We start from the raw sequence: 115,343 nt of genomic DNA on the forward strand, positions 1-115,343 counted from the left end.
CACACACCAAGTTCGAAGCAGAAGTATACGTACTGAGCAAAGACGAAGGTGGCCGTCACACGCCATTCTTTAAAGGCTACCGTCCACAGTTCTACTTCCGTACAACTGACGTAACGGGCGCGGTACAGCTTCCAGAAGGCGTTGAAATGGTAATGCCTGGTGACAACCTGAAGTTCGAAGTTGAACTGATTGCACCAATTGCGATGGACGAAGGTCTACGCTTCGCAATCCGTGAAGGTGGTCGCACAGTAGGTGCTGGTGTTGTTGCTAAGATTATCGAATAATCAAAGCTGACATAAGTCATCTAAAAAAAGGTCGCGCAAGCGGCCTTTTTTGTACCTACACACCTACTGTGCGGCCACCAAACGGTGTTCCGTGAACGGGTGGAAGCGGGAATAAGCGAATGAACAGTTTCATTCGCGCCGCTGGAACGACCCGAGCTCTGCGAGGGGCTGGGGTCGCACAGTAGGTGCTGGTGTTGGCAGAAAATTGCTCCTGCATTTTCTGCACTTGCGACATCCCTGTCGGGCGTTGCTAAGATTATTGAATAGTCGAAGCTGACACTTAGTCATCTAAAAAAGGTCGCGCAAGCGGCCTTTTTTGTTCACTTAAATAACTTTCGAGTAACTATTCGCTACTCAAACTTTTATTCAAAAGCGGGTAGCCTAATTACACTCTACTTTCCCTATTTTTCATTGTGTTTAATAAATGGACTAGGTACCAAAATCGGTATATTGTAATCTCATCTAAATGTAAGTGCGTTACGGAAAACTAGGAAGCAGTTGTGGCAGTGTGGATGCAAGAAATTAAATCTATATTAAGTGTTTGTGTATGTCTTTTTTTGGCGAGCTGTGGTGGCTCAGACAATGACAGCAAAAGTATAGCACTCCCTCCTAATTCTATTCCCAACGTTCAAGACGAACCTGTTCAATATGCAGTTACCGGAGTTGGTGTCAAAGGGCCACTCCAGCATGCCACTGTCAATCTATACAAACTTGACGCCAATAAGCTTCATGGTTTCGGTGAATTATTGGCAACTGGCAATACGAATAAAGCTACTCAGATTGAAGGATTATCCATTGAGGGTGAAATCGACGGTGAGTATATTATCGAGTTTCAATCGAATGATGCCACCATTGATATTACAACCGGACAGCCGCCTACCTTTACTTATTTAACAAATGTTGTTAGTGCAACTCAGATAAGACAAGGGGAACTTGTTTATGCGACACCCTTGTCCACGCTTGTCTCTGAACTGACAATAATTAATCTCCTCGGTGGAGATTCCTTTTCTCGGGCTCATGCTGGCTCTGTTGCGACAGTGGAATCATTTTTTAGCTTTGGACTGACTGAGCAGCTCGATATAGTAAAAACGCCACCAATACTTACAGCAGAAACTGTTACCGAGGCGCAGCAGCAAGATACCTTACACTTAAGAATGGCAAACGAAGCTACTGCTGTCTTTATTCATCAGTTATTTAAATCGATTAGTCATTCTGAACTTAATTTCGAACAGTTTCTCTTAGAAGTCGTGCATGATCTGGTCGATGGAAAATTAAACGGAGTTGCATCAGATGGAGAAGTAACTAGTTACACAGAAAGTGATGTTAAGGAGCTGGTCATTCCGCTCGGTTTACTTGAAGTAATAAACTCAAACAGGCTAGCTATCCTTAGGCTTAAAGATGAATTAGTAAAAGAGACGGCTATTACTGAAGTTGAAAGCCTTGATACAAGTTTGCTTCGAATTGATGAAAATCGAATTCGGTATGAGCAGATTTCAATGAATCATGACATTGATAATGATGGCATTATTAACAGTGAGGATGAAGATGACGACAATGATGGTGTAGCGGATTTTAAAGACCAATTTCGTCAGAATTATCTTGAGTCACGAGATTTTGATAATGATGGTATTGGGGATAATGCTGATTTAGATGATGACAATGACGGTATACCAGATTATGAAGATAATATTACAGTAAGCTATATCAAGTCACATTTTACAGTCGAGGAATCTGTATTAATATGGGTGAGGGGGCTTAACCCTGATGGTAAATTGGCTACCGATGATAATGGTTGGCACGTCCAATATCATATTTACGACATGCAACAGCCAGATCGTTGGATAATCCAGTATGGTGCAGATGGATACTATAATGGCAGCTTTGATAGTTCAAAAAATGAATGGCTGGTTTCATTCCCAACACCTCCTTATGAGGGAGATTTTGAGATCAGGTTTGTACTTTATTGCTCTAAAGCTGAGCAAGATTGCGATGACCAGACTACATACTTCAGTTGGGAGCAGGTGCATCCTTTTACCGTAAGTTGTGCTGATCAAAATTTATGTGAATACACCCCTGCTCCAGAACCTGGTGTCAACATATCACAGTCTGATTACATAGCAGATTATATCACTTCAACAATTCGATCAGATGGGAAACTGTTTGTTGCCTATAGAAATTGGCAACCAAATGATTTCAAGGACTACCTCAGTGTCTCAACTGATCGGGGCAAAAACTGGTCTGTTGTCTATGAATATGATGACGATTATTCTCCTCATATCATTATTGAGAACAATGCAGAAATGTTAGTGGCAGTGGAAGACTGCGGAAGCAAAATTTGTGTGAGATCCTCACAAAACGGTTCAGAGTGGAATTCTCTGTCAATGATCGATGTAACTGAACATCTACAGTGCACTGATTCTTCATGTGGATACAGTTTTGGTGCAAATTCTTTGATTGAAAGTCAAGATGGAGAGTACTTACTAACTTACAGCTTTAATTCGGACGTTTACTTGAGACGGTCCTCCGATCTTATCGAATGGACTGATGCCATAACGATGAGTGACATAGTTGAGGGTTTTGGCTCAGGCTCTACGCTTTTTCAGCAAGAAGATGGCACATTTATATTAGTATATTTATCTGAAGATAGAGAGTTTTTAGTCGTAACAAAATCGGATGATGGAACGGTTTGGACCGAAACACAAACTATCGCAAGCTCTAGCTATTATTCCCGCGTTACAATACTAAACGATAACGGAACAGTGAGGTTGTTCTTCTCATCGCATAGAACGCTATACTCTGCAGAACTGAACTTTTCGGGACAATTTGATGAGCCTGTTGCGATAAAAGAGAATTTAAGTTTTGGTGCGGGAGTGATACTACTGGATAATAAGCTATCGTTAATATATGAAGACACGGTAAATAATAAAGGAAATGTCTTTTTTGAAACAATAGAAAATTTTTAAGCTTTCTTATTGAGTCAGATTGGCATTTCTTGTCGGTTTACCATAGATAGCCTGCTAATCTGGTCGAAATGTTCACCGATTAATGCATGATGCGTTCGCGTAGCGCTATTTCTATTATACGAGTCTCTGAATGAAATGCTTTTTTCAATAGTCGAAAATACCGAGAAATTCACTTTGAATGGCCCGAGCTCTGTGAGGGGCTGGGGTCGCACAGTAGGTGCTGGTGTTGGCAGAAAATTGCTCCTGCATTTTCTGCACTTGCGACATCCCTGTCGGGCGTTGCTAAGATTATTGAATAATCAAAGCTGACATAAGTCATCTAAAAAAAAGGTCGCGCAAGCGGCCTTTTTGTTTTTAACCGCCTGAAAAGTTGATCAATCCGCGTACGACATTCATAACTAAAGACTAATTACAGGACGCGTTAAAAGGTGTGCCCATGGAGCATAAAGCAGCACTTATCGTACTGGAACGGCCTTGGGGTTACGAAACCAGCCCGAATAATAAAGCCAGCGTATTACCGTTCTTTCAGGGTTTGCAGCAACTTAATGGTAACTTTGGGCTGTTCCACACCCATTTCTATGACAAGCAGAGTTTTGAGATAGCGCTGGATGAAATGCTCGCCCTCGAGTATGACACGTTTTACCTTTACATCGCCTGTCACGGCTTTGGTAGAACGCTGGATGCCCTGCATCTGACCAGTTTGTTAAGGGAGATAAATCAGCAGGCGAAGAAGAAAAATATTGTCGGCGTCGTCTTGGGCTCCTGCCTCCTTGGTGAGAATATTCAAGAGTTTCTGGACTACAGTGAAAACAGCAATATCGTGTGGAAAGTCGGTTTCAAATGCGTAATTAACTGGCTCGAAGGCACCTTTCTGGCGATAAAAACCTTCGATACTCTAATGAATGCCCAACACGCCCGGTTGAACAATCGCGATTACATTCTTAAAAAGTTTGCACTGGCCTACAAGGACTATCGTTTAGATGCAGCGTTAGGCAAAGATAGAGACGATCAGCCTGTGCCGTTCGAGGACTCACTAACGGTGGTTGTGCAACCCAGAGGTAAAGGGAAACGGGCTCAAGATATGTCCAACAATTTGTTCTCAATGCTTAGCGCAAACATAAGTGAGTTATGATTTGATTGTCACACGATCTACAGCTTTATAAAATTAGGTTGGTTTTTCACCACCATCGACACCAAGCACGCTCTATCTCAAAAACTTCCGATAATCCCAAGTCTGTATCACGCCGTCTGAACTTAACGTCATCAGTTCATTCGTTTCGTTGTTAGCTAAACTGATGACAGTCGCGTTAGCGGTATACCGTTTGATCTTCCAGGATACGATTTCGTCGCCTGATTGGGCATTCCATAAGGTGACTTCATCTTTGGGTGAGGTGGTAACCAGGTACCGGCCTTGCTCAACAAAATGGCCCCGACGGAAGAAACGAAAGTTTTCAAAATAGTCGAGCTCAGCCAATTTGTTTCCGTTCCTTTTATCGATTATCCAGTGTGTCTGCAGCGCATCAGAAACAAATAGTTTATTGGATCTGTCGTCTACAACAAGCGCAGTAATCCGTGAGCGGAAATTATGCTGGTAGCTAATTTCGCCATCTTTAGTATGCCAATAAGCGAAATTTTTATCGGTAGCGCCTGATATGGCATAGTGACTCTCATCATCGAACGCCAATCGGGTTACCATCAATTCATGGTGGTCCATTTTAAGTGCATTACCGGAGTTTAAATCTCCCGACAACACCGCGCCATCGGTCATGCCGACCAGAATTCGATAACCGGTTTTATCGACATGCAAGGCTGATATGGTTGCTCCGGGCTGAAAGCCCAACACATCCCAGGTATAAACAACTGAACCGTTGGCGATACTCAATACTGTCACGGTCCAAAGGCCACCGACTACCACCAGTTGTTTGTCACCTGACAGAGCTAAGTGACTTACTTCATTATCGAATACTGAAGCATCCCAGCGCTGAATTGGCGTTCTTTTTTGTGTATCCCACACGCTCACTGTCTGGTCGGCAGTCAATACAGCGGCTAATTTTGAATCTGCTGACAACGATGCCGAGATTACCGCGGCGTCGACAATACGATACGACGATTCTGGCTGCATTGTTATGACTTCGTCACCACAGCCACTTGCAAGTAAAATTTGCAATAAAACAATAAGATGTAAAAAACAGGATTTGATCAGCACGCTTTTCCTTATCCGTAACATCTCTGACAAGTTATTGTTATTTCGATAATACATGCCATTGACGGGTATCACTAATAGTAATGTTTCAGAGCACTGATTAAATTTAAGTTTTTACCTCTTTCACCTCATGCCTGGCATAACAATGTGTTATTTCATTTTGGCCAGAATCGTCGGTTATGTGTCCTTTTGGCCAGCCTGTGATAAAAGTATAGTAGTGATATTGACGAGGAGAACACTGTGGCAAAGCAAATTGGCATTTTCATTTACCCGGGCTTCCAGCCGATGGATGTGACCTGTGCATATGATTGTTTTACTGAAGCCAGTTCACGGGCGAAAAATGCGAATAAGCCAGCTCCGTATACGGTGTCGTTAATCAGTGAAACGACGGCACCTGTGACTTCGGCAAACGGCATCACCTTACTTCCTCACCAGACCCTTGACACGGTTGAACGCTTACATGTGTTGATTCTTCCAGGCGGTGAAGGCAGTCGGGAATTGATCAAACAGGTGAATGTAATCAATGCATTAACCGTTATAGCAAAGCGAGTAGACAAAGTGGCCTCTATCTGTACCGGCGCATTTATTCTGGCCGCACTGGGCTTAGCAGAACATCGACAAATCGCGACCCACTGGCGCTTTGCACAACAACTCCAACAGTGTTTTCCTAATTGTGTGGTCAACGAAAAAGCACTGTTTGTAGCTCAGGATAACATTTACTCCTCTGGCGGCTTGAGTGCCGGGCTTGATTTGACGCTTCACCTGATCGAGCAGGATTTAGGTACGCAGGAGGCAACCAGTATTGCACGTGAAATGGTGATGTACATGCGTCGGCCAGGTAACCAGTCACAATATTCAGAGCCACTGATTTTACAAACCAAAACCCAGGGTAAGCTGGAAAAACTGACCGAGCAGATCATCAAACACATTCAACAGGATTTAAAAGTCAGTGATATGGCCGCGTTCGTCAATATGAGCGAGCGCCATTTCAGGCGCGAATTGATGCGCCAAACGCTGATGAGCCCCAAACAGATGCTTGAAAAAATGCGTCTGGAGTACGCGCGGGACCTGCTGGTGACATCCGCAGGGTTAGTGGAACAGATTGCCCATAATAGCGGCTTTAATAGTGCTGATGTGTTTTGTCGACGCTTTCGACAGCACTTTGGTGTGAGGCCTTCAGAATATCGCGTGAGGTTTGGGTAAACCTCACTGTTAACAAAAGGAATAATCGATGAAAAAGAAACTAATGTTTATGTGTACTCTGTTGCTAGTGCTGACTAAAACGTCGCTAACTCACGCCAGCGAGCAAACCACCGTCGGTGTGCTGTTATTCGACGGTGTACAAATTATCGATTTTACCGGGCCGTGGGAAGTGTTTGGTCAGGCGCGCTTCGAAGTAAAAACCGTATCCTCTCAGGGCCAGCAAATTACCACTACCATGGGTATGAAGGTTACGCCAGATTACAGCTACCAGGCAGCTCCGGTTTTCGACATTCTGCTGGTACCCGGAGGGCATGTGCAGAATGCTAAATCAGCAGAGCATATCGACTGGATCCGCAAACACGTGAATGCTGCGAACATGACCCTGTCGGTGTGTAATGGCGCCTTGCTGCTTGCCGAAACAGGCGTGCTAAAAGACAAAGAAGCTACGACCTTTTTTCATGCGCTGGATGATCTCGAAGAAGACTATGAAGACATCAAAGTGAGATCGGATGTGCGCTATACCCATAGTGACAACATCATTACCTCAGCAGGGCTGTCGTCAGGTATCGATGCGTCATTGTATGTGGTCAGTCAGCGTCTGGGAGTGCAAAAAGCTAAAGAGATAGCCATGCACATGGAATACGACTGGGATCCAGATGCCGGGTTCGTACGCGGGTTGATGGCCGACAAGTATCTGCCGGATCTTAAAATCAATTTTGATCAATCTATCCCATTCACGGCGGACCGGGTGTACCATTATGGCGATAAGCAAGAGTGGCAACAGCACTACCGCATAGCGACAGACGCAAGCATTGCGCAAGTGACATCGCAGGTGAAGGAACAAATCGCCAATCAGGGGTGGCATTATCAGGCGCAAACCGATAGCTGGAAAAAAATCCTGAACGAAGAGTCGCTGAGCTATCAATTTCACATTACCGACATTCATAGTGAAAGTAATACGTTCACCTTTAAACACGTCATTCACACACGCTAAGCGGTGGTGGGCGCGTGAGTCGGGAATTAAAAACTAGAGCAAACATAAACAAATTGGAGCATGCATCTGTATTTGTTTACTCACCCATGTAAAATGACTGGGATTGCTACTTACTAACTTGTGGATTGGTAAGTCAATTCAAACAACGTTTTTACCACTGAAGACGTTGAATTTTACTGCTGATGGAACATTGCGATGCTGTTGCTGATGATTTATGTGCTGATTGCACTGGGTTTTTCTTTTCTTTGCTCGATTGCGGAAGCCGTTATTTTAAGCGTGTCTTCTGCATACGTTTCTGTGATGGAGGCGGAAGGAAAGTACAGTGGCAAGTTGTTGCGTAAGCTCACCGACAATATCAATAACCCGCTATCGGCCATTTTAACCTTAAATACCATTGCCCATACTATGGGCGCAGCGGGGGCCGGTGCGCAAGCTGCGGTAGTGTTTGGCGATGCCTATCTGGGCCTGATTTCCGCTATCCTGACTTTCTTGATCCTGGTGTTTTCTGAGATCATTCCTAAAACACTGGGCGCTACTTACTGGCGTGCATTAGCACCGGCGACGGCCTATTTTCTTAAATATTTAACCTTGATCCTGCATCCGTTTGTGGTCATGTCCCGGTGGATGACCAAAAGCTTTAAAGAAGATAGCCCATTGCGCGGGTTAAGCCGCAACGAAATGCAGGCGATGGCCGAAGTGTCAAGCCAGGAAGGCCAGTTAGCCAATCATGAAGCGGCATTTCTGCAAAGCTTACTAACCCTGCATGAATTTACTGTCAAAGATGCGATGACACACCGCACGCAAATGTTTTCGGTAAACGAAACTATGCTGGTGTCTGAATTTTTCCATAAACATAGTGATATAGAATATTCACGCATTCCGGTGTTCGCTGAAAACGACAATGAAGACATTACTGGCTATGTGATGCGCACTGACCTGCTGTTAGCCAAGGCAAGAGGCAATGAAGATAAACCGCTATCGACGTACCTGAAAAAAATGGTCACTGTGCTTAATACCATGCCCCTTTCTTCAACCTTCGACCATTTCTTACAGAAGCGTCGCCACATGCTGTTAGTGGTGGATGAATATGGCGGCCTGGAGGGCATAATCACGCTGGAAGATTTGCTGGAAAGACTGTTAGGCGTCGATATTCTGGATGAAAAAGACAATGCGGTCAGTATGCGTCGCTATGCGCGAATGTTGGCTAAGCGCAAAGAATCGATGATGCTTAAAAACGTGCCTGATCATTCCTTTAGTCAGGAAAAATAATCACACTTCAGGCATAGACAGAGTTACCACCACACCAGAATGGTCTGCCAGATTGGCTATCTGTAATTGCCCTTTGTGAAACATGGCAATAGTGTTGGCAATATACAGACCCAGCCCCAGATGGGGATCTGAGGACGTATCCTGATGACTGCTATCAGCTCTGACAGATACCATTGATTGAAACAGTTCTTCCTGCATATCGTTAGGTAATAGGGGCCCGGGGTTAATCACCTGGATTCGCAGCACCTTCGCATGGCGGGAAAGCTGCAAGGTAATGGTGTCATCGGGTTGACTGAACTCGACTGCATTGCTGACAATCTTATCCAGCATCTGCGCAATAAGTTCAGGCACGCCTCTAACATACACTTCTTCAATTTCACTGTTCAGCACAAATTTGCGCCCATTGTATGCATGTTGATAGCCCGCTACACAGGCAGTAATTAACTTTATCAACTTTACCCGTTCAAACTCTTCCTGAGTGATGGCTTGTTCAAGCCGCGTTGCTTCACTCATTCGATTCAATATCGTGCTTAACCGCGTAATGCCATCCTGAGCACGTTCAATAAAGCCATCGTTATTCGCTGCGGTATTGAATTGGCGTAAATTGTCGAGCGACGATTTCACAATTGCAATGGGGGTGCGCAATTCATGGGATAACCGCGACGCCATATTTTCAAGGTAAGAATTGTAATGCTGTAAACGTTCAACCACGGTAGAGAAGGTGCGGCTGAGATCACCAATCTCATCTTTTTGACGGGCGACAGCCAGCTGACCAACAATTTTGCCGTTGTCATCAATGACACTTTCAGTCTGATCACGCAATTTTCTGATCCGCGATGAGATACGATTGGCAAAAAGAAATAAACCCAGGGTACCCAGCAGCATTACCGCAATAATAACGTGAAACAGTTGCTCTAATGCTCTGTTGCGTAACGTACGAATGCCATGAGTGGTTTGTTCTACGATCACTGCACCCCTTACCTCGCCATCGATATAAATGGGATGAGAGGCAGACAGAATAACCGCCTGATTGTCGGGGGTTAAGCGCCAAAGCGACTCAGCGCGCCCCGCCAGCGCCGTTTTTACGCCTTCTGTTTCCAGTTCGTAGGCATTTTCGAGTTCATCAACGAAATTGTCAGGTGGACGAGTGAGAATGTGGTAATACACCGGCAAGATCCAGTTTTGTTCCAGCCAGTTTAACCACGCCCATTCAAACGGCTGTCGGGGTTTGACTTTGACGCCGGTGGCCGCCTGGATATCACCCGCTTTTGCCAGCACACGCTGATGACGATCCACCACCCAGACCCGCGAGTCGGCATATTTCAATCCCGCCAGGATCTGTTCAATTTCTGGCGACGGTGACACCACCGTGCCGAGTTGGTCAAACTGATTGGGATTGGCGGTTCCAATTGCATATTGTTTGGCGCGGGTGGACGGGTTATCCACGTCAACTAATGCGAACGCCAGCGAGCCAGAAAATAAGGCTAAAGGGAAGCGCAATTCTATGTTGTAACCTGTACCGGTCTGTCGCCAATGACCCTGAATTTCCAGTGCATTGTCAATCGGCTTAACCTGCGTGAGATCATCGTCCAGGCGATAGGCATTGATCCAGCCGGCCTCGTAGGGCGAAATACTGTATCTGGCCAAGTCCCCGTTAGCGTTGATAACGCTTATAAGTAAGTGATCACTTCTGTCTATTCGCAGACTTTTGGCATTGCGCCAAAGGAGGCGGTCATCTTCCACGGCAAACATTGCATATAAGTATTGATCGAATTTGCCCACCATATGGGTAAATTCAAGTGTCGTTGCAATATCGCTCTCAGCGTAACGTTGAACTACCTTTTCCGTTCCATAACGCTGGGCAAGATGATCAATATTCTGCCAGTCATCAAATTGCCCATCCAGGCGTATCGGGTTGTCCAATTGAGGCGCGTAAAGGTCGGTGCCCTGACGGATATTTTGCAAATAGGCAGAACGACTTTCAAATAAGGCTTTTCGTTCGTGCAAGGCGGTGGCTACAGCACGCGCGGTACCGAGCATGGTTTGTTCCTGGCCGTTGCGCAGGTACTCTTCTACCTCCCACACATATTGATAACCCAACCAGGGAATGGTGAATAGAAACAACGATAAAATAACCAGCTGGATTCGAATCGAAAATCTTAAGCGCATGGATTAGTTCTGCCAGCGATAGCCCATGCCGTAAACGGTTTCGATATGATCAAACTCTGGGTCCAGTTGTACGAACTTTTTACGCATACGTTTTATGTGCGAAGTTATTGTGGAATCATCGACCACCATCTGCGATTCATCCATCAGTTGCTGGCGGCTTTTCACATGGCCCGGGCGCTTGATTATTGCGTGCAACATCCAAAATTCAGTAACGGTAAGCGCCACCGGGTGCTCCTGCCAGCTTACGGTCATACGACTGACATCCACCAACAAATCTGCCAGCCGGATCTGTTCACTTTGCTCAGTAGGCGTAGACAGTAAATCCGTGCGCCGAAACAAGGCAGCAATGCGCGCCAGCAAATGTGCCATGCTGATGTCTTTGGTCAGATAATCGTCTGCACCCATACGTAATCCGCTGATCGTATCCACGTCATTATCCCGCGCGGTAAAAAAAATGATGGGCAGCGTTTGTGATAATTGGCGCAATTGCTGACAGAGTAAAAAACCTCCCTCCATTTCATCCACCAGGCCGATGTCGATAATGGCTAAGTCGGGTAGCGTACTGGCAAATGCTTTGGCCGCGGAAGGTCTGTCTCGGTACGCATTAACGGTATAGCCCTGGGCGCGCAATGCGACGATATAATTTTCACGGATGGCATCATCATCTTCTACTAATGCAATAGTGCGAGGCATACAGGCTCTCTTTGTTTACTTACTGCGCTCACTATACGCGAGTTTCGAACAGAACACCGAATTGAGCATCAAAATCCCCATGTTTGCCATTTTGTTGCCACAATTGGGTGGAGACAAGACGTCTTGTGCCCACTTTATCGCATGCGTTGCCCGTTTAAACCACACATCGCCACAATTGATCACTACCTTTCCCTTTTTCAGTTTATAAGTCGCCACAAAGCTTTTGTTTAATAAGTACTCCTGACACACACCACTTATGAATGAGAGTACTACTATGAAATTTACCCTAAAACACACCTTAATCGCCGCTTCTATCTCAGCACTTATGTTACCGGCTACAGTTCAGGCCAAGGCAGAGGATAACGATAAACAAGATAAATCGGTAGCCATTGGAATGGGCTCTGGAGCGGTTATTGGCGCCATCATTGCTGGGCCCGTTGGCGCGGGTGTAGCAGCAATTTTGGGCGCAATGCTGGGCAACGAAAGTGTACAAAAGGAGCGCTTTGAACACAAAGAGGCCGAGCTGGCCAATTCAACCCGAGCGCTTAAGCAATTAGAAGCTGAAAATTATGCCTTAAACGAACGTGTGCAGGCAGCTGAATTAGCAATGACCGCTGAGACTGACTCCTCCTCACTGGCGCTTGAACAGGCAGTGCAGTTTAAAACGGGGTCATACAGTATCGAGCCAGCTTACGCCGAGCAATTGAGTTTAATCGCCGCTGCCCTTAGCCACAATCCGAAATTACATGTAAGGGTGACCGGGCATGCTGACAGTAGGGGCGATGAAGATTACAACGAAGCGTTATCCATGCAACGGGCGTTATCTGTTAAGCAATTTTTAACTCAGGCCGGGGTTAAAGAAGCGCAAATTATCACCGCATCAGTGGGTGAGAAGTTCGCTGCCACCGCCACCTTTGAAGAAGCCTTTTTCGATCGCAAAGTGGTAATGGAAATTTCTGATGAACCAGAGAAGTTGACTGCAAGCCGTTAAGTCAGGGGTGAACGTTTTGAAGACCCCGTCCTGCGACGGGGTGACGAAATAATTTCAACGGGGTAACGAATTAAAATTGACGTGGTAAAGGTATCATCCGGGCGGGATACGGTCCTACGTCGTGTGTTTACCGCCAGTCCATCCACCTTTTTTCAGTACCTTATCACCCAACGCCTTGGGCGGCGCTTCCAGCTCTGTTGCCATAGAGTCATTCCAGCGATTCAGGAACCCATACAAACTGACGGCGGCCAGAATTTCTACAATTTGATCATCATCCCAATGCTGCTTCATTCGAGTCATCAGTGCATCATCCACCTGGTTGGGTACGCTGCCGGCAGCTAAGGCATAATCTAATGCTACCCGTTCTGCATCTGAATAATGGGGGCTGGTCTGGTAATTCCACACGTCAGCAATTTTTTCGTCGCTGACACCGTGCAGACCGGCTGCAATCAACGAGTGGGCTTCACAGTATTGGCACCCTGCCGCTCTGCTGGCAAAATGTGCTAAAACCCGTTTGAACCCTCTGTCTACTGTACCATCAGGCGCCATCACCGCTTTGGTCAATTCGGCAAAGCCTTTCACTATTTGCGGACGGCGTTGCATGGTAAGCAATGAGTTTGGCACAAACCCTAAAATATCGATAAATATCGCAAAGTCATCCTTTAATTCAGGGGTGGTATCTGCGGGTAACGGGGAAAGGTGTGCCATAGTCAATCTCGCTCTATTTTGTTGTGAGTTTAGGACAACGTCAGGGTTGAAAAATTCGAAAAAATAACAATTTAGTACTATTCGACAGCGATATCTGCTGTCACATCACGACGAAAAGTAACATGATACTTGCAGTATTTAATCTTCTGCTTACCATAACAAAACTGGTTTAACTCTCAATAGTACAGGCATCTTAATGAAAGCGCTGGATATTTCCGGATTACGTAAAGTCTACAAAGGCGGCGTAGAGGCCCTAAAAAGCATTGATTTAGTGGTAAAAGAAGGCGATTTTTTCGCCCTGCTTGGTCCGAATGGCGCGGGCAAGTCAACAACCATTGGTATCATCAGTTCACTGGTTAACCCAACCGAAGGGCAAGTCAAGGTCTGCGGATTCGATTTGGCCACACAAAAAGAGGCGGCGAAAGCCTGTATCGGTCTGGTGCCGCAAGAGTTCAACTTTAACCAGTTCGAAACGGTTGAACAGATAGTGCTCAATCAGGCGGGTTACTACGGTGTACCGCGTGGGCTGGCTAAAGAACGGGCAAAAAAATACCTGGCGCAATTGGATTTGTGGGAAAAACGCAATGCGCCTGCGAGAGAGCTCTCAGGGGGCATGAAACGCCGACTGATGATAGCCAGAGCACTCATGCATGAGCCCAGAGTATTAATACTGGACGAACCTACCGCGGGAGTAGACATTGAAATTCGTCGTTCCATGTGGACGTTTTTGAAAGAGATTAACGCTCAGGGTATTACCATTATTCTTACCACCCATTATCTGGAAGAAGCGGAAATGTTGTGTCGTAATATCGCCATCATTGATAAGGGTCGCATTGTTGAAAACACCACAATGAAGTCGCTGTTGGCGAAGTTAAGCCTGGAAACGTTTATTTTCGATCTTGGCGAGAATGCGGCCAAACCTGTGTTAGAGGGGTTTGAATACCGACAGGTAGATGATCACACGCTGGAAGTTGATGTGGAAAAAACCGAAGGACTAAACCCGGTGTTCAGCCAGCTTTCTCAGCAGGGTATTCAGGTAATGAGTATGCGTAACAAATCAAATCGATTGGAAGAGCTATTTGTGCGCTTAGTGGAATCAGGCAGAAATCAACAAGGGCAAGCCAGCCATGCAAAATAATAACAACTGGGTCGCACTGACTACTATCTGGATCAAAGAGTGTACGCGCTTTTTGCGTATCTGGGTGCAAACGCTGGTGCCGCCCGCCATTACCATGAGTTTGTACTTTGTCATCTTTGGCAGTTTGATTGGAAATCGCATTGGGCAAATGGATGGATTCAGCTACATGGAATTTATTGTTCCCGGCCTGATCATGATGTCGATTATTACCAATGCTTATTCGAATGTGTCGTCGTCGTTTTTCAGTGCTAAATTTCAGCGGAATGTTGAAGAACTGCTGGTGGCACCCGTACCCACCTGGATCATCATTGCCGGGTATGTGGGCGGCGGTGTAGCGCGTGCAGTGTTAATTGGCATTATCGTCACCATGGTGTCGCTGTTTTTCGTTGATGTACAAATTCATCATTTCGGCATTATTGTAATCACTTTGCTATTAACCGCTATGCTGTTTGCTACCGCAGGGTTGATTAACGCTGTATTTGCCAAAACCTTTGATGATATCAGTGTGGTGCCTACCTTCGTATTGACTCCGCTGACCTATCTGGGCGGTGTGTTTTATTCACTCAGTCTATTGCCTGAGTTCTGGCAGTGGGTGAGTAAGGCGAATCCGATCGTGTATATGGTCAATGGGTTTCGCTATGGCTTTTTAGGCGTTTCTGATGTCAATATTCAGGTTTCATTGGCGTTACTGGTGGGCTTTAACGCATTGTTGTTTGGCATTGCTTACTATTTGTTGAACACGGGTAAAGGCATCCGGTCCTGATGAGCGAATATAACGGCAATTCCCGCGCCATCAGCACTAACCAGACGGGGTTGCATGAAAAGCTGGACGCGATTGTTAAAAAATATCAGCACAGTGTGAGTCAACGGCCCATCAGTGAGCATACACAATCGGCATTCAACCAGGCGTGCGAATGGCTTGCGGGCTGGCAGGGCCCGGTCATACTTGATTCCTGTTGCGGTGTAGGTGAAAGTAGCGCCAATCTGGCAAAGCGATTCCCCCAGCATAAAATTATCGGCATCGACAAGTCGGCGGCGCGCATCGATAAGCATCATGCTTACCGTAAAGGCGAAGATAACTATTTGCTGGTGCGCGCGGATGTGAATGATTTTTGGCGTTTAGTGCGGCAATCTGACTGGCAAATTAGTCAGCATTTTTTGCTTTATCCCAACCCCTATCCTAAGGCCAGCCAGGTACAAAAGCGCTGGCATGCCAGCGCGGCAATGCCTGATTTAATGGCCATTACCCCCAATATCCAGGTGCGCAGTAACTGGGTGGTGTATTTGATGGAGTTCGCTCGGGCTGCCAGTCACTACGGCGCTACTAGTCAGCTTAGCTCAGTTGCTGAGGGCGATGCCTTCACGCCCTTTGAGCGAAAGTATCAGCAGAGTGGCCAGACATGCTGGCAACTCGACTGTGCAAATGAGGAAAGTGAATAGTCTTTAGTCAGTGTTCAACCGGCCGCGGTTCTGGCTTGCTGAACACATAGCCCTGGGCATACCGGATCGGTAATTGTTTTACTTTATCCAGGGTTTGCTCATCTTCTACATGTTCGGCCACTAACGAAATGCTTCGTTGTTGCGCAAGTTCACAGATATTTAAAAGGAACTCTTTCACTTCAGGCTGGGTATCAAATTGACGGATAAGTCCTCCCGCTATTTTAATGCCCCTTACAGGCATGGAAAGCAGGGTTTTAATATTACCCGGCGATTTACCGACATTATCGATAAAGACGCCCAGACCGCTGTGCATGCTTTTGTCAATAAAGGCTTTCAAGCGATCGGGATACTTCAGGGCGGTACTCGCACTCACCTCAACACTGACTCTGGATGGGTTTGGGTAGTTTGCCAAATGCATGATCAGCGTATTGGTTAACTCTTCACAATCCAGGTCACTGGCATCCAGATTAATATTCCAGGGAATATTAACATTCTTAAAATACTTAGCGCTTTGGGTAAACATGGTTTCTGTCAGTTGATGAACATGATTATTACGTTCGATTAAATACAAGAACTCACTTGGCAAAAACGTCTTATCGGAAGGGGTTACCAGCCTGGCAAGGCATTCATAACGCCATACACGCACGTTCTCCAAGTCTACAATTGGCTGAAAGTAAGGGACTATGCTTTCAATACTAAAATTTTCAGTCACTTCTCGGATGGGCATGATACTTATTTCCAGATTGTCCTAATTTGACTATAGCAGAGACCAACAATTAAAAAATGACAATTATTGTGTGTCGATACGAAATTGAGAAAATTATCTTTTCCAACTACCTTAAGCTATAAAACCATTAACATCATTTATGCTGTAGATAGCTACAAGCCCCTTGGCTCAACCCGCATTCTGGGGTAAAGTTCGGCTCTTTGTCGTCGCGATGCTAAGTTTTCATATTAAGTATCAAACGTTCACCAGCGACACAAGCATAATTTAGTAACGTCTGATGTCGGTGAATGGTTTAGTCAAAATTTTTAGAGGTGCGTTTAGTGGGTGAAGCTCAGGTCAGTCTCAGGCATTTGTATCGGGTATTTACCAAGCCTGAACACCAGGACTCTAAACTTGCCCAGATAGAACAACATCTATCTGACAATATTCTGGACTTTCTGTCTCAACATGTAGTGACCAAAAAAACCTCACTGGAAGAAATCGAGCAGGATTTTTCTGACTCAAGAGTTCCAGAGTCACCTGAGTTTGTTTCGTCTCATGCTGAATCCCTGTTGGACAAGCTGGTCGCGCATTCCGTCAACACGTACTCGCCCACGTTTATCGGCCATATGACCTCTGCGCTGCCCTATTTTCATTTACCGCTGTCCAAGCTGATGGTAGGACTAAACCAGAACCTGGTTAAAATTGAAACCTCAAAGGCCTTTACGCCGCTGGAGCGGCAAGTACTCGGCATGATGCACAATCTGGTGTACGATGAAGATGAGGCGTTTTATCAGCGTTACCTGCACAGTGCCCTTCATTCACTGGGAGCGTTCTGTTCAGGTGGAACCATTGCTAACATTACCGCGCTATGGGTCGCGCGCAATAAGGCGCTGGGTCCACAAAAAGGCTTTGCCGGCGTTTCCAGAGAAGGTCTTGCCGCCGCCTACCGTCATTATGGCATTAACAATCTCGGGTTGATGTGTTCTAAACGTGGTCATTATTCGCTATCCAAAGCGGTCGACGCACTGGGGATAGGGCGCCAGCAATTACTGGCATTACCCTGTCCAACTCAAACCCTGAAACCGGAAGATGCACTGAAGGCAGGTAAAGCCTATCAAGAGGCCGGAAACCAGTTGTTGGCCATCGTCGGGGTGGGAGGCACAACCGAAACCGGCCACGTTGATCCATTGGATGAATTGGCTGATGTGGCTAACGAGCTGGGCTGCTGGTTCCACGTCGATGCTGCCTGGGGCGGTGCGACGTTATTTTCAAAACAATATCGACATAAGCTTAAGGGAATTGAACGCGCAGATTCGGTTACTATTGATGCACATAAACAAATGTATGTGCCTATGGGGGCGGGCATGGCGCTGTTTAAGGACCCGGAAAACGCCAACGTAGTGAGACATCACGCGCAATATATCTTGCGTGAAGGCTCAAAAGATTTGGGAGCCACAACCCTGGAAGGCTCGCGTAACGGGATGGCCATGATGGTATACTCGTCATTGCATATTTTCGGTCGCCGCGGTTATGAACTACTGATTGACCAAAGCATTGAAAAAGCGAAAACCTTCGCGGACATGATAAATCGCCATCCCGACTTTGAATTGATCACCACACCCACCTTATCGTTGCTGACCTATCGTGTCTGTCCGAAGGCCATACAGGCGCGCCTTAAAGTCGCCGCTGATGATGAAATCAACGCCTTGAATCAAACGCTTGATCGGCTGGTGGTTAATGTGCAAAAACTGCAACGTGAAGCGGGTAAGTCATTTGTGTCCAGAACAAGACTGGAAATTCCAGGCTACCCAGACCGTTCCGTCACTGTGTTCCGTGTGGTGCTAGCCAACCCACTGACAACCCATCATGATTTAGCAGCAATTTTAGCTGAACAGCACATGATTGCCAGTGGCACCAGCGATTGGCAAGATTTAGAAGATGGTAAGTACTCGCTTACTGCTTAAATTTTAAAACGTAAATTGTCGATCAGGCGGGTGGTACGCAAATAGGCTGCAATCAGCACCACCAAATCCGTATCCCCTGATTGCGCTTCCCTCAGGGTTTCACTTTCTCTGATTGTCACATAATCAGTTTTAAAGCCTTCGACATCTAATGCCTGCTGGGCTTCTTTCTCCACCAGTCGGTAATTCGATTGACCAGCCTGTACTGCGGCACGAATATTCTTCAGCGTCTGGAATACAAATGGTGCAATTTTACGCTCTTTTTCGTTTAAATAACCATTGCGGGAACTCATGGCCAGTCCATCAGCTTCTCGCTCGGTGGCAACCGGACAAATCACTACATCCATAGACAGATCTTTAACCATGGTCTGGATAACCTGAAGTTGCTGAAAATCCTTTTCACCAAAGAAGGCCTGATCGGGCACGACCATATTAAACAGTTTCGACACCACGGTTGCTACACCGCGGAAATGACCGGGTCGAGTGACGCCACAAATAATATCTGAGAGACCAGGCACTTCGACAAAGGTCTGCCTATTTAACCCCCGCGGATACATTTCGTCGACAGCGGGCAGAAAAAGAACATCCACACCCTGTGCAATCAATTTAGTCTTATCAGCTTCAATGGTGCGCGGATAAGCGTCCAGATCTTCATTCTGGCCAAATTGCATGGGGTTAACAAAAATTGAAGCGATGACGACATCGCATTCTGCGCTGGCGGCTTTTACCAGCTGCAAGTGACCCTCATGCAAATTACCCATTGTGGGTACAAAGCCAACTTGTTTACCTTGCTGATACAACGCTTTACGCCATGCGCGAAGCTCGCTTACGGTAGTGATAACTTGCATGTATTTTACTCGAAACTATGCGCTGAAGAGGGGAACTGGCCGCTAATGACATCATCTTTGTATTGAGACACGGCCTGGCGAATGTCGCCACATTCCAGAAGGTAATTTTTTGAAAACTTTGGCATATAGTTAGCGCTAATGCCCAACATGTCATGCATGACCAGTATCTGCCCATCAGTATGCACGCCAGCACCAATCCCTATGACCGGAATAGATAATTGTTGAGATACTTTTTGCGCTAAAGAGGTAGGCACACACTCAAGTACAAGAAGCTGCACGCCGGCTTGCTCCAATGCGAGCGCATCGGCTACCAGTTGTTGCGCTTTGGCTGCTTCCCGTCCCTGTACCTTAAATCCGCCCAGTACATTCACTGATTGTGGCGTCAGGCCTAAATGCCCACACACGGGAACACTGCGTTGCACAAGACCGTGGATGGTTTCTAACAGCCATTCACCGCCTTCAAGTTTGACCATTTGTGCGCCTGCAGCCATCAGCTTTGCTGCATTCGCATAGGCTTGTTCCGGCGTGGCGTAGGACATAAATGGCATGTCAGCCATAACAAAAGCGTGCTGAACGTTTTTGCTCACACAGCGGGTGTGATAGGCCATCTGTTCGATAGTAACCGGTAACGTGCTTTCCTCGCCTTGCAATACCATTCCCAGCGAATCACCAATCAACAGAATATCAATTCCCTGTTCGTCGAATAATTTGGCAAAACTGGCGTCATAGGCGGTCAGCGCGGTAATTTTTTGCGCTGCTTGTTTTTGTGCGAGCAGCGAAGAGACAGATACTTTTTTCATCATGAATACCTGTAAATTAGCGATACAAAATACATCATTGAGTGGCGAACTATACGTTATTTGAACAATTGCGCAATGTTGTGAAACGCAGTGCGGATCATTGAGCGATAAAAACTACAGTTGATTATCCGGGCGCAGCCGCTTCAGTCCATCCAGTGAACATCTGGCTACCCATTGAGAAATCGGTTTGCCATCTGGCATCACCATATTTGGTGCAATTTCAAAAAGTGGCACCAACACGAACTCACGATCCGCCATACCGTAATGTGGAATGGTGAGTGTGTCGGTATCAATATCATGCTTGCCATACAGCAAAATATCCAAATCTAGTGTACGCGGGCCCCAACGCTCACCCTTGCGTTCACGTCCGTGCTTATTTTCAATGTTTTGTAACTGCTTTAGTAATATTTCAGGCTTCAGCCCGGTTTCTATCAAACACACTGAATTAATAAAGTCAGGCTGATCCTGAGGCCCCATCGGCGCGCTCTGATACATTGAGGAGGTGCGCAGCAGACGCGTATGCTCCACCTCATTGATTGCCAATAATGCGGACTCAATATGCTTACCAGCTTCACCTAAATTGCTGCCTAAGCCTATATAACACCTTTCTTTATGCATTATTTTCTTTCCTGGGCTGGCGTCGACGCCTCGGTTTGCGCGTGCCTCCACCCTCTTGACTGCGTAAAGCGTTCAACATCTTTTTCTGCTGAGCTGGGTGCGCATCCTGAAATTGTGTCCACCAATCTGCCAGTTCCAGCAACTCGCCCCCTTCGATTTCACCTCGCAATAACAAAAAGTCGTAGCCAGCGCGAAATTTCGGATGGGCCAGAATTTGAAAAGCACGACGGCCAAAGCGACGTGGTAACCGCTGTTGTAGTATCCAGATATCACGCATGACGGTTGAAAAACGTTTCGGGATCATGATGCGCTGAGTCTGTTTGCGCACTACCTCTGACATCGCGATGTTGTAAGCGTCATGCGCATTCAGGCCTGACTCGGACATCATCTTTTGTGCATACTCCTCAAGTGGATACCACAGTAATGCTGCATAAAGGAAGGCCGGAGTGACACGCTGTTCATTGTTAATTCTGTCATCAGTATTTTGCAAAACCCGATAAATGAACTGCATTTCTCTGCAGGAGTCGTCCCGCAGGAAGCTCGCCAATTGTGGAAACAATGGCTCTATTAGGCCATGGGAATGAAGCTGTTTAAACGTTTCTACGCCGTTACCACTGATAAATAATTTCAGGGTTTCTTCGAACAGTCTGGCTGGCGGAATATTGGTGAGCAACCCTGCCATTTCGCGTATAGGCGTGGCCGTGCGTTCGCTGATGGTCATGTCCAGTTTAGCTGCGAAGCGAATAGCGCGTAGCATGCGCACAGGATCTTCCCGGTAACGTTGTTCCGGGTCACCGATCAGCTCAACTTCTCGCTTTTTAATTGCAGAGCGACCATTAGCAAAGTCAATTACCGAGAAGTCGACCACACTGTAATACATCGCGTTGAACGTGAAGTCACGCCGTTCGGCATCTTCTTCGATGCTGCCAAATACATTATCGCGTGTCAGGTGACCGTGTTCATTTTGTCTTGAATTATGTGCTGAAGCGTCTTCATCTTCATCAGGATGATGACCGCGAAACGTCGCGACTTCAATCACTTCCCTGCCAAATACAATGTGTGCCAGTCGAAACCGGCGGCCAATCAGACGACAGTTGTTAAACTGCGCCTTAATCTGTTCCGGGGTGGCATCGGTGACCACATCAAAATCTTTAGGCTTCATACCCAGCATCAGGTCGCGGACACATCCTCCGACCAAAAATGCCTGATAACCCGCCTTATTCAGTCGGTACAGTACCTTTAACGCGTTTTCACTAATATCGTCACGGGAAATACCATGTTCGGCGCGCGGCACAGTGACGGCTGCGATACCGGGTTGGGAATTTGATGCTTTGGCAAGCACCCGTTTGACGGAATTGACTACTCGCGTAATGATGACAGTTTCTCCACAGCTGTTAAGGCTCGTAATGATACGGCCTATTGTGCTGATCGACAATAATTTCAGCTTTTTTGGGCAGTTTTTTGCAATTCCAGTGCTTAATTGCCCACGTTATCAGTGCTTCACAGGTATCTATGGTATCGCATTCTGGCGTCCACAGTGTGAGGAATTTCAATACTCGTTTTAAGTTGGCCAGAGGCGTGCGGTCGTCTATTGCGCGAGCGTGATTCTGTTTACTGAGTTTGTGACCGGGTAACATTGCCGCTACGGGAAAGTGGGCATACTCAGGCGCTGCAATACCTAAGGCTTGATACAGCGTTAAGTGGGCTGATGTTGTGCTCAGCAAATCGAATCCTCTGACAATATGAGTGACACCCTGGTGAATGTCATCCAGTACCACCACCAGATTATAGGAATACAAACCGTCCCTTCTTTTTATAATGGTGTCTTCCAGCGCGTGAGCGTCGGAGATGACAACGTCGCCCTGAATACGATCAGTAAACCGGGTGACCGGCCGGTCCACGAGCAGGCGCACGGCATTTCCCTGAGCGGTAAGCCCGCGCTGTCGACATGTGCCCTGATATGCCCCGCCAGCTGCTTTAATCATTTTGCGTGTACATTGGCAAAAATAAGCGCGCTGCGATTCTATCAATCCTTCGACAACACCTTGGTAGCGGCCGTGCTGGGTTGATTGGTAGGCAACATCTCCATCCCAATGCAGGTGGTGAGCACTTAAGGTACGGAGTATGGCAACATCAGCGCCGGCAACGCTGCGGGGTTCATCAATATCTTCAATTCTAAGCCACCATTTTCCATCATGGCTGCGCGCATCCAGATAACTGGCTACGGCGGCAACGAGTGAACCAAAATGTAAGGGACCAGAGGGAGAGGGAGCAAAGCGACCAATATATGCGGGGGATGTCATAAAAATAAAAGTTCATCAGGCCGCCCGAATGAAATTGAACGGCCCAGACGCTTAGCAATCTATAGGGGATTAGCCCTGCAATTGCTTTTCTTTAATTTCAGCCATCGTTTTGCAATCGATGCAAAGGTCGGCAGTGGGTCTGGCTTCAAGACGGCGGATACCAATTTCGATGCCACACTGATCGCAAAAACCAAAGTCATCGTCTTCGATACGCTTAAGCGTTTTTTCGATTTTTTTGATGAGCTTACGTTCACGGTCACGGGTACGAAGTTCCAAACTAAACTCTTCTTCCTGCGCGGCCCGATCGACCGGGTCAGGGAAGTTAGCGGCTTCGTCTTTCATGTGTGTTACTGTTCTATCAACTTCTTCACGAAGCTGATTGCGCCATGCCTTCAACAACAGACGGAAATGTTCCATCTGATCATCGTTCATGTACTCTTCATCAGCGCCAGGCTGATAAGGTTTAAGTCCTGCCAGGGCAAGTAACCCTAACGATTTTGTTTCATTTCCTGCTGACATGTGTCACATCTCCTACACCAGGACACTTATATTCCGCTAAACCAATCGAATATCTATAGCAGAATCGAACAGCGCAAGCAACGTTAAGTGTCTTTGTAATCTATCCCCACCGATATCGTTACAGGCAACGATAATTTGTGGAATTAATCTGTCTCGATTTTGAACCACAACGGCAAAGCAAGGCGCAAATATGGCGTTTAGTTAGAAAAAATCAACTTTTTTTTTACAAAATAACGGGGAGTGGTTGATTTATTGCTATTTTTTGTTCGCTGATAGTACAACCTAACGCCCTCACACCCACGCCTTTTTGGCTGGCAAACAATACGGCATCGGCGTAGTCAGGATCAATATGTTTGGCCAGTGCGACTTCTTTTATACCCGTATGTTGAACACAAAATATTAATTCCGCCTGGATGCCCTGGTCAGCCAGTTTTGCCAGCGCCAGGCAATGTTTCGCACCACGGATGGTTTTTGCATCAGGAAACAGCCCTCGCGTTCCCTCAGCCAGAGTGACCGATTTAACTTCAATATAAATGGGCTCATCCGCCATCATTAATCTAAAGTCAAAGCGACTGTCACTACCAGCGGGTTTGACTTCGGCTTTAATTTCCTCCGCCTGTTCAAATCCCAAAACGCGTTGTTCCCGTAGTGCTTCGGCAACTAACTTATTAGCATTATGGGTGTTTACGCCAATAAAGTGGTGGTCAAAAGTTTGTGCGACTTCCCAGGTGTATTTTAATTTGCGTTTCGGGTCATGGCTGTAGCGCAGAAAAGCGTTAAAACCCGGTTGCGCACATCCGGTCATTGCACCGGTATTAGGGCAGTGTGCAGTAACGATGTTGCCATCTTCTAACTGTATATCGGCTAAAAAACGTTTGTAACGTTTAATAAGTTTTCCTTTAATCAGAGGCGTACTAAACTTCATAGTTGAAAAATCGACTAGGTGAACCAAGATCTCTAGTTTATCAAAGCTTATTAAGGATTTGTTATGTCACAATTTACTGTCTCGTTGGCAACACAACCGGCAACATCAGGTTGGGGTGAAAATGCGCTGTTAAGTTTTACTGAAAATGGCGCCATTATCCATTTGCCAGAGTCAGGCGACGGTTTGCTGGCGATTCAGCAAGCAGCGCGTAAACTGGATGGATTAAGTATTCCGGAGGTTATGCTGACAGGTGAATGGCAGTTCGAACACCAGTGGGTTTTTGCGCTAAGTTTCACGCGGGCACGCAATCCCTCAAAAATACACTTTTGCGATAATGCTGACAGTGACCGCATTCAAAAATGTTATCAGGCAATGTTGTTTACCCGCAAGCTGGTTAACGATACACCAGAAGAGCTGTCGCCTGAAAACCTTGCCAGCCGTGCAGCAGAATGGATCAAGTCGCTGGCTCCCGATGCAGTGAGCTATTCGATGACAACCGGAGAGGCACTCGCTGAAGCTGGTTGGACAGGTATTTACAATGTTGGCCGGGGCAGCGAACGACCGCCGGTGCTGTTAGAATTAGATTACAACCCCACCGGTAATGACAATGCACCGGTAGCAACCGCGCTGGTTGGTAAGGGTATCACCTTTGACAGTGGTGGTTACTCGATCAAGTCCAGTGAAGGCATGCTGGACATGAAATGTGACATGGGGGGCGCGGCAACGGTGACTGGCGCGCTCGGGCTAGCTATATTACAGGGGCTCAATACGCGAGTTAAACTGTTCTTATGCTGTGCAGAAAACCTCATCAGCGGCCACGCTTACAAATTAGGCGACGTTTTGACTTATAAAAATGGCGTCACTGTTGAGGTTGTGAATACCGACGCGGAAGGGCGCTTGGTATTGGCCGATGGCTTAATGGCGGCCAGCGAAACCGGCGCATCACTGATTCTGGATGCTGCCACTCTGACTGGTGCTGCGACGGTGGCGTTGGGTAACGATTACCATGCCGTATTCAGTATGGATGACCGTGCCAGAGAGATGATGCTTGATTGCGCTAAATCAGAGTCAGAGCGCTTCTGGCCATTACCGCTGGAACAATGGCACAAAGATCGTTGTCCTTCTTCGTTTGCCGATACCGCAAACAGTCGACCCCAGAAAGGAGGTGGCGGCGGTGGCGCGTCTAATGCGGCAGGTTTTCTGGCCCGGTTTGTGGACCCAGAAGGCAAGGGCTGGATACATCTTGATTTAGCCGCGGCGTACCACGGCAAAGGGTCATCAGAAATGCCCGTGGGAGCCAGTGCAGTAGGGATTCGATCGATTGCTGCGTTGCTGAAACAGCAGGGCTAACATACTCGCAGCCCGAATGGGGAATTCGGGCTGCCTGATTTAAAGTGGTGATATAGCGTAATTAAATACCACCTAAGCGTTCCGCCAGTACTTTATATCGCTCTACATCATCTCGTTCGAACATGGGATTGCCGTCGACATCCTTTTTCTTTGCCACTAACAAGCTTTCGCGCTCGAGTCGTTCCACCCGTGCTTCTTGAATATCCAAGTAGGCTGCGACTTCTTTTACGGTCATTAAACTCATTTCTTATTATCCTTTCTGGAGTGATAGTATTAGTTAAGCGTAAATGCGACAATTCGCTGTGATTTTTCTTGATAAAACGTTTAACTTTAGGTCGTTTGATGCTTAATTTAACGTTTAAAACACAATAGTAACAGTATTTTTTGCTCGTTGGGGAGACTGTCAGTCATGGATACATGGTCGGCCGCGGTAATGTTATTTCTGATCATGGACCCGCTTGGAAACCTGCCGGTCTTTATGTCGGTGCTTAAAACCATCGAACCTAAGCGACAGCGTTTTATTTTAGCGCGTGAACTGCTTATTGCTCTGGGGATCCTGTTCATATTTTTGTTCAGTGGGCAGGCCGTACTTGATTTTTTGAATGTTCAACAGGAAACGGTCAGCATCGCCGGGGGGATAATCTTATTCCTTATCGCGATTAAAATGATTTTTCCCACGTCCGGTAATGCGGCAGGGTTGCCGGTGGGTGAAGAGCCGTTTATCGTGCCACTGGCTATTCCGATGATCGCGGGCCCTTCAACAATGGCAGCGCTAATTCTGTTAGCCAATCAAAACCCCGACCGTATGATGGATTGGACCATCGCATTGGGGGCTGCCTGGTTGGTCAGTGCAATCATTTTATTGTTTTCAGGTTTGTTCCACAAATTGTTGGGTGAGCGTGGACTAATAGCAATGGAGCGCTTGATGGGGATGATTCTGGTCATGATCGCGATCCAGATGTTGTTAGATGGGGTGAGTGGTTACTATTCCCCTGATATAGGAACGAAATAATGTCGAACAAATTGAACACGTTTGCTCGAGTGCGTGAGCTCGAAGGGTGGAAAGCGGTAGCGTTTAGCGCGGCGCTACTTGAACGCATGGTACCTAACTACGAACTCTTTTGTGCCGCAGCGAATGTCGAAGATGACAATGTGTTGCGCAAGTGTTTGAATTTGATTTGGGAGTCACTATTAAGCCCAAAAAGTAAAATTAACTTTTCGTTGCAACTGGAAAAGGTAGAAGAGGCGACGCCGGACACCGCAGATCACGACTCATTTGGGGTATACCCGGCAATTGATGCGGCTATCGGGGTCGCAGCCTGCCTCAATTTGTTATTAAAACAGGATATGCAGGGCGCAGTGGTGATCAGCAAGCTGTCACAGGGCAGTGTGGAAAATTACTTGCTCGCGATGGGTGAGGCAAACGAAGATAATGTGCGCGCACATCCGTTGATGGAATTTGAAATTGAGGTGCAGGCGCAGCTTTTGGATTATCTGAATCGCGCCTCACATCAAAAAGACGCTTGTAAGCAGGTTAAAGAACTGGCGCTGGAAGAGGGTATTTCTAATCTGGGCATCGTTATCGACGATGAAGCAGCCAACAGCTGACTTGCGCAGTGTGTTTTTGCTTAAGTATTTCAAGGTCGTCGGGGAGTCGCGGAATAGGTTGCTGCGACTCTTGTTCAACGTATATCAGGCCATCCGCAGAGAGTAAATTAAAACGCTGAACTATATCGATAGCTTGTTGTGTTAAGCCCTGATGAAAAGGCGGATCAATAAAAATAATATCGAAAGACGACGACAGCAATGTCGCCACTTGCACAGCGTCGCCCTGTTTGACGGTAGCTGAAGCGCCCAGTAAGGCAATGTTTTGGTTAATCCCCTTCACAGCGGTTTTGTCCTGTTCTATAAATGTGCAGTGTGCCGCGTAGCGAGACAATGCCTCAAAACCCAAACCGCCTGAGCCAGCGAACATATCCAGCACATTCGCATCACGTGTGTCGTGCATCAACCAGTTAAACAGCATCTCTTTGTTACGATCTGTGGTAGGGCGTAAACCCTGCGCACTAATGACTGGAAGTTTGCGACCCCGCCACTGACCACTGATAATTCTTATCGAGCCAGAGGTTGTTCTGGAATTGGCTTTTTTTGAGGCTCGCTTCATTAAGTCTGACAATGCTATGATAGGAAAATTCGATGATGGCAAGTGTAGCCTACTTTGTATTTTGATATAAGGAATTGTCCCCGCAATGTCCAAACTTTTTAACTGGTTTAAAAAGAACAAGTCACCTGAAAAAACGCCTTCAGAGGACATCACCGATTCACCAGAAACGCAATCTGAGTCCAGCTTAACGCCTTCAGAGCACGAAACACCCGTGGCTGAACAAACACCCGCAGGCGAAGATGCTCCGTCAACCCAACAATCTGCCTTTGTAGAACGAGATCCTTCAACGCAAACAAAGCCTTCAGTGGAGAAAGAACCCTCAGCGGAAAAAGAGCCCTCAGCGGAAAAAGAGCCCTCAGCGGAGAAAGAGCCTTCAGCGGAGAAAGCATCTTCAGCAGATAAAGAGCTGTTAGTCACCGAGGCTCCTTCAGTACAACCCGAGTCGGTTGCAGAGTTTCAGCCACCCATCCAGCAAACGGAGACAGCTGACAATGAGTCGATGGCTGAGTCTGATGCAACGGTTTCAAAGCAGCCTGCTGACGAGGGTAATGTTCCATCGGTCACCGCAACCGAGTTGGAATCAACCAGCCATGATGAAGTCAAGTCAACTGAATCGGCAAAGCCGCGTCAATCTTTATTTCAACGCTTAAAAGCCAGTCTGGGTAAAACCCGTACCAACCTCGGCAGCGGTTTTATCAGCCTGTTTAAAGGCAAAACAATTGACGATGATCTCTATGAAGAACTGGAAACCCAGTTGCTGATGGCTGACGTCGGCATGAATACCACTCAGAAAATTATTGATAAGCTCACCGATAGTGCTAAGCGCTCAGATCTAAAAAATGCCGAAGCGCTTTATGGAATTCTCAAAACCCAATTGCACGACATGCTGTTAAATGTCGACCAGCCACTTGATGCGGTGATGAGAACCCACGATGCCAGCCAGGGGCCTTTCGTAATTCTGATGGTGGGTGTTAACGGCGTAGGTAAAACCACCACCATAGGCAAGTTAGCCAAGCAGTTTCAGCAGCACGGTAAAAAAGTGATGCTGGCTGCGGGTGACACATTCAGGGCGGCAGCAGTAGAACAGCTGCAGGTGTGGGGTGAGCGCAACAACATCCCGGTGATTGCCCAGCCAACGGGATCGGACAGTGCGTCAGTACTTTACGATGCGCTGGAATCGGCGAAATCACGTAAGATGGACGTGCTGATAGCAGATACGGCCGGGCGTCTCCAGAACAAAGATCACCTAATGGAAGAGTTAAAGAAAGTGGTTAGAGTGATGAAGAAACTCAATCCGGATGCCCCACATGAGGTGATGATGGCACTTGACGCGGGCACCGGCCAAAATGCAATCAGTCAGGCCAAATTGTTTAGCCAGGCGGTTGGGCTGACGGGCATTACGTTAACGAAACTGGATGGAACTGCCAAAGGTGGAGTAATATTCTCACTGGCTGACCAGTTTGGTATTCCCATTCGCTATATCGGTGTTGGCGAAAGTATTGACGATTTGCGTTCATTCAACAGTGATGAATTTATCGACGCTCTATTTAGTGAAAAATAGGCAGCGAGTAGTGAGCCGTTAGCAGTGCCAATAATAAAAACAAAAAAGTAGCAGGTTGTTAGGGATGTCTTCATGATTAAATTTGAGCAGGTCAGTAAAACCTATCCTGGCGGACAGCGCGCGTTGAGCAAGGTTAATTTTCACATTGAACCGGGCGAGATGGCGTTTCTGACCGGGCATTCCGGCGCAGGAAAAAGTACACTGCTTAAACTGATCAGCATCATGGAGCGGCCGACGGTGGGGCGGGTGCTTATCAACGGTCACGATCTCAACACTATTACGCGTCGACAAATAGCCTTTATTCGGCGCGATATCGGCATGATATTCCAAAACCACCACTTACTGATGGATAAATCGGTATTTGATAACGTTGCCTTGCCTTTGATTATCGAAGGCTATACGCGTAAAGAAACCTCCCGTCGGGTTGAAGCGGCGCTGGAAATGGTGGGGCTAAGTCAAAAAGCCAAAAATTCGCCATTGATGTTGTCGGGGGGCGAACAACAACGAGTTGGTATCGCCCGGGCTGTGGTCAACAAGCCGCCATTATTACTCGCGGATGAGCCTACGGGTAACCTCGACCCAAAATTATCCATGGAGATCATCAGCCTGTTTGAAGATTTCAACCAAGCCGGGGTGTCGGTATTTATTGCAACCCACGATTTAGGCCTGATTGCACGCATGCGTTATCGCACATTGACCTTACGCAATGGGCAAATGATCACTGATGGCTTAAATGAAGATGAGGGAGTGTGGCAATGAGTTTATTGTTTAAAGGTCGCTCTCAGGGGGCCAGTGACGTGCGGATTGGTTTCACTCAACTTATTTCTATGTTATTTGTCAGTCATCTGCGCCAGGCGTTAAACAGTTTGGGCGAACTATGGCGGCAGCCGGCCGCGTCGATTATGACGGTGGCGGTGTTGGGGCTGAGTATCACACTGCCCAGCACACTGTATATTCTGGTTAAGAATACCGAAAAAATCAGTGCAGGCTGGGATCAGGCGTCAGAGATCTCACTTTTTCTGACCCCGCAAACCACCGCCGGAAACGCACAGCAGTTGCTGGCCCGCTTATCCACCTGGGAAGAAATTGATTCAACGGTTTATGTACCGGCAGACGAAGCCTTGCAGGAGTTTCAACAACTTTCTGGGTTAGGTGATGCGGTTGCTTATTTAGAATCTAACCCGTTGCCTGACGTCATTTTGGTACGACCGACTGAGAAATTCGCCAACCCCACCGCTGCAGCGGCATTGTTGGATAAACTTAAACAACAGCGGGAAGTGGATATTGGCAAACTGGATATTGAGTGGCTGGAACGGTTATACGCACTGCTGGATATTGCCCGCGAACTGGTATCGTTGATAGGGATTTTACTGTTTCTCGCCGTTGTACTGATTATAGGTAATACGATTAGACTTAATATTCTTAACAAACGCGATGAGATAGTGGTGATGAAACTTATTGGTGCCACCGACTCATTTATTCATCGCCCCTTCTTATATACCGGATTTTGGTATGGATTACTTGGCGGCTTGCTCGCCTGGCTCGCAGTGATCATTATTTTGTGGTGGATGGACAGCAGTATTGAAGCATTTGCTGCGTTATATCAAAAAGACTTCAATATCACCGGGCTCACCGGAAGTGCGCTATTTACTATGCTGGGTTTATCTGTGGGATTGGGGCTGGTGGGCTCAATGATTGCTGTGCAACGGCACGTCCGAGAAATTGAGCCTAGCTAAATGAAAGAGGTAATACCAACCAGGTATTACCTCCCTTAAATTTATTTTACCTGATAGCCGGGCGCGGAAAGTAAGCTGAAATGGCATTCTTCACGCCATTGCCCCAGACGATGGCCTGATTGTACAAGCTGTGCAAGTGTTTCTGATCAATGTCGAGTGTTTTCGATTGCTTAACAACGTTCAACCATAATGCCCCTTCCAACGCTCTGACCAACTGGATATAGCTATTAAATTCTTTGCTTTTACCCAACAACGCGTCATTGACGCTTTCTGTTAAGGGTAACTGTTTAAGAATGTCTTCTATATTTTGGTCTAACAAGGCGTCCAGCATTGAGAACAGCCCCACCAGAAAGCCGATGGGCGGATCAGTATTCATCTTTCTTTCCTGGGATAGTAAATCAAAAAACTTAGCCCGCACCAGTGACATATGAATCAGCTCCAGTGGCTTATCGTCACCCAGATTAGCCAGGGACAGCAGGGCAATAAACTTTTTGATTTCAATTTCGCCCATGAAATTTAATGCGTGTTTCAAAGACGTAATCTTGAAGCGTTTATTGATTGTGGGGTTATTGATGAACCTCAGCAGAATGTAGCTTAACGCAGCGTCACGCTCAATGATCTGGTTGATCCGTTCCAAATCAAAATGAGACTGAGAACTCTCGCCCATCAAATCCACTAAATTCATTTTTGAGGCAGGTAGCTGGCGCTGAATGCGGGTTTCAGGCTGGGCAAAGAAATACCCCTGAAACAAATCAAACCCCAGATCACGGCAGGTATTGAACTGATCATACGAATCCACCTGCTCTGCTACCAGACGTATGTTCGAGTCTAAAAAGCGTGGAATTTTTTGTTCAATAACTTCAAAGCGACTTTTTGATACATCAACCTTAACAATGTCAATCAGGGGAAAAATTTCGTGCTTGCCACTGATCATCATTGGATCGTCAATGGCCAGTTTAAAACCCAACTGCTTAATGTGCTGACACGCTTCCAGCAATCCAGCCTGTTGGGTGGGGCTTTCAGTAATTTCTACCACCACGGTTTCAGGATTGAGTGTGGTCGGGAATCGCGATATCAGGGTGTCTGAACTGAAGTTGATAAAGGATGTTTTTTCGCCGCTGATATCATCCAGCCCTAACGCGTGAAACCGCTGGGAAATATAGCGTACTTTTTCTGGATCCAGGTCGGGAAACGTTCCACCTTTTCCATCCCTGAAAAGCAGCTCGTATGCAAACACATCTTTTTCCCGATCAAGGATCGGTTGGCGCGCAATAAAAGCAAACATGTTGTTGAACTGATTCCTCACGACAAATACTTCTTTTTTATAATTATAATAAAGCCCACATCTGGGGATATGTGGTTTGGTATAAACATCACTTTACCCTACGGCTAAATTATAATCTACTTTTTCACAGCGTGAGGACAACGTGAAAACACGCAGGTTACCGGTAGAAAGCACAAGCAAACATACTACTCTCGTGTACACGACTGCATGGATCTACCCCACTTAATCGATTCATTATAAAAACCGTGCAATAAAGTTTGTTTAAGCTTATGTTTTGCTGACATTTTTTTGATTCCGGCCCAGTTGGCACTTTCAAAATGTTGAACCATTAGCAGGCAATCTTTCAGCAAATTCTGTTTACCGCACAGCGCATCCTTTACGCCCTCACTGATAGGAATCTTGTTCATCAAGCCTTCCATCGGTTGCTCCATCAGTGCATCCAATAGCGAAAGCAGGCCCGTCAGAAAGCCAGTCGGCGGATTTTCTTTCTGCTTTAATGCCACGGACACCAATTCACAAAACTTGGCCCGTATCAACGACATCTCCATCAGTTCACTCGGTTGGCCTTCACTGAGATTGGCCAGCGCCAGCAGCGCAATGAATTTTTTCACTTCTACTTCGCCCATATAGGTGAGCGCATGTTTAAGGGAAGTGATTTTATTACGCTTATTGAATAGCGGATTATTGATAAAGCGCAACAATAAATAGGTGAGTGACACATCCCGTTCTAAAATGGCGTTTACTTTGTCAAAGTCCATTTTAACTGAGGAACTGGCAGTCAATAACTCCAGAATCGTCAGTTTTGACGATTCTAACGTGCGGTGACGGACCAATTCCGGATAAGCAAAAAAGTAACCCTGAAAGTAATCGAAACCCATCGCTTTAAATTTCTCGAAATCTGCATATGTTTCGATTTTTTCAGCGACCAGTTTGATTTTATGTTCTTTTAGCTGCGGAACAAGTTCGGCAATTTCATCCACTGTCATGGTGGTGATGTCAAACTTAACAATTTTGGTAAATGGTAAAAAAGGCTTCCACTTTTCAGTGGCATCGTAGTCGTCCAACGCCAGATTAAATCCGAGTCCGCGTAAATGCTTGCATGCACCAATGAGCTGCTTATCAACTTCTATGGTTTCCAGTATTTCGATGACAACCTGTGAGGGATCAAGTGAAGTGGGGAAACGATACATTAAGGTATCGCGATGAAAATTGATAAATGCAAGTTTGTCACCCACAATTTCTTCCAGACCGAGGCTTAAGTGGCTGGAAGTCAGCAATTTGGACGTTGCTTCGTCAGGCGGAATGTCAGGAAAACAGTTCTTTTCACCGTCTCTGAAAAGTAACTCGTACGCAAATACCTCACGGTTTACGTCAAATATGGGCTGTCGCGCTATATATGCAAACATAGTGTTCCTGTTAGTTTTCCGTTTCTAACCTCGAAGTTAGCTAGCGGTCTGACAAAGGTCTTATTTGAAATTGTTATCAACTTTTTAGTAAGAGTTTATATTTTTATCATTTTGTCGCGTTTAACAACAATCTATCAGGATAAACTTCATTCACTATACGCTTAAGATAGTTTAATCTAAATCAGATTGGGAACTTTTTTCGTATTAGGTAGGTCTTGTTATTTACTCAACACACGTTATATTTCTTTCTTTGTTGAGTAGCAACTGGTGATAAACTCGCAACGTGCTTTTTGCAATGTTATACTGGGGCGTGTTTTAAATTGAGGTGAATATGAGCAACAATTTGCAATCGATGGCCCTTTCAGTACCTCACCACGGTAGTATTGAGGGGTATATTCAAGCAGTGAGCGGCATTGATATGCTGACTGCGGCAGAAGAACGTGATTTAGCTACGCGCTTACGTGAAGAAGACGATCTGGGCGCGGCAAGAAAGCTGGTCATGTCACATCTGCGTTTTGTCGTGCATATTGCAAAATCTTACTCTGGCTATGGCTTACCTCAGGCTGATCTTATTCAAGAAGGCAACATCGGTTTGATGAAAGCCGTAAAACGATTCGACCCCACGGTGGGCGTCAGACTTGTTTCGTTTGCTGTACATTGGATTAAAGCGGAAATTCATGAGTTTGTGCTCAAAAACTGGCGTATTGTGAAAGTAGCCACCACCAAAGCGCAACGTAAATTATTCTTCAACTTGCGCAAGGCTAAGAAGCGTCTGGGATGGTTCACTCACGCCGAAGTGCAGACGGTTGCGGACGAACTGGGTGTAAGTACAAAAGAAGTGCTTCAGATGGAAGCGCGCATGAGTAGCCAGGATCAAGCGTTTGATTTATCTGCTGATGATGACGAAAGCGGTAGTTTTGCACCAGTACAGTTTCTGGAAGATAAAAGCGCCGATGTTGAAATGGATGTGATTAACAATGATTGGGACAGCAATGCGTCGAAACGCTTGTACTCAGCAATCAAAACACTGGATGAGCGTAGTCAGGATATTATTGAAACCCGTTGGTTAGCAGACAGCAAAATTACGTTGCAGGATCTGGCTGATAAATATCAGGTTTCAGCTGAGCGCGTGCGTCAAATTGAAAAGAACGCGATGAAGAAGCTGCAGGCAGCTATGGTTGCTTAAGCGATTTTCAGTATTGATATTCAGTAAAAAACGCCTCTTTATTAAGAGGCGTTTTTTGTGGCTTTGACCAAAGTAAAGTAAACGTCGAAAAGGTTACTCTTCTTCTGAATCATCCTTGCTGACTTTCTTGGGCGGCAAAACCCAGTAAACCCCTTTAAATTCGGCTACTGGGTCATCGCCATCTAAAATATCTACTTGCAGCGTTAATTTCGCCTTTTTATTTTTATCCAGCAGCCCCAGCTTACCTGATAACGATTCAATGTTGCAGATAGCGCGGGGTTTCATGGTAATGGGCTTATGATAGTGAATGTCCCCGTCACCCAACACAATATCGCCACGCACATTTTTTTCTTTCAGTTGCAGAAAGATCATGCCCCAGCCGGTGAGGGTAGCCAACGAAAATATACTGCCGGCAAACATGGTGCCGTGAATATTTATATTCTTGTTCAATGATGCCCGGGTCTCCAGTGTTCTACCAGTAAACTGGTGAATCTTAATACCCATGTGATCAGTAATCGGGATGGTATCAGACCAGGTTTTCTGAAGTTCCTTGCACCAGTTAGGGTGCATCACCAGTGAACTTAAGTCACTTAACTTTTTCACCATTTGCTGGCGGCGCAAGGTGCCAAGTTCAGTAGGCGCTTCTCGTTCAACAGCAAAACCGCAGGCAGTAAAGAAAGGAATCGATAACTCCCTGCTGTTGGTCACTGCTCTGATCGCACCTAAATCCCGTGCAACCGCTTCCAGCGCTCCCAGAATCATTTGTCCTAACCCTTTTCGCTGAAAATCTGCATGCACAGCAATGTGCCTGATTTGGGCTTCTTCAGCGGTATTCAGGTGCACTCTACCGCAGGCAACGATGTCACCGGCACTGTTTATAATCATGCGATGTTCAGCAACTTGCTCGTATTCGTCTTTTTCTGAACCCGGAGGAAAGTTCCAGGGTTGCCTAAGGTATGTCCAGCGAAAAGTATAGTAAGCGTTGAATTCCTCTACGCTTTTGGGTTTTACAACTCTAAACACAAACAAACCATATAGTGAACCATAATAAATCCATTAAACATGAGGGACGATAACGAAACAAGCTCTTTATCTGCAAACGCACTGATGGAGCATAGGTAAGCTTCTGCTACACCTGAAACGTAAAAGTGACTGGGCCATCGTTGATCAATGAGACCTGCATGTTGGCGCCAAACTCACCTGTTTGAGTAGGGACACCCGTGGCAGCAAGCTTAGTGACAAACTCATTGTACATTTGCTCACCATGCGCTGGCGTTGCGCCCCGTGAAAAGCCAGGACGGTTGCCTTTAGTGGTGTCTGCCACCAGAGTAAACTGAGAAACGACCAGTATGCTTCCGTTAACCTGCTGTACGTTCAGGTTCATTTTATTCTCTTCATCGGCAAATAGACGGTACTGGGTGACTTTTCTAATTAATTTCTCAACGTGACTCTGGTTATCCTCGCGCTCGACTCCCAGCAACAACAGAAGGCCCTGATTGATCTGTCCAACAATACGCTTTTCAACGATGACACTGGCCTCACTGACTCGCTGTATAACACCTATCATTCCTGCTCCTTAATGAATCTTGCCATGTCTCGGGTTGCCCTGCACAGCGCATAGCCGATACCGGGTTCTGAGGTACTGTGTCCGGCATCGGGGACCATTTGCAAACGACTATTTGGCCAGGCGCTATGCAACAGGTATGCACCTTCTGGTTTACACACCATATCATAGCGACCGTGGATCAAAATCGCTGGTAGGTGGGCGATTTTATCGATATTTTGCATAATATAATTTTCTTCAATAAAGCACTTGTTGAGTAAATAATGGCATTCGAGTAAGGCCAGGCTGGTCACCAGATGCACCGGATATTGCGAGGTAATATCTCCTGTACCCAGCGGCAATACTAATCGTGAAAGCCGCTCTTCCCAGCAGTACCAGCGCTTAAGAGCAGCAAGCTTATTGACTTCATTCTCACTGGCAAAAATTTCGTTGAAGGTATGAAGAATTGCGGCAGAGTTTGCTGGTGAAGGGGTACCCTGAGCAAATTTCTTAAAATATTCCGGGAAAAAAATCGCGCCGCCGCCACTTTCGGAAATAAACCAGTCGATATCTTCCTGGCGGCCTAAAAAGATACCGCGCAGGATCAGTCCATACACAGCCTCTGGTTGCTCCATAGCATATAGCAACCCCAACGTGGTTCCCCACGAGCCGCCAAAGACCACCCACTTATCAATGTTGAGGTGCTCTCGCAGAAGGCAGATATCAGAAAGCAAATCCTGGGTGGAATTGTGACGTAAATCACCAAACGGTCGGGAACGACCACAACCGCGTTGCTCAAAACCAATAATGCGATAGCGGCTGGAGTCAAAAAAGCATTTATAATTGGGTGAAAGGCCTGCACCGGGCCCACCGTGGAGATAGACGACTGGGATCCCCTCCGGGTTGCCACTTTGCTCGTAGAAAATTTCATGCTGGGAATCGGTTTTGAGATACCCACTGTGATAAGCAGCAATATCCGGATAAAGTCGTTTCATTTTATTTCAGCTCATTGTGTGCTGGGTAAAATTAGTATATTAATGAAACACATTCTAATCATAAATGCGAGAGAGTTGATATGGCAGGTCAAGGTTCAGGTGGAAACGTGATAGCAGCAATATGTAATGTATTTTTAGCCGGATTGGGCCAATTAGTCCAGGGTCGAGTATTAAGAGCATTATTATTTTTTATTTTCACCTACGGCTGCTATTCACTGTCGATGACAGTTATTCTGTTTTTCTTCTGGCCAATTGGATTTATCTTCCATATCTGGTCAATCATTGATGCAGCCAAATACCGAGGGCGGGGGCTGTAACCGATGAAAACACGTTCACTAGCATTTTTCACTATGATTCTTATGCTGTTGTCAGGCTGTCAGTCAGCCTACTATGCTGCGTGGGAAAAAGTCGGCGTTGAAAAACGTGAGATTATGGTTGATAGGGTGGAAGATGCCCGTGAATCGCAGGAAGATGCTCAGGAACAATTCAGTTCAGCGTTGGAAGAATTCAGCGCCTTGATTAATTTCCAAGGCGGTGAACTTGAAGAAGTCTACGAAAGACTCAGCGATGAGTATAACGATAGTAAGGCCGCAGCAGATGAAGTGTCGAACCGAATCAACAAGGTCGCCTCAGTGGCAGATGCGCTTTTCGATGAATGGGAAGACGAGCTGGAACGTTACCAGAATGAAAATTACCGTCGCACCAGCGAACAGCAATTGCGTGATACCCGACGTAAATATGAATCCATGCTAAGCGCCATGCGCAAAGCAGAAGGTACCATGACACCGGTGTTACGCAAGCTGGAAGATAATGTTCTGTTTCTGAAACATAACCTGAATGCCAGCGCCATCGGCTCGTTGGAAGGTGAACTGACAGTCATGCAGGCTGATATCCGCGTGCTTATACGCAATATGAGAAGTGCTATCGCTGAGTCAGATGCCTTTATTGCTTCGATGAAGTAATTTATCCCGGATCGCTAAATCAAACGTGCCTAATGTAAGCATATTATTCGTTAGGCAGCTCTCTGGGTTCCTCACTGGCTTTATGTTCATCGAAGGTATCATTAAGACTGCAGGTGAATTCGGCACCAATCAGTACCACTATCCACGATAAATATACCCACAGGAACAAAATGGGCAGCGTTGCCAGCGCACCGTAAATAATCTGATAAGACGGAAAGTTAGTGACGTAAAAGGTAAAGCCATTTTTGGTAATTTCAAACAGGACGGTGGCAACTAGGGCGCCGGGCAGGGCATACTTTGGGCTCACTCTGCGGTTTGGCACCAGCATGTACAAAATTACGAATGCCAGCATGGTGGTCAAGCTTGGCACCATTTTTAAAAAAGTCGTCCCCAGTCCGGGTGTGTACTCTTCGGCAAACGTAGCAATGCCCGACAAGTAAGAGGTAACTACAACACTGGAACCAATCAGCATGGGGCTTAACGTAATCACCATCCAATAAATTGCCAGCGTATAGATTAGCGGCCGCTCGCTGGGCGTACGCCAGATACGGTTTAAGGTTTTATCCACATTGGAAATAAGTAACAGGGCTACAACCAACAGCGATAAGATACCAATGGCACTCATCTCAGCGGCATTCGAGACGAAGGATAAGATGTGCTCATGCACCACATCACTGGCCGTTGGCACAAAATTAGTAAAAATAAAATGTTCCAGCTTGCTTCTCACTGATGCGAAAGCGGGAAATGCAGACATCATGGTAAACGTCACCATAATAAAAGGTACCAGCGACAGTAACGTTACATAAGCCAGGTGACCGGCTGAAATGGTAATATTATCGCTGGCGCAACGTTGCAAAAAGATACGACCAAAATCCCGAATACGGCGCTGATTTTTGTGCCACATAGCCTTCATTCTTTCTGCGTTCACATTACACTCCATTTGCTTGCGGATTGATAATAATACAATTTTTATCCAGCACTTTGCCTAAGTGTAACGGCTAGTTCAAATAGGTAAAACTAAATTTTCCTCAACAATGCGGGTTCTTCGTACACGCTTTGCTCACGTTTACCCAGCATATGGCATATGGCGTAACTTAATTCGCAGCGGTTGAGGGTATAAAAGTGAAAGTGTTTGACCCCTTCTTTTGCCAGTACCTTCACCATATCCAGCGCAATGTTTGCGCCCAACAGGTTACGGGTGGTTTGATCATCATTATTTAACCCATCAAAGGTTCGATGCAACCAGCCAGGGATATGCACATTGGTGAAGCCTGCGAATCGCAGCAGGGTTTGATAATTGGTTACCGGTAAGATGCCAGGTACTATGTCCAAATCAATCCCTGCCGCCGCAGCGCGATCGCGAAAGCGTAAGAACACGCTGGTATCAAAAAAGAATTGGGTTATTGCCTCGCTCGCACCTGCCTGTGCTTTACGACGTAAATTGAGTAAATCGAATTGCGAATTGGGTGCTTCAGGATGTTTCTCTGGATAGGCCGCCACGGAAACATCAAAATCCGCCACCTCTTTTAACAGTTCCACTAAATCTGCGGCGTACATTTCTGTTTTACTGACACCCTCAGGGAGATCGCCCCGTAATGCGACAATCCGTCGGATCCCTGAGTCCCAATAATCTTTGGCAATTTGGCGAAGTTCTTCTTTGCTGGCGTCAACACAGGTTAAATGCGGTGCTGCGGGTATCCCCGTTTCCTGATGAATACGCTTAACCACGTGGTGGGTTCTGTCACGCTCGCCACTGTTCGCTCCGTAGGTGACTGACATGTAAGCGGGATTCAGTGGTGCCAAACGCTCGACTGACTTCCATAGCGTCTGTTCCATTTGCTCCGTCTTAGGCGGAAAAAATTCGAATGAAACATCAATATCTGTTAATTCAGCCAACGACTGATTTAAGGCATCGATTCCTTGCGCATATGAAACCATGGTCCAACCCACCTTATTTGTAGACGTTTAGACGTCCAAATTATGTTATATATGGATAGACGTCAAGCAGTTTACACTGCTTAATTGACCTTTTTTGGATATTGGTTAGAATTTCCAGTCATAACGATACCCTATAAAAGATGACGAGACCCTTATGGCAGAATGGAACGGTAAATATATACATCCGTACGCAGAGCACGGCAAGAAAAGTGAACAAGTAAAAAAAGTCACCGTGTCTATACCAACCAATGTACTTAAAGTGCTTACCGATGAAAGAACACGCAGGCAGATCAACAACTTAAGACACGCAACAAATTCAGAACTACTTTGTGAAGCGTTTTTGCACGCGTTTACAGGTCAGCCCCTGCCTGATGATGATGATTTGCGCAAAGACAACCCTAACCGAATCCCGGCGAACGCACGCAGCATAATGGAGGAGATGGGGATTGAACCAGAAATGGACGCTGAAGACTAAATAAATACAGGTGCCAGCATGTTGCCGGCACCCCGTTAACCTTATGCGTAACTGGCAGGCAACGTGTCCAGTCGCGCAACACCCGATTCAATAGCAGCAATTGCCACCGCTTTCGCAATGCGACCACACAAACGCGGATCCATAGGCTTGGGAATAATGTAGTTTTTGCCGAAACTTAAACTACTACTCTTACTGGCTTTTAAGACTTCCTCAGGCACCGGCTCTTTGGAGATGGCGCGAATCGCTTCCACCGCAGCCACTTTCATCTCATCATTAATTGCACTCGCGCGCACATCCAGCGCCCCTCTGAAAATAAAGGGAAAGCATAAGACGTTATTGACCTGGTTGGGGTAATCCGAACGTCCAGTTGCCATGATCAAGTCATCGCGGACACTGTGAGCAAGCTCCGGTTTAATTTCCGGGTCAGGATTAGAACAGGCAAACACAATCGGCTTGTCAGCCATCAGTTTTAGCGCATCGGGAGCCAATACGTCAGGGCCTGACACACCAACAAAAATATCAGCACCGTCCATCACGTCTTCAAGCGTGCGCTTGTCGGTGTTGTTAGCAAACATTTTTTTATGCTCAGTTAAATCTTCCCGTCGGGTATGAATAACCCCTTTGCGGTCAAGCATATAAATACGTTCACGCTGAGCACCACACTTAATCAGTAACTCCATACATGCCACTGCTGCGGCACCAGCACCCATACACACAATTTTGGCCGTTTGGATATCCTTGCCCTGAATCTCCAGAGCATTCAGCATACCCGCAGCGGTTACGATAGCGGTACCGTGTTGGTCATCATGAAACACCGGCACTTTACAACGTTTGATGAGCTCTTGTTCAATTTCAAAACACTCAGGCGCTTTGATATCTTCAAGGTTAATGCCGCCGAATGTGTCGGCAATATTTGCAACGGTATTGATGAATTCTTCTGTGGTGCGATGCTTTACTTCAATATCGATCGCATCCAGGCCAGCGAAGCGTTTAAATAGCAGGGCCTTGCCCTCCATCACTGGTTTTGATGCCAGAGGACCCAGATTGCCAAGGCCCAAAATCGCGGTGCCGTTGCTGATTACCGCCACCAGATTACCTTTAGCGGTATATTTGTAAGCAGCGTCAGCATCTTCAGCGATTTCGCGCACAGGCTCCGCGACACCCGGGCTGTAAGCCAGCGCCAGGTCATCTACGCTGTCAGCGGGTTTGGACAGCTCCACTTTAATCTTTCCCGGAGTGGGATAGGCATGATAATCCAGTGCTCGTTGTCTGAAATCTGACATTATGGCAATAGTCCTTACTGTGTAGGGTTGGTAAAAACGTTGTTATGCAATTTTCATGAACGTAGCCATTTTTTTATTGTGTTAACCTGCGCGTAACCTGCTTCAGAGGGTTACCGCTAAGCGTGACAACGGTTCATTATTGCGAATTTCAAATGGGCGGAACTCTATCACACCTTCATTTCCTCAACATATCAGATGAGGTACGCAGTGTTAAAGTAACTTGGCAGGAAAATAAACAAAAGAATTTGTTTTCAATTTTAGTTATTCACGCAGATTATAAAATGAGCAGAAACAAAAACGCCGGCATGATGCCGGCGTTTCGTTGAATTGCGTATTTGACGCAATTCTTATTTTTTGCCCAGTGCACCGAAACGCTTCTTGAAGCGATCAACACGACCACCAGTGTCAACGTTACGTTGCTTACCAGTGTAGAAAGGGTGGCAGTTTGAACATACGTCCAGGTTAATGTCTTTACCTAGCGTAGAACGAACTTTAATTGTATTACCACATGAACAGCTTGCAGTAATTTCTTTATATTCCGGATGGATATCTTGTTTCATGGTTTACCTCAAAAAAAGGCCGTATCGCTATTCAACCCGCAGTCAAACACCATACGTTATTAATAATTGCAGTGTTTCAGACGAAACCCCGCCAATAAAGGCCGCGCATAATAATAGAAGCTTAAGTTTTGGTCAAGTTATTTATCCCTTACCTTGCACCGCTGAAGCGGTTGAAGATTCTCCTGCCATGCGGTTATTAATTCGGTATGATTGGTTAACTTTTAAATTCATTACTATCTGGTTTGTCTGAATTGCATGTCACAGTGGTTTATTGATGTCGCCGTACCTGTCCCCTTGCGTCAAACGTTTACTTATCTTGCCGAGCATAAGGTAGAGAAAGGTTGTCGGGTCACCGTGCCGTTTGGTAAACGCACCCTGGTGGGGGTGGTGACTGCGGCTAGCGCTGAATTCAATGGCACCACCGACAAACTTAAGCCACTTCAGGAAGTACTGGACTCGTCACCCATACTGCCTCCGGTGATGATTTCGCTGTGTGAATGGTTAACACATTATTATCATCATCCTGTAGGCGAAGTTTTTCACACCGCACTGCCGGTGCTATTGCGCAAAGGTGACCCATTACCCACTGATTCACAATCCTATGTTGAAGTAGCGGGCGAAATTGACAGTGTAGCAGCTGAAAAACTTTCCCGCGCACCAAAGCAGCTGGCGTGTTTGCAGGCAATTAAACAGCAGCCTGTACCTTTAACTATTTTGAACAAGCAATTTTCGGCCGCCGTGGTCACTGCGCTGCACGAAAAAAAGTTTGTACACACTGTCGAAAGACCGGTTATCAACAAGCCGTGGCAATCATCTATAAGCATTGAGGCCAAACCCGCAGCAAATCGTGAACAAGCAGCAGCGATCGCCGCCATAAATCAAATAACCGGCTTTTCAACCTTGCTAATAGAAGGTGTCACTGGTAGCGGCAAAACGGAAGTTTATTTACAAGCGCTCGAACAAGTGTTGTTGGCAGGCAAACAGGTGCTGATCCTTGTGCCTGAAATTGGCCTCACGCCACAGACGGTGAATCGCTTTGCTCACCGCTTTGGTATCGATGTGGCGGTCCTTCACTCACAAGTGACTAATTCAGAGCGGTTACTGATCTGGCATCGGGCAAAAGCAAATAATGTCGGTATCGTCATTGGTACGCGCTCAGCCATTTTTACACCCTTCGCTGATTTAGGAATGATTATTCTGGATGAAGAGCACGACGATTCATTTAAGCAAAATGATGGCTTGCGCTACCATGCCCGGGATCTCGCCGTCGTTCGCGCAAAAAAGCAAGACATTCCGTTAGTTCTGGGGTCGGGCTCGCCTTCGCTGGAATCGCTCAATAACGCGCTATCCAAACGCTATCAGCACGTGCAATTGACCGCTAGAGCGGGCGGAGCGGCTGCGCCTGCTCATCACTTGCTGGATGCGCGCGATCAGACACTGCAATTTGGTCTTGCCGCAGGAACAATAGCCATTATCAAGTCGCACTTGGAGGCTGCCAATCAAGTACTGGTATTTATTAATCGCAAGGGTTACGCGCCAGCGCTGTTATGCCATCACTGTGGGCATTCAGTTGAGTGTAAACGCTGTGAGCAGCCATTTACCGTGTATCAAAAACCCCCACGTTTACAATGCCACCGCTGTGAAAAGACCAAACCCATACCACCTTCATGTACGGTTTGCGGCAGTCATGAACTTATTCCTTCCGGGACCGGGACAGAGCAGATAGAAACAGGCCTTGCGCAGTTGTTTCCGCAGTATTCGCAGGTTCGGATTGACAGCGATTCGATTAGAGGGAAAGACAAACTCGCAGGTATGCTTAAGAAAATTGACCGTCAGGAGTATCAACTCCTTATTGGTACGCAGATACTCGCTAAGGGGCATCATTTTCCGCACGTTACGTTGGTGGTGGTACTGGGTTGTGACGGCGCCTTATACAGTGCCGATTTTCGCGCACCCGAGAAGCTGGCTCAATTAGTAACTCAGCTGGCCGGGCGCGCGGGTAGAGCGAGCAAACCCGGGGAGATGTGGTTACAAACCCATTCACCGGATCATCCTTTACTGCAGGATCTGATTTGCAACGGCTATCAGGCGTTTTCCCGCTATCTTATTCAGGAAAGACGCCAAAGCGGGCTACCGCCTTTTCAAGTTCAATGTGCGCTACGCGCTGAGTCTGTGAATCCTGAACTGGCCTATGAATTTTTAATGCAGGCACGGCAACAATTGAATCAAGCGACTAGCATGCAGTTCGTCGGGCCGATACCGGCGATGGTGGAGAAAAAACAGGGTAGGTATCGATTTATTTTGATCGTATCAACGAATAAACGGTCGGTATTGCATAATGCGCTGCGAGCAAGTATTCCTAACATTACCCAATTGCCATTGTCATCGAAGGTGAGATGGTCGGTGGATATCGATCCTATGGATTTTAATTAACGCTATTTGTCATCTTGTACCTGTTTCGTAGCAGATGGTGGATAAGTGAGCAGCATTTTTCATTTATCCACGTTACACTGTTCGCCTTAACTGTGATCTACCCTTATTTTGGAAAGTACGCCGTTTATGGCTCAAAAAGATTATGTCTCGCGCGGGCGCACCCCGCAGAAAAACAATAAAAAAGCTCCCGCCAAAAAGCCGCAGGGAAAAAGACAGGCGAAGACCAAGGCTGACACATCAAATAATGCCAGCTTACCGTGGATGCGCCTTGTTGTCGTAATGGCCTTATTAATTGGTTTTGTGATTTTCCTGTGGTCAATTAAAGACTCTGCGGAGCAGAAAGTGGATTCGCCGGTCACCTCTGACGTTATAAAAAACAAAGATGATCTCCCGGAACTCCCTGAAGAAGAGTGGGAATACATTAAATCTTTGCCTGGCTACGAAGTGGAAGTGGACGTGGCTGAGCAGGAAAAGTCTGACAAGCGTTATCTGATGCAATGTGCCTCCTTCCGCACGCGCTCTCAAGCTGAAGAAATGAAAGCAACTATCGCTTTTCAAGGGCTGGAATCGCAAATCAGACCCAGCACGGGTGCCAATGGAGAATGGTTCAGGGTAATTTTAGGACCTTTCGATACTAAGCGTGATGCCGAACGCGCCAAACATACGCTACGTAAGGTTAATATTGCGACCTGCCAGATCTGGTTCTGGAACCTTTAATGATTTTCCGCGTTGACCTGCACTAACAGTAGACGCGGAAAAAGGTAAACTAACTTGTCGTTTTTATTTGGCGCGGGGTCTTAAAAATGGTCGCCCGCGGTGGCCTGACATAAGGGCTGGTGGGGATCATTAAAACAATCTGCTCTGGCCTTGAAATCCCTCAACCCTCCCCCACATACCTTTACAGCAATAAACTTCAGCATCTGAAGTGACTCTTCAAATTTAATCTAGTGGGGAATTTACGTGACCACAATTGTTTCAGTCAGACGCGATAACCAGGTAGTGATGGCCGGTGATGGCCAGGTTTCCTTAGGCAATACCGTCATGAAGGGCAACGCCCGTAAAGTACGTCGTTTGTATCACAATAAAATACTTGCAGGATTTGCTGGTGGCACTGCGGATGCCTTTACGCTATTTGAGCGATTTGAGGCTAAACTGGAAGCGCATCAAGGGCAAATTACCCGCGCAGCGGTGGAAATGGCGAAAGACTGGCGAACTGACAGAATGTTACGCAAACTCGAAGCGCTGCTGGCAGTAGCCGATGAGAATGCCTCTTTCATTATCACCGGAAATGGTGACGTGGTGCAGCCTGAAAATGATTTGATCGCAATCGGGTCTGGTGGGCCTTATGCCCAATCGGCTGCCACAGCGCTGTTGCAAAACACATCGCTTAGCGCAAAGGAAATAGCCGAAAAAAGTCTAACCATTGCGGGTGATATTTGCGTATTCACCAATCACAGCCATACACTCGAAGTGTTGGACTACTAGGGTTATCGATTTCACAGCGCCTCTTGCAAGAGGGGCAGGTACAGAATTTTTATCAAAAGGTTTTCTATGTCTGAAATGACACCTCGCGAAATAGTGCACGAATTAGATCGCCATATTATTGGCCAGCAAGACGCCAAGCGAGCGGTATCGATTGCGCTTCGAAACCGCTGGCGTCGGATGCAATTACCCGAAGAATTGCGCCAGGAAGTTACGCCCAAGAATATCTTAATGATTGGCCCGACAGGGGTGGGAAAAACTGAAATCGCCCGTCGTCTGGCAAAACTTGCGAATGCGCCTTTTATTAAGGTTGAAGCAACCAAGTTTACCGAAGTGGGTTATGTGGGTAAGGAAGTGGAGCAGATCATTCGCGACCTGGCTGACATTGCGGTTAAAATGACCAAAGAAAAAGCCATGGCGAAGGTAAAATACCGTGCTGAAGAAGCCGCTGAAGAGCGTATTCTGGACGTACTACTTCCCCCACCTGAAAATGCATGGGGTGAAAAAGAAAAAGTAGAAGACCGTGGCACCCGCCAGAATTTCCGCAAAAAACTGCGTGAAGGCAGCCTGGATGACAAAGAAATTGAAGTTGATGTGTCACTACCGCAAGTCGGCGTTGAGATAATGGCGCCTCCTGGAATGGAGGAAATGACCAATCAACTGCAAAGCATGTTTCAGAATCTTTCGGGGTCGTCGAAGAAAAAGAAAAAACTGAAAATCAAAGAAGCCCGCAAATTGCTGGAAGAAGAAGAAGCTGCCCGGTTGGTCAATCAGGAAGATTTAAAAGAGCTGGCGATTGACGCGGTTGAGCAGCACGGTATCGTGTTTATCGATGAAATTGACAAAATTTGTAAGCGAGAAGGCAACAACTCCGGTGATGTGTCCCGCGAAGGGGTGCAGCGCGACTTGCTTCCTCTGGTTGAAGGGTCAACCGTGTCGACCAAGCACGGCATGGTAAAAACGGACCATATCCTGTTTATTGCCTCGGGAGCATTTCAGATGAGTAAGCCGTCTGATCTTATACCAGAACTGCAGGGGCGGTTACCTATTCGTGTTGAGTTATCCGCATTGGCCGTAGGCGATTTCAAACGCATTCTGACCGAACCCAATGCCTCGTTAACGGCACAGTACAAAGCGTTGCTTAAAACTGAAGGGGTCGACGTCGACTTTACTGAGTCGGGTATTCAGCGCATTGCAGAAGCGGCCTGGCAGGTGAACGAACGCACTGAAAACATCGGTGCCCGACGTCTGCATACCGTGCTGGAACGGCTAATGGAAGACATTTCGTTTGATGCATCTGAGAAAAATGGTGAGTCACTCACCGTAGACGAAGCTTACGTGAACAAACATCTTGAACAGTTGGTGGAAGATGAAGATCTGAGCCGCTTTATTCTCTAACGTCTTGCTGCGCACATTGTGTGATGTGCGCTTTTTCTATCTTTTACCCCCACCCGTTTTGCTCGCACGATTTTTCCTGATTAACCTTAGTGATGTTAAGTGGTAATGGCTTGTCGCCGCGTCCCGAGCTCGGGAGGTTTGCGCTTAGCCTCCGCGAGTAATTCTGACAGTAGCATGTGGGTAATCCTTAACCCGGTTTCACACTCAATGCGCAAAAAGCACGGGGCCGGGTTAATCTCTAAAAACCAGTACACGCCATCGTTATCCAGTCGCCAGTCAATTGCACACCAGCGCATACCCATCTGTTTACACAAGCTTACCGCCAGTTGATTTTGCGTATCAGCGAGTGGATGGGCCTTTGCCTCTGTCCGGGCGTCTGTGCGAAAATCGACGTTGTCACTTCTCAATTCTACTGTTACACAGTTCACACCGCATACATAGGTACGGATATTCGTTCCACCAATATAGCGTTGAAATGTCAAAGGACCAGAGGTTTGCATAAGGGGCCAGATTCTTTCCTGGAGTTTTTTTATGCCAATAATATCAGCCAACGTCCCCCCGTACACAGGTTTGACTATGATATGTTTGTAAGTGCATACAAACTTTTCAGCTTCAGATTTTTCATTGGTAATTATAGTTTCAGGGATGGTGGCGCCAAGTGAACTGGCATGCAGTAGCTGTAAGGGTTTGGATTGGTGGTAACGAATAGCATCAATACCGTTTACCCAGTTGATGTGTTTCGCATATAAAAGCACATTTAGCGCTGAAACACAGTTTTGGCGGGCAATGGTAGCATGGCTGGCATCAACATTCTGCGGTTGCGGTGGGTTGAAGCAATGCCAATATACCGAACTAATCTCGTTAATTGGCAACTGTGCAGTCGCTAAAAGCAAAGTGCACTCGTTGCGTGAGACGTCAAAATGAATGCGATCAGTAGTTGGAAAATCACTTCCGTCAAATATAACAGCCTGATGCCCCCGGACATTTAACATCTGCTGCACATGTAATACCTGGGGATCGGCCTGAGAACCGAGGATTAAAACAGTCATAACTTGCTTCCCTGCCAATACGAAGTGTCGCCTCAACAGAGGCGACGAACACACCTAATATACATCGGGCAAATGGCCACCACCTTCGCCAATCGCCAGGGTGAAATAGCGAGGGGGCTTGATGGGTGATACTGACGGGCTGCTGTCTGACAGTTTAGGTTGCTCAAGCGCGCGAGCGCCGGTCACGTCGTTCACATCGTTTGATGTAAGGAGCAAAAGCTCCTGTTTTTGCTGGTTCATATTTAAACATCCTATAATTTAGTTAGATTCACTGCACTCCTTGCAGCGATCATTAGTTTACCTGGTAGGGTGGTCAATACACCTGATCACAATGTCTGTTTCTTAGTTTCTACCGGCAGATTTTTTTGCTGGTGCTCTGTCAGTGCGGTTAACAGTGCTACCGCTTCTCTGAAACTTAAAAACCACACCAGATTTACCACTAAAAAAGTAAATAGCCACGTCGGCGCTTCTGCGGTGACTATCCAGACAAGCAGGTGAGAAAGACTCGTTATCCCCACAGAAATGGTGACATAACGAGCACTAAGATTACGCAGTGTTGTCATGTCAATTTCTACTACACATGGCATGTATCCACGCAGCATCTTTAAACATCACTGCATCCCTTATCTGTCAGCCGCCTGAAGCTGATAAAGTTGTCTGAAATAGGCCGCCATCAGGGCCGCTCTGTCTCGGATCTCAAGTTTGCGATAGATATTTGCGCAATGAAATTTTACAGTGCGTTCACTAATAAATAGCTGACTGGCAATGCGTTTGTTCGGCAATCCCTCCATAATTTTGTGGGCAACCTGAAGTTCGCGTTTGGATAATTGAGAAAGTTTATCTTCCATTGATTTACTGCATTGAGTATTAAGCATGATGCTCTCCTTGTTGTTTAACATTGTGTATTTGGGCCTGAGGTTTGAGTAAATGAAGTTGTCCCTGCTGCAAAACGTAGACTTTTTCTGCAAGAGCGATGGTTTCTGGGCGGTGTGCCACTAAGATCCGGGTCATCGGTAACCCGGCTAAATTTTGATTGATGCGCTGCTCGTTAATTACGTCTAAGTGACTGCTGGCTTCATCTAAAAAGAGTATCGTCGGATTACGATAAAGTGCGCGGGCCAATAAAATGCGTTGCAATTGACCGCCGGACAAACTACTGCCCATATCCCCCACCAGCGTTTGGTACTGCATTGGCATGGCAATAATTTCTTCATGAATACAAGCTTGCCGGGCACACCATTCTACGCGTTCAAAATCGGCCACTTCATCGAAGCAGGTGATATTGTCAGCGATCGAGCCGCTCAAACACTGATCGCCCTGCATCACCGATGCCGTGTGTTTTCTGAACCATGCTGAACGACTGACCTCGAGGCCCTGATAAGTAATTTTTCCGTGGGTAGGGGCCTCCAGTCCCATAAGGCACCGCAGTAACGTTGACTTACCCGCACCGCTGGGCCCGACGATGGCAATGATACTGCCGGGTTCAACGCTTAATGACACTTTTTCGAAGATGGGTAAATCGATATCACTGTAACGATAGCTGATGCCCTCTACCTGAAGTAACGCGGGCTGCGAGGTTTCGTTTGTCGCATGTGGCGAAAATTCGGTAAGTAAAGGCTCTTTCTGCGCAAACACAATATCGGCCAGGCGGTCAAAATGAACCGTCATCATCCTGAATTCGACGAACTTGTTGATTAGGCCATCTACCGAAGAAATGAAACGATTTTTGTAACTCATGAAGGCGTACAACATACCCACGGTAAACGCATTGTCCAATACCAGGTTGGCTGCGAGGTAGATGATTATGATATTTTCAATACCAAACAATAACTGATTGACAGTCCGGGTACTGATATCCCATTTGCCGATGCGTATATCTGCATTAATCACTTCCGTGAGTTTGTTTTGCCACTGGCCTTCTCTTGATGCTTCCTGAGAAAACTGTTTAATTGTCTGTACGCCACGAACAGATTCCATAAAGTGACTTTGTTCATTGGCTGAGGCCAGAATACGTTCAGCGTTAAGACGTTTTATTACGGGCAGGATGCACGCTCGCACAATAAAATATAATAAGGCCACCGCAACCACCACTAATGACAGCTGGGTTGAATAAACCAGCATTACGGCCAGCGTTATTAGCGCCATTAGTCCATCAAGCACCGCGGTAACCAAACCCACAGTAAAAAACTCACGAATATGGCTCAGCGAGGAAAAGCGCGACACCACATCTCCCACATGCCGTTTGCTGAAATAACTCACGGGCAGTCGGATGAGATGATGAAATACATTTGCCGACATTTGCAATTGCAGGCGGGAGGATAAGCTCAATACCAAAAACTGCCTGAATAGTGATACACCGGTCTCGATAAGTAAGAGCAGTGCGAAGCCCAGTGCCAGCACAACCAGCAAATCCTGTTGCTGATTGATCAGCGCGCTGTCGATGACCGTCTGCATATAATAAGGCGAAGCAAGGGCAAAAAGCTGAATAAGCACGGACAATAAAAACAGGATAGATAACGACCGCTTCAATCCCCGGGCTTGTTGCCAGAAATCGCCTAACGACAATTTTACCGGTGCTGGCGCGCGCACAAATTCAGATGTTGGCGAAAGCTCCAGTGCAATTCCGGTGAACTGTTTATCTGCATCCACCCAACCGATCTTGCGTTCTCCCAATGCGGGATCGTTAATGGTGATACCGTCGCGGTGTACTTGCGTCAATACGACGAAGTGATGCATGTCCCAGTGTAAAATGCAGGGTGTCTGTAGTTGCTTTAAATGTGAGAGCTCTACTTTTAACGGCCTTGCTGACAATTGAAGTTGGCTACCAATTTCAATGATTTGCTTCAGTGTGGCGCCGCGCATTGAGATGGAATAATTGCGTCTTAAAGTCGCTATATCGGTATGTTTACCAAAGTATGCTGCCAGCATGCCCAGACAGGCCAGCCCACACTCTGCGGCCTCGGTTTGCAATATCATGGGAACCCGGCGAAAGCGTCGCCACGACAGTGTGGTCAAATGTGGAGTACTAATAGTACTCATTACACTCTCCCCGCTAAGCTGAACAACGGTTCCAGTAACCATTCTATTAGTGAGCGCTCGCTTACTTCTACTTGAGCAGAAAATGTCATACCCACTTTTAATGGCACTTCTACCCCATAGGCTTGCACTACGTTTGATTCGACGGCAGCATTAACCAAATACGCTGGCTCGTTGAAAGGCACGGGAACGGTTTGTAATTCTCCTGGCAGCGAGACGGCGGGTGCAATGTCTACCACCCTGCCGGAATACATGCCAAATTTCTGAAAAGGAAATGCATCGTAACGTAAATCGATGGCTTGTCCCGCCTTTACAAATCCTGCTGAACGTACAGGGACGATAAGCTTTGCTATAAATGAGGCGTCGGTAGGTAAAATAGTCAGTAAAGGCTTTTGTGGTTGCGAAACACCACCTTCAAATGCAAGCAGGTTGGCTACTCTACCGGCTTTGGGTGCTTTAATTACCTCAGTTTTCTGGCTTTGCGTAGTGACGACGCGTTGCTTTAATTCAGATAGCGCCACCTTGATATCATTACTGCTTTGTTCGAATCTTACGCTCAATTGATGGGATGACAGTTTCTGATCTTCGTGGGTATTGGCCAATTGAAGCTTTTCGGCATCCAGCCGTGACGCGTCCTGTTGAACAGAAAGGTAGCTGGCTTTCACTTGTCTTAACTCTTGACGGGACAATAACCGCTTTTCAGCCAGTGCTGTGGCCGAGTCAAAGTGTGTACGAGCCAGATGAAGGCGCTCATCAATTAACAACCGCATCGCGTTAATATTGGCAAGCTGTTGTTCAGTATTCTGTAATGAGCGATGAAGTGCCCGTTGCTCCGCGGTAAACTGCGATTGCAGTGCTGTTAACTGTTCGTGAAGAGTGGTTTGTTGTGTGGTGTATTCATCAATCAGCGTTTGTTCCAGACTGCCGCCCACGGTTGCCGAACGGTTGTCTATAATGATGAGCGTCTGACCCGCTTCTACGTGCTGTCCTTCTTTTACATTTATAGTGGTTATCCTGCCTCCACTACGGTTGGAATAAACACGAATAGCGCCCTCTGCAGGCTCAAGCCAGCCACTAACTTGAGCATATTGGGCATAATTGTGGTTGATGAGGAAATAAGCGGCGGTAGCAACCCAGATAAGCACCAGCAAAGTAACCAGCAGGGTGGAAATTTGCGGTAATAAAATGACTTTCCCATCCAGCTTGTGGCGTTGAGACGCCATTGCCTGTTCTCGAAACAACCCCTTGCGCATAACACGTTCCTCGTTGATAAATATTGTGAAGATTACGCAAAGCAAGTGGATACCCGACTAAAGACAACTCCATTTCGTCAATTCGTCTCCCTGGCATCTTAATTCCCTGACACCTCCATCACGATTTAGCCAGGCATCCACTGTTTACGGTCAGCGTTCCCTGCTGACGTTTTTCAATTTAGAAGGGGTGGGTGAATGTAGCTACATAACTCAGGTCGAGGCTAAAAAGTCATCACTCAAACAGGGCGATGTCCTGATATTTATACTGGCTGTCTCAAAATTAACAATCAAATGGGGAGCCGGTTTACGTCGTAATTTGGTGATACCCACAATTAGCGGCATTTATTAAAAGATGTGCTATAACAAATACATGAAACAGGTTTACCAAAAAAATCAATAACAAGGATTTCAAATGTTTGTACCCAGCATGCTGTTGAAACAACTTTATACCCATGGAAGTTTATGCCGCACTTCGCAAGGGGTGAGGTTTATGCTTAAAAATCGATTGAAAGACGCCACCATACAAACGTTAAACTGGATATCGCTGGATGGTAAGCAAATTGATGAAGACAAGATTTACCTGGAGATTTCACCGGATGAAACGGTGAGCTTCAGCGAATTTAATCAAAAAGGCGAGGTTAAATTTGATTTAAAGAAGGTGCTAACCATTCACCTTCATGTGGATACTGCGGTGAGTCCGGAAAAACGTAAGGTGGGTATTTCATTTAAAGCCTCACCATTTGGCAAGCTAAAGTTTGAGGTGGAAGATAATGTATCGGAAGCAACCTCAAACAAAATGCAAATTCCGCGCGACAATCATGACGATTACGAACCCGGGATCATCGGTGAGCGGCAGCGGTATTTTGAGCAATTTACCAAAGGTAAAGTTAATCATGTGGGTAAATATTCAATTGACCCACAGCAGCTTAAAGGTAACGTCGAACATTTCATCGGCGTAGCGCAAGTGCCGATGGGCATCGCTGGGCCTCTCATCATTGATGGTGAACATGCTAAAGGTGAATTTGTGGTGCCATTGGCCACCACTGAAGGTACGCTGGTGGCATCGTATAACCGTGGCATGAAGCTGCTTAATATGAGCGGTGGGGTCAAGTCTACTGTAGTGGATGATGCCATGCAGCGGGCGCCGGTTTTCGTTTTCTCCGATGCCCGCGGTGCCAGAGATTTTTCCAAATGGGTGCAGCAAAATATTGCCACCATCCGCGAACATGCGGAGGGCACCTCTTCCGTTGCCAAACTTACTTACATAGACCACTTCCTTTCGAACAAATTTACCTTTCTGCGCTTTAATTTTAAAACGGGCGATGCCGCCGGCCAGAATATGGTGGGACGCGCAACATTTGCAGCCTGTGGCTGGATCCTGGATAACTATAAAGGCATTGAAAACTTTTATCTGGAGTCCAATTTCGCCACCGATAAAAAAGCTTCGCAAATTAATATCATGCGCACACGGGGTAAGCGGGTAACGGCTGAAGCCACTATCAAGCGTGAGCATCTGTTAAGCGTCATGCGGGTGGATCCTAAACAAATTGATTATCACGGCAGAGTAGCAGGGGTTGGCTCATTTTTGTCGGGGGTGAACAATACCGGTTTGCATTCACCCAACGGCATCACGGCAATGTTTATTGCGACAGGACAGGATGTGGCAAACGTATCTGAATCTTCGGCGGGTATGCTGTACAGTGAGCTAACAGAAGAGGGCGACTTGTACTTGTCGCTGACCATCCCGTCACTGATTGTTGCTACCTATGGTGGCGGTACAGGCATTGGCACCCAACGGGAATGTCTTGAATTAATGGATTGTTACGGTCGCGACCGGGCGTATAAATTTGCCGAAATTGTGGGCGCAGTGGCGTTGGCGGGTGAAATTTCACTGGCTTCTGCGATCTCATCCTCTGACTGGGTTTCGTCGCACGAACAATATGGGCGAAACCGTTAAACAGATAACTATCAGCTAACAAAACGGCTTCTCAATGGAAGCCGTTTTAATTTCTAAACTACCTTACACGTTTAATGGTGCCAGTGGTATTTTTCTGCCTTGGCTTCGATCTCAGCCGCCGTAGATGCTGGCATGAAGGTCGCGTTGTCTTCTTCGAAAAAGAAGCTGTTACGCTGTTTCTTACTGCCCACTTCATTCATTGTTTCGGCTTCATAGATGCGGCCGTTTAATACGGTGTAAGCAACATATTCACTGCGGCGTAGATCGTTTAGCACATCGCCTTCGATCACCACCAGATCAGCCAGTTTGCCTTTCTCGATGCTGCCAATGTGTTTATCCATACCTAAATGGCGCGCGCCGTCGATGGTACCACCGCGCAGCGCTTCCCATGGGGTAAAGCCACCTTGTTCCATAATCCACAGCTCCCAGTGGGCACCCAGTCCTTCGCGCTGACCATGCGCACCAATATGTACACTGACACCTGCATCACGCAACGTTTTAGCATACTCAGCTACTTCAACGTGGTTATATTGATTATCCGGCGCAGTAGGGCGTCTGATTGAGCGGGAATCAAGTAAAAACGAAGGCACATAACGCAATAGCCGTTCGTTTTTCCACACTTCAGTACGATCATACCAGTATTCTTCGCCCATCATGCCACCATAGGCCACTACAAAGGTAGGTGTGTAACCATAGTTAGTGGCTTGCCACAACTGCGTTACGTCACTATAGCCCTTAGGGATAGGGATACTGTGCTCAAGTCCGGTATGGCCGTCAACCAGCATGGTCATGTTTTGCTGATATTTACCCCCACCCTCAGGCATCACCATCATGTTCAGGTCTTTGGCTGCCCACAGCACTTGCTGACGCTGATCCCGGCGCGGCTGGTTATAGCTTTTGACCGATATGGCGCCACTTTCTTTCAAACGATTTACATGGAACCAGGCATCATCGTAAGAATTAATAACGGCTTTATAACCTAACGCCTCGGCGCCATATAAAATGGTACCGGTTGAATAGGTACGTGGCGCCACACGTTCACCAGCGCGTTGTAATTCCGACGCGGCAAATATTTCGGTGGTGTCGTTACTCGGATCGTGGATGGTGGTCACACCAAATGCCAGATTCGAGTATTGCTCCCAGTTTTGCTGTGGAATAATCTCGTGACGGCCCTGTGAGCCGTGGGCATGTGCATCAATTAAGCCCGGAATAATGGTCATGCCTTTCGCGTCGATACGCATGGCTTCATCGGGAATAGCGACTTCACCGGCACGGCCGACCGCCTCAATGCGATTGCCTGAAATCAGCACCACGCCGTTGTCGATGACTTCCTGCGTATTGTCGGCATCACGCATGGTGACCACTTTACCGCCAACCAGCGCTTTAACACCAGAAGGTTTGTCGGCTTTCACATTAAACGCCAGGTTGAGGCCTTTATCTTCTGGCTCGGGCAATGTCTCCGCTGCATTCGGTAAATAAGCAAATGCCTGGGTTAAGTCACGCTCGTAATACACCGGCCCATGGAACCAGCCCACCGATTTATTATCCGCACTCCAGGTCAGATACTCGCCCGCGCTGGCAGAGAGCTGCTTGATCGGATACGCAGATGTTGTTGGGCCAATGGTGATTTTCTTGCCATTATCGATAAACGGCGCCACAAAGGTTTTAAACTGATGAACAAACGCAATCCATTCACCATCATGTGATAGTTTATACTCACTAACGCTATCGGCACCGTATAAGTGGACGCGCTTATCATCACCTTGAAGGTTTACACTGCTGAACTGGGTTTCCGGATAGGGTGTGCCGCCAACATACTCTGTAAAATAGAGACGTTTGTTATCACGGGTAAAATGAGGAGAAGAACCGCTATCCAGAACTTTGGTCGATTTCTTCTCACTCAGGTTCATCACATAAATACCCGGGTCCACTGAATACTTGGGATCCAGTAAATAGCCACCATCAAACTTCTGATAGGTTACCCACTTGCCATCGGGTGAAAAACTCGGGTTAGTATAATGACCAGGTTCAGGTGTAATTACGCGACTGTTCTTGCCTGAAGCGTCCACAATGCGCACGGCACCGAGTTTCTGATCATTCCAGCTGACATAGATAATTGACTTGCCGTCATTAGAGTAGCGCGGATAGTATTCGTCGTGCTCGTTTTGTGATGTTAGGCGGCGATGTTTGCCGGTCTTCATATCACGCACGTACAGTTTGCCCAGCGCCTGGAACAGTATTGATTTACCATCCGGCGACTTTTGTGACCAGCGGATCATCTTTACGTCAAACTCATCAGCGGCCACATCTACGTCAAAGCGCAGTGCATCAGCGTATTGAAGCTTGGCATCCACTGAAATGTTAATCGGAGACACCGATTTATCTGCTACATTAATTCGATGAAACTTACCGCCAGCCCAGTAAACCAGCGCCGATGAATCGGGTAACCAGTCGTAATAGGCATAATACCCTTCCGAGCCGAACCCTTCCTGCATGTCACGTTCTAACTCAAGGGTTAGTGGTGTTTCCAGACCGGTGGCAACATTTTTCAAAAACAGGCCGGTTTTGTCTTTTACCCGGCGAATAAAGGCAACATGCTTACCGTCTGGCGAAGGCGTTGGGACCACTGCACCACCGGTGCCTGAAATATAGCGGCTCTCTTCACCTGTTTCGCGATCAAAACGAGTGACCGCGAAAATACCTTCCAGCGCGTTTCGATTGTACTCGAAACCGCTGCCGGGCACGGTATTCTGAGTGAAGTAAATGTATCGGCCGTCAGCGGAGAATGCCGGGTCAGCGATGTTATTTTGTTCACTTTTGCCATTTACCCGTTCTTTGATTGGTAAACCATCACCGCCATCTTTATGGTACAGCCAAATCTCTCCCGCAGGGATGCTACGGCTGGACATGATGCCTTTCGTTGCAACCAGATAATTGCCGTCAGGTGACCACTTAGGCGAGTGAATCAGGTTTTTATCAGATTTGCTGACTTGTCGTAAATTGTTACCGTCACTATCCATCACCCAGATGTTGGAAATCCCGTCACGATCTGAAATAAACGCAATCTGTTTACCGTCAGGAGAGATGGCAGGGTGAAGGTTCCAGGCAAAATCCTGAGTGAGCGCAGTGGCCTGGCCACCTGCTAAAGGTACTTTATACAAATCACCTAGCATGTCGAAGACCATGTATTCGCCGTTTGGCGCTACATCTAAACTTGACCAGGTAGTTTCCTGCGTGGAAATTGAAACATCATTCAGTGCGAAAGGCGGCTTCAACACATTCCATTTTTCTTCTTTTTTATCTTCATTGCCGTCTGCTTTTTCGGCAGCCTGAAGAGAAAAGGTAGTAGAACAAAGGCTAAGTGCTAAAGCGCTTAACCATAACTTAGGTTGCTTTATCATTATAGTATTCCAGCTAAGCGTGAAAAATCCGCACCTAAATTACATTTGTTGGGACCAAGTTGCAAAGATTGCGCGAGCGACTTCGGGTAAGCCGCCGTTTTGTAGCGTCTAATTGCATGAAGTCTGACAACGGGCGGAGACTTACCGCGATTGTCTGACAGACATCAGCGTGGGAAAGGGAGTGATTAACCGGGTTCTGTGGCTCCATTAATCAGGCATTCAGCTATTCTCAGTCTGGCTGATCGGGAAATTGCCGCCGGATGTCGAGAAAGCTGGGCAGGTCAGCCAATAGCAAATCAACCAGTTCAGGCTCAAATCGCCGGCCCTTTTCCTGCATGAAATATTCCACTATCTCATCTTCGTCCCAGGGCCCCTTATAGCAACGCTTACTGCCTAATGCATCGAATACATCGGCTACGGCGGTGATGCGTCCGGCAACATGAATATTCTTGCCTGAAAGTTGTCGCGGGTAGCCTTTTCCATCCCACCGCTCGTGATGCTCGTGAGAAATGTGCGCCCCCAGCTGCAGGATCGGATTGTCAGATTTGTTCAGCATTTCATAGCCAATGGTAGGGTGAGTTTGCATGATCCTGCTCTCATCCACGTCGTGTTTGCCGGGCTTATTCAAAATGTGATCAGGAATACCCACCTTACCCACATCGTGTAAGGGCGAGGCCAGCTTGATCAATTCCGCTTCTGACTCGGTCAAGCCGTATTTTTGGGCCAGAAGATAGCTGATTTTTGCGACTCGTTTTACATGTGAACCGGTTTCTTTTGAGCGCATTTCTACCGCTTCACCAATCACATAGGACAACTCTTTTTGGGATTCCTTTATCACATCGCGCAGCTTAAGGTTTTCATGGGCAACCGCAATATTATGAGTAAAGACACCGAGCAAATGATGCTGAACCGCTTCAAGGGGGGTGGCATTTTCCACATAAAGCACACTCTCGGTGCCCCGTTTGGTGGTGAAATACCCTACAAAGTACGCTTCAGTCTCAATATTACGTTTTGATTGCAAGGCATCTGCGATACGGGCATCTACCGTTGCGGTAAGCGATGTTTGATCGATTGCAAGATGCTCAGTGGCGCCCTGATTGGCGGCCAGCACTTTAAGATCAGAACGCTTCTGAGTGTATTCTTTGACCACCGCACAGCAAACAATCTGACTGGATTCAATGTTTAAAATCACCGAAATCTGGTCAAGTATGGTGGAGGCAAACTCACTCAGTGTATCGCATTCAATGAACTGGGAGGTGGCATCAATGATTTTTTCCAGACCACGTCGATGCCGCTCAATGATGCGGATGTCGCGATAACTGCGCAACGTAGCATAAAGCGAGGTTTTCAGGCGCAGCGCAGTAAGTTCGGTTTTATTTTTGTAATCGTTAATATCGTAGTTGCGAATTACGCTCTCTTCAGGTGCCTCGCCAGGCTGGCCGGTGCGCAGAATAAGCCGAATGGTATGGTTCTTTAATTCATCTCTAACCCACTGAACCAATTCCAGACCAGCGTGAGGGGACTCCATGACAACATCCACGATGGCCACCGCGATGTCGTGCTCCTGATCTGCCGCTAAAATGGTTTTAGCCTCTTCAGCTGATGATGCGAACTCCAGACTGATTCCATGACCATCAAATACCATGTCATTCATCACTAGGCTGGTGACCTGATGTATCTCCTGTTCATCATCTACCACCAAAATCCGCCACTTTGCCTGTTTCGATAATACATTCTCTGTAAGTTCATCACTGGCAAAAACCAGTTCATCGTCATCCATTTACGTTACCTATTAAAATTAATAACCCTGAATATAGAAAACAATTCGGATTGTTGCTGAAAAAAATTTTAAAAAACCACGATATAGGGGATTTTCGGTGATGCCGAGTTAAATAAAATTTAGCGAAATTACGGGATTGTTGGCATTGCTTAAAACGGACTGCTATGCAAGTTTACATTGCCCTAAAACACTGACTTTCAATCTTGTGAAAACGCCGGGCCTGCTGGATTGATTTATATCAGCGCCATTTGCAAATTATCTTCTGGCCCTACGAAAAATTGCAACTGGCCCTATCGTGGGTAGCTCATTTAGTTAGGCTGGATAAAAAACCACCAACGTTGAGGTGCACATGCGAATCTGTAAGACATTTCTTGTGTTTATGGTCAGCGCAAGCAGTATAAGCTTTGCAATGGCAGACATCCTCTATCAGGATGATTTTCAATCAGGTACATACTTAGACTGGGTTACTGGCGGTGATGGCACTGACTCCATCAACTTATATCAGGGAAATTATTCAATTCGACACGATGGCCTGCGAACCTTAACCTATCAGACCTCTACCCAATCTTTTCAAAACGTAGCTCTGAGCATGGACATTGCCGCCAGTGGATTAGTGGCGGGCGATTCCTGTTCGGCTGAAGTGTCATTGGACGGCGGAGCAAACTGGCAATCACTTGGCAGTATCGGTGCGCAGCAAGCGGATGGGGGGCTCAACACTTTCACCCGCAATACCGGCCTGGATAATGTGGCTGAGCTGGCACTGCGATTTCGTGCCTATACCTTGTACGGGCATTATTGTTATGCTGATAACGTCACTTTGAGTGGTGATGCCACAGCGCAGGGCAGTTTGTTTGAGGAAGATTTTCAGGATGGCGAATATAGCAACTGGCAACTTAGCGGCGATGGCACCGATACCGCAAATCTTTACCAAAGTAATTACTCACTTAGGATTGACGGCCTCAGACAGGCAACCTACTCAACTTCTACGCAGAATTACCAGAACGTAAGCCTGTCGGCTGACATGGGTGCACTGTATCTCGTTTCCGGCGACAGTTGTCACGCGGAATATTCCATTGATGATGGTAGCACCTGGCAATCGCTCATCACCTTGAATAACGGTCAGGATGATGGCAGTTTCCGTTCTAATACAATCAGTTCCGGGCTCGATAATCTACCCACGTTACACCTTCGCTTCCGAGCCTATACGCTGTATGACAATTACTGTTATGGTGACAACGTGGTGCTCAGCGGTGATCCTGCAAGCGTTTCGGGTCCAGCGGTCACGATCACAGGAAATACTGAATTCGGGCAAGTAACTGTGGGCGAAAGTGCAACCAGCACAATTACCGTGACCAATGCGGGTGATGAAACGCTTGCCATTAATAGTTTGACCGGCGTATCCACGCCTTTTGCCGTGAGTGCAGATAACTGCAGTTCGCAGATGCTGCCTGCCTCGGCGTCGTGCACCACCTCAGTCACCTTTACCCCGGCAACCGAGGGCACGCAAAATACGACATTAACCATTTCATCCAATGCCGCCTCTTCCCCGGATAATGTAACATTTTCCGGTACTGGTGCCAGCACTCAGGGCTGTGACTATGATTGTTTCAGCGGCTCAGGCAACACTAATCGTGAAGCGCTGACCTACACCACCTTGACCGGTAGTACTGCAACATCGCTGGTGGATTACGCTCATTATGGTGTGCCTGAACAAGCGGCCAACCCCACCCACACCCTGGAAGGCGCAATTACATTCACTGTTACTCCGGGTACGCTAAACGAGCAGGGGACTAATCTGGCATCAGCTTATACAAACCCCAATTCGTTGCCGCCCTTTGAATTTGAGTTTGTGCAGTACGGCACCCATGTGATCCCCACTCAGCGACAGGTGGTCAATACCGGGCACACAGCGTGGGAATGGGTATTATCACCAGGCAGAGTGTGGAATGAAAGTTCCGATAACGGCTATTCCCGGGTAGCGCTGCCTTTTGCGCTACAGGAAATTAATGCGAACTGTACGCATAACGGGGTGATGACTTTCCTGTTTAAAGATGACGGTAGCATTTCCGATGTGGCGTATCAGGTGGCTCAGGAAACCTGTAATTACTTCAAGTTCAATCTTCATGGCAAAGTTGACGCCAGCTATTCGCCCGCCACCGTGGCTAACAGGCAAACAGTTATCAACGATTATGTGACGGAAGTGGCCAACCGCCTACCCGCAAAGTCGCTCGCCGCCCTTGCCACAGACTACCCGGCAGCAGGCATTACTGTCTCCGCCATTGGTAGCGACCAGAGCGCCGCACATCTCACAGCATTTGGCGTGCTTTACAATGGCACCCATTACAGAGGGGCCTGCCAGACGCGCTACGGCAATTACCCGTTCTGTGACGTCATGGCACTGCCCTCTTACTCTACCGCAAAAACGATTGTGGCTGGGCTGGGTACCATGCGTGCGGAACAGTTGTATGGCGGTCGTCAGGCAGAACTGAAAGTCAGTGACTGGATCGGCGCGTGCAGCGGCTCGCAGTGGCAGGACGTGAGTTTACTTAATGCGCTGGATATGGCCACCGGTAACTACGACTCTGCGGTCGATTCGGTGGACGAAGGCTCACAAAAAACCGTAGATGACTTTTTCCTGGTCGCCAGCCATAACGATAAAATCAACCACAGCTGTGCCTATTCGCGAAAAACCGCGCCGGGCACTCAGTTTGTGTATCACACCTCTGATACCTATATTGTTAGCCGCATATTGCAGCAGTATCATGAACAGCAGGCAGGCAGTAGTGCCGATTTCTTTACTGATTTACTTGTAGAAGATATCTTTCAACCGCTGCATCTAAGCCCACTCAGCTATGCCAGTAAGCGTACCTATGATAGTCAAAAGCAGGTATGGGGCGGTTATGGATTGACCTTAAGCAGTGATGATTTTGCCAAACTGGGCCAGTTCATCGGCCAGAGTAATGGCGTGCTGAACGGGCAAACAGTGATAGACCCTGCGTTGCTGGCCGATGCACTGCAACAAACGGCAAACTCAGGTTTACTAACCGCGCCCGCCAGTCGCTATCAACACAGCGTGTGGGCGTACGATCTAAGTGCATCTACTCAGTTGAACTGTACTACCCCCTCCTGGGTTCCCTATCTGTCTGGCTTTGGTGGAATTGGCGTAGTCATGTTGCCGAACGATATGGTTTACTATTACGTTAGTGACAACAAAGAATATGGCTTTACAACCACCGTTAAAGAGTTAAATAAAATCAGTCCGGTATGTGGTCAGTAATGATCTGGTGCCCTGTTCAGTTCCAATCTGGTCCTAACAGGGCGAAATCAGTTTAAGTAGGGTGAGCAGTATGCTTAATGCACTGAGTAGTAATTCTATGAAATCAGCAACAACGGTAGAGCCTGAAGGAATGATCGCCCGCATCATGCTGGCATTTTTAGCCACGGCGGGTTTGTTCTATGTGAATATTATGCCGGCTATAGTGTCGGGCCTTATTGACTCGCTGGGGTTTAGCCGTGCAGATGCAGGGTTAGTCGCTTCGTTTAATATTTATGGTGCCGCGATTGGCGCTTTAGGCGCTGTGTTTATTATCTCACGCGGTAACTGGAAGCCACTGGCGATGGCGCTGCTGTTTGGATTAATGGCATTTGATGGCATTTCGATGTGGGTGACCGACCCCCTGACCATGAAGCTGGTGCGTGGATTTCACGGCATATTGGGTGGCACCTTAGTCGGCGTGGCGTTCGCGGTTATCGCCCGGGTCAGTCTTGTGCATAAAACCTTTGGTTACTTATTGTTTGTCCAATTCGGGCTCGGTGGACTTGGCGTGATGTTCTTGCCACCGCTGGCGCCGGTGTATGGCACCTCCGCTTTATTTTTGTCATTGATTGCTTTTAGTGCCGTCAGTTTGATTATGTTATTTTTACTGCCTGCTTACCGCGTAGAAGATGTGCCCAAACCTACCATTGGTGGCGAGGTCCGCTGGCGTCCATTGTGCGCGGCACTGCTGTCGGTATTTTTGTTTCAGGCGGCCAATATGGGCCTGTATGCCTATATCATCGATTTGGGCAAATCATACGGCCTTACCCTGGAGTTCATTTCACCCACCTTAGGCATTTCAGCCTGGGCCGGTCTGGTTGGCGCCTGGTTGGTCATTGTTTTCTCTACCCGGTTCGGTCGTACCTATCCGTTGTTTATTGCCACCACCCTTACACTGCTGGCAACCATTGCGTTACATTATAGCGCCTCACAAAGCGTGTTCTGGGCCGCGAATGTATTGGTCGGGATCACCTGGGCGTTTTGTATTGCTTACCTGCTGGGTATTTGTGCCGAGTTTGATAAAGAAGGCAAGATGGCTGCACTGGGAGGTTTCGCCTCCAAAACCGGGCTGGCGTCAGGGCCGCTAGCTTCTGCATTGGTGCTCAGTTCAGGGGAATATACCGTACTGATAAACGTTGCCGCCATTGCGCTGGCCGGCTGCCTGTTTATCTGTCTGTACCCTACCCGGTTACTTGATAAGTTGGACAAAACCGTTCAGGATGGGGTGAGCTGATGAAAATAAGAAGAATATGCTGCAACACCTTTTTACCCTTGACGACGATGGAACCACAAGCCTGCAGCGCCAGCTGCAGCGAAAACTTATAGACGCCATTTTAAACGGCTACTTCGCAGCTGAATCGCGCATGCCATCGTCGCGCAAATTGGCCGAATTGCTTGGGGTATCGCGCAATACCGTAGTGGCGGCTTACGAGCAACTTATCGATGAAGGCTATCTGCTCAGCCGTGAGCGCAGCGGCATCTTTGTCAGTTCACATGTGTTCGATGAGCATGCGGAAAGCTGTCAAAATGACCAACTTACAGAAAACCAGTTTGACTGGAGCAGTGTATGCAACCCCACTTCCATTGAAGCGTCGTCGCCTCCCTATCCAGACAACTGGGAAGATTATCGCTACCCTTTCATCGAAGGCCAGTATGACCAGTCATTGTTTCCGTTAAATCAATGGCGCGAATGTTCACGCATTAGTTTGAACGTGGATGAAATTAAAAGCTGGGCACGGGACAGTGGTTATGAAGATGATCCCAGTCTGATCCATGAAATTCGCACTAAGGTGTTGCCCCGTCGCGGTATTCAAGCCCGTCCTGAGGAAATTCTGGTTACCCTGGGTTCGCAGCAGGCATTGTACCTGGTCAGCCGATTGCTAATGAACACTTCAACTCTGCTGACCATGGAAGAACCGGGTTATCAGGGTATGCGTCAACTGGCGCAGCACAACCTATGTCCAGTACGCTTTGCCGGAATCGAAAAAGACGGCATTGCGCTGGCGGATATATCGCCGCAGACTCAGTTGCTGTATGTCACTCCCAGTCATCAGGTACCCACCGCCGTGACCATGTCCCGAGACAAACGCGAAGCGTTGGTAGCGCAGGCCAATCAAGACAATTTTATCGTGATTGAAGATGATTATGAAAGCGAAGCCAATTTTATCAGTAACCCCAACCCGGCACTAAAAAGCCTGGACAGTCAGGGTAGGGTGATTTACATCTCCAGCTTTTCCAAAGCGCTAGCGCCGGGCTTACGCCTGGGTTTTATGGTCGCCAGTCCTGACTTAATCAGACGCGCGCGTAAACTTCGCGCCCTGATGTTGCGGCATCCGCCAGCCAATAATCAGCGCATCATGGCGCTGTTTCTGTCGTTAGGTTATTACGATATGACCATGCGCCGACTCTATCAGGCGATTAATGAACGCTGGCAGGAACTGCGCGAAGCGCTGAACCATTACTTAGGCCCCTATATTGTCACCAGCGAAACCATGGGCGGTAGTACCTGTTGGGTAAAAGGTCCGCCCGGATTAAACAGCCACAAATTTGCCGCAGCAGCCGCCGAAAAAGGGATTTTGATTGAGCCGGTAGATCGGTTTTACGGTGGCAAAGAAAAGCCGGACTCGTATTTCCGCTTGGGGGTGCGCAGTCTGCCCAAAGAAAAAATTCGTCCAGGCATTGAGGAACTGGCAAAACTGATCGATGACATTAAAGCCGACGGCGATCCCTCGTTTGGACAGCATTTAACCGGCGAAGCACTAAAACGCTTTATGGCCGATGTGACGTTTACCGGCCACACCGTATTTGGCGACCCCTATCGCATCACTTTGTTTGCCGATGGCCAAATGGAAGGGGTGGAAGGGCACCATGATGAAAAATACGATACCGGCACCTGGTGGTTAAAAGACAACATCTGGTACCGTCAATGGCAGCAATGGTCGTACGGTGAGTTACTGGGGTTCGATATTTTCGTCACCGACAGTCGCATTCACTGGGTGCGCAACGGTAAACTGGTAGATGCGGCCAATTACACTAAACCGTGACACTGGCCCTACTGGCAACCCAAATCTGGACCTACTCAGCAACTAACAGGGTGTTTACTCTGTCAATCAACAGGACATCGATCCCACGACTGACAGGAGAGTGAACATGACGGTCATGAGTATCGCTGGTTTGCAGCTAGCATTACCCGCGAACCAAAATAACTTTGACACTATCGCCAGGGAAGTGAGCAGCGTTAAAAAGCGCTTTCCCCACGTTGGGATGGTTGTACTTTCTGAATTAGCTACCTTTGGCCCTGCACCACGCCACGCCGAGCCGCTGCCCGGCGATACCGAAGCGCGTTATGCGAAGCTGGCAGCCCAAACCGGGGTGTGGCTGGTCAATGGGTCGTTGTTTGAACGGGCCGAAAATCGCGTTTATAACACCACTTCCGTTATGTCTCCCGACGGCGAAGTGGTGGCGCGGTACCGTAAAATGTTTCCATTTCTTCCCTACGAAGAAGGCATCTCAGCCGGAAGTGAACCCTGCGTGTTTACCATTCCCGGTTTGGGCACCATTGGCCTGTCTATATGCTATGACATGTGGTTTCCCGAAACCGTGCGAGCGTTATGCTGGCAGGGCGCCGAAGTGATTATTCATCCTACCCTGACCAACACCATTGATCGCGATGTGGAATTGTCGATTGCACGCAGTAACGCGGCCACCAATCAATGCTACATGGTCGATATTAACGCCGCGTCGCCGATGGGCGTAGGCCGCTCCATTATTGTAGGGCCGGGTGGTGAAGTGATTCATCAATCAACTGGCGAACACGATGTCATCCTGTTCGATGTCGATTTTGCCTTAGTTCGCCGCGTGCGAGAGCGGGGATGGCAGGGGCTGGGACAGCCGCTTAAAAGCTTTCGCGATCATCCCGTCGCTTATCCGCAATATCAACCGGATGCCCGTTCAAAAACACTCGATGGATTAGGGCCATTGAAAAAACCAGACAATCTGGCCTGAATAAAAAATAGAACTGGCCCTAACACACCTAACACATAATTTTTACAGTCAGATCAAATATAAAAAAGAGATTAAAGGGGAACAGACTGATGAAACCAACGAAAGCAACACACTTTTCTTTAACCCCTATGGCAGTCGCCATGGGCGCGGCACTCTATAGCAACCTGGTGGTAGCACAAACCAACGAAGAAACGGAAGCGCGGGTGGTTGAACGTATCGAAGTCACTTCGTCACGTCGTGTGTCTACCGTAGAAGAAACCCCGTATAACCTGTCGGTTATTAACGGCAGCCAGCTCGAAGAGCGAAACATTGTTGATACCGTGGAAATGATCCGCAATGTTGCTGGCGTAACCGCGGTGGATCGTGGCTACCGCAACTCAGGGGTACTGAATAATATTATCATCCGTGGAATGAACGTCGACACCTCTGGCAATGGCGACTTCGCGTTGAACGCAGCCCCAACGGTATCCTCGTATGTCAATGACACGCCGTTGTTCGCTAACTTTATCCTTAAAGATATCGAAGCGGTAGAAGTACTGCGTGGGCCGCAGGGAACCCTTTACGGTTCAGGCGCTTTAGCGGGTACCGTGCGCTACCGCATGAACCGTCCTGATTTGGACTACTTAAGTGGCAGCGTGAAAGGCGCGGTGAGCCAAAGCGAAGGCTCAGAAGGGTTTAATCAAAACTATGACGCCCTGATTAATATTCCCCTGGCCGACACGATGGCATTTCGCGCAAACGCCGGTGTTATCCGCAATGACGGCATCGTTGATTACACCAACGTCTATCAGCTCAATGCTGAGGGTGACCCCATTGCACAAGGTGACGACGTTGCCAATGGCGACCCGGTATTTCGCAGTGTAGAAGATGCCGATACGGTAGATATCGATTATGGTCGCGCGTCATTATTGTTCTCGCCTACTGAGGCATTCAGTGCCTTACTTTCCTATCAGTACCAGTCAGATGAAATTGGTGGCCGTCGTCAGGTGACCACAGGCACCAACTGGGTTTCAGGTACAGAGCAGAACTACGGTGAGTACGAAAACGGGGCCATCCAGCTTGAGCCATCTGAGCGTAAAGTCGACTTGATGGCATTGGAAATTGAGTGGAATTTAGGTTTTGCCACTCTGTCTTCCAGTACCTCTGATTACGAGCATACAGGCAGCTCAGTAAGTGATAACACCGGATTTTATGCGCAAAATAACTGGTTCGCCTGGTTCTATGGTGGCTCTCCACGTCCGATGGCCAGCGCGGTGCGTTCATACGAAGACGAAGGCTTCAGCCAGGAAGTGCGCCTGGTATCCAACCCAGGTGAAACGTTTGACTGGATTGTAGGTGCGTTTTACCTTGATCAGGAAACCCGTGCCACACAGGACAGCCTGATGCCGGGCTTTACCGAATGGGCGCAGGCCAGCGGCTTTGATGAGACACTGGCAAGCTGGGGCGGTACCCTTACCGATCAGGACTTTCGCTATCGCGATAATGGTGATGTGAAAGATGTGTCCGTGTTTGGTGAAGTGACCTGGCATGTCAACACGGATCTGGACCTGACTTTCGGCTTGCGTCGATTCGACAATGAAATTGCCAACGATACTGAAATTGAATTGCCAATTTACCCGGGCGCAGCTGAAGTGGGTGCGACCACCGAAGAAAGCGATACCTTGTTCAAGGTTAACCTGTCCTATGATGTCAGTGACGAAATGATGGTATACGGTACCGTGTCGGAAGGTTACCGACGTGGTGGTACCAGCGCGGTGCCACTCACCGGTGGTTTTGCTGAAAACCCGGAGTATTTAAATTACGCGTCTGACTCGGTAACCAATTACGAGCTGGGTGTGAAAGGCAATACAGGTGAGACCTTCTATGCCCTTACTCTCTACCGCATGGACTGGGAAGATCCACAGCTTAACGTCACCACGCCCAACTGGGGTTTTTACGCCGCCATTAACGGCGTATCGGCACGCACCCAGGGGGTAGAATTTGAAACCCGCGGCTACCTGACCGATTCATTACAATATGGCGTTCAGTATGCCTTTACCGATGCAGAGCTGACCGATGATTTGTATATTCCGGCAGGCACTCAGGATAACCCCTCCGAAGTATTGCGTGCAGTTAAAGGTGAACGGTTACCCAGTACCGCCAAACATACTTTCAGTGCAAGCTTAGAGCACTATCAGGAGCTTAACAGCGATTTCTACCTGTTAAGCAGAGCGAGTGCTTACTATCAGTCTGATTCCCGCAATGCATTAGGTGATAACCCTGTTTTTGATATTATGTTGCCGTCATTCTGGATAGCGAATTTAAGTAGCACTTTACATGCTGAGAACTGGAGCGCTACCCTGTACGTGAAAAACGTATTTAATGAAGAGGGCGTAACCGGCGTGCTGTCAGAGGGATACATGGGAACGGATCCAGAAGAAAACTTCTACGGAAACGCGTCCAAATCCTACATCACTCAGCCACGAACCATCGGTGTCGCTCTGCAATATCAGTTCTAGGAGCAGGTGATTGGAACAGCTTATCCGGCCTCAGCTTGAGGCCGGTCAATTTTTGAATGCACAACAGGCTATTCAAACTCATTTGGATAGTCTGACATCCCCCTCTACTGAGCAGCTTGCCGAAGCAGCATACTGGTGTTGTCAGGCCAACGACTTTATCAGGGCGGCTAAGCTCTACCAGCGCTGCTGCACCCAGACACCTGCGCACCCGACGTATCATTATAATCTGGCCACTACGCTACGTATCACCGGAGATATCAGCGCGGCAGAAACGGCGCTGGATTGTCATCTGAGCAAACAGCCTCAGGACGCCGAAGCACATTGGCTGCGTGCAAACCTGCGTAAACAGCATGCTGAGGGCAAACTGGTCGATATATTGACCTCACTCACTGCTGAAACCCATCCACCGAAACAGCGGGTCCATGCCTGTTACGCGCTGGGCAAGTTATATGAAGATGGTGGTGATAACGACGCATGCTTCAATGCTTATAAGGCTGGGGCGGATTTGCGCCGACGTTACTTAAATTATGATGTGGCCAATGACAAAACGATAATGGCGGCGATTGCCTCTACCTTTTCTTCACAATGGTTTGACCGTGGGCAAGCCGCGCGTCGCCAGTATAGTGGTAAGGGCCATATTTTTATTGTCGGAATGCCGCGAAGTGGCACCACGCTAGTGGAGAATCTGCTTGGCGCTCATACCGGGGTAGCAATGGGTGGAGAGCTCAATGCCTTCGCCAGTAGCATGATGGCTGAAGTGAATAAAGTTGCACGACCGGAGTCAATCCAACAGGCAATAGAACAAGCCGCCAGCTGTGATTTTGCCACCATCGGTCAGCGTTATGCGGATGCAGTGAAAGATTATCGTCAGGGTAACCGCGTGCTTACTGATAAGCTTCCGCTAAACTTTCTTTATCTGGGACTGATTCATCAGGCACTACCGCAGGCAAAGCTTATCCACATCACACGTCATCCGATGGACACGGTGTGGTCGGTGTACAAGCATTTATTCACCCATGCGTATCCGTTTTCCTATCAATTGGAAGAAATTGCCGAATATTACATTGCTTACAGTCAATTAATGAGTCACTGGAAACAGCTACTTGGCGACAGGTTACTGGAAGTAAGTTATGAGTCGCTGGTTAACGCGCCCTTAAAGCAAATGCAGCGCATCACCGACTACTGCGATATCCCTTTCGAAAACGACTGCTTCCACTTTTATCAGCGCAACACCACTGTTACCACCGGTAGCGCGGTTCAGGTGCGACAGCCGGTTAATACGCGCAGCATCGGCCAGTGGCAGCGGTTCGCTTCTCAGCTTACCGGCGTGAAAAACATGCTGCAAAACACAGGCTTACTTGAGGGTAGCTGACCAGGTATCACTATGTTGAATATGTGTGTTCAGTACCTGAGTAAATAGTGCGACCTTTTTAGGTTCAGCAGGTACTTGCTTGTGCACCAGCGACTGGGCGAAATTGTACTGATAGCGGGCAGGGCAAATCAGCCTGAACTCATCATTCTGCACTTCGTTTTGCACATAACTGCCGGGCAAATAACCAATATAGCGGCCTGACGCGATCAATGCCTTGCGTGAATCAAACTGGTAAGCATACGCGCCGGGGGTAAGCTTTTTCAGCTGTTCGCGGCCTTCCTGACTGATCTCCACCCCAGGTACCACTGCTGGGTAACCGGCGATATCCTCATCGGTAATAGTGTTATCGTCCAACTGGGCCAGTGGATGAGAGCGCAGGCAACACAGATAAATTGGCTCGTTCAACGTGTCAGTATAGGCCAAGCCTGCCATTTTGCGGTAGCCGGGGAAGATACCCACGTGTGCCTTATCTTTGAGCAACGCCTGCTCAATATTCTCGATGCGATCACCGTCAAGCGTAATGCTCAGGCCAGGCGCTTGCTTCATTAATGTATTGATGGTGGCTGCCAGTAAGCGGTGGCGCGCTTCGTCAAGAACGTCAGCATGAAAAATCACCAGCGGGCCGCTGATATCATCGCTGAGCTGGGACACAGCGTTTGAAAAATCGCCCAGTGCTGCAAACAAAGGTAGACAGGCTTGGTATACCGTTTGCCCATCCGGAGTCAGTACAAATCCCCCGCGACCGCGATGGCATAGCGTTAATCGCATGCGGGTTTCCAGGTTGTTCATGTGCACGCTAATGGTGGAACGAGTAATGCCTAATTCGTCCTCAGCAGCGGCAAAGCCGCCATTTTCCACCACTGACTTAAATACTTTCAATAACTTAAGATCGTACTCGGTGATTGCCCTGCCCGCGATTTTCAAAAGTTTTACTCCATCAAACTAAACGTTGAATGTTTGTTATTTAACGATCTTATTGCAGCTGTTTCAATAGCCACATAACTTGCCAGGCGGAGATTTTATGGCACACGATTTTCAATCACTGATTATGCCCGGTTCCTATATTGATGGGCAGTGGCATTCAAGTGACAATGTTTTTGTGGTTAGGAACAAAGCGAACGGCAACCCAATTACCACGCTGGCCAATGCGCAGCCTGAGCAAATGGAACATGCGATAGCCTGTGCTGCTGATGCGTTCATCACTTGGCGTAACACCACCGGCCTGGAGCGTAGCCGTCTGTTGATGGCATGGTATGACAAACTGATCGAACATCGCGATGCACTGGCGCATCTGCTGACGCTGGAGCAGGGTAAACCCCTGACTGAAGCGCTGGGCGAAATAAACTATGGTGCAGGTTATATTCGCTGGTTTGCCGGCGAAGCCGAACGCATCAATGGTGATATCTTTGATGGTTTGCATCAAGGTCAAACTGTTCAGGTGGTTAAGAAGCCAGTGGGCGTGGTGGGCGCGGTAACGCCGTGGAACTTCCCTAATGCGATGATCGCGCGCAAGGCGGCTGCGGCGTTAGCGGCTGGCTGTACTTTTGTAGGCCGTTCGGCGGCAGAAACACCGTTAAGCGCACTGGCCATGGCGAAACTGGCAGAGGAAGTGGGTATTCCTGCGGGCGTGCTGAACATTGTGACTGGCACCGATGCCAAAGGATTAGGACGGGTACTCACCCAGTCACCTCAGGTGGCAAAGTTTTCATTTACCGGCTCGACGCGGGTGGGACAGCAGCTTATCAAAGACTGTGCGTCTACAGTGAAGCGTGTATCGATGGAATTAGGTGGCAATGCGCCCTTTATCGTATTTGATGATACCGACATTGATATGGCAGTTAACAGTGCGATGCTGGCCAAATTCAGAAATGCCGGGCAAACCTGTGTCTGCGCTAACCGTTTTCTGGTGCATCAGGATGTGCATGCGGCCTTTGTTAATGCGTTAACGGAAAAGGTTGCCAGCCTGACCCAGGGGAATGGACTGGAGGGGGCTGATATGGGGCCGCTTATCAGTGAGCAGGCAGCAGCAAATGTGGATGCGCTGGTGCAACACGCGCTCAACGAAGGCGCAGATACCCATTACACACGTGACTGGGACGACAGTGCTTTCTATCCACCTACTATACTTACCGATGTCACCAATACCATGCGAATATTTAACGAGGAGATCTTTGGCCCGGTGGTTACGGTAACCTCATTTTCCTCAGAAGAAGAGGCAATTGCGCTGGCAAATCAGACTGAGTACGGCCTGGCAGCTTACCTTTTTACCCATGATCACGCCCGCATTCGTCGCGTGACCGGACAACTGGACTATGGCATGGTCGGCATCAACGATGCCGCTATTTCCAACCCCGCCGCTCCTTTTGGTGGGGTAAAGCAATCAGGCTTTGGTCGCGAAGGCTCAAAATACGGCCTGGACGACTATTTATCAATACAATATCGCTGCCTTGGAGGTTATTAACATGGCAACAAATCTAACTTTGCAACAACGTAAACAGGCCGTGTTTGCCAATGGTCAGGGAAACCTGTACCCAGTTTACGTTTCCCACGCAAAAAACGCTGAAATGTGGGACGTAGAAGGGAACCGCTATCTGGATTTTGGTACGGGCATCGCGGTGTGTAATACAGGCCATGCGCACCCTAAAATCGTAAAAGCGGTGAATGATCAAATGGAAAAGTTCAGTCATAGCTGCGTTATGGTAAACCCTTATGAAAGTGCGGTTGAACTGGCAGAAAAACTGACCCAGCTGGCGCCTGGCGACAGCCCGAAAAAGGCCATGTTTGTTACCACTGGCGCCGAGGCGGTGGAAAACGCGGTGAAAATTGCCCGCGCCCACACTGGTCGCCGCGGCGTAATCGCGTTTAACGGCGGTTTTCATGGCAGAACCAACCTGACCATGGGCCTGACGGGCAAGATCACTCCTTACAAAGATTTTTTTGGGCCGTTTCCCGGCGAGATTTACCATGCGCCCTTTCCTAATCCGCTGCATGGCATCACTGCAGAACAAAGTCTGGCCGCATTAGCGATGCTGATGAAAGTGGATATTTCACCGAAAGATGTGGCCGCTATCATCATTGAGCCCATTCAGGGAGAAGGTGGCTTTTACGTTGCACCACCAGAATTCCTTAAAGCACTCAGGGCCCTGTGCGATGAGCATGGGATTATGCTGATTTGTGATGAAATTCAGTCAGGCTTCGCCCGCACCGGACACATGTTCTACACCGAAGCCGCTGATATCGAACCAGATCTAATGACCATGGCCAAAGGCATTGCCGGTGGTATTCCGATTTCTGCGGTAGTGGGTAAAGCGAATGTGATGGATACGGCACCCGTGGGTGGCCTGGGTGGCACTTACGGTGGTTCGCCACTGGGCTGCGCCGCAGCGGTGGCCGTGCTGGATGTGATCAAAGAAGAAAAGCTGGCCGAGCGCGCCACTATGATTGAAGGGCGATTCTACGAAACCCTGAACGCACTGAAAGCCAAATACCCTAAGGTTATTGCTGAGGTGCGTGGCCACGGTGCCATGATTGCCCTTGAACTGATGAGCGAGGGTGACCCGGCTGTGCCTAACCCGGCGCTGACTAAAGCTGTCATCGGCAAGGCGCTTGATTACGGCTTGATTTTATTGGCATGTGGCTTTTACGGTAACGTTATTCGTTTCCTGCCACCTTTGACCATTCCGGAAACGCATCTGCGCGAAGGATTAGATCAATTCACTGCATTGTTTGATGAAGTGATGAAAGGCTAAATAACTCTGCAGGCTTATTGTGAAAGAGTCACACAGTAAAGTAAGTCGGTAAGTTTATTATGGACAAACAGAGGCGGGGCCAGGAAGGCCCCACTTCAGATAATGTTTATTAATCAGTAAACATTAACTTTCACTGACATCACTCATTTGGATCAGCGTGTTGGCCACCACCGTACCTTCGGAGAAAAAGGTATCACCCATGGTCGCATCAACTTTCACGCGATCGCCGGTTTCAATGTTCAGGAAACCGCTCTCTTCCAGGGGTTCGCCACTCAGCTCACTGACATCAACCTTGACCGTGGCATCGGCAGCGGAAAGCTCGAACGTATCATCATCGACCTTAGCGACCGTACCAATCATCGTGATATCGTCAAAGTTCTCAGGCACTACCGCGGTAGCAATATAGCGATCATAAACGACCCGATCGTCAGGATTGGATACGTAAGTGGTATTATGATCATGAACGAACACGCTCGAAGCATCCAATGCGGTGTCTGAGAATACATCCTTATCGACTTTGCCTGAAACAGTGACTTTTTCGCCTGCTTCAAACGCAAGCGCATCGGCGTCGTTATCTCCGTCATCAAACTCTACCGTTATACGGTTATCGCCGGTTTTCACCACAAAGCTGTCCGTATGAATGTTTTCGATTTCTCCATTTACCGTAATCCAGGTATCGTCGTCAAAAGCAGCAAGCTCATTAGCTGATGCTGATGAATTCGTTGTTGCTGCCAACGCAGAGGTTGAGAAAATTGCGCCAGCAATTGCGGTAGAAAGTAATGTATTTTTAAAATTCATTGATTTCTCCTTTCGCTGTGAATTCACAGTTAACCACGCAAATCCGATGCCGGCCTTATAATTCAGTTGGTTACGGGATAATCAAAGTATTATTGAGTGAACCGGTATATAAAGTTTTTAGACGAAATTGTGTGATTTACATACTGATTTCATCTCTATATCAGAAGATTTTGAGAGAATAACAGAGTCAATTACTTCGTTATGTGTAAAGCTGCGGGACGCTTTGCGCGCCCACATCATTTAAAAGTGTGCCGAGTTTTATGAGATTACTTCTTTAATTATTTTGCCGCATACCGCTAAGCTTGGATCCGCATAAAATACCGCAAACGGTGAAGGCGATTCGTTTAGACTTTTACCAAGCGCATCTTCTAGTCGACGACGCATTTCATCATCCCGTAAATTCGTGTAATGGTAGATGGTAAATGCGTAATCCGAAAGCTCTTTAAAGTAGGCTACAGGGTGACGTGACCGACACAGGTAAGATTCGTAGGCGGGGTAGGGTGAGATAACTGCATCTACAACGTTACGGTAAAGCAATTTCGTGATAGCGCCCTGGCTCTGCTCATACTTACATGTTATGGCTAATTGTTCACAAATCGCTTGCCCGTGTTCAAAGCTTCGTTGAATCGCATAGGTCTGATCCGCACTAATCGTGCATGATGTTTTATTGAGACAAAAAATACCTATGCGTACCGATGCCAGTGGAATATTAATTCTGTACAGGTCACCAAATTCACGTTGCCCCACTTCCTGAGCGCGATATCCTTCCGCATGGATTTTATGTTGCCGTAAATTCAAGAATCCTCTGCGGGCAGGTAAATGAACATAGGTTGGTTTAATATCGATCGCCTGGTAAACCTTATCAAAGAATTCAGTAACAGGCTTTCGCGCTGAGGTTTCCTTTATTGCTTCCGGAAGGTTAACAAGAAATTCTTCATGCTCAGCGCGTAGTGGTAAGCACGCTATATATAAAAGGAATAAGTATAAAATTCTGGCTATCACAACCGCGCCTCTTAAGCTTCAACCCTCCTTAATAACAGCAAAAAAATCAGTGATTCGCCACCGCGCTTAAACAAGCGTCAGTAATTCTTTGCCATTGACGCTGTTCCACCCACTCTTTTTGAGCCATCCAGGTACCGCCCACGGCAAGAACATTATTTAGGCTTAGATAATCACACTGATTTTCCTGGGTGATCCCTCCGGTAGGACAAAATCTCACCGTATTGAAAATTGATGACATGGCCGATAAAAAGGGAGCACCGCCGGCAAGCGCTGCGGGAAACAGCTTTTGCTCATTAAACCCACACTCTTGCGCCAGAAGAATATCGCTCGTGGTTGAAACGCCAGGTAAGACGGGTTTTCCACATGTTTGCAATACGTTAAGTAAATGACTGGAAACGGCTGGCGTTACAATGAAGTCGGCTCCCGACGTTAAAGCCTGCTCAAGAACCTTTTCGTTGAGCACTGTCCCTGCACCCACCTGTAGCGAAGGAATGGAAGCTTTGATGGCTTTCAAAGCTTCCATTGAAGCCTCGGTACGTAATACCACTTCCACCAGCGATAAGCCGGCCGCTTGCATAGCTGTGGCAATGTGTACACCTTCTTCGGGTGTGTTTGCCTGAATAATCGGCAGTAATTTTTGTTCGCCCATCAAGGTGGAAAAATTCGTCATAAGATTGTTGCTCTAGATAAAAAGGTTAATTAGGCTATTGCCTTTAAAAATTCGTTTTTTGGTGCAATCGCACCAGGAAATTGAATGACCGCACCTGCTGCTTTTGCTGCGTAGCGAACGGCATCGCTGATGGAGTAGCCGGATAATCGCGCGCCCAGAAAAACACCGTTAAACGCATCACCCGCAGAGGTGGTGTCGACGACATTTTTGACCGGCTCGATTATATGCGCCTGAATCTCGCCCTGGCTGCAAGTGACGACCGATGCGGGTCCATTTTTTACTACCACTTCATTGACACCAAGATGCTGACAGTGTCTTACCACGTCATTGGTTGAACTAAATTGGTATAACACTTCGAAATCTTCCAATCCAGGTAATGCTATATCTGACAGTGAAAGCGCCTTGTCAAACTCGGCAATCGCAAATTGTTGAGACTGCCACAGTGCGGCACGATAGTTTGGATCAAAAACGATGGTGAGGCCTCTGGCTTTAAGGTTTTCAAGCATCGACCAAAACGCATTTCGATGTTCAGCATGCATGATCGCCAGGGGAATGCCAGAGAAGAAAAATACATCGCCAGATACAAATTGCGCCAGTTTTGCTTCTGGGATAAAGCGCATGGTATCCCGGGCCGCCGAATCTGACCGCCAGTAGACAAAGCTTCGTTCACCTGTGTCATCGGTTTCAATCAAATAAATGCCAATGGTTTTATCAGGGTGGCGAAAAACACACTCTGTACTTATCTGCTCTGTTTCAAAGTGAGCTAACATTTTGTCGCTAATTGAGTCCTGGCCAATTGCTGTTATTACCGACGAGGTCAGCTTGGGGAAGCATCGCTTTAAATAAACCGCAGCATTATAAATGTCTCCGGCGAATGACTGGGCCATCATATTGTCGGATGTGGGTTTCAATTCCATCATGCATTCGCCGAAAAAATGTATAGTTTTCATAAATTCAGCCTTTCTTCTTAAGTGGTGCAATATTTGGAATCAGTAACCATACTGCTGCGACCGCCGTGATCGCCAGTGAGGCGCCGATGATGAAGGCTGGGGTATAATTGCCGTCAGCGGTAAGCATGGGGACAAGCGCTGTTAATCCCATGGCACCGAACTTTGCCGCCATCCCTGAAAACCCGGCCAGTGTTCCTACAGCTTGTTTTCCAAGCAAGTCGCTAGGTAAGGTCTGCACATTGCCAATTGCTGTCTGAAAACCAAATAGAATGACTGCCATTATCAGTACTGCGTAAGTTGGCTCACCTGGATCTGACATCATCAATAGTGCGGGGAGCATGATCACACAGCCTAAGGTGATAACCAGCTTACGTGTTTTATTTGCGGTCCAGCCTGCTTTTAATCGATTTTGCGCCAGAAGCCCACCAAACCATGCTCCAAACATAGCGCCTACATAGGGCACCCAACCGTAGATGCCTATTGCTTTCACATCCATGCCATAGACTTCGTTAAGGTAAATCGGTATCCAAAACACAAACAGCCACCAGATTGGGTCAATGGCAGCAGAGGCAATTATCACCCCCCAGCTTTCTTTGCGCGAAAGCAGTTCGGTTGTTGAAGGTGCAAACTCCTCTTCGGGCTGCCCGTTTGCATCATGTTCCAGCTTCCGTCTTTGACCCGTTAAAATATATTCACGCTCTTCCGCGGTTAACCATGGGTGCGAACCTGGGGGGGCTTTTACCAGAATCAGCCAGGGCACTAGCCATATAAAACCTACCAGGCCGACCACGACGAAAACCATTTGCCATTTAAAGTACACTGTTAGAAAAGCGATAAGAGGAATTGCAATTATCCCACCGATTGCTGCGCCAGAATTGAAAATCCCTTGTGCCAGTGCCCGTTCCTTTATCGGAAACCATTCGGCACTCCCCTTTGTCGCACCCGGCCAGTTCCCCGCCTCTGCAACACCCAGTATGGCGCGGAAGATGCTGAAAGTTAACATTCCCTGAGCAAATGCGTGGGCGACAGTGGCCAGTGACCACACACCAATTGAAAGCAAAAAGCCAATGCGGGTGCCGATCCAATCGAAAATCTTGCCAAATATGGCCTGCCCAAACGCATAGGCAAGAACGAAAACAATAGAAATGTTGGCGTAGATTTGCTTTCGCTCGAGCGCCGACTTATCGGGGAATACTTCTTCTACAATATCAGGCCAAAGAACGCTTAGCGCCTGTCGATCAATGTAATTGATAATTGTTGCCAGTGCGATAAGTGAGATTACCCACCAGCGCAATCCTTTAATTTGCATCGTCTTGTGCCTCTATAAAATCTTCGCGGGCCGGACTGAATGTATCGATCAAAATGCCGCCAGTTGGACAAACTGCACCATGCTCTACATTCGGCGGGATTAAACAACTGTCACCTGCTTTAAGTACTTTTGTTTCGTCTCCAATCCGAAAGTGAAACTCACCCTGTTCTACATAGGTCACCTGGGAATGCCGGTGTTTGTGGGTGTAACCTTCAGCTCCATTATCGAACCAGACTTTCACCGCCATTAATTCGTGGTTATAGCCCAGCATCTGTCGTTTCAATCCGCCGCCCAGATCTTCAATATCAGTTTGGTCTGCGAACAGAAAATGTGCGCTTTGTTTTTGCATAATAATTACTCCTGCTGGCGGTTAAGAAGGTGAACGGTTAACCCTTTCTGCATTGCGAACGATTGACCGTTATAATAAAAACCATCTGAGGTGGGTGTTTTCGCTGTGTCCAGCGCTATCAAATAGCGGTGCTCCGCAATTTCAACTTCAACCAGGTTCAACGAACCTTCTTTGCTGTATTGAATAGAAGAGACATCACTGTCCGCATTTAATGTGTATTCTTCACTTGGGTTGTATTCCCCATGCGGCTCCAGCACAGCGAAAAAAGTATGACGCGGGCTGTCTGCAACACGACGTATGATGGTTTTTTCATTGCGTAAATTAAAATCGGGATCGTTCGCCCCTGTTTGCGCAAATAAAAATGTCTCGCGACCATCGACCAAATTGCTAACGGTGTAAAAGCGACCGTTTTCGTTCAGCCAGGTTACTTTCGCCAGGCCGCTGTCCGGTGTGCCTGATGCGGTTAACCATAGATGCTGATATCCATTCTTCTTTCCCACTGCATGCATTGAAGTTGTATTTGCCTGATAGGGAAAATTTGTGTCAATGATTTGACCCGAATAGTAAAGCGGTAGATCAAACTGGTGGGGCGCGTTTCCGTTTACGGTAAAAATATCAATAACGATTGTGCGCTTTAGTTCGCTGAGATTGACCAGCGCCAACGTTCTGTCAAGACGGGTATCTGGGTAAGCTGAGTCAATGCTGCCAGCCGCCAAGGTACCAAACTGATTGTTATTAAACGTGATCAGACGGGGCCAATGCTGATTACCCTTGTCGACATCACCGTCAAAATGACTGGTTTCGTCTACGACCACCGTATTGTGCGCAATCGTCTGTTTGGCAAAGCTTTCGTTCTCTGGCAGATAACGCCCGCCAAATTTAGCTTCCACGTTTAAGAAACGGGCGGCACCGTAATCAGAGACAATTTCGTTACCTTTATCGTAAAATTGCCAGGTAAGTTTGTCGAAATGACCATGTCCCAACCCCTGCGAAGCGGGTTTAAACAAAAGCGCCTGCTCGCCGTTTTGCTCAGCCCGCATAACCACCAACGCCCCTTGGTCACCGTCCCGGCCGTCGCCAAAGGCAACCGATTTAAACGGATACGGTTTAGCGCTGCCTTCGTCGAGGGCGTTCGCGACTTGCATGCCATCAGCGGTCAGTACAATTCGATTCTGCTGTTGAGCGATATCGAGATAGATGGGATCCTTGGTGATCGCGTAAGCGGCGGCTACACCATGAACCAGTTCAATTGTTTCGATACCCTTACTTTTAATCGCATCGTTAATCGGATAAAAAAGGCCGTTGTAACTTAACTGGATAGTGGTGTCGATGGCTTTTAGTAACACGCTATCGCGATATTGAAAGATCTTAAGATCGGGATCATTTCTATCTACCGCGCGTGCAAAGGTGACAAAAGGTAACAGGGCGAAACGTTGATAATAGGGGCCTTCGTTGTAGTATCCTTGAGGTGAAAACAGTTCATCCAATTGTTTGATAAAACCGGCTTTGCCAGATTTATCCAATCCATACAGGGCTTTCTTTACCCATTCAGGTTCGTCCAGTACATAACCGGCCATACCGACGCCAGCTGTGGCCCAGGTGCCGTGATTATGAATCTTATCGAAGGTAGAAGGTTGTCCCTCAGACAAAAAGATAGCAACAGGACGAAGCAACTGTTGTTCTATCTTCTGTCTTTCTTCAGCGCTTAGTGCATCGTGAACCAGATCGTAAGCCTGGATGGTGTACACCAACCACATTGCTTCGTTAAGGCTTTGCCAGAATAGCTTACCCGGATTCTGTGACTTTACTTTACGCTTGGGATGCACGTCGAGAGTAGGATACAGCTCGGCGTAATCAAGCAGCATATTACGAACATACTCAGCATATTTTTGTTGTTGGGTTAACTGATAAAACATGCCCGCGGTATACATCGCCTGATAGTTCTGTTTATGTTGTTCGTGGGTGTAGCCACCACCGCCATCTTTGGGGACGGGCACGTTAATAGATTCTTTAATCAACCTATCAATACGTTGCTTTTCTTTTTCAAATGCCGAATGAAAACGTCCCTTATCTGCGAGCGCCAAACGCATCTGTTCAATATCAGCGTTGGTGACAATTAAATGAGGATGCTTCGACTCAGCGGCAAAAGATGCAACAGCCCATATAAGGAGGAATATCAAGGCAAAAGGTTGATATACAGTGCGGGATGAAATACGTAGTAGCATACCTTACAGTACCTTATTGTTGCGGATGATAGCGGTATGAGGTGAAGCGCTGTTCAACTCGGTAATGTCTGGAGAGGCCGTGTTCTTAAACTGATTGTTGATAATCTTTGTTTGCGGCTCAGCCACTGTGTGACGAATGACGATAGGTTGGCATGCTTCGAATATATTGCCGGTGATGGACGACATTTGAACCCCATGTAAGAGTACAGAGGCTTCGGTTTTGTTGCGCTTACCTGTACCCACCCGCTTTATTTGGTTGCCTTCGAGGGTAAAGTGAGGGCCAAAGGTACTTTCATCGGTTCCGCCTCGATAAAGAGTAGCGATGGTACCTGCGACATCCGTGAATTGACTGTTAGTTACGGTAACGTATTCAGCATTGTATATGCCGAGATCTTCATGTTCATTATCCAGTTGTAAAATGTGTCCGCTGATCCGCTCAAATTTAGTGTTGCTGATGATAATGTGGTCGGCGAATGCGCCTTTTCCACTGGCGAAAAACTGAAACGAATGATTGATATCGAGATTGGAGATATGGGAATTATGGATCTCAAACCGATAATTGTCGGTCATGCCCCACTTTTGTGTTCTAACAACACTGTTACTGTGCGTATCCGGGCTTTTCTCACCGGAAATCTGTAAGTTGCTAAGCTTAAGGCTGCCGCCGTTCTGAATTTCAAATAGGGTTGAGCGTTCGAAGGTAATGCTGACATTGGCGTTTTTGGCGGCTTGGATTGTTAACGGTTTGCTAAGGTAGATAACGGACGGCACTGTCAGGTTACCTGCACTGATTTCCAGTATGTCTCCTGCATCGGCATCATCTATGGCGCGCTCTAACGCTTCGTAATTGGCTTCTACTGCAATCGTTTTACCCGTATCAAACGCGATGACCGGGTAATCTTTCGAATACCAGGAAACACCCGTCTCAGCCTTATCTATTACCTTTAGATCTCTTGCTACACCAATGTCTTGGTTGGCTAGTCTGGGATAAAATAACCCGTTGCTGTGCTGCTCCAGGTGGACAGGTTGAGTTTGTGTACCACGGGATAGTGCTGCTGGAACAGAGGTGTTGGCAACGTTGTTAACAAACTTAATACCGCTCACATCGTCGAAAAGAGAAAATGGGCTGGTATCATTGTGGTTAACAATCAGGTTATCTGCGAAAGTACTGGAAATGGGTGTTGCCGTGCGCTCAGCATCGCTGCCGACTGCAAGCTGGATATGGTCAACGTCTACAAAGCTGTTATTGCTAATGGTGGCATCTTCTACTCTATGGTAGCGATTAATCGGTGAGTCAGGCACTCCGTTCATGACCGCGAAACCACTGCCAAAACGATGACCAGTCAGACCTTGCAGGTAATTATTACGGACAACCTGGCCCTTATTAATGACGCGGATGCCGCCCGTATGATCTTTGCTGTTACCGAGGAAGATATTATTTTCGACCAAATTATTATTGCCATGTCGTAAGGTAAGTGTTCCTCTAGCCTCATAAAACACATTTCCCCGTAACACGTTACTACCTGATTTAACTGAAATAATTTCAACTTCGCCATTGGTTCGGTCAAAATAATTATTTTCAACATGCGTAAAAGAATCAGAAAGCGAATAATGACTTGTGCCAATTCGTAATGTTTCTCCACCATTTGAACCAAACACAGGTCGATAACCAAAATAATTATGGTCGATACGATGATAATTTTGCTGGCTAGCTTCACCGGATAACCGAACTGCTATGGTTACCCCTTTATTTTTCTTCCCGATAAAATGGCTATGGTCAAGACGATTATGTTTACCATACATCGCCACCCAATAATCCGACTCCTGCTTATCCGGATTACTGAAGTTATCAATAACGGTATTGGTCACTCGGGAGTTAAACGCCAAAGCGTCATCATTTTCACGAAACTCGATGACTGCGCTTCTGGGGGAAAACCCATCTTTAAACAAAAGACCATCAACGATTAAATAGTGCCCTGAAAGTCTTAAGCTTGATTGACCCGACAAAACGACCTGTCCGGGGGTTTCGGCTTTTAGATAAATGGGCGAAGATGCAGTACCCTTGCCTTTAAATATCAGATTAACATCGTTCCAGACACCATTTCTCAAAATCAAACTGTCGCCTGGCTGAAGTTGAGGTACCACTGTCTGATACTCTGCCATGGTTTGCACATGATAATTTTTCGCGAATACTGGTAACGCGGTGAGTAACAACGATACCAATGAAACGCGAAACGCAGGAGTCTGGAGTAACATCATCATTTTGAGTCCCTTAACGGTCAGGCCAATTATGCTTTTTTCAGGGCACGGAAATAGTCATAAATTTCAGGCACATTTCCCTTTCCCAATCCTGCATCAAAAGCTGCCTGCAAGTTCGAAGACGACCCATTGGCAATGAGACTGGTAGTGCCAAGATCATCCACCATTTTCAAGAAGTAGCCCAAATCCTTGTTTGCATTTGCGATTGAGAAGCCCAGGTCACTGACATTGTCGACTGCATAGTTTTTACAAAACTGCATAAAAGGAGAGCTCGACGGGCCAGCAAACATAATATCGAACAGCTGTTGCTTATTTACCCCAGCCATGTCGGCAATGGCAAAGGCTTGAGACATGGCACAAACGGTAGTCATACCGATAAAGTTGTTAATGAGTTTGGTGGTATGACCGGCTCCCAGGTCGCCCAGATGAAAGACATTTTCACCCTGATCTTCTAAAACCGGCTTTACCTTTTCAAACGTTTTGGGATCCCCCGCCGCCATGATATTCAGTTTGCCTTCTTTCGCATGGGCAGGGGTTCTCCCCAGCGGAGCATCAATCATGCCTGCACCTTTACTGGCAAGGTCTTTTCCTATTTTGCGTGTCGATGCCGGTATTGAGGTACCAAAATCGATCACTATACTGTCTTCCTTAATTCCATCTAGAATGCCATTCTCCGAATAAACAACTTTTTCAACAATAGCTGATGTGGTCAAACAAAGCATAATGATATCAACCGATTGTGCTAACTCCGCTGCGGTCGATACGGTTCTCGCACCGCGCTGAGTACATTTCTCCACAGCCTCTTTATTAAGGTCCATTACTACTACGTCGTACCCTTTGTTCTGTAAATTTTCAACCATATTACCGCCCATCAGACCCAGGCCGATAAAGCCAATTGTTGGTTTTGACATAATAAATTCACCTTGTTCAGTTGATACGTCTACACAGACGACTTTCATTCGTTACCTCGGACCACGTTGTTGAGATAACATCCAATTTCTAATATGAAACTATATCTGGTAACCGGTATTGTCAACCAATTATGTAAAAAAGGTTAACAAATATTTTGCCTGAAATTATTTTTACAAATTTTTTTCATCTCTAAATGTGTCGTTTTACGTCAGTGTATAGCCTAGGTGTAAATTGTTTAAGTAACTGAAATATATGATTATAATGTTATTAACTAAAGTGTTTAGACTGTTTGGTAAGGTCATTGGTAAGGTTGGGTACACTGTTGGTAAATCCAAAAATTATTACCAAAAGCTTGATCTTTTAATTTTTTGTTGTAACTATTAGGTAAAATAATTGTAAATTCCGCAGTTGCCAGCAGGTTAAGTTGTTAGCGGAAAGTTAATCCAACAGTGGGAATAATGTATGAAACACCATCTTTCTAAAATCACGCTTGGTCTCCTATCCGCTACCACGTTTAACTTTTCTACTTACGCCATTGCGCAAAGTGCAGAAGAAACGGCTTCTACAGAGCAAGATGTAGAAGTAATTGAAGTTAGTGGAATTCGTAGCTCGCTTACCAGTGCGTTGTCCGAGAAGCGTGCTTCGGATAATCTGGTTGAAGTTATTCAGGCAGTGGATATTGGTAAGTTACCTGATCAGAACCTGGCCGAAGTATTAGAGAATGTCACCGGTATTCAGATTACCCGTGAAGCTGGTGTTGGCACCGGGGTTCAGATAAGAGGGACTAACGCAAACCGAACCGAAATTAACGGTGTGTCCACGGTAAGTTCTGGTGCAGGTCGGGGAGGGATTGATTTTGAAGATGTTTCAGCAGCAATCATCTCTGCCGTAGAAGTTATTAAATCACCAGAAGCTAAAACAATAGAAGGATCTGTTGGTGCCACGATCAATCTGCGAACTATACGCCCGTTACAGCTTAACGATACGTTAGCTTCATTCCAGCTTCAGGGAGAAGACAGCAGTTTATCGACGGATGGGGTGCAGCCAAGATTGTCCGCCGCATTTGGTGATGCGTGGGATTCTGATTTAGGCGAATTTGGTGTGGTGGTGAGCGCGAGTTACAGCGAACAGGATGTAACGGCATTCCGACCTCGTGCTGACCGCGATAACATTATCGCGTCTGATAGTGGTGTAGCCAGTGCCCAATCATTCGATTTTTTACCTATTCAATTCCTGAACCAGGATTACGATAACTACGAATATGAAACCGTTAATCTTGCCGGTACGCTTGAATGGGCACCCACCAGTAATACGCGCGTATATTTTGACGCCGTAATCAATGACCAGGATCGCCGCCAGGAAAGTTCCCGGGTACAGGCTTCTGGGGTCAGTGCGCTCAATGGAGTAGCGACTCCTAGCCAGTTTGAAACAGTTAACTTCGGGCAATTAGATGGCGTTGAGTTGGGCAGTATTCAAGCTGCATTAACGGGTGTGATTCCGGTTAACCTCGCAGAGGATGATGACGATCCCAATCTGCGCTTGTCCAGCGATACAAATTCCCGCATCACTAAAAGTGAGGTATTTCGATTAGGCGGCGAATGGCAGGGTGATAAGCTTTTGACAGTCGTTGAAGTCTCTCGTTCGACCTCTGATTCAACCACGCCAAGTTTTAATACTACGCTTAATTTTATCAACCCAAATGCTCCGCTTGACGCAGATGGCGATAACGATAATGCGGTCCCACTGGCGTACGACTTATCAGGCGGTTCACTTGCCTATGGGATTGCATTTGATTCCCCGTTTGCCCCTTCGCGAAGTGACTTGCTAGATCCCGCAAATGTTGTACTGCGCGACGTAAACATTGGCCAGGACCGCGCCGAGAATCAGGAAGACGCATTAAGGCTGGATTTCAGTTACGACCTCTATTGGGGGCTGATCAACTCTGTTGATTTCGGTTATCGCTATAATAAAACCACCAGTTTGCGCGACCAGATACGCTCTAATGTGGGCTTAAGAAGTATGGTTGATAGTCCTAGCGGGGATTTATTTGCAGACTTGTTAACCGCGGGTCCCGATAATTTCAATGATGCTGATGGTCGCGCATTATATGTGCAGGATTTTTTGCTTATCAACCCTGAGATTGCGTCATCAGATCCTCAAGGGGTATTAGATACACTCAATGCGGCAATAGTTGCACATGGCGGTACCAGTCCTATTGATGATCCCACATCCAGTGTAAGTGGTTTCTTTGATATAGAAGAAAAAACGGATGCACTTTATGCTCAGGCCAACTTTGAGTGGGAAATGATCCGTGGTAACGCCGGGTTCCGCTACATTGATACAGAAGTTAATTCAGTGGGTAATTCTGTCACGCAGGATGCCGAGGGGAATGAACGAGTAGAACAGGTTGTAACAACAGGAAGTTATGATTTTCTTTTACCCCGACTCAATCTGGTGGCTGAAGTAGCCGATGATGTCATCGTACGCACTGGTTGGTCAAAAGATATCAGACGCCCGGACTTCTCAGATCTTTCCACATCGGTAACGTTTAGTACCAGTCCTAATCCACCAGTGGCCATAGGCAACCCAGCTCTTAAACCAGAAAAAGTGACATCTTTTGATCTTTCAGTTGAATGGTATTTCGCACCAGCAAGTATTGTGAGTGCAGGAATTTTTCATAAAACGCGTGAAAACTTGTTTGTTGCTCAGGAAGTATCACCCTTCGAAGATCCCCAGACAGGATATCGTGATACCACCGCACCGTGTGAACAAGGCGGGATTTTTAACCCTATTGCTGATGTGAATGTGTTTGGTCCGGATGGAGGGGTCGGCGTCTGTGTACCCACGCAAACGGTGATCAACGATACTGCAGAAACCACTCAGAAAGGCCTTGAGTTAGCCTTCCAATATGATTTGTCAGTATTTGAAGATGAATTGGGATGGGCATCAGGATTCGGTATCATTGCAAACTACACTAAACAGGAGTTCTCAGGAGGAGAGGCGACAAATACGGCGACCAGTCGCGCCAATCAGGTGTTTGCCAGAACAACGGGTATAGAAGGTATTGAAGTGTCTGCAGTTCAGGGGTTATTAGATTTGTCTGAAAATGCTTATAACTTTACCCTGTATTACGAAAAATACGGTCTATCGGCTAGAGCCAGATACACCTGGCGCGAAGCATATCGTTCAGAAGATTTCGGCAGTACCAGCAGCTATCCATGGGGTTTTCCGGTAGTACAGGATGACAGAGGCCAGCTGAATGCCAGTGTTAGCTACGATGTCAACGAGCATCTAAGTTTCGGCATAGAAGGCGTTAATATCACTAAATCAGATGTTAACCAATATTGTGTCAATGAAGGGGCGTTGCTTTGTTTCCAGGGGTTAACTGATAGACGAATTACATTTGGTGTTACCTATCAATATTGATACTAAATCTCATGTGTAGCGTGCCGCTGGCGCGCTACACGATGCGATTTTTACTAATATAGCTGTTCCCTGCTGACCAAATTGCTTTTCAATTATGACCAATGTGAGGTATATTGGTAAGTATGGGTGGGCTTAACATCAGCCTGTCTGAAATTCGCTCAATACAATCTTTACCGAATTAAGGATACAGATATGAAAAGCCGTCGTATGTTCTGGCAAATAGCGGAAAAGATTGAATCGCTGATCAAGTCGGGTGCATATTCTCCTGGAAGCCGCTTGCCACCCGAACGCGAACTTGCAGACACGTTCCAAGTCAGTCGGCCCACAATTCGTGAAGCCATCATTGCGTTGGAAGTAATGGGGTTAGTTGAGGTTAAAACCAGTTCAGGGGTCTACGTTCTTGAGCCCAAAGTTGACCAGGTCGAAGAAGAAGGTAGGGAAATTAGTGCATTTGAACTCACGCAAGCGCGGGCGCTTGTCGAGGGTGAAGCTGCAGCCCTGGCCGCGTTATCTATTTCAGACGAAGAACTAAATTCGTTGAAGCATACTTTGGAGGTAATGGAATCCGGAATTGGCGCAGAGAAAGCAGATAGAGAATTTCATTTGATTATCTCTAAAGCCACGCGCAATAACGCGATTTTATTAGCGGTAAAGAAATTTTGGACACTGAGGGATACACTTCCCCAAATTCAAAATGCGTATGCCAATGTATGCTCACAGTCAGATAAGGATCGTCTTAATGAGCACAAAGCTATCTTCAATGCATTAAAAAAGAAAGATGCACAGGCAGCCCGTGCGGCCATGCATTCCCACTTTAACCGTCTAATCAACGCACTGTTCGAATTAAATGAAAAGCAGGCATTAGAAGAAGTTAGGAAAAAAACCAGTCAAACCAGGGATCTCTATTCTTTACGTCACTTAGTGGGCTAGTTTTGGACGAGCGTTATAATGTGACTTAGGTACTATCCCTAAACTATATTTAAATGAGACATTCGCTATCCACGATAATGAATAGTCTCTTCAGCCCTGTAAGTTTTCTGAAACCCGCCTCAAAAAACGCTCCAGCACTCGTTTAACTCGCATTCTCAACCCCTTATTTTGTAATTTCGTCGGTTCAGGCTCGCGAAAGATATTCTCAGGCAATTCGATATTTCGTATTTTTTAGGGCAGTTTGAAAGGGTCCTCAAAAAATGCAGGTAAATGTGTAATCACTCCACTGGGGTGAAAAGATGGGTCCGACAAAATTGAGTTGGTCGATTATCGTCACTACCCGTATCAACATAACGCTGTGTAACGATACAAAGTTCGGTACACGCTAGTTCCATACACGTTCCTTATTTACGACTTCTTCAGGGTGATTTAATGAAATCGCTATTCCGATTCGTGACCATGATTTTATTTGGGCTGGCTAGCTCTTCGGCCTTTGCTCAACCTGACAATTTATCAGCTGCCCTCACAGATATCGCTGCTGCAAAAATATGCGAGCGGCTACAGGATCGTTTCCGTGGATTACGTGGTCAGAAAGTTAATGGCGAATCCCACTATACTGGCACCCTTTGGATTCATTCATGCAAAGTGAGAGAGCATCAAAAACAGCACAATGTTTCTACCATGCATTTGGGCGTAAAAGGGTGGCGCTGGATAGACAGAGAAAAACATAAACTGGGGGCCGGTTTCAATGTTCACGATTACGCACGCTTCGCTGTTGACGTTGAGTTGACAGGTGCGCTTTCCGCCGCCTACACACCCGCGGAGAAAAAACTCGCAATATGGTTTCAGCCCGATGGAAAGCCAAAAGTAAACTTCAACAATATTGACAATATAGAGGTTGAAAAAGAGGGGCCATGGGCATCGATACTGTCTGGCGCAGGGGCTTTGATAGGAAATGATGCTGAAGCACTCGCTAGTGAAAAAATCGCCTCGGTAGGCGAGGAAAGGTTTACCCAAACGCTTTCTGAAGGTTTTAGTGCCTCGGTGGATTTTTGCACAGGAAGAGTTCACTCTGAATTAGGACAAATCGAGAAGACAACCCTCTTTTCGAAGCTTGAACAAAAGCAAAAAAATGAATTTAAATCCGTTAAATTAGAGCCACTTTCTTTCCTGCTTTTTGGTCCATACGGCGAACGTTCAAGTATGCTGGACCTTCAGATTGAAATGAAAAATCCAGCAACATTTAGTCATAAACTAATTTGCATGGATGATGCGATAAAATTAGCTGATGCTTACATGAAAGGTGACGGCAGTTTCCCTGCGGTGAACGACCAACAATTGGCTCTAAAAAAAGGTGAGCAACAGGATTCTCTACGAAATGCTAACCAAACCTGTCCAGTTGTAGCTATGTTTGCCACCGATGAGAGTGTCGAGCAAAGCAAATACTTTAAATTTCGGGTACGTGACTATAACGACGCCTCTCCTCTAATACAGTGTAAAACTAACTGATTCAGTAGAGAATATAAGTGGACCTTTAAGTATCAATTACTACCTAGGTAGTTTATCTTGAGTGCTCAACCGTCTGTTATGCTGTGAAAATAAATTACACAAAAAATTGCGAGCATCTGAGATAATTCAGGGGCTATCGCCCCTGATTATTTTTTCCCAGTGAGGGTGGCTAGCAATCCACCTAACCCGTCATCGTCACCAGCTCTTCCGCGCTGGTGGGATGAATGGCCACACAAGAGTCGAAGTCAGCTTTGGTAGCGCCCATTTTCATTGCGACAGCAAAGCCTTGTAAGATTTCGTCCATGCCAAAACCAATGCCGTGTAAGCCCACCACTTTTTCCTCTTTACCTGCACACACCAGCTTCATGTGCGTACTTTGTCGGTTGCGGGTGAGGGCGGAGAACATGGCCGCGAAAGTGGAGGTGTATACTTTAATATTGTCGTCGCCGAACTTTTCTTTCGCTTCTTCTTCGGAAAGGCCCACAGTACCTATGGGCGGGTGACTAAACACCACGGTGGGAATTTGCCCGTAGTCCATATGCGCATCGGTCTGATGGTTAAATAAGCGTTCACTCAGCAACCGGCCGGCTTTAATCGCAACCGGGGTCAATTCGGCCTGGCCGGTGACATCGCCAACCGCGTAGACTCCATCCACTGACGTGGTCTGGTATTTATCCACTTCAATGTAGCCTTTATCATTCACTTTGATACCGGTATTTTCCAGACCTAATTTTTCCGTATTCGGCGTGCGCCCAATGGCCCAGATTAGTTTTTCCACTTTAAGCGTACTGCCGTCTTTTAACGTCAGCTTTAACTCTCCGCTGCTTAGTTTTTCCACCTTTTCCACATTGGTGTGATCGTGCAGGGTAGGCCCGTCTTCGTTAATGAATTCGACTAACTTTGAGTGGATAATCGAATCGAAATGACGCAGCGGCGCATGATGGCGAATGAGCAAGTGGGTCTCGCTACCCAGCGCATGCAACATGCCGGCAAGTTCCACGGCGATATAACCTGCGCCAACCACCGCCACACTTTTTGGTTGTTGGCTCAGTTCAAAGAAACCGTCAGAGTCAATGCCATGCTCCGCACCTTCGATGTCAGGCCAGCTGGGGTAACCACCTACGGCAATATTGATATGTTTACTGGTGTATCTTTCACCGTTCACTTCAATAGTGTGGTCGTCGACAAATCTGGCGTGGCCCTCAATTCGGGTAATCCCATTGTTGCCCAATACTCTGTCGTAAGACGAATGTACACGGTCGATGTAGGCTTCACGATTAGCCACCAGGGTCGGCCAGCTGAATTTGTTCACTGTGAGATCAAAGCCGTAATCCGGTGCATAGTGAGACAGCATTTCAGCCACCTGTGCGCCATGCCACATGGCTTTTTTAGGTACACAGCCCACGTTGACGCAGGTGCCACCAATAGGGCCGCCTTCGATCAACGCTACGTTCTTGCCGTGCTTAGCTGCCCGGTTGGCCGAAGCAATACCACCGCTGCCACCGCCGATACAAATGTAATCAAATTCTTTCATGGTTTTTCACTACGCCTGATTGGTTATTCCGACATCCTACAGGGTTGTTACGCTGTTGCCAAAGTCTGCAGATCAGAGAATTAAATTACATTCATAGTGTTGTTTTTGTTTTCAACTACCCTTACATCAGTATGCAAATCAATATAACGAATGAGTGAAAGATGACTGTTTCAGCACTTGAGAAGGTGGATGGTTTACCTTTGTTTTCGCAGATCAAAACCGATGACATCAAACCCGCCGTAGCGCGCGCCATCGCAAATTGTAAAAAAGTGATTGAAGAGGTAGTCGCGTCGAAGGAGTACACCTTTGCTAACGTGGTGACCTACATCGACGAGGCGGATGACACGCTCAGTAAGGTCTGGTCACCGGTCAGTCACATGAATTCAGTGGTCAGTTCGGACGACCTACGACAAGCCCATGATGCCTGTCTGCCATTATTGTCGGAATACTCCACTTGGGTGGGTCAGCATGAAGGCTTGTATCAGGCGTACTGTGCACTCAGAGACAGTGACGAGTTTGTCAGCCTTGATGAACAAAGCCAGAAACACATCAACAACACCATTCGAGACTTTACCTTATCCGGCGTGGCCTTGCCTGCCGAGAAGAAAACCCGCTTTGCCGAAATTCAGGCCCGTTTAAGCGAACTGGCGTCAACGTTTAGCAACAACGTGATGGACGCCACCATGGGCTGGACCAAACACGTTACGGATAAAGATGAGCTTAGCGGGCTGCCCGATTCGGCGTTGGATGCGGCGGCAGAAGCGGCCAAGGAAAAGGATCTTGCAGGCTGGTTGTTTACCCTGGACATTCCCTCCTACTTACCCGTGATGCTATACGCCGATAACCAGGCCTTGCGCGAGGAAATGTACGTAGCCTATGCCACACGTGCATCAGAACAAGGGCCGAACGCCGGCAAATGGGATAATTCAGAGGTAATCCAGGAAACCCTAAAGTTGCGCACTGAGCTGGCCCGACTATTGGATTTTGACACCTTTGCGGAACGTTCGCTGGCCACCAAAATGGCCTCATCGACTGATCAGGTTCTAGAATTTTTACATGATTTGGCCGCACGTTCGCTGCCGCAAGCCAAGAAAGAGCTGGAAGAAGTCAGACAGTTTGCCAAAGATGAACACGGCATCGATAAGCTTAACGCCTGGGATATCCCGTATTACAGCGAAAAGCTCAAACAGCAGCGCTACACTATTTCAGATGAAATGCTGCGTCCTTATTTTCCTGAAGAAAAAGTGCTCGGAGGCTTGTTCGAGGTGGTCAAGCGCCTCTACGGTATCACTATCAAAGAACAAAAAGGGGTCGATACCTGGCATAAAGACGTGCGTTATTTCACCCTGACCGATGAAGATGATGTGCATCGCGGCAGTTTCTTTCTGGATCTCTACGCCAGAGCGAAAAAGCGCGGCGGCGCATGGATGGACGAATGTCGGGTACGCCGCACAAAACCTGACGGTGAATTACAGCAGCCGGTGGCGTTTCTCACCTGTAACTTTAATCGTCCCGTGGGCAATAAACCAGCTTTGTTCACCCATGACGAAGTGGTCACACTTTTCCATGAGTTCGGTCATGGCATTCATCATATGTCGACTAAAATGTCCGTGGCTGGCGTGTCGGGGATTAACGGAGTGCCGTGGGATGCGGTGGAATTACCCAGTCAGTTTTTAGAAAACTGGTGTTGGGAAAAAGAAGCACTGAACTTTATTTCCGGTCATTGGGAAACCGGCGAACCGCTGCCTGAAGACTTGCTTGAGCGTATGTTGGCGGCGCGAGATTTTCAGTCAGCCATGTTGATGGTGCGTCAACTTGAATTCAGTCTATTTGATTTCATTCTGCATAGTCAGGATGGTGCCAGTGTTGATGTGCAAAAAATACTGGACGAGGTAAGAGACGAAGTGGCAGTAAATATTCCACCCAGCTTCAACCGTTTCCAGCATAGCTTTGGTCATATTTTTGCGGGTGGTTATGCCGCAGGCTATTACAGTTACAAATGGGCCGAGGTGCTGTCAGCAGATGCCTATAGCAAGTTCGAAGAAGAAGGTATTTTCAATCGCACTACCGGCCGGTCGTTCTTACACAATATTCTTGAAATGGGCGGCAGTCGTGAACCGATGGACCTGTTCGTCGCTTTCAGAGGGCGTGAGCCCAAAGTCGATGCCTTGTTAAAACATAACGGTATTGTAAGTAATGCCTGAGTCGTTTTCGGCAATCTATCAACGCGCCTGTGAACGCAAAGGCTCTGAACAGGCGCTGGAGGCAAACTTGGGCAATCCGTTCCCTAAAACCGCCATTGCTGATATCAGTGACGATCGGTTTTTGGCGGAAATGACTAAAAAGGTGTTCCAGTCTGGTTTTGTGTGGCGGGTCGTCGAGCAGAAGTGGTCAGATTTTGAAGAGGTGTTTTTCGATTTTGATATTGAAAAAGTGCTATTGATGCCTGACGAAATGTTCGAACAAAAGGCGGCAGATAAACGCATCATCAGGAATTACAAAAAAGTGATGACCGTGCGCGACAACGCGTTGATGATAAAAGATATTAGTCATCAGCATGGTAGTTTTGCCGCCTTTGTGAACCAGTTCGGTGCAGGCAATATTACTCAGCTGTGGCGAAAGCTCAAGCGGCACGGTGCCAGGTTGGGCGGCAATACCGGGCCTTACATGCTGCGTACAGTGGGAGTGGATACCTTTTTACTGTCCAGGGATGTGGAAGATTACCTGCGCAAACACGATATTATCAGTGGCGGTAGCTATTCCAACCGCAGTTTAGAAGCCATGGATGAAGCCTTTTTGTTCTGGCACGAACAGAGTAATCGGCCCCTACAACAGATCAGTCGTGTGCTGGCGATGAGCTGGGGAACAAATCAGGCGATCGAAGTATAACAGTGCAACCACACAAACGAGTTAAAACGTAATTTGTGATATCAGGTGCCAAGTTACGTGCGAAAGTTGGCAAATAACTGTCTTCATTAGAATGAATTGGTTACACTTCACTGAAATTGCAAACTCAGTTTGACAGGCGAGTATGAGCGACCATCAATCAGTAGATAAAACGCTTCCTGCGCAAGGGCAGCAAACAACCACCGATTTCGGCTATAAACAGGTAGATAAATCTTCCAAAGCGTCGATGGTGGCAGGGGTATTTGATTCCGTTGCGGCCAAATATGATGTAATGAATGATGTGATGTCGATGGGTGTGCATCGTTTGTGGAAACGCTATACGGTTGACTGTGCGGCAGTGCGAAAAGGCCAGCATGTGCTGGATCTGGCTGGTGGCACTGGCGATCTGGCGGCAAAGTTCTCGCGCCGGGTAGGGCCCACAGGCTCAGTAACCCTGGCCGACATCAACCTGTCGATGCTTAAGGTAGGTCGCGACAAACTGCGCGATCAGGGGTTGATACAGAATCTCGAATACGTGCAGGCTGATGCCGAAGCGCTGCCTTTTGCCGACAATACGTTTGATTTGGTTACTATGGCATTTGGTTTGCGTAATGTGACTGAAAAGCAAAATGCGCTCAATTCAATTTTCCGCGTACTAAAGCCGGGCGGTCGCCTGTTGGTACTTGAGTTTTCTAAGCCTACCCTTGAGCCTGTCAGCAAAATTTACGATTGGTACTCGTTTCACGTGCTGCCTAAAATGGGCGAGCTGGTTGCCAATGACAGCGAAAGCTACCAATATTTAGCTGAAAGTATCCGCATGCACCCAGATCAGGAGACTCTCAAAGAGATGTTCGAAAAAGCGGGTTTTGAAAATTGTGATTATCAGAACTTGACCAGTGGTATTGTTGCATTGCACCGCGGGTACAAATTTTAAATGCCTGCCATGGCTCTTCTCAGTGGCGCAATTGAAACCCTGATTAATCAGGTATTGTCGTTCGATCCTGACAGCCAGCAGCGGCTGGAAAAACTGAATCATGCGTGCCTGAGTGTGTTTATAGAGGGTGTTCCCAATGGGATCACGCTGCACTTTGCTGATAAAGTCGAAGTGAGCATTGAAAACGATGCGTTTGAAGCGTTGGAGCAAAATCTTGCAGCGCAGCATTGTTGCATTAAAACCCAACTGGCGGTGCTGCCAGAACTCAAAGAAACCAGTCAGCTGACGCGGCTTATCCAACAGAAAAAATTGTATCTGGAAGGCGATATCAATGTTGCCCAGCAAGCGAGCGCGCTATTTAAAGAATTAGACATTGACTGGGAAGAGCAACTGGCGAAATACACCGGCGATGTGTTCGCTCATCAGGCATTTTCCACCGCTCATCGCTTGTTTGACTCGTTGACTGAATTTGCCACTAAAGGACAACGGATAGCGGCAAATGCGGTAGTGGAAGAAAAAGAACTCGCTGCACACAAACTGGCGGTTCTGCATTTTTGTGACGAGGTCAGCGATTTACGTAACGATGTAGAACGCTTTGAAGTGCGTTTGGCGCAATTAGAGTCACACATATCTTAAAGAATTATGCGAATAGTCAGACTTTACCAAATTAATAAAGTGCTTCTGCAACATGGCCTGGACGAGTTGATTCCTGGTCGGTGGCAGCCCTGGTATGCCCGTGTGATGCGTAAATGTATCTTCTGGATCCGTAACAAACACAAACACGAACCAGCAGGCGTGCGGATCACGCTGGCTCTGCAGTCGCTGGGCCCGGTGTTTGTTAAGTTCGGGCAAATGCTGAGTACGCGACGAGACCTGCTACCACCGGATATCGCCAATGAGCTGGCGATGTTGCAAGATAAGGTGAAGCCCTTTTCCAGCGACACAGCGCAACAGATAATTAAGACCTCGCTCAAGCTGAACGCCCTGTCGGAGCTATTCGCGGAGTTCGATGAAACCCCATTGGCGTCAGCGTCAATTGCGCAAGTGCACGCGGCAAAATTACGCAACAGCCATGAAGACGTAGTGGTCAAAGTACTTCGACCTGATATACGTAACACTATTTTTGCTGATATGAAGTTGTTGTTCACGCTGGCTCAGGTGTTGCAAAAATGGCTGCCCGATGGGCGTCGTTTGCGACCTGTCGAAGTGGTCAGAGAATACGAAAAAACGGTAATAGATGAATTGGATCTGCTAAGTGAAGCTTCCAATGGCCTGCAGCTAAAGCGGAATTTCGAAGATTCTGACGCACTCTACGTTCCTCACATATACAGCGATTTGTGCCGCACCAACGTGCTGGTGATGGAGCGCATTTACGGCATTCCTATTTCCAACATTGATGCTCTACTGGCGCAAAAAACCAATCTGAAAAGGCTGGCAGAAACGGGCGTAGAGGTGTTTTTTACCCAGGTGTTCAGAGACAGTTTCTTTCATGCTGATATGCACCCGGGCAATATTTTCGTTTCCACCGAAAACCCCCAGGAACCCAAATACATTGCCATTGATTTTGGCATCGTGGGCACACTGAACGAAGAAGATAAGCGCTACCTGGCAGAAAACTTTATCGCCTTTTTTAATCGGGATTACCGCAAAGTGGCCACTTTGCATGTTGATTCGGGGTGGGTGCCGGGTGACACTAACATCGACGCATTCGAAGTGGCGATACGTACCGTCTGTGAGCCTATATTTCAAAAGCCGTTGGCAGAAATCTCATTCGGTCAGGTGCTGCTGCAACTCTTCAATGTGGCAAGGCGCTTCAACATGGTAGTGCAGCCGCAACTGGTGTTGCTACAGAAAACCTTGCTCTATATCGAAGGGCTGGGCCGTCAGCTTTATCCCCAGCTGGATTTATGGCAAACCGCTAAACCATTCTTGGAAAAATGGATGAAAGAACAAATTGGCTTCGGTGCCATGATGAGCAAGGTCAAAGCGAACCTGCCCTATTGGTCAGAGAAGTTTCCTGAAATTCCAGATTTGCTTCACGATGGCTTAATTCAACTAAAACGTCTGCCGTTGCAGCAGCAAAACATCCAGGCGCATATTGTCGCAGAGCACCGTAAAACCAATACCGTTATTGGTTTCAGCGCTTCGGCTGCCAGTTTTACAATATTGGCAGGCGTGTTGCCGATGTACGCCGGTTCGTGGATTTTTTCTGCCGTTGCAGGAGGAGTGGCTGTGGCGTGCTGGTTCAAAGTTTGGCGAGCCAGTCGGCTGCAGGTGGTTTGACCATCCGTTGCGTATAACCTATTGCTTATACAACAAAAACTAAAATGAATTTTTTGTGATATTTTGTATTTTTCATCTATAAATATGTACCAATTTTCTCAGGCAGTGTTATAGTGAAGTGGTCTTTAAATAGACGTGATTATTGAAGCTCTGCCTTGATGTAAAACCACTCAAGTTACCTAGTGATTTGTTGTTAGTTGTTTACCGCAATAAAGTAAGACCCAAATAACCGTTTATTGAAGGCAGTTGGTGCGCGTGTGCGCAAATTTTTGCAAGATATTTGAGGTCTTTATGTCTAAAGTAACAGGCACAGTTAAGTGGTTTAACGCTGACAAAGGGTATGGTTTTTTAACGCAGGATAGCGGTGACAAGGACGTGTTCGTTCACTTCCGTGCTATCGTTTCTGAAGGTTATAAAACGTTGAACGAAGGTCAACGCGTAGAATTTGAAGTAGAGAACGGTCAAAAAGGTTTGCAAGCAGCAAACGTGAACGCGCTTTAATTCTATAGGGCAGTGGTATTTTTACCGCTGCTTTTTTTATTCCGTCGAACTCATTTTCAGTCTTTTTCTTCCAAATATCTCCGCTTAAGTAATATTCACTTGCTAATGCAGTATGCCTTCGTATGATGGTAGATATTGGTTGCGCTTTGTCTGAATTTTTCTGATATTTTCAGGTCATAGCGTAGTTAGTACTACATGGATGTGTATTTTCGTTTCAGGAGACGTTTTGCATGACTCATAAGTGGTTGTCTGCACTGGTTCTATTCGTTTGGTTGTGTACTTTTTCTGTGTCTGCGCAGGAAAAACCCATTGCCGAACTTTTTGGTAAGCCTGTGTTCGAATCGGCGTTAATGCCCGACAGCAAAACCTTAAGTCAGATTGCCAGAATGAATTCCGCCAGCAAAGAATTGGCGTTAATTCAGTATCAGCACAGTAAGTTCGCCGAAACACTAATTGAAGAAGTGTTGGAAGACTTTGCTCAGCGCCAAAGTATCAACACTGATAAAGAATTAAAGCGCGCTTTTATTGAGCAATTTGAGCAGCAGATCCTTAAAGAAGCTGATGACGCCGAAAGTGCAGCGAGTAAACAGAAAATAAACGAGATTGCTGAAACACAGGTCAGACACTGGCAAATCAATAAAGCGTTGTATGAAAAATTTGGCGGTGCGGTAATTTTCAAACAGAATAACCCGCAATTTCCGGTGGGGGCTTACGAAATATTGCTTAAAAATTACCAACAGACAGGTAAATTAAAAATTTTTGACGACCGTTATCGCGCCGTGTTCTGGGAAGCACTTGAACCTCCCTATTCATTCGAAATTGAACCTGCCAATATAAACTTCGCCTCGCCCTGGTGGCTGGAGACCAAGGTCGCGCCTTGATCTCGCCGGGGCCGACGCGACAGTCAGGCACTAGTCATCACGGAAAAGTGGGGTAGAAAAGTACCGTTCAGCGCCGTCTGCCAGTATCACCACTATGGTTTTTGTCGCATACTCAGTTTGCTTTATCAGTTGCGCCGCCGCATGCAAGGTAGCGCCAGAAGAAATGCCAACGGCCAACCCTTCCAAACGGGCAATCTTTTGCGCTGCAGCGATGGCATCTTCGTCGCTAACAGTAACAATCTGACTGATCAATGTGGTATCAAGAATATCTGGTACATGTCCCGAACTTAACCCCTGGATATTATGCACGCCAGCCCGGCCGGCACTTAAGATAGGGCAACTAGCTGGTTCAACAGCGACAATTTTGACGGATGGCTTGTACGTCTTCAATTTTCTTGCGACCCCGGTTAATGTGCCACCGGTCCCGACTCCGCACACCAACACATCCACGCTACCGGCACTGTCCTTCCAGATTTCCTGTGCAGTGGATTCGCTATGCGCCTGGTGGTTGGTGCTATTGCCAAATTGGTCAAGGCTCACCGCATGTGGGTTGGCGGCTACCATTTCTTTAGCTTTATCTATTGCACCTTTGGTTCCCTGTGCTTTTGGTGTGGTCACCACATTGCCACCAAAATGTTTAATCAGTTTCTGGCGTTCAATTGACATATGCTCAGGGATCACAATGGTAATGGGGATGTTGTAAATGGCACATAGCCAGGCGCAGGCGACCCCATTATTACCTGATGAGGCTTCGATAATTTCGGTTTTGTCACAAAAGTACGACGACGCCATCAGGTTCTTAATCATTGCCATCGCAGGGCGGTCTTTAATTGAGCCTGCCGGATTGAAAAACTCAACTTTGGCCAACAAATCCGCCTGGGTATCAAGTTGCTTTTGCAGTTTGCTCAAGCGCACTAGCGGCGTCTTGCCAATGGTTTCTGTGATGTCGTTAAAAATACGGCCGTTTTCTTCTGTGCTACTAAACGTGGCTGGTGCGAAATCAAACATGGTTTATTCCCGAAATTGCTTTGTATTGATCATCGCACCAGTGGAATAGCATATGTTGCTAAAAATCTACGAGCATTTACAATGAAATAAATTATTTATCTATTTAAATGTTTTAAAATGAAAAATATTACCCTTGATAGGATTGATAAAGAAATATTGTCGTTCATTCAGGATGATGCCGAACGCTCTGTGGCTGATATCGCTGAGGCAGTCGGTCTTTCCCAAACCCCTTGCTGGCGTCGTATTCAACGCTTACAGGCTGCTGATTACATTAAGAAAAGGGTGGGTCTACTGAATGCGCAGAAACTCGGGCTGTCAATGACGGTTTTTGTGCAGGTTAAAGCGGCCCGACACGATGGGCAGTGGCTGGATAAATTTGCCCAACACGCCTCAGGATTCGAAGAGGTGGTGGAGTTCTATCGCATGTCCGGTGAATATGACTATCTGCTGAAAGTGCTGGTAGCTGACATGGTCAGCTTTGATCACTTCTACAAGCGACTGGTGAATGGCATAGATCTAAACGATGTGACGTCGAGCTTTGCAATGGAACAAATCAAATATGCCACCGCGATACCCTTGAATCATCTTTGAAGACCCAGCATGTTGGGGGTTAATACCGAAAAGAATAACTGGAATAAAACAGCGCATAAAAAAGGAGCCAATATGGCTCCTTTTTTCTAAACGGTTAAACCCGCTCAAAAATGGTCGCGATACCCTGACCCAGACCAATACACATGGTGGCTAGACCCACTGACTTGTCGTTTGACTCCATCAGATTAAGCAGGGTAGTGCTGATACGCGCACCAGAACATCCGAGCGGATGGCCTAATGCGATGGCACCGCCATTCAGGTTAACGTGGTCGTCGTACTTTTCCAGCCAGCCTAATTGCTTGATGCAGGATAGGGCCTGCGCCGCAAAGGCTTCGTTAAATTCGGCAATCTCAATATCGTCCATGGTCATGCCAGCGCGCTTGAGGGCTTTCTGTGTAGCTGGCACCGGGCCATAACCCATCACAGCAGCATCACAACCGGCAACACCCATTGCACGAATGCGCGCGCGTGGAGTAAGGCCTAACGCTTTGGCTTTGTCCGCTGACATCAGCAACATGGCCGATGCACCATCAGAAATTGCTGACGAGGTGCCTGCCGTAACTGTCCCGTTAACCGGATCGAAGACCGGGCGCAGTGAGGCCATGGTTTCTACCGTGCTGTCAGGTCGAATCACTTCGTCACTGGTAATCAACTTGAGTACGCCATCAGCGTCATGACCTTCGGTGGCGACAATCTCATTATCCCAGCGGCCATCCAAATGCGCCTGGTGGGCACGTTGATGTGAGCGAGCGCCAAATTCGTCCTGCATCTCACGGCTGATCCCGTTCTGCCGTCCGAGCAATTCCGCAGTCATCCCCATATTGCCAGACGCTTTTGCGGTGTGTTTCGCCAGCGCGGGATGGAAGTCCACGTTAAATGTCATCGGCACATGGCCCATATGCTCAACACCACCAATCATGAAAATATCACCGTTGCCGGTCATAATACCTTTAGCGGCATCGTGCAGCGCCTGCATGGACGAGCCACACAAGCGGTTAATAGTCACTGCGCTGGTGGTACGGGGAATATCGGTTAATAACTGGGCATTACGGGCAATATTGAAGCCCTGTTCTTTGGTTTGCTGAACACAGCCCCAGATAATATCTTCAATCTCAGCCGGGTCTAAGCCAGGGTTTCTGGCCAGCAACTGCGTCATCAAATGAGCCGATAACGACTCTGCTCTTACATTGCGAAATACGCCACCTTTGGAGCGACCCATAGGGGTACGTATGCAATCAATCACTACTACGTCTTTCATTGTCATTCTCCCAGGCTTATGCGAAGTACGATTTGCCGTTGGCCGCCATTTCGCGGACACCGTCAGTTACTTGGTAGATTGGACCCAATTCGGCATATTTGTCTGCCATTTCAACGAACTTGTCTAGTCCAATGGTTTCAATCCAACGGAAAATACCGCCACGGAATGGAGGGAAGCCTAAACCATATAGCAATGCCATATCGGCTTCGGCAGCACTATCAACAATGCCTTCTTCTAAACAGCGGATCGCTTCGTTAGCCATCGGTACCATTAGGCGTGCAATGATTTCGTCTTTACTGAAATCACGTTTTTCACCTACATGATCGGCCATTAGCGTATAGGCTTCTTCAGCAGCTAATTTGGTAGGCTTGCCACGATTGTCAGTACCGTAATTATAAAACCCTTTCTGGTTCTTTTGACCCAGACGTTCAGCACGATACTGCAAAGCAACCGGATCGTTGTCAATTTTTTGCATGCGTTCTGGAATACCTTCGGCCATGACACCCGCCGCATGGTCAGCGGTATCAATGCCTACCACATCGAGCAGATAGGCAGGGCCCATCGGCCAGCCAAAGTCTTTTTCCATCACTTTATCTACGGCGACAAAGTCAGCCCCATCAAGCATTAATTTGCTGAAGCCAGCAAAATACGGGAACAGTACCCGGTTAACCAGGAAGCCAGGACAGTCGTTGACCACGATGGGGGTTTTGCCCATTTTCATGGTGGTGGCAACAACCGCATTGATGGTGTCTTCCGAGGTATCTTTACCGCGAATGATTTCAACCAACGGCATTCTGTGCACAGGATTAAAAAAGTGCATGCCGCAAAAACGCTCAGGTTTCCTAAGACTCTCGGCTAGCTGGTTGATAGAAATGGTTGAGGTATTTGAGCAGATAATGGCGTCGTCACTCACCGCTTGCTCGGTTTCTTTTAACACCGACGCTTTCACTTTGGCATTTTCCACTACCGCTTCAATCACCATGTCCGCGTCTTTAATCGCAGAATAGTCCAGGGTAGGGGTAATAGCATTAAGTGTGGCGGCCATTTTCTTCGGCGTCACTTTGCCTTTTTCCATGCCTTTGTTGAGAATTTTGGCTGCTTCTGACAAGCCCAAATCCAACGCGCCCTGATTGATGTCTTTCATCACCACAGGAATGCCCTTGGCAGCGCTTTGATAGGCAATACCGCCGCCCATGATACCGGCACCCAGTACGGCATTCATTTTCACTTCCTGTTTAGCCGCTTTGGCGCGTTTTTTACCTTTGCTTTTAACCAGCTGGTCGGCCAGGAAAATACCAATCTGAGCCTGCGCGGCATCAGTTTTAGCCAGTTTAACAAAGCCTTCGTTTTCCAGTTTTAATGCACCCGCACGATCTTGCGTGGACGCATTTTTCACCGTCTCAACCATCATATGTGGAGCTGGATAATGTTTACCCGCCTGCGCTGCAACCATGGCCTGCGCGGTAGAAAAACTCATGGTGGCTTCATTTTTATTTAGCTTGAGCGCGGATGTTTTGGCGTTACGGCGTGTCTGCCAGTCAATTTTACCGTCAGCAGCATCTTTTAACATCGCCATGGCAGCATCGCGTAATTTTTCAGGCGCGACCACAGCATCAATTGCACCTTCATCCAAGGCCTTTTGACCGTCGCGATCTTTACCAGTGGTCATCCACTCCAGCGCGTTGTCAGAACCAATAATCCGCGGCAGACGCACGGTGCCGCCGAAGCCAGGCATCAAGCCCAGTTTAACTTCGGGTAAGCCGATGCGCGCGCTCGTATCAGCAACACGTAAATCACACGCCAGTGTCATTTCACAACCTCCGCCCAAAGCGAAACCATTGATGGCGGCAATTGAAGGGAAGGGCAGGTCTTCAAAGTGGTCGAATACCTGTGATGTTTTGCCTACCCAGGCGAGGATTTCTTCATCACTTTTGCTGAATAACTCGGTAAATTCGGTAATGTCGGCACCAACGATAAACACCGGTTTGGCACTGCGCACCAGTACCCCTTTGATACCGCCATGCGAGGCCATTTTGGCGGCTGCGTCATCCAGCTCCTGAACGGTTTGGCGATCGAATTTATTCACAGAACCTTCTGCATCGAAGACTAATTCTGCAAAACCGTCGTCTGTAACAGAAACCGACAGACTCTTGCCTTCATATATCATTATCATCTCCTTTGGCCTGAGCCAGGATGTATACTCAATTTAACCAACTGATTAAATTGTGGGTTATAGGGTGGCTAGATTTTTGACAATACCACAGAAAATTTCAATCAAAAATTCAAACAAGCGTTTTATTTTGCTACGAAATGGTGTTCGATTGATCAAAAATCAAGCTCGAAATTGAAAAACTTCTCAGTATAATGGTGATTAGACCGATAAATAAAAACCTGTTCAGCTTAGCCTCGCAACGCATGGCGTTCAAATAAATTAACGTAATATTCACCAGTGTTGCGAGACGATAATAACAATTGATTTAGTAAAGCTGTATCGTCAGGGTAATCGGCTTAATTTAATTACGTGCACTCACACGGATTTTGTCATCTAGAGGAACAGGTCACTATTTCCTGAAATCGCTCTATTTTTCTGCATGATATATGCAGCGTATTCTTTGTTTCTAATAATAAGGATGGCTTAATGGTAGTGAAGTTTGGTTTTCTTCGTCGGCTTAGCTTGCGAAGCGTAAGCTTGTTTTTTGTCGCGCCTATTGCACTGGCGAATGCTTTGCTACCTGGTGAAGAGGCCAATCAGCAGCAGCGAGAACTGTTTCTACAAACAGAACAAGCCATTCAGAGTCTGCCGGTCAGTCAGCTAAATAAGGTTGACGACAGCATGGCGGCGTTGTCGTCTTATCCCCTCTACCCTTATCTACAGCGACAACGCCTTTTCAGAAATATTTCAATTGCCAATCGCAGCGCCATCGAATCATTTTTAATGACCTACGATGGCCATCCAATCGTCTATACGTTACGCGCGAAATGGCTTCGCTATCTCGCCGAAAACAAGCAAAAATCAGCATTTTTGGCCAGTTATCGCGATGACATGGGCGCTGAAATAACCTGTTTCTACTTGCAATATCAGCTTGCTGAAGCCACCAATCCGGATTACTGGTTGGAGAAAGTGGATTCCATCTGGTTAAACGGCTATTCACAGCCGGAATCCTGCGACCCCGTGTTTAAACAGTGGAGTCAGCAAGGTCGCTTAACCGAACAAAAATTACTGACACGCATCGAACGGGCAGCATTGTCAGGGAATTCAAGATTGGTAGCTTATCTGCAGCGTCGATTGCCAGACAGTAAACAGTATTTAGGTCAGTTATGGTTGACTGTGCGCAACGCGCCAGTGAACGTTACAAAGCCTTCTTATTTTCCCATGTCGCAGCCCGACGCAGAGTCGAGAATTTTAGCCTACGGGTTGGAACAGTTGGCCTGGCAGGATGCTGAAAAAGCGGTCAGAGCTTATTATAACTGGCAGGCGAAATTACAGCTTTCAGAAGGTGAGTGGGCAGCTATTCATCGGGCAATTGCGCTGAGCCTGGCGATTGATAACAAACCAGATGCACTAATCTGGTTGCAACGAGCTGATGTGGCCGGCGCAGCGCAAGATGTGAAACGCTGGCATCTGGCGTATCTGTTGCGCAAACAGGACTGGCAAAAGGTTCTGGAGTTGATTGAAGTTAGTGAGCCGCATATTCAGCAACAGGATGTGTTTCGGTACTGGCGCGCACGAAGTTACGCGCATTTAGGCGCGCCGCAGCTGGCGAAATCTACCCTGGAAGAGCTTGCCACTGAACGACACTATTACGGCTTTATGGCCAGTGCTCATCTGGCGCAGCCGCCGAGTTTAAAACATGCTGAGGCGCCAACGGATTCCGCTGCCATGCAGCGCATAGAACAGCGCCCCTCAGCCCGCCGTGCGTACGAGTTTTTGCAGTTGGGCCGGTTGATTGATGCAAGAAGAGAATGGCGACATCTGATTGCGAATCTGGATTCGGCATTAGTTAAGGATGCAGCGGTATTGGCCAGTGAATGGGGATGGTACGATCAGGCCATTATCAGCTTCACCCAAAGTGGCTATATGGACGACGTAAAAAGACGTTTTCCGCTGGCGTTTGCACCAAAATTTTCCAGTGTGGGTCAAACTTATAATATTCCCCCGGCGTTCGCCATGGCGATTGCCAGACGGGAAAGTTCGTTTATGGTTGATGCAGTCTCACCGGCAGGGGCAACCGGACTGATGCAACTGATGCCCGGCACCGCGCAGTATCTGGTAGACAAAAAAATCAATCGTGCTGCCCTCATCGAGCCTGATCAGAATGTGCAACTGGGTGTACAATACCTGCGCTATCTGATGGATAAACTCGACAACAATCCGGTATTGGTTTCGGCTTCCTACAACGCCGGCTGGAAAAAAGTACTTAATTGGTTGCCACGAGAGGAAGCCTTACCTACTGATGTATGGATTGAAAATATACCTTATCGGGAGACCCGGGGCTATGTGAAAGCAGTGCTCGCCTATCGTTATATTTACGAGCAGCAATTGGGCACACAGTCAGAGTTGTTTTCACAATTGTCTACCACCTCGATTCCTGTGCTACCGGCAAAAGCGTCTGAGCAGCTCGCCACCGGGCTGCAGCTGGCCCCACAATAGCCAACACAGGGTGCAGCCAGGGTAACGGGCGTGTTATGGTATACAGATAATTAAGGTTGGCGTACGGCCAGCATGTTGAAATATGAATTGAGGAACTATGACGCAAATGACGCAACTTTATCAGGAGCATATTGCCACCTTGCAAAGCCGCACCCGTGAAGCACTGGAGCGGGAAGGGCTGGAAGGGCTGATTATCCATTCTGGTCAGGGTAAGCGACTGTTTCTGGACGATAATCATTATCCATTTAAGGTTAATCCTCAATTTAAAGCCTGGCTGCCAGTTACCGACAACCCCAACTGCTGGCTGGTGGTGAACGGTGTAGATAAACCCAAACTGATTTTTTACCGTCCGGTGGATTTCTGGCACAAGGTTCCACCTGAGCCGCAGGATTTCTGGACCGAATTTTTTGATATCAGTTTGCTGAAGCATCCGGAAGAAGTAGAGCAGTTCCTGCCTTATGACAAACGTCAGTTTGCTTATGTGGGTGAATATCTCGAAGTGGCCAAAGCACTTGGGTTTGAACAGATCAATCCTGATCGGGTGTTAAACTACCTGCACTATTATCGTGCCTACAAGACCGACTACGAGTTGGAATGTATGCGTAAAGCCAACGATGCTGCGGTGGCGGGTCACCAGGCAGCCGCGCAGGCGTTTGCCGACAAAGCCAGTGAATTTGATATTAATCTGGCCTACGCCAAAGCCAGCAGACTGGGCGATAACGACGTGCCCTATACCAGTATCATTGCATTGAACGAACACGCAGCTATTTTGCATTATATGCATTATGAAGTGGATGCGCCAAAAACCCATCGATCGTTTCTGATTGACGCAGGTGCATCTTACGCAGGGTATGCTGCGGATATCACCCGCACTTACAGCAGCGAACAGAATCATTTTGCCGAATTGATTCAACAGGTCGATGCGCTGACCTTACAGCTTTGTGATCAGCTTAAACCCGGTGTGGATTACACCGACATTCATTTGCAGGCACATCAGGGCATCGCTGCGATTCTGGCTGAAACCGGTCTGGTTGCAGGTACCGCAGAAGATATTGTTTCACAGGGAATCACCCGCACGTTCTTTCCCCATGGCATTGGTCACTTTTTAGGATTGCAGGTACATGATGTGGGCTCGTTAATTAACGATGACCGTGGAACACCGCTGCCGCAACCTAAAGACCACCCGTTTTTACGCTGCACACGACCGGTTGAAGCACGACAGGTGTTTACGATTGAGCCCGGACTGTACTTTATTGACAGCTTGTTAGCAGAGTTAAAAGAAACGGCACATGCAAAACAGGTCAACTGGGAATTGGTCGAAAAATATAAACCGTTTGGCGGGATCCGCATCGAGGATAATGTGATCGTACATCGCGATCGTAATGAAAATATGACCCGTGAGCGCGGCCTAAAATAGAACCGCTTTGAGCAGAGATAAAAAGTAAAATGGCACCATCAGGTGCCATTTTTTTAAATCGATCACCCATCCATGCGAACACGTTTTAGTTTGAGCGCTCTACGGACAGATGAGCGAGCGCAATCAAGGCGTCTTTGTAAGGTGATGCCGGAATAATTTCAAGACTGGCAACTGCGCGCTCTGCCTCCCGGTCAGCACACGCTTTGGTATAATCCAGCGCCCCGGTGTCCTGCATGATCGCCTGAATGCGAGCAAGATGAGGAAGACCATTCGATTGCTCAATCGCATCCCGGATCAGGGCCTGATCATCTACATCATTAGAATGCCACATGGCATACAGTAGCGGTAATGTTGGTTTGCCTTCGGCTAAATCATCACCGGCGTTTTTGCCCATTTCTTCAGCGTCAGCCTGATAGTCAAGAATATCATCAACCAATTGAAACGCCGTGCCTAAATGCTTGCCATAGGCCTGCATGGCCTGCTCAATCTCAGCAGACTGATCGGTGATCACCGCTGCCAGCTGCGTCGCCGCTTCGAACAAGCGGGCGGTTTTGCCATAGATCACATCAAAATAGCGCTGCTCGGTGGTGTCAGGGTCATTACAGTTCATTAACTGCAACACCTCACCTTCCGCGATCTGGTTGGTGGCTTCAGATAAAATTTCCATCACGCGCATACGCTTTAGACTCACCATCATCTGGAACGAGCGGGTATACAAAAAATCGCCAACCAGTACACTGGCCTGGTTACCAAATATTGCATTTGCGGTTTCGCGGCCACGGCGCAATGTTGACTCATCCACAACATCATCATGCAACAGGGTCGCGGTGTGGATGAATTCAACGATCGCTGCCAGAGTATGGTGATCGGATGACTGAATGTGCATAGCGCGCGCAGCCAGTACACATAGCAATGGTCGCAAGCGTTTGCCGCCGCTGTTTACAATGTAAAAGCCCAGCTGATTTATTAACGCAACATCTGAGTCCACTTGTTGCTGAATGATCGCATTGACCGCATCCATGTCATCCGAAGCCAGGGATCGTATTTGATCTATATCCATGTGTCTCTGTAATTAGCAGATGATTTAGTTTGAGTGGATTGTACCTGAATTAGTACGTGTATCCAGCGTCTCAACGTAAAAAATGCAGCCTCAAGTGATACCGACTTGGATTTTTAACTATCAATAGCTTTTTTTTCTTAGTTAAAGATGATTTTCAAGGTAAACTGCCCCGGACTGTGAATTTACGTGAAAATAACCGCTTGAATTAGTGCTGATTACCCTCCTTAAACCAGGCGGAAACTATCGGTAGTAAAGCGATAGCGTCGATGTGCGAAAAATAATCGAATTTTTATAATTGTGGGGTTGTGATCGAAGGATGTTTCACGTACAATTCGCGCCCTGTTTTTTGAATTGAAGCGTCAGAGACGCAGAGCGGAGTTAGATATGTACGCGGTTTTCCAAAGTGGCGGTAAACAGCACCGTGTGGCCGAAGGCCAGACCGTTCGTTTAGAGAAAATTGAAGTTGCACCGGGTGAGAGTGTTAATTTCGAGAACGTATTGATGGTAAGCAACGGTGACGATGTTAAAATCGGCACTCCTTTCGTTGCTAATGGTAAAGTGACTGCTGAAGTGGTGACACACGGTCGTGGCGAGAAAATTAAGATCGTTAAGTTCCGTCGCCGTAAGCACTCACGTAAGCAAATGGGTCATCGTCAGTGGTTCACTGAAGTGAAAATCACTGGCATTAGCGCATAATAGGAGCACGAACACATGGCACACAAAAAAGCTGGTGGTAGTACCAAAAACGGTCGTGATTCAGAAAGTAAACGCCTTGGTGTAAAACGCTTCGGTGGTGAGTCTGTACTTGCGGGTAACATCATTGTAAGACAGCGTGGAACGCGTTTCCATGCCGGTGACAATGTTGGCATTGGTAAAGACCATACTTTATTTGCACTTTCAGACGGTAAGGTTCAGTTCAACGTGAAAGGACCTAAAAACCGTAAGTTCGTGAGCATTGTTTCTGAGTAAACAATTTTCACGCTAACCTGAACAGGTTTTGAGAAACCCCGCGTTAGCGGGGTTTTTTTATGAGAGATTTACGTAACATTCTGCCTTAACCTGTGTCTTAGTGTACACTTATTACTATCAGATATTGGTTTCGTTTATGACACTCGATGGGCTGCTTATCCCAGCCACCATTATCTTGAAGGTCATACAGCCAGGGCAAAACAGTGATTCATATTGAGGATCACGACAATGAGGTCCGATCAACCAAACTGATCGACACTGGAGCGATAGATGAAATTTGTTGATGAAGCTGAAATTCGAGTTGAAGCTGGTGACGGCGGCAACGGCGTAGTTGGCTTTAGACGTGAAAAATACGTACCAAAAGGTGGCCCTGATGGGGGGGATGGTGGCGACGGTGGCAGTGTTTATCTGCAAGCCGATGAAAACCTGAACACCCTCATTGACTACCGCTTTGAGCGATTTCATCGAGCTGAACGGGGTCAGAATGGTCAGGGGGGAGATTGTACCGGTCGCAAAGGTAAAGATCTAACTGTAACCGTACCGGTAGGTACGCGCGCCACCGATTGTGACACTGGCGAAGTCCTGGGCGATTTAACGCGCCACGGACAACGCCTGAAAGTTGCGCAGGGTGGTTTTCACGGTCTGGGTAACGCACGTTTCAAAAGCAGTACTAACCGTGCGCCGCGACAGAAAACCAATGGTACACCGGGTGAAATTCGTTCCCTTAAACTCGAGCTGATGCTGTTAGCTGATGTGGGTTTATTAGGCATGCCGAACGCGGGCAAGTCCACTTTCATACGGTCGGTCTCAGCCGCCAAACCTAAGGTGGCAGACTACCCGTTTACTACCTTGGTACCCAATTTAGGTGTGGTCAGACAGGACGCGCAGCGCAGCTTTGTGATTGCCGACATTCCAGGGTTGATTGAAGGCGCAGCAGAAGGCGCGGGCTTAGGAATTCGCTTCCTGAAACATTTAGAACGCTGTCGAATTCTGCTGCACATGGTGGACTTACTGCCAGCAGATGAAAGTGATCCGGCTGAAAATGCTAAAGCCATTGTGGCCGAATTAGAGAAGTACAGCCCCAAGCTAGCCAGTAAGCCGCGCTGGTTGGTATTTAACAAAACTGATCTTCTGTTAGAGGAAGAAGTGGAAGAGAAGTGTCAGCAGATTGTTGAAGCACTTGGTTGGGAAGGTCCAGTGTATAAGATCTCGGCATTCCAGAAACTCGATGTAGGCCCTCTGTGCAAAGACATCATGAATTATATCGAAACTTTACCTGCACAAATGGAATCTGACGGCGCTGCCGAAGCACCAGTGGAGTTCAACTGGGACACCTATCATCGCAACACGGTTGAGAAAACTGATTTTGCTGATGATGATGACGACGACGATTTTGATGATGATGACTACGACGTAGAAGTAGTTTATCGCAAATAGGGAAAGAGAACGGGAATGGTAAGTAAAGTCGCAATGATTGCCGCCATGGCTAAAGATCGTGTTATCGGTGCTGATAATACCATGCCCTGGCATCTACCCGCGGATTTGGCGCATTTTAAACGCATTACCATGGGCAAGCCTGTGATAATGGGGCGTAAAACTTACCAATCCATTGGCAAAGCACTTCCTGGTCGTCCTAATATCGTGATCAGCCGTGACGCAAACTTTAAGCCTGCGGATGCTTCCGTGGTACCCAGCCCCGAAGACGCGCTGGACATGGCAGTGACCCTGCCTACCCGTGATCAGGAAATCATGGTCATTGGCGGTGGTACCATCTACCAAAGCTTTCTCGGACACGCCGAAACCCTTTACCTAACCTTCATTGATACTGAAGTTTCCGGCGACACCCAATTCCCCGATTACCAGCAATATGGCGAGTGGCGTGAAATTGAAAAGGAACATCGTCATGCCGATGAGCATAACCCGTTCGATTACCAGTTTGTGACGCTAACGCGTACCATCTAACTGCGCATTAATTTTCTCGGTCAACGCTATCTGCGTTTCTTGCAGTAAGGCCAGGATCTACAATAGCTTTTCGTCATTTCATCTCCACGCGGTGAAGAGTGGGACCCTTGTCCATGCGTTACCAATTATCCGGAGTAGGCGAACAGTTGTGAAAGAAAGGGATCCCCGATTGCTCGGGGATGAGAGATTATTTAGTGCAATTAGCTCACCACGTAGTGGCAAACCGTCCGCGGAAAGTTAGATATGGTTAACAGCGATCATGCGCTGATCTTGTCGAACAGATTCTCCAATGTTAAGCCTTGATGCCCAAGCATATCTTTAAGTCTACGTAATGCCTCTACCTGAATCTGACGTACCCGTTCGCGGGTTAAGCCAATTTCGGTACCGACATCCTCCAGCGTGGAAGGCTCGTAACCCATTAAGCCGAAACGTCTTGCCAGGACTTCCCGTTGTTTAGGGTTAAGATCGGTTAGCCATTTGACAATATTGTCTTTAATATCGTCATCCTGCAGATTCTCTTCCGGTCCAAATTCTTTTTCGTCAGCAAGAATGTCGAGTAAAGCTTTGTCGTTTTCGCCGCCGATCGGCGTATCGACAGAGGTGATGCGTTCGTTTAAACGCAGCATTTTACTGACTTCATCCACGGGCTTTTCCAGACAGATAGCAATTTCTTCAGCAGAAGGTTCGTGATCCAGCTTCTGGGAAAGTTCTCGCGCCGCGCGCAAATAAACGTTTAACTCTTTTACCACATGGATGGGTAAGCGAATGGTGCGTGTCTGATTCATGATCGCACGTTCAATGGTTTGCCGGATCCACCAGGTTGCGTAAGTAGAAAAACGGAAGCCTCGCTCAGGATCAAATTTCTCCACTGCCCTGATCAGTCCGAGATTACCCTCTTCAATTAGATCCAACAGTGCAAGCCCACGGTTGTTGTAGCGTCTTGCAATTTTAACTACCAGACGAAGGTTACTGACAATCATACGCTTACGAGAGGACTCACATCCTTTCAAGGCACGTCGTGCAAAATAGACTTCTTCTTCAGCGGTCAGTAGGGGGGAAAAGCCGATTTCGCCCAGGTACAACTGGGTGGCATCAAGGTTTTTAGGAAGTTCGTCCTGACTAAATACAACGTCATCGTTGCCATCGTCGGTGTCGGATTCG

At 47.3% G+C, this 115,343-nt stretch carries 98 protein-coding genes (1 of these 98 running past the window's edge); 51 read left to right on the forward strand and 47 right to left on the reverse strand.

The genetic code is table 11. The features are described from left to right. The 3 genes from HCJ96_RS09275 to HCJ96_RS09285 form a co-directional block, all read left to right on the forward strand. Positions 1–284: EF-Tu C-terminal domain-related protein (locus tag HCJ96_RS09275; protein WP_484476987.1), on the forward strand; the 284-nt coding region annotated here is incomplete at its 5' end. Positions 285–784: 500 nt separating this feature from the next. Continuing rightward, entirely contained in the window at positions 785–3,247 is a 2,463-nt protein-coding gene (locus HCJ96_RS09280) for a hypothetical protein (RefSeq protein WP_169210781.1), read from the forward strand. A gap of 436 nt (positions 3,248–3,683) precedes the next feature. Then, a complete protein-coding gene (locus tag HCJ96_RS09285; protein ID WP_169210782.1) occupies positions 3,684–4,379 on the forward strand; it encodes a hypothetical protein in 696 nt (231 codons plus the stop codon). 72 nt (positions 4,380–4,451) lie between these two features. Here the strand turns inward: HCJ96_RS09285 and HCJ96_RS09290 are convergent, their stop codons facing one another. Further along, the gene (locus HCJ96_RS09290; RefSeq protein WP_169210783.1) at positions 4,452–5,453 is read right to left on the reverse strand and encodes a WD40 repeat domain-containing protein; all 1,002 of its coding nucleotides are present in this window, start codon (positions 5,451–5,453) and stop codon (positions 4,452–4,454) included. Between the two features lie 237 nt (positions 5,454–5,690). Here HCJ96_RS09290 and HCJ96_RS16535 point away from each other — a divergent pair, with 237 nt between their 5' ends. The 3 genes from HCJ96_RS16535 to HCJ96_RS09305 all read left to right on the forward strand — a co-directional run bounded on the left by HCJ96_RS16535 (position 5,691) and on the right by HCJ96_RS09305 (position 8,916). After that, positions 5,691–6,653: a helix-turn-helix domain-containing protein gene (locus HCJ96_RS16535; RefSeq protein WP_169210784.1), complete on the forward strand. Its 963-nt coding sequence runs from the start codon at positions 5,691–5,693 to the stop codon at positions 6,651–6,653. A 28-nt stretch (positions 6,654–6,681) separates the two neighbouring features. Beyond that, positions 6,682–7,647 carry a DJ-1/PfpI family protein gene (locus HCJ96_RS09300; RefSeq protein ID WP_169210785.1) on the forward strand — a complete coding sequence of 322 codons (966 nt, stop codon included), beginning with the start codon at positions 6,682–6,684 and terminating at the stop codon, positions 7,645–7,647. Positions 7,648–7,842: 195 nt separating this feature from the next. Beyond that, the gene (locus tag HCJ96_RS09305) at positions 7,843–8,916 is read left to right on the forward strand and encodes a CNNM domain-containing protein (protein ID WP_169210786.1); all 1,074 of its coding nucleotides are present in this window, start codon (positions 7,843–7,845) and stop codon (positions 8,914–8,916) included. Here the strand turns inward: HCJ96_RS09305 and pdsS are convergent, their stop codons facing one another. Continuing rightward, positions 8,917–11,085, reverse strand: coding sequence for a proteobacterial dedicated sortase system histidine kinase (pdsS, locus tag HCJ96_RS09310; protein WP_169210787.1), 2,169 nt, complete (start codon positions 11,083–11,085; stop codon positions 8,917–8,919). It lies immediately after the preceding gene. Positions 11,086–11,088: 3 nt separating this feature from the next. Beyond that, on the reverse strand, positions 11,089–11,778 hold the full coding sequence (gene pdsR / locus HCJ96_RS09315; RefSeq protein ID WP_169210788.1) for a proteobacterial dedicated sortase system response regulator: 690 nt from the start codon (positions 11,776–11,778) through the stop codon (positions 11,089–11,091). A 274-nt stretch (positions 11,779–12,052) separates the two neighbouring features. Here pdsR and pdsO point away from each other — a divergent pair, with 274 nt between their 5' ends. Continuing rightward, positions 12,053–12,769, forward strand: coding sequence for a sortase-associated OmpA-like protein PdsO (gene pdsO, locus HCJ96_RS09320; RefSeq protein ID WP_169210789.1), 717 nt, complete (start codon positions 12,053–12,055; stop codon positions 12,767–12,769). A 114-nt stretch (positions 12,770–12,883) separates the two neighbouring features. Here the strand turns inward: pdsO and HCJ96_RS09325 are convergent, their stop codons facing one another. After that, a complete protein-coding gene (locus tag HCJ96_RS09325) occupies positions 12,884–13,477 on the reverse strand; it encodes a carboxymuconolactone decarboxylase family protein (RefSeq protein WP_169210790.1) in 594 nt (197 codons plus the stop codon). A gap of 196 nt (positions 13,478–13,673) precedes the next feature. Between HCJ96_RS09325 and HCJ96_RS09330 the strand changes: the two genes are divergently transcribed. The 3 genes from HCJ96_RS09330 to trmB are packed head-to-tail and all read left to right on the forward strand — an operon-like array spanning position 13,674 to position 16,055. Beyond that, positions 13,674–14,615 carry an ABC transporter ATP-binding protein gene (locus tag HCJ96_RS09330; protein WP_169210791.1) on the forward strand — a complete coding sequence of 314 codons (942 nt, stop codon included), beginning with the start codon at positions 13,674–13,676 and terminating at the stop codon, positions 14,613–14,615. Next, complete coding sequence (locus tag HCJ96_RS09335) at positions 14,605–15,378, forward strand: ABC transporter permease (protein ID WP_169210792.1); 774 nt, start codon at positions 14,605–14,607, stop codon at positions 15,376–15,378. The genes HCJ96_RS09330 and HCJ96_RS09335 overlap by 11 nt, the downstream gene beginning before the upstream one ends. Then, a complete protein-coding gene (gene trmB, locus HCJ96_RS09340) occupies positions 15,378–16,055 on the forward strand; it encodes a tRNA (guanine(46)-N(7))-methyltransferase TrmB (protein WP_169210793.1) in 678 nt (225 codons plus the stop codon). Before HCJ96_RS09335 ends, trmB begins: the two co-directional genes overlap by 1 nt. Before the next feature lie 7 nt (positions 16,056–16,062). On the opposite strand, the gene HCJ96_RS09345 is transcribed toward trmB, so the two are convergent. Continuing rightward, complete coding sequence (locus HCJ96_RS09345) at positions 16,063–16,782, reverse strand: EAL domain-containing protein (protein WP_169210794.1); 720 nt, start codon at positions 16,780–16,782, stop codon at positions 16,063–16,065. A gap of 320 nt (positions 16,783–17,102) precedes the next feature. On the opposite strand from HCJ96_RS09345, the gene panP reads away from it, so the two are divergent. Beyond that, complete coding sequence (gene panP / locus HCJ96_RS09350; RefSeq protein WP_169210795.1) at positions 17,103–18,728, forward strand: pyridoxal-dependent aspartate 1-decarboxylase PanP; 1,626 nt, start codon at positions 17,103–17,105, stop codon at positions 18,726–18,728. Here panP and panC read toward each other — a convergent pair. The 7 genes from panC to sfsA form a co-directional block, all read right to left on the reverse strand. Beyond that, positions 18,725–19,573 (reverse strand): pantoate--beta-alanine ligase, encoded by an 849-nt coding sequence (panC, locus tag HCJ96_RS09355; RefSeq protein WP_169210796.1) that lies wholly within the window; start codon positions 19,571–19,573, stop codon positions 18,725–18,727. The genes panP and panC overlap by 4 nt on opposite strands. 5 nt (positions 19,574–19,578) lie before the next feature. Beyond that, entirely contained in the window at positions 19,579–20,373 is a 795-nt protein-coding gene (gene panB / locus HCJ96_RS09360; RefSeq protein ID WP_169211133.1) for a 3-methyl-2-oxobutanoate hydroxymethyltransferase, read from the reverse strand. 114 nt (positions 20,374–20,487) lie between these two features. Then, positions 20,488–20,991, reverse strand: coding sequence for a 2-amino-4-hydroxy-6-hydroxymethyldihydropteridine diphosphokinase (gene folK / locus HCJ96_RS09365; RefSeq protein ID WP_169210797.1), 504 nt, complete (start codon positions 20,989–20,991; stop codon positions 20,488–20,490). Next, positions 20,984–22,285 carry a polynucleotide adenylyltransferase PcnB gene (pcnB, locus tag HCJ96_RS09370; RefSeq protein ID WP_169211134.1) on the reverse strand — a complete coding sequence of 434 codons (1,302 nt, stop codon included), beginning with the start codon at positions 22,283–22,285 and terminating at the stop codon, positions 20,984–20,986. The genes folK and pcnB overlap by 8 nt, the downstream gene beginning before the upstream one ends. A 100-nt stretch (positions 22,286–22,385) precedes the next feature. After that, a complete protein-coding gene (gene gluQRS / locus HCJ96_RS09375) occupies positions 22,386–23,294 on the reverse strand; it encodes a tRNA glutamyl-Q(34) synthetase GluQRS (protein ID WP_169210798.1) in 909 nt (302 codons plus the stop codon). A 69-nt stretch (positions 23,295–23,363) separates the two neighbouring features. Continuing rightward, positions 23,364–23,813: an RNA polymerase-binding protein DksA gene (gene dksA, locus HCJ96_RS09380; protein WP_169210799.1), complete on the reverse strand. Its 450-nt coding sequence runs from the start codon at positions 23,811–23,813 to the stop codon at positions 23,364–23,366. Between the two features lie 223 nt (positions 23,814–24,036). After that, positions 24,037–24,738 (reverse strand): DNA/RNA nuclease SfsA, encoded by a 702-nt coding sequence (sfsA, locus tag HCJ96_RS09385; RefSeq protein WP_169210800.1) that lies wholly within the window; start codon positions 24,736–24,738, stop codon positions 24,037–24,039. A gap of 63 nt (positions 24,739–24,801) precedes the next feature. Here sfsA and pepB point away from each other — a divergent pair, with 63 nt between their 5' ends. Continuing rightward, on the forward strand, positions 24,802–26,088 hold the full coding sequence (pepB, locus tag HCJ96_RS09390) for an aminopeptidase PepB (RefSeq protein ID WP_169210801.1): 1,287 nt from the start codon (positions 24,802–24,804) through the stop codon (positions 26,086–26,088). A 61-nt stretch (positions 26,089–26,149) separates the two neighbouring features. On the opposite strand, the gene HCJ96_RS09395 is transcribed toward pepB, so the two are convergent. Further along, the gene (locus tag HCJ96_RS09395) at positions 26,150–26,332 is read right to left on the reverse strand and encodes a helix-turn-helix domain-containing protein (RefSeq protein ID WP_169210802.1); all 183 of its coding nucleotides are present in this window, start codon (positions 26,330–26,332) and stop codon (positions 26,150–26,152) included. 165 nt (positions 26,333–26,497) lie between these two features. On the opposite strand from HCJ96_RS09395, the gene HCJ96_RS09400 reads away from it, so the two are divergent. Continuing rightward, positions 26,498–27,100: a YhgN family NAAT transporter gene (locus tag HCJ96_RS09400; protein WP_169210803.1), complete on the forward strand. Its 603-nt coding sequence runs from the start codon at positions 26,498–26,500 to the stop codon at positions 27,098–27,100. Continuing rightward, positions 27,097–27,696: a DUF416 family protein gene (locus HCJ96_RS09405; RefSeq protein ID WP_169211135.1), complete on the forward strand. Its 600-nt coding sequence runs from the start codon at positions 27,097–27,099 to the stop codon at positions 27,694–27,696. Before HCJ96_RS09400 ends, HCJ96_RS09405 begins: the two co-directional genes overlap by 4 nt. On the opposite strand, the gene rsmD is transcribed toward HCJ96_RS09405, so the two are convergent. Beyond that, positions 27,668–28,252 carry a 16S rRNA (guanine(966)-N(2))-methyltransferase RsmD gene (rsmD, locus tag HCJ96_RS09410; RefSeq protein WP_169210804.1) on the reverse strand — a complete coding sequence of 195 codons (585 nt, stop codon included), beginning with the start codon at positions 28,250–28,252 and terminating at the stop codon, positions 27,668–27,670. The two genes, HCJ96_RS09405 and rsmD, sit on opposite strands and share 29 nt — an antisense overlap. An 85-nt stretch (positions 28,253–28,337) precedes the next feature. On the opposite strand from rsmD, the gene ftsY reads away from it, so the two are divergent. The 3 genes from ftsY to ftsX all read left to right on the forward strand — a co-directional run bounded on the left by ftsY (position 28,338) and on the right by ftsX (position 31,549). After that, positions 28,338–29,813 carry a signal recognition particle-docking protein FtsY gene (ftsY, locus tag HCJ96_RS09415; RefSeq protein WP_169210805.1) on the forward strand — a complete coding sequence of 492 codons (1,476 nt, stop codon included), beginning with the start codon at positions 28,338–28,340 and terminating at the stop codon, positions 29,811–29,813. A 72-nt stretch (positions 29,814–29,885) separates the two neighbouring features. Beyond that, on the forward strand, positions 29,886–30,572 hold the full coding sequence (gene ftsE / locus HCJ96_RS09420) for a cell division ATP-binding protein FtsE (protein ID WP_169210806.1): 687 nt from the start codon (positions 29,886–29,888) through the stop codon (positions 30,570–30,572). After that, positions 30,569–31,549 carry a permease-like cell division protein FtsX gene (gene ftsX, locus HCJ96_RS09425; RefSeq protein WP_169210807.1) on the forward strand — a complete coding sequence of 327 codons (981 nt, stop codon included), beginning with the start codon at positions 30,569–30,571 and terminating at the stop codon, positions 31,547–31,549. Before ftsE ends, ftsX begins: the two co-directional genes overlap by 4 nt. Before the next feature lie 46 nt (positions 31,550–31,595). Here ftsX and HCJ96_RS09430 read toward each other — a convergent pair whose 3' ends face one another. Both HCJ96_RS09430 and HCJ96_RS09435 read right to left on the reverse strand, forming a co-directional pair. Then, entirely contained in the window at positions 31,596–32,834 is a 1,239-nt protein-coding gene (locus HCJ96_RS09430; protein ID WP_169210808.1) for an EAL and HDOD domain-containing protein, read from the reverse strand. 185 nt (positions 32,835–33,019) lie between these two features. After that, positions 33,020–34,240, reverse strand: a complete 1,221-nt coding sequence (locus tag HCJ96_RS09435) for an EAL and HDOD domain-containing protein (protein ID WP_169210809.1) — start codon at positions 34,238–34,240, stop codon at positions 33,020–33,022. A gap of 331 nt (positions 34,241–34,571) precedes the next feature. Between HCJ96_RS09435 and rpoH the strand changes: the two genes are divergently transcribed. After that, positions 34,572–35,426: an RNA polymerase sigma factor RpoH gene (rpoH, locus tag HCJ96_RS09440; protein ID WP_169210810.1), complete on the forward strand. Its 855-nt coding sequence runs from the start codon at positions 34,572–34,574 to the stop codon at positions 35,424–35,426. A gap of 93 nt (positions 35,427–35,519) precedes the next feature. On the opposite strand, the gene HCJ96_RS09445 is transcribed toward rpoH, so the two are convergent. From HCJ96_RS09445 to pip, 3 genes are all read right to left on the reverse strand, one after another. Next, positions 35,520–36,449 carry a YiiD C-terminal domain-containing protein gene (locus HCJ96_RS09445; protein WP_169210811.1) on the reverse strand — a complete coding sequence of 310 codons (930 nt, stop codon included), beginning with the start codon at positions 36,447–36,449 and terminating at the stop codon, positions 35,520–35,522. A gap of 106 nt (positions 36,450–36,555) precedes the next feature. Next, positions 36,556–36,993, reverse strand: a complete 438-nt coding sequence (gene dtd / locus HCJ96_RS09450) for a D-aminoacyl-tRNA deacylase (protein ID WP_169210812.1) — start codon at positions 36,991–36,993, stop codon at positions 36,556–36,558. Then, positions 36,990–37,964, reverse strand: coding sequence for a prolyl aminopeptidase (pip, locus tag HCJ96_RS09455; protein WP_169210813.1), 975 nt, complete (start codon positions 37,962–37,964; stop codon positions 36,990–36,992). The genes dtd and pip overlap by 4 nt, the downstream gene beginning before the upstream one ends. An 80-nt stretch (positions 37,965–38,044) precedes the next feature. Here pip and HCJ96_RS09460 point away from each other — a divergent pair, with 80 nt between their 5' ends. Together HCJ96_RS09460 and HCJ96_RS09465 are read left to right on the forward strand one after the other, a co-directional pair. Beyond that, entirely contained in the window at positions 38,045–38,281 is a 237-nt protein-coding gene (locus HCJ96_RS09460; RefSeq protein ID WP_169210814.1) for a hypothetical protein, read from the forward strand. Positions 38,282–38,284: 3 nt separating this feature from the next. Next, entirely contained in the window at positions 38,285–38,926 is a 642-nt protein-coding gene (locus HCJ96_RS09465) for a DUF2959 domain-containing protein (protein WP_246261283.1), read from the forward strand. Positions 38,927–38,969: 43 nt separating this feature from the next. On the opposite strand, the gene HCJ96_RS09470 is transcribed toward HCJ96_RS09465, so the two are convergent. After that, on the reverse strand, positions 38,970–39,839 hold the full coding sequence (locus HCJ96_RS09470; RefSeq protein ID WP_169211137.1) for a virulence factor BrkB family protein: 870 nt from the start codon (positions 39,837–39,839) through the stop codon (positions 38,970–38,972). 104 nt (positions 39,840–39,943) lie between these two features. Continuing rightward, positions 39,944–40,864 carry a methylenetetrahydrofolate reductase gene (metF, locus tag HCJ96_RS09475; RefSeq protein ID WP_169210815.1) on the reverse strand — a complete coding sequence of 307 codons (921 nt, stop codon included), beginning with the start codon at positions 40,862–40,864 and terminating at the stop codon, positions 39,944–39,946. A 154-nt stretch (positions 40,865–41,018) separates the two neighbouring features. Between metF and metJ the strand changes: the two genes are divergently transcribed. After that, positions 41,019–41,339: a met regulon transcriptional regulator MetJ gene (metJ, locus tag HCJ96_RS09480; RefSeq protein WP_169210816.1), complete on the forward strand. Its 321-nt coding sequence runs from the start codon at positions 41,019–41,021 to the stop codon at positions 41,337–41,339. 41 nt (positions 41,340–41,380) lie between these two features. On the opposite strand, the gene HCJ96_RS09485 is transcribed toward metJ, so the two are convergent. Together HCJ96_RS09485 and rpmE are read right to left on the reverse strand one after the other, a co-directional pair. Then, positions 41,381–42,622 (reverse strand): malic enzyme-like NAD(P)-binding protein, encoded by a 1,242-nt coding sequence (locus HCJ96_RS09485; RefSeq protein WP_169210817.1) that lies wholly within the window; start codon positions 42,620–42,622, stop codon positions 41,381–41,383. 347 nt (positions 42,623–42,969) lie between these two features. After that, the gene (gene rpmE, locus HCJ96_RS09490; RefSeq protein ID WP_169210818.1) at positions 42,970–43,182 is read right to left on the reverse strand and encodes a 50S ribosomal protein L31; all 213 of its coding nucleotides are present in this window, start codon (positions 43,180–43,182) and stop codon (positions 42,970–42,972) included. Positions 43,183–43,437: 255 nt separating this feature from the next. On the opposite strand from rpmE, the gene priA reads away from it, so the two are divergent. The 4 genes from priA to hslU all read left to right on the forward strand — a co-directional run bounded on the left by priA (position 43,438) and on the right by hslU (position 48,495). After that, on the forward strand, positions 43,438–45,615 hold the full coding sequence (gene priA / locus HCJ96_RS09495; RefSeq protein WP_169210819.1) for a primosomal protein N': 2,178 nt from the start codon (positions 43,438–43,440) through the stop codon (positions 45,613–45,615). 126 nt (positions 45,616–45,741) lie between these two features. Then, a complete protein-coding gene (locus HCJ96_RS09500; protein ID WP_169210820.1) occupies positions 45,742–46,332 on the forward strand; it encodes an SPOR domain-containing protein in 591 nt (196 codons plus the stop codon). A gap of 243 nt (positions 46,333–46,575) precedes the next feature. Next, entirely contained in the window at positions 46,576–47,100 is a 525-nt protein-coding gene (hslV, locus tag HCJ96_RS09505) for an ATP-dependent protease subunit HslV (RefSeq protein WP_169210821.1), read from the forward strand. A gap of 66 nt (positions 47,101–47,166) precedes the next feature. Next, a complete protein-coding gene (gene hslU / locus HCJ96_RS09510) occupies positions 47,167–48,495 on the forward strand; it encodes an ATP-dependent protease ATPase subunit HslU (protein ID WP_169210822.1) in 1,329 nt (442 codons plus the stop codon). Between the two features lie 95 nt (positions 48,496–48,590). On the opposite strand, the gene HCJ96_RS09515 is transcribed toward hslU, so the two are convergent. From HCJ96_RS09515 to HCJ96_RS09540, 6 genes are all read right to left on the reverse strand, one after another. Then, complete coding sequence (locus tag HCJ96_RS09515; RefSeq protein WP_169210823.1) at positions 48,591–49,544, reverse strand: ATP-grasp domain-containing protein; 954 nt, start codon at positions 49,542–49,544, stop codon at positions 48,591–48,593. A 54-nt stretch (positions 49,545–49,598) separates the two neighbouring features. Then, entirely contained in the window at positions 49,599–49,784 is a 186-nt protein-coding gene (locus tag HCJ96_RS09520) for a hypothetical protein (protein ID WP_169210824.1), read from the reverse strand. Positions 49,785–49,870: 86 nt separating this feature from the next. Then, entirely contained in the window at positions 49,871–50,107 is a 237-nt protein-coding gene (locus HCJ96_RS09525) for a hypothetical protein (protein ID WP_169210825.1), read from the reverse strand. 60 nt (positions 50,108–50,167) lie between these two features. Beyond that, a complete protein-coding gene (locus HCJ96_RS09530) occupies positions 50,168–50,419 on the reverse strand; it encodes a helix-turn-helix domain-containing protein (protein ID WP_246261284.1) in 252 nt (83 codons plus the stop codon). After that, complete coding sequence (locus HCJ96_RS09535; protein ID WP_169210826.1) at positions 50,412–52,583, reverse strand: peptidase domain-containing ABC transporter; 2,172 nt, start codon at positions 52,581–52,583, stop codon at positions 50,412–50,414. The genes HCJ96_RS09530 and HCJ96_RS09535 overlap by 8 nt, the downstream gene beginning before the upstream one ends. Then, positions 52,583–53,833 (reverse strand): HlyD family secretion protein, encoded by a 1,251-nt coding sequence (locus tag HCJ96_RS09540; protein ID WP_169210827.1) that lies wholly within the window; start codon positions 53,831–53,833, stop codon positions 52,583–52,585. The genes HCJ96_RS09535 and HCJ96_RS09540 overlap by 1 nt, the downstream gene beginning before the upstream one ends. A 412-nt stretch (positions 53,834–54,245) precedes the next feature. Between HCJ96_RS09540 and HCJ96_RS09545 the strand changes: the two genes are divergently transcribed. Beyond that, on the forward strand, positions 54,246–55,790 hold the full coding sequence (locus HCJ96_RS09545; RefSeq protein ID WP_169210828.1) for a hydroxymethylglutaryl-CoA reductase: 1,545 nt from the start codon (positions 54,246–54,248) through the stop codon (positions 55,788–55,790). Between the two features lie 71 nt (positions 55,791–55,861). On the opposite strand, the gene HCJ96_RS09550 is transcribed toward HCJ96_RS09545, so the two are convergent. Then, on the reverse strand, positions 55,862–59,191 hold the full coding sequence (locus HCJ96_RS09550) for an amidohydrolase family protein (protein ID WP_169210829.1): 3,330 nt from the start codon (positions 59,189–59,191) through the stop codon (positions 55,862–55,864). Between the two features lie 229 nt (positions 59,192–59,420). After that, positions 59,421–60,971 carry a DUF3369 domain-containing protein gene (locus tag HCJ96_RS09555; protein WP_169210830.1) on the reverse strand — a complete coding sequence of 517 codons (1,551 nt, stop codon included), beginning with the start codon at positions 60,969–60,971 and terminating at the stop codon, positions 59,421–59,423. A gap of 409 nt (positions 60,972–61,380) precedes the next feature. Between HCJ96_RS09555 and HCJ96_RS09560 the strand changes: the two genes are divergently transcribed. The 6 genes from HCJ96_RS09560 (at position 61,381) to HCJ96_RS09585 (ending at position 72,162) form a co-directional block, all read left to right on the forward strand. After that, a complete protein-coding gene (locus HCJ96_RS09560; protein WP_169210831.1) occupies positions 61,381–64,248 on the forward strand; it encodes a choice-of-anchor D domain-containing protein in 2,868 nt (955 codons plus the stop codon). Between the two features lie 97 nt (positions 64,249–64,345). Continuing rightward, complete coding sequence (locus HCJ96_RS09565; RefSeq protein ID WP_169210832.1) at positions 64,346–65,521, forward strand: MFS transporter; 1,176 nt, start codon at positions 64,346–64,348, stop codon at positions 65,519–65,521. Between the two features lie 16 nt (positions 65,522–65,537). Further along, positions 65,538–67,331: a MocR-like pyridoxine biosynthesis transcription factor PdxR gene (gene pdxR, locus HCJ96_RS09570; RefSeq protein ID WP_169210833.1), complete on the forward strand. Its 1,794-nt coding sequence runs from the start codon at positions 65,538–65,540 to the stop codon at positions 67,329–67,331. 106 nt (positions 67,332–67,437) lie between these two features. Beyond that, on the forward strand, positions 67,438–68,292 hold the full coding sequence (locus HCJ96_RS09575; protein ID WP_169210834.1) for a carbon-nitrogen hydrolase family protein: 855 nt from the start codon (positions 67,438–67,440) through the stop codon (positions 68,290–68,292). Positions 68,293–68,381: 89 nt separating this feature from the next. Then, positions 68,382–70,790 carry a TonB-dependent receptor gene (locus tag HCJ96_RS09580; protein ID WP_169210835.1) on the forward strand — a complete coding sequence of 803 codons (2,409 nt, stop codon included), beginning with the start codon at positions 68,382–68,384 and terminating at the stop codon, positions 70,788–70,790. A gap of 10 nt (positions 70,791–70,800) precedes the next feature. Next, positions 70,801–72,162 (forward strand): tetratricopeptide repeat-containing sulfotransferase family protein, encoded by a 1,362-nt coding sequence (locus tag HCJ96_RS09585; protein WP_169210836.1) that lies wholly within the window; start codon positions 70,801–70,803, stop codon positions 72,160–72,162. Here the strand turns inward: HCJ96_RS09585 and HCJ96_RS09590 are convergent. Next, positions 72,145–73,086, reverse strand: coding sequence for a LysR family transcriptional regulator (locus tag HCJ96_RS09590; protein WP_169210837.1), 942 nt, complete (start codon positions 73,084–73,086; stop codon positions 72,145–72,147). The genes HCJ96_RS09585 and HCJ96_RS09590 overlap by 18 nt on opposite strands. A gap of 97 nt (positions 73,087–73,183) precedes the next feature. On the opposite strand from HCJ96_RS09590, the gene HCJ96_RS09595 reads away from it, so the two are divergent. Next, positions 73,184–74,623: an NAD-dependent succinate-semialdehyde dehydrogenase gene (locus HCJ96_RS09595; RefSeq protein ID WP_169210838.1), complete on the forward strand. Its 1,440-nt coding sequence runs from the start codon at positions 73,184–73,186 to the stop codon at positions 74,621–74,623. A 1-nt stretch (position 74,624) separates the two neighbouring features. Next, positions 74,625–75,911 (forward strand): 4-aminobutyrate--2-oxoglutarate transaminase, encoded by a 1,287-nt coding sequence (gene gabT / locus HCJ96_RS09600; RefSeq protein WP_169210839.1) that lies wholly within the window; start codon positions 74,625–74,627, stop codon positions 75,909–75,911. A 123-nt stretch (positions 75,912–76,034) separates the two neighbouring features. Here the strand turns inward: gabT and HCJ96_RS09605 are convergent, their stop codons facing one another. From HCJ96_RS09605 to HCJ96_RS09645, 9 genes are all read right to left on the reverse strand, one after another. Next, positions 76,035–76,709 carry a NirD/YgiW/YdeI family stress tolerance protein gene (locus HCJ96_RS09605; protein ID WP_169210840.1) on the reverse strand — a complete coding sequence of 225 codons (675 nt, stop codon included), beginning with the start codon at positions 76,707–76,709 and terminating at the stop codon, positions 76,035–76,037. 258 nt (positions 76,710–76,967) lie between these two features. Then, entirely contained in the window at positions 76,968–77,711 is a 744-nt protein-coding gene (locus HCJ96_RS09610; protein WP_169210841.1) for a hypothetical protein, read from the reverse strand. Positions 77,712–77,757: 46 nt separating this feature from the next. Then, complete coding sequence (gene eda, locus HCJ96_RS09615; RefSeq protein ID WP_169210842.1) at positions 77,758–78,381, reverse strand: bifunctional 4-hydroxy-2-oxoglutarate aldolase/2-dehydro-3-deoxy-phosphogluconate aldolase; 624 nt, start codon at positions 78,379–78,381, stop codon at positions 77,758–77,760. 29 nt (positions 78,382–78,410) lie between these two features. Beyond that, complete coding sequence (locus tag HCJ96_RS09620; protein ID WP_169210843.1) at positions 78,411–79,331, reverse strand: sugar kinase; 921 nt, start codon at positions 79,329–79,331, stop codon at positions 78,411–78,413. Positions 79,332–79,335: 4 nt separating this feature from the next. Further along, a complete protein-coding gene (locus HCJ96_RS09625; protein WP_169210844.1) occupies positions 79,336–80,640 on the reverse strand; it encodes an MFS transporter in 1,305 nt (434 codons plus the stop codon). Continuing rightward, positions 80,630–80,989, reverse strand: a complete 360-nt coding sequence (locus HCJ96_RS09630; protein WP_169210845.1) for a cupin domain-containing protein — start codon at positions 80,987–80,989, stop codon at positions 80,630–80,632. Before HCJ96_RS09630 ends, HCJ96_RS09625 begins: the two co-directional genes overlap by 11 nt. Before the next feature lie 5 nt (positions 80,990–80,994). Beyond that, entirely contained in the window at positions 80,995–83,214 is a 2,220-nt protein-coding gene (locus tag HCJ96_RS09635; protein WP_169210846.1) for a heparinase II/III domain-containing protein, read from the reverse strand. Positions 83,215–83,217: 3 nt separating this feature from the next. After that, positions 83,218–85,470: a polysaccharide lyase 6 family protein gene (locus HCJ96_RS09640; RefSeq protein ID WP_169211139.1), complete on the reverse strand. Its 2,253-nt coding sequence runs from the start codon at positions 85,468–85,470 to the stop codon at positions 83,218–83,220. Positions 85,471–85,499: 29 nt separating this feature from the next. Continuing rightward, positions 85,500–86,381: an NAD(P)-dependent oxidoreductase gene (locus HCJ96_RS09645; protein WP_169210847.1), complete on the reverse strand. Its 882-nt coding sequence runs from the start codon at positions 86,379–86,381 to the stop codon at positions 85,500–85,502. Between the two features lie 463 nt (positions 86,382–86,844). Here HCJ96_RS09645 and HCJ96_RS09650 point away from each other — a divergent pair, with 463 nt between their 5' ends. The 3 genes from HCJ96_RS09650 (at position 86,845) to HCJ96_RS09660 (ending at position 92,247) form a co-directional block, all read left to right on the forward strand. Further along, a complete protein-coding gene (locus HCJ96_RS09650; RefSeq protein ID WP_169210848.1) occupies positions 86,845–89,808 on the forward strand; it encodes a TonB-dependent receptor in 2,964 nt (987 codons plus the stop codon). Between the two features lie 192 nt (positions 89,809–90,000). Continuing rightward, the gene (locus tag HCJ96_RS09655; protein ID WP_169210849.1) at positions 90,001–90,738 is read left to right on the forward strand and encodes a FadR/GntR family transcriptional regulator; all 738 of its coding nucleotides are present in this window, start codon (positions 90,001–90,003) and stop codon (positions 90,736–90,738) included. Between the two features lie 453 nt (positions 90,739–91,191). Continuing rightward, on the forward strand, positions 91,192–92,247 hold the full coding sequence (locus tag HCJ96_RS09660; protein WP_169210850.1) for a hypothetical protein: 1,056 nt from the start codon (positions 91,192–91,194) through the stop codon (positions 92,245–92,247). A gap of 181 nt (positions 92,248–92,428) precedes the next feature. Here HCJ96_RS09660 and gorA read toward each other — a convergent pair whose 3' ends face one another. Then, the gene (gene gorA, locus HCJ96_RS09665; protein ID WP_169210851.1) at positions 92,429–93,781 is read right to left on the reverse strand and encodes a glutathione-disulfide reductase; all 1,353 of its coding nucleotides are present in this window, start codon (positions 93,779–93,781) and stop codon (positions 92,429–92,431) included. A 161-nt stretch (positions 93,782–93,942) separates the two neighbouring features. Here gorA and prlC point away from each other — a divergent pair, with 161 nt between their 5' ends. From prlC to HCJ96_RS09700, 7 genes are all read left to right on the forward strand, one after another. After that, positions 93,943–95,985, forward strand: coding sequence for an oligopeptidase A (prlC, locus tag HCJ96_RS09670; RefSeq protein ID WP_169210852.1), 2,043 nt, complete (start codon positions 93,943–93,945; stop codon positions 95,983–95,985). Then, complete coding sequence (locus tag HCJ96_RS09675; protein WP_169210853.1) at positions 95,978–96,670, forward strand: DNA-3-methyladenine glycosylase I; 693 nt, start codon at positions 95,978–95,980, stop codon at positions 96,668–96,670. Before prlC ends, HCJ96_RS09675 begins: the two co-directional genes overlap by 8 nt. Before the next feature lie 142 nt (positions 96,671–96,812). Further along, the gene (gene ubiE / locus HCJ96_RS09680; RefSeq protein WP_169210854.1) at positions 96,813–97,601 is read left to right on the forward strand and encodes a bifunctional demethylmenaquinone methyltransferase/2-methoxy-6-polyprenyl-1,4-benzoquinol methylase UbiE; all 789 of its coding nucleotides are present in this window, start codon (positions 96,813–96,815) and stop codon (positions 97,599–97,601) included. Next, positions 97,602–98,237 carry a ubiquinone biosynthesis accessory factor UbiJ gene (locus tag HCJ96_RS09685; RefSeq protein WP_169210855.1) on the forward strand — a complete coding sequence of 212 codons (636 nt, stop codon included), beginning with the start codon at positions 97,602–97,604 and terminating at the stop codon, positions 98,235–98,237. Between the two features lie 6 nt (positions 98,238–98,243). Beyond that, a complete protein-coding gene (gene ubiB, locus HCJ96_RS09690) occupies positions 98,244–99,884 on the forward strand; it encodes a ubiquinone biosynthesis regulatory protein kinase UbiB (protein ID WP_169210856.1) in 1,641 nt (546 codons plus the stop codon). Between the two features lie 291 nt (positions 99,885–100,175). Then, a complete protein-coding gene (cspE, locus tag HCJ96_RS09695) occupies positions 100,176–100,385 on the forward strand; it encodes a transcription antiterminator/RNA stability regulator CspE (RefSeq protein ID WP_169210857.1) in 210 nt (69 codons plus the stop codon). A 230-nt stretch (positions 100,386–100,615) separates the two neighbouring features. Next, entirely contained in the window at positions 100,616–101,266 is a 651-nt protein-coding gene (locus HCJ96_RS09700; protein WP_169210858.1) for a hypothetical protein, read from the forward strand. A 30-nt stretch (positions 101,267–101,296) separates the two neighbouring features. On the opposite strand, the gene cysK is transcribed toward HCJ96_RS09700, so the two are convergent. Continuing rightward, a complete protein-coding gene (gene cysK, locus HCJ96_RS09705) occupies positions 101,297–102,274 on the reverse strand; it encodes a cysteine synthase A (RefSeq protein ID WP_169210859.1) in 978 nt (325 codons plus the stop codon). 117 nt (positions 102,275–102,391) lie between these two features. Between cysK and HCJ96_RS09710 the strand changes: the two genes are divergently transcribed. Then, positions 102,392–102,865, forward strand: coding sequence for an Lrp/AsnC family transcriptional regulator (locus HCJ96_RS09710; RefSeq protein ID WP_169210860.1), 474 nt, complete (start codon positions 102,392–102,394; stop codon positions 102,863–102,865). A 94-nt stretch (positions 102,866–102,959) separates the two neighbouring features. Here HCJ96_RS09710 and fadA read toward each other — a convergent pair whose 3' ends face one another. Further along, entirely contained in the window at positions 102,960–104,123 is a 1,164-nt protein-coding gene (gene fadA / locus HCJ96_RS09715; RefSeq protein WP_169210861.1) for an acetyl-CoA C-acyltransferase FadA, read from the reverse strand. Positions 104,124–104,139: 16 nt separating this feature from the next. Further along, the gene (gene fadB / locus HCJ96_RS09720; RefSeq protein ID WP_169210862.1) at positions 104,140–106,290 is read right to left on the reverse strand and encodes a fatty acid oxidation complex subunit alpha FadB; all 2,151 of its coding nucleotides are present in this window, start codon (positions 106,288–106,290) and stop codon (positions 104,140–104,142) included. A 471-nt stretch (positions 106,291–106,761) separates the two neighbouring features. On the opposite strand from fadB, the gene HCJ96_RS09725 reads away from it, so the two are divergent. Continuing rightward, on the forward strand, positions 106,762–108,774 hold the full coding sequence (locus tag HCJ96_RS09725) for a transglycosylase SLT domain-containing protein (protein WP_169210863.1): 2,013 nt from the start codon (positions 106,762–106,764) through the stop codon (positions 108,772–108,774). Between the two features lie 97 nt (positions 108,775–108,871). Beyond that, positions 108,872–110,191, forward strand: a complete 1,320-nt coding sequence (gene pepQ / locus HCJ96_RS09730; protein ID WP_169210864.1) for a Xaa-Pro dipeptidase — start codon at positions 108,872–108,874, stop codon at positions 110,189–110,191. A gap of 85 nt (positions 110,192–110,276) precedes the next feature. Here the strand turns inward: pepQ and ispB are convergent, their stop codons facing one another. Then, the gene (gene ispB, locus HCJ96_RS09735) at positions 110,277–111,251 is read right to left on the reverse strand and encodes an octaprenyl diphosphate synthase (RefSeq protein WP_169210865.1); all 975 of its coding nucleotides are present in this window, start codon (positions 111,249–111,251) and stop codon (positions 110,277–110,279) included. A 384-nt stretch (positions 111,252–111,635) separates the two neighbouring features. Between ispB and rplU the strand changes: the two genes are divergently transcribed. The 4 genes from rplU (at position 111,636) to folA (ending at position 114,182) form a co-directional block, all read left to right on the forward strand. Continuing rightward, entirely contained in the window at positions 111,636–111,947 is a 312-nt protein-coding gene (rplU, locus tag HCJ96_RS09740) for a 50S ribosomal protein L21 (protein WP_169210866.1), read from the forward strand. A gap of 15 nt (positions 111,948–111,962) precedes the next feature. Beyond that, the gene (gene rpmA, locus HCJ96_RS09745; RefSeq protein WP_169210867.1) at positions 111,963–112,220 is read left to right on the forward strand and encodes a 50S ribosomal protein L27; all 258 of its coding nucleotides are present in this window, start codon (positions 111,963–111,965) and stop codon (positions 112,218–112,220) included. A gap of 270 nt (positions 112,221–112,490) precedes the next feature. Then, positions 112,491–113,657 (forward strand): Obg family GTPase CgtA, encoded by a 1,167-nt coding sequence (gene cgtA, locus HCJ96_RS09750; protein WP_169210868.1) that lies wholly within the window; start codon positions 112,491–112,493, stop codon positions 113,655–113,657. Between the two features lie 33 nt (positions 113,658–113,690). Then, positions 113,691–114,182, forward strand: a complete 492-nt coding sequence (folA, locus tag HCJ96_RS09755; protein ID WP_169211140.1) for a type 3 dihydrofolate reductase — start codon at positions 113,691–113,693, stop codon at positions 114,180–114,182. Positions 114,183–114,439: 257 nt separating this feature from the next. On the opposite strand, the gene rpoS is transcribed toward folA, so the two are convergent. After that, positions 114,440–115,343, reverse strand: the 3' portion of a protein-coding gene (gene rpoS, locus HCJ96_RS09760; protein WP_169211141.1) for an RNA polymerase sigma factor RpoS. It continues 23 nt past the right edge of the window; only the last 904 of its 927 coding nucleotides appear in the window; its start codon lies off the right edge, out of view; it ends in the stop codon at positions 114,440–114,442.

The organism is Alteromonas ponticola (genome assembly GCF_012911815.1).
Taxonomy (GTDB): Bacteria; Pseudomonadota; Gammaproteobacteria; order Enterobacterales; family Alteromonadaceae; genus Alteromonas; species Alteromonas ponticola.

Bases quoted from the DNA above. Each gene is read 5' to 3' on its own strand.
- HCJ96_RS09285 (WP_169210782.1), top strand. From the start codon at position 3,684: ATGGAGCATAAAGCAGCACTTATCGTACTGGAACGGCCTTGGGGTTAC.
- HCJ96_RS09300 (WP_169210785.1), top strand. From the start codon at position 6,682: ATGAAAAAGAAACTAATGTTTATGTGTACTCTGTTGCTAGTGCTGACT.
- HCJ96_RS09305 (WP_169210786.1), top strand. From the start codon at position 7,843: ATGCTGTTGCTGATGATTTATGTGCTGATTGCACTGGGTTTTTCTTTT.
- pdsS (WP_169210787.1), bottom strand. From the start codon at position 11,085: ATGCGCTTAAGATTTTCGATTCGAATCCAGCTGGTTATTTTATCGTTG.
- pdsR (WP_169210788.1), bottom strand. From the start codon at position 11,778: ATGCCTCGCACTATTGCATTAGTAGAAGATGATGATGCCATCCGTGAA.
- pdsO (WP_169210789.1), top strand. From the start codon at position 12,053: ATGAAATTTACCCTAAAACACACCTTAATCGCCGCTTCTATCTCAGCA.
- HCJ96_RS09325 (WP_169210790.1), bottom strand. From the start codon at position 13,477: ATGGCACACCTTTCCCCGTTACCCGCAGATACCACCCCTGAATTAAAG.
- HCJ96_RS09330 (WP_169210791.1), top strand. From the start codon at position 13,674: ATGAAAGCGCTGGATATTTCCGGATTACGTAAAGTCTACAAAGGCGGC.
- HCJ96_RS09335 (WP_169210792.1), top strand. From the start codon at position 14,605: ATGCAAAATAATAACAACTGGGTCGCACTGACTACTATCTGGATCAAA.
- trmB (WP_169210793.1), top strand. From the start codon at position 15,378: ATGAGCGAATATAACGGCAATTCCCGCGCCATCAGCACTAACCAGACG.
- HCJ96_RS09345 (WP_169210794.1), bottom strand. From the start codon at position 16,782: ATGCCCATCCGAGAAGTGACTGAAAATTTTAGTATTGAAAGCATAGTC.
- panC (WP_169210796.1), bottom strand. From the start codon at position 19,573: ATGCAAGTTATCACTACCGTAAGCGAGCTTCGCGCATGGCGTAAAGCG.
- panB (WP_169211133.1), bottom strand. From the start codon at position 20,373: ATGAAAAAAGTATCTGTCTCTTCGCTGCTCGCACAAAAACAAGCAGCG.
- folK (WP_169210797.1), bottom strand. From the start codon at position 20,991: ATGCATAAAGAAAGGTGTTATATAGGCTTAGGCAGCAATTTAGGTGAA.
- gluQRS (WP_169210798.1), bottom strand. From the start codon at position 23,294: ATGACATCCCCCGCATATATTGGTCGCTTTGCTCCCTCTCCCTCTGGT.
- dksA (WP_169210799.1), bottom strand. From the start codon at position 23,813: ATGTCAGCAGGAAATGAAACAAAATCGTTAGGGTTACTTGCCCTGGCA.
- sfsA (WP_169210800.1), bottom strand. From the start codon at position 24,738: ATGAAGTTTAGTACGCCTCTGATTAAAGGAAAACTTATTAAACGTTAC.
- pepB (WP_169210801.1), top strand. From the start codon at position 24,802: ATGTCACAATTTACTGTCTCGTTGGCAACACAACCGGCAACATCAGGT.
- HCJ96_RS09395 (WP_169210802.1), bottom strand. From the start codon at position 26,332: ATGAGTTTAATGACCGTAAAAGAAGTCGCAGCCTACTTGGATATTCAA.
- HCJ96_RS09400 (WP_169210803.1), top strand. From the start codon at position 26,498: ATGGATACATGGTCGGCCGCGGTAATGTTATTTCTGATCATGGACCCG.
- rsmD (WP_169210804.1), bottom strand. From the start codon at position 28,252: ATGAAGCGAGCCTCAAAAAAAGCCAATTCCAGAACAACCTCTGGCTCG.
- ftsY (WP_169210805.1), top strand. From the start codon at position 28,338: ATGTCCAAACTTTTTAACTGGTTTAAAAAGAACAAGTCACCTGAAAAA.
- ftsE (WP_169210806.1), top strand. From the start codon at position 29,886: ATGATTAAATTTGAGCAGGTCAGTAAAACCTATCCTGGCGGACAGCGC.
- ftsX (WP_169210807.1), top strand. From the start codon at position 30,569: ATGAGTTTATTGTTTAAAGGTCGCTCTCAGGGGGCCAGTGACGTGCGG.
- HCJ96_RS09430 (WP_169210808.1), bottom strand. From the start codon at position 32,834: ATGTTTGCTTTTATTGCGCGCCAACCGATCCTTGATCGGGAAAAAGAT.
- HCJ96_RS09435 (WP_169210809.1), bottom strand. From the start codon at position 34,240: ATGTTTGCATATATAGCGCGACAGCCCATATTTGACGTAAACCGTGAG.
- rpoH (WP_169210810.1), top strand. From the start codon at position 34,572: ATGAGCAACAATTTGCAATCGATGGCCCTTTCAGTACCTCACCACGGT.
- dtd (WP_169210812.1), bottom strand. From the start codon at position 36,993: ATGATAGGTGTTATACAGCGAGTCAGTGAGGCCAGTGTCATCGTTGAA.
- pip (WP_169210813.1), bottom strand. From the start codon at position 37,964: ATGAAACGACTTTATCCGGATATTGCTGCTTATCACAGTGGGTATCTC.
- HCJ96_RS09460 (WP_169210814.1), top strand. From the start codon at position 38,045: ATGGCAGGTCAAGGTTCAGGTGGAAACGTGATAGCAGCAATATGTAAT.
- HCJ96_RS09465 (WP_246261283.1), top strand. From the start codon at position 38,285: ATGAAAACACGTTCACTAGCATTTTTCACTATGATTCTTATGCTGTTG.
- HCJ96_RS09470 (WP_169211137.1), bottom strand. From the start codon at position 39,839: ATGAAGGCTATGTGGCACAAAAATCAGCGCCGTATTCGGGATTTTGGT.
- metF (WP_169210815.1), bottom strand. From the start codon at position 40,864: ATGGTTTCATATGCGCAAGGAATCGATGCCTTAAATCAGTCGTTGGCT.
- metJ (WP_169210816.1), top strand. From the start codon at position 41,019: ATGGCAGAATGGAACGGTAAATATATACATCCGTACGCAGAGCACGGC.
- HCJ96_RS09485 (WP_169210817.1), bottom strand. From the start codon at position 42,622: ATGTCAGATTTCAGACAACGAGCACTGGATTATCATGCCTATCCCACT.
- rpmE (WP_169210818.1), bottom strand. From the start codon at position 43,182: ATGAAACAAGATATCCATCCGGAATATAAAGAAATTACTGCAAGCTGT.
- priA (WP_169210819.1), top strand. From the start codon at position 43,438: ATGTCACAGTGGTTTATTGATGTCGCCGTACCTGTCCCCTTGCGTCAA.
- HCJ96_RS09500 (WP_169210820.1), top strand. From the start codon at position 45,742: ATGGCTCAAAAAGATTATGTCTCGCGCGGGCGCACCCCGCAGAAAAAC.
- hslU (WP_169210822.1), top strand. From the start codon at position 47,167: ATGTCTGAAATGACACCTCGCGAAATAGTGCACGAATTAGATCGCCAT.
- HCJ96_RS09515 (WP_169210823.1), bottom strand. From the start codon at position 49,544: ATGACTGTTTTAATCCTCGGTTCTCAGGCCGATCCCCAGGTATTACAT.
- HCJ96_RS09520 (WP_169210824.1), bottom strand. From the start codon at position 49,784: ATGAACCAGCAAAAACAGGAGCTTTTGCTCCTTACATCAAACGATGTG.
- HCJ96_RS09525 (WP_169210825.1), bottom strand. From the start codon at position 50,107: ATGACAACACTGCGTAATCTTAGTGCTCGTTATGTCACCATTTCTGTG.
- HCJ96_RS09530 (WP_246261284.1), bottom strand. From the start codon at position 50,419: ATGCTTAATACTCAATGCAGTAAATCAATGGAAGATAAACTTTCTCAA.
- HCJ96_RS09535 (WP_169210826.1), bottom strand. From the start codon at position 52,583: ATGAGTACTATTAGTACTCCACATTTGACCACACTGTCGTGGCGACGC.
- HCJ96_RS09540 (WP_169210827.1), bottom strand. From the start codon at position 53,833: ATGCGCAAGGGGTTGTTTCGAGAACAGGCAATGGCGTCTCAACGCCAC.
- HCJ96_RS09545 (WP_169210828.1), top strand. From the start codon at position 54,246: ATGTTTGTACCCAGCATGCTGTTGAAACAACTTTATACCCATGGAAGT.
- HCJ96_RS09550 (WP_169210829.1), bottom strand. From the start codon at position 59,191: ATGATAAAGCAACCTAAGTTATGGTTAAGCGCTTTAGCACTTAGCCTT.
- HCJ96_RS09555 (WP_169210830.1), bottom strand. From the start codon at position 60,971: ATGGATGACGATGAACTGGTTTTTGCCAGTGATGAACTTACAGAGAAT.
- HCJ96_RS09560 (WP_169210831.1), top strand. From the start codon at position 61,381: ATGGCAGACATCCTCTATCAGGATGATTTTCAATCAGGTACATACTTA.
- HCJ96_RS09565 (WP_169210832.1), top strand. From the start codon at position 64,346: ATGAAATCAGCAACAACGGTAGAGCCTGAAGGAATGATCGCCCGCATC.
- pdxR (WP_169210833.1), top strand. From the start codon at position 65,538: ATGCTGCAACACCTTTTTACCCTTGACGACGATGGAACCACAAGCCTG.
- HCJ96_RS09575 (WP_169210834.1), top strand. From the start codon at position 67,438: ATGACGGTCATGAGTATCGCTGGTTTGCAGCTAGCATTACCCGCGAAC.
- HCJ96_RS09580 (WP_169210835.1), top strand. From the start codon at position 68,382: ATGAAACCAACGAAAGCAACACACTTTTCTTTAACCCCTATGGCAGTC.
- HCJ96_RS09595 (WP_169210838.1), top strand. From the start codon at position 73,184: ATGGCACACGATTTTCAATCACTGATTATGCCCGGTTCCTATATTGAT.
- gabT (WP_169210839.1), top strand. From the start codon at position 74,625: ATGGCAACAAATCTAACTTTGCAACAACGTAAACAGGCCGTGTTTGCC.
- HCJ96_RS09605 (WP_169210840.1), bottom strand. From the start codon at position 76,709: ATGAATTTTAAAAATACATTACTTTCTACCGCAATTGCTGGCGCAATT.
- eda (WP_169210842.1), bottom strand. From the start codon at position 78,381: ATGACGAATTTTTCCACCTTGATGGGCGAACAAAAATTACTGCCGATT.
- HCJ96_RS09620 (WP_169210843.1), bottom strand. From the start codon at position 79,331: ATGAAAACTATACATTTTTTCGGCGAATGCATGATGGAATTGAAACCC.
- HCJ96_RS09625 (WP_169210844.1), bottom strand. From the start codon at position 80,640: ATGCAAATTAAAGGATTGCGCTGGTGGGTAATCTCACTTATCGCACTG.
- HCJ96_RS09630 (WP_169210845.1), bottom strand. From the start codon at position 80,989: ATGCAAAAACAAAGCGCACATTTTCTGTTCGCAGACCAAACTGATATT.
- HCJ96_RS09635 (WP_169210846.1), bottom strand. From the start codon at position 83,214: ATGCTACTACGTATTTCATCCCGCACTGTATATCAACCTTTTGCCTTG.
- HCJ96_RS09640 (WP_169211139.1), bottom strand. From the start codon at position 85,470: ATGATGTTACTCCAGACTCCTGCGTTTCGCGTTTCATTGGTATCGTTG.
- HCJ96_RS09645 (WP_169210847.1), bottom strand. From the start codon at position 86,381: ATGTCAAAACCAACAATTGGCTTTATCGGCCTGGGTCTGATGGGCGGT.
- HCJ96_RS09650 (WP_169210848.1), top strand. From the start codon at position 86,845: ATGAAACACCATCTTTCTAAAATCACGCTTGGTCTCCTATCCGCTACC.
- HCJ96_RS09655 (WP_169210849.1), top strand. From the start codon at position 90,001: ATGAAAAGCCGTCGTATGTTCTGGCAAATAGCGGAAAAGATTGAATCG.
- gorA (WP_169210851.1), bottom strand. From the start codon at position 93,781: ATGAAAGAATTTGATTACATTTGTATCGGCGGTGGCAGCGGTGGTATT.
- prlC (WP_169210852.1), top strand. From the start codon at position 93,943: ATGACTGTTTCAGCACTTGAGAAGGTGGATGGTTTACCTTTGTTTTCG.
- HCJ96_RS09675 (WP_169210853.1), top strand. From the start codon at position 95,978: ATGCCTGAGTCGTTTTCGGCAATCTATCAACGCGCCTGTGAACGCAAA.
- ubiE (WP_169210854.1), top strand. From the start codon at position 96,813: ATGAGCGACCATCAATCAGTAGATAAAACGCTTCCTGCGCAAGGGCAG.
- HCJ96_RS09685 (WP_169210855.1), top strand. From the start codon at position 97,602: ATGCCTGCCATGGCTCTTCTCAGTGGCGCAATTGAAACCCTGATTAAT.
- ubiB (WP_169210856.1), top strand. From the start codon at position 98,244: ATGCGAATAGTCAGACTTTACCAAATTAATAAAGTGCTTCTGCAACAT.
- cspE (WP_169210857.1), top strand. From the start codon at position 100,176: ATGTCTAAAGTAACAGGCACAGTTAAGTGGTTTAACGCTGACAAAGGG.
- HCJ96_RS09700 (WP_169210858.1), top strand. From the start codon at position 100,616: ATGACTCATAAGTGGTTGTCTGCACTGGTTCTATTCGTTTGGTTGTGT.
- cysK (WP_169210859.1), bottom strand. From the start codon at position 102,274: ATGTTTGATTTCGCACCAGCCACGTTTAGTAGCACAGAAGAAAACGGC.
- HCJ96_RS09710 (WP_169210860.1), top strand. From the start codon at position 102,392: ATGAAAAATATTACCCTTGATAGGATTGATAAAGAAATATTGTCGTTC.
- fadA (WP_169210861.1), bottom strand. From the start codon at position 104,123: ATGAAAGACGTAGTAGTGATTGATTGCATACGTACCCCTATGGGTCGC.
- fadB (WP_169210862.1), bottom strand. From the start codon at position 106,290: ATGATATATGAAGGCAAGAGTCTGTCGGTTTCTGTTACAGACGACGGT.
- HCJ96_RS09725 (WP_169210863.1), top strand. From the start codon at position 106,762: ATGGTAGTGAAGTTTGGTTTTCTTCGTCGGCTTAGCTTGCGAAGCGTA.
- pepQ (WP_169210864.1), top strand. From the start codon at position 108,872: ATGACGCAAATGACGCAACTTTATCAGGAGCATATTGCCACCTTGCAA.
- ispB (WP_169210865.1), bottom strand. From the start codon at position 111,251: ATGGATATAGATCAAATACGATCCCTGGCTTCGGATGACATGGATGCG.
- rplU (WP_169210866.1), top strand. From the start codon at position 111,636: ATGTACGCGGTTTTCCAAAGTGGCGGTAAACAGCACCGTGTGGCCGAA.
- rpmA (WP_169210867.1), top strand. From the start codon at position 111,963: ATGGCACACAAAAAAGCTGGTGGTAGTACCAAAAACGGTCGTGATTCA.
- cgtA (WP_169210868.1), top strand. From the start codon at position 112,491: ATGAAATTTGTTGATGAAGCTGAAATTCGAGTTGAAGCTGGTGACGGC.
- folA (WP_169211140.1), top strand. From the start codon at position 113,691: ATGATTGCCGCCATGGCTAAAGATCGTGTTATCGGTGCTGATAATACC.